This window comes from Arthrobacter sp. S39 (assembly GCF_004320525.1).
Taxonomy (GTDB): domain Bacteria; phylum Actinomycetota; class Actinomycetes; order Actinomycetales; family Micrococcaceae; genus Arthrobacter.
This window is the reverse complement of sequence record NZ_SIHX01000006.1, coordinates 173,015-286,421: the sequence shown is the minus strand read 5'-3', so window position 1 is coordinate 286,421 and position 113,407 is coordinate 173,015. Positions and strand designations below refer to the sequence as shown.

104 protein-coding genes, 2 pseudogenes and 1 riboswitch (2 of these 107 cut by a window edge) are annotated in these 113,407 nt (G+C 65.8%); of the genes and pseudogenes, 53 read left to right on the top strand and 53 right to left on the bottom strand.

Features of this window, described 5'->3' with window-relative positions:
• The 5 genes from EYS21_RS14365 to EYS21_RS14345 form a co-directional block, all read right to left on the bottom strand.
• Window positions 1-1,678 carry the 5' portion of a sarcosine oxidase subunit alpha family protein gene (locus EYS21_RS14365; protein WP_131133874.1) on the bottom strand. Its footprint begins 1,274 nt before the window's first position, so 1,678 of the gene's 2,952 nt are visible here — the first part of the coding sequence; it begins with the start codon at window positions 1,676-1,678; the stop codon falls past the left edge of the window.
• Window positions 1,675-2,004 carry a sarcosine oxidase subunit delta gene (locus tag EYS21_RS14360; RefSeq protein WP_131133873.1) on the bottom strand — a complete coding sequence of 110 codons (330 nt, stop codon included), beginning with the start codon at window positions 2,002-2,004 and terminating at the stop codon, window positions 1,675-1,677. Before EYS21_RS14360 ends, EYS21_RS14365 begins: the two co-directional genes overlap by 4 nt.
• Before the next feature lie 14 nt (window positions 2,005-2,018).
• Window positions 2,019-3,236: a sarcosine oxidase subunit beta family protein gene (locus tag EYS21_RS14355; RefSeq protein WP_131133958.1), complete on the bottom strand. Its 1,218-nt coding sequence runs from the start codon at window positions 3,234-3,236 to the stop codon at window positions 2,019-2,021.
• A complete protein-coding gene (glyA, locus tag EYS21_RS14350; protein WP_131133957.1) occupies window positions 3,236-4,534 on the bottom strand; it encodes a serine hydroxymethyltransferase in 1,299 nt (432 codons plus the stop codon). The genes EYS21_RS14355 and glyA overlap by 1 nt, the downstream gene beginning before the upstream one ends.
• A gap of 178 nt (window positions 4,535-4,712) precedes the next feature.
• Entirely contained in the window at window positions 4,713-5,390 is a 678-nt protein-coding gene (locus EYS21_RS14345) for a GntR family transcriptional regulator (protein ID WP_131133872.1), read from the bottom strand.
• Window positions 5,391-5,527: 137 nt separating this feature from the next.
• Between EYS21_RS14345 and purU the strand changes: the two genes are divergently transcribed.
• From purU to EYS21_RS14325, 4 genes are all read left to right on the top strand, one after another.
• Window positions 5,528-6,442 carry a formyltetrahydrofolate deformylase gene (purU, locus tag EYS21_RS14340; protein WP_131133871.1) on the top strand — a complete coding sequence of 305 codons (915 nt, stop codon included), beginning with the start codon at window positions 5,528-5,530 and terminating at the stop codon, window positions 6,440-6,442.
• 52 nt (window positions 6,443-6,494) lie between these two features.
• Window positions 6,495-8,987 carry an FAD-dependent oxidoreductase gene (locus EYS21_RS14335; RefSeq protein ID WP_131133870.1) on the top strand — a complete coding sequence of 831 codons (2,493 nt, stop codon included), beginning with the start codon at window positions 6,495-6,497 and terminating at the stop codon, window positions 8,985-8,987.
• A 131-nt stretch (window positions 8,988-9,118) separates the two neighbouring features.
• Complete coding sequence (locus EYS21_RS14330; protein WP_131133869.1) at window positions 9,119-9,745, top strand: cyclodeaminase/cyclohydrolase family protein; 627 nt, start codon at window positions 9,119-9,121, stop codon at window positions 9,743-9,745.
• Window positions 9,742-10,617: a tetrahydrofolate dehydrogenase/cyclohydrolase catalytic domain-containing protein gene (locus EYS21_RS14325; protein ID WP_131133868.1), complete on the top strand. Its 876-nt coding sequence runs from the start codon at window positions 9,742-9,744 to the stop codon at window positions 10,615-10,617. The genes EYS21_RS14330 and EYS21_RS14325 overlap by 4 nt, the downstream gene beginning before the upstream one ends.
• A 19-nt stretch (window positions 10,618-10,636) precedes the next feature.
• Here the strand turns inward: EYS21_RS14325 and EYS21_RS14320 are convergent, their stop codons facing one another.
• On the bottom strand, window positions 10,637-11,332 hold the full coding sequence (locus EYS21_RS14320; RefSeq protein WP_131133867.1) for a GntR family transcriptional regulator: 696 nt from the start codon (window positions 11,330-11,332) through the stop codon (window positions 10,637-10,639).
• A 118-nt stretch (window positions 11,333-11,450) separates the two neighbouring features.
• Between EYS21_RS14320 and EYS21_RS14315 the strand changes: the two genes are divergently transcribed.
• Genes EYS21_RS14315 through folE form a run of 3 tightly spaced genes read left to right on the top strand, consistent with a single transcriptional unit; the run spans window position 11,451 to window position 15,265 of the window.
• Window positions 11,451-12,326, top strand: coding sequence for a methylenetetrahydrofolate reductase (locus EYS21_RS14315; protein ID WP_165478322.1), 876 nt, complete (start codon window positions 11,451-11,453; stop codon window positions 12,324-12,326).
• Between the two features lie 12 nt (window positions 12,327-12,338).
• Window positions 12,339-14,666, top strand: coding sequence for an FdhF/YdeP family oxidoreductase (locus EYS21_RS14310; protein WP_131133865.1), 2,328 nt, complete (start codon window positions 12,339-12,341; stop codon window positions 14,664-14,666).
• On the top strand, window positions 14,663-15,265 hold the full coding sequence (gene folE / locus EYS21_RS14305; protein ID WP_242633436.1) for a GTP cyclohydrolase I FolE: 603 nt from the start codon (window positions 14,663-14,665) through the stop codon (window positions 15,263-15,265). The genes EYS21_RS14310 and folE overlap by 4 nt, the downstream gene beginning before the upstream one ends.
• 209 nt (window positions 15,266-15,474) lie before the next feature.
• On the opposite strand, the gene EYS21_RS14300 is transcribed toward folE, so the two are convergent.
• On the bottom strand, window positions 15,475-16,407 hold the full coding sequence (locus EYS21_RS14300; protein ID WP_131133863.1) for a LysR family transcriptional regulator: 933 nt from the start codon (window positions 16,405-16,407) through the stop codon (window positions 15,475-15,477).
• A gap of 160 nt (window positions 16,408-16,567) precedes the next feature.
• Between EYS21_RS14300 and EYS21_RS14295 the strand changes: the two genes are divergently transcribed.
• The 4 genes from EYS21_RS14295 (at window position 16,568) to EYS21_RS14280 (ending at window position 22,809) form a co-directional block, all read left to right on the top strand.
• On the top strand, window positions 16,568-17,869 hold the full coding sequence (locus EYS21_RS14295; RefSeq protein ID WP_131133862.1) for an aromatic ring-hydroxylating dioxygenase subunit alpha: 1,302 nt from the start codon (window positions 16,568-16,570) through the stop codon (window positions 17,867-17,869).
• A complete protein-coding gene (locus EYS21_RS14290) occupies window positions 17,866-19,281 on the top strand; it encodes a ferredoxin reductase (protein ID WP_131133861.1) in 1,416 nt (471 codons plus the stop codon). The genes EYS21_RS14295 and EYS21_RS14290 overlap by 4 nt, the downstream gene beginning before the upstream one ends.
• An 84-nt stretch (window positions 19,282-19,365) precedes the next feature.
• Window positions 19,366-20,577, top strand: a complete 1,212-nt coding sequence (gene fdhA / locus EYS21_RS14285; protein ID WP_131133860.1) for a formaldehyde dehydrogenase, glutathione-independent — start codon at window positions 19,366-19,368, stop codon at window positions 20,575-20,577.
• Window positions 20,578-20,781: 204 nt separating this feature from the next.
• A complete protein-coding gene (locus EYS21_RS14280) occupies window positions 20,782-22,809 on the top strand; it encodes a BCCT family transporter (protein ID WP_242633435.1) in 2,028 nt (675 codons plus the stop codon).
• 311 nt (window positions 22,810-23,120) lie between these two features.
• On the opposite strand, the gene EYS21_RS14275 is transcribed toward EYS21_RS14280, so the two are convergent.
• The gene (locus EYS21_RS14275) at window positions 23,121-24,449 is read right to left on the bottom strand and encodes a LuxR family transcriptional regulator (protein WP_131133858.1); all 1,329 of its coding nucleotides are present in this window, start codon (window positions 24,447-24,449) and stop codon (window positions 23,121-23,123) included.
• 215 nt (window positions 24,450-24,664) lie between these two features.
• Here EYS21_RS14275 and hxlB point away from each other — a divergent pair, with 215 nt between their 5' ends.
• The 3 genes and pseudogenes from hxlB to EYS21_RS14260 all read left to right on the top strand — a co-directional run.
• Window positions 24,665-25,201, top strand: a complete 537-nt coding sequence (gene hxlB / locus EYS21_RS14270) for a 6-phospho-3-hexuloisomerase (protein WP_242633434.1) — start codon at window positions 24,665-24,667, stop codon at window positions 25,199-25,201.
• Between the two features lie 46 nt (window positions 25,202-25,247).
• On the top strand, window positions 25,248-25,871 hold the full coding sequence (gene hxlA / locus EYS21_RS14265) for a 3-hexulose-6-phosphate synthase (protein WP_131133856.1): 624 nt from the start codon (window positions 25,248-25,250) through the stop codon (window positions 25,869-25,871).
• A 101-nt stretch (window positions 25,872-25,972) separates the two neighbouring features.
• A pseudogene (locus EYS21_RS14260) lies at window positions 25,973-26,128 on the top strand (glucose-6-phosphate dehydrogenase); the annotation flags it as partial.
• A gap of 236 nt (window positions 26,129-26,364) precedes the next feature.
• On the opposite strand, the gene EYS21_RS14255 reads toward EYS21_RS14260, so the two are convergent.
• Complete coding sequence (locus EYS21_RS14255) at window positions 26,365-27,117, bottom strand: TIM barrel protein (protein WP_242633433.1); 753 nt, start codon at window positions 27,115-27,117, stop codon at window positions 26,365-26,367.
• A 203-nt stretch (window positions 27,118-27,320) separates the two neighbouring features.
• On the opposite strand from EYS21_RS14255, the gene EYS21_RS14250 reads away from it, so the two are divergent.
• From EYS21_RS14250 to EYS21_RS14220, 7 genes are all read left to right on the top strand, one after another.
• Complete coding sequence (locus EYS21_RS14250; protein WP_131133854.1) at window positions 27,321-28,475, top strand: substrate-binding domain-containing protein; 1,155 nt, start codon at window positions 27,321-27,323, stop codon at window positions 28,473-28,475.
• Between the two features lie 160 nt (window positions 28,476-28,635).
• Window positions 28,636-29,949, top strand: a complete 1,314-nt coding sequence (locus tag EYS21_RS14245; protein ID WP_131133853.1) for a sugar ABC transporter substrate-binding protein — start codon at window positions 28,636-28,638, stop codon at window positions 29,947-29,949.
• A gap of 52 nt (window positions 29,950-30,001) precedes the next feature.
• The gene (locus tag EYS21_RS14240) at window positions 30,002-30,949 is read left to right on the top strand and encodes a sugar ABC transporter permease (protein ID WP_131133852.1); all 948 of its coding nucleotides are present in this window, start codon (window positions 30,002-30,004) and stop codon (window positions 30,947-30,949) included.
• Window positions 30,946-31,887: a carbohydrate ABC transporter permease gene (locus EYS21_RS14235; protein ID WP_131133851.1), complete on the top strand. Its 942-nt coding sequence runs from the start codon at window positions 30,946-30,948 to the stop codon at window positions 31,885-31,887. The genes EYS21_RS14240 and EYS21_RS14235 overlap by 4 nt, the downstream gene beginning before the upstream one ends.
• Window positions 31,884-32,897, top strand: a complete 1,014-nt coding sequence (locus EYS21_RS14230) for a hydroxyacid dehydrogenase (protein WP_131133850.1) — start codon at window positions 31,884-31,886, stop codon at window positions 32,895-32,897. Before EYS21_RS14235 ends, EYS21_RS14230 begins: the two co-directional genes overlap by 4 nt.
• 123 nt (window positions 32,898-33,020) lie before the next feature.
• Entirely contained in the window at window positions 33,021-35,039 is a 2,019-nt protein-coding gene (locus tag EYS21_RS14225) for a PQQ-binding-like beta-propeller repeat protein (protein WP_131133849.1), read from the top strand.
• Window positions 35,040-35,048: 9 nt separating this feature from the next.
• The gene (locus tag EYS21_RS14220; protein WP_242633432.1) at window positions 35,049-36,002 is read left to right on the top strand and encodes an ROK family protein; all 954 of its coding nucleotides are present in this window, start codon (window positions 35,049-35,051) and stop codon (window positions 36,000-36,002) included.
• 98 nt (window positions 36,003-36,100) lie between these two features.
• On the opposite strand, the gene EYS21_RS14215 is transcribed toward EYS21_RS14220, so the two are convergent.
• The 4 genes from EYS21_RS14215 to EYS21_RS14200 all read right to left on the bottom strand — a co-directional run bounded on the left by EYS21_RS14215 (window position 36,101) and on the right by EYS21_RS14200 (window position 42,785).
• Window positions 36,101-38,125 carry a hypothetical protein gene (locus EYS21_RS14215; RefSeq protein ID WP_131133848.1) on the bottom strand — a complete coding sequence of 675 codons (2,025 nt, stop codon included), beginning with the start codon at window positions 38,123-38,125 and terminating at the stop codon, window positions 36,101-36,103.
• A gap of 207 nt (window positions 38,126-38,332) precedes the next feature.
• Window positions 38,333-39,589 (bottom strand): aminopeptidase P family protein, encoded by a 1,257-nt coding sequence (locus EYS21_RS14210; protein ID WP_131133847.1) that lies wholly within the window; start codon window positions 39,587-39,589, stop codon window positions 38,333-38,335.
• 54 nt (window positions 39,590-39,643) lie between these two features.
• Entirely contained in the window at window positions 39,644-40,993 is a 1,350-nt protein-coding gene (locus EYS21_RS14205; protein WP_131133846.1) for an MFS transporter, read from the bottom strand.
• A gap of 220 nt (window positions 40,994-41,213) precedes the next feature.
• Window positions 41,214-42,785, bottom strand: a complete 1,572-nt coding sequence (locus EYS21_RS14200; protein ID WP_131133845.1) for a PucR family transcriptional regulator — start codon at window positions 42,783-42,785, stop codon at window positions 41,214-41,216.
• 110 nt (window positions 42,786-42,895) lie between these two features.
• Between EYS21_RS14200 and EYS21_RS14195 the strand changes: the two are divergent.
• Window positions 42,896-44,424 (top strand): annotated as a pseudogene (locus tag EYS21_RS14195) (cytosine permease).
• Window positions 44,425-44,465: 41 nt separating this feature from the next.
• Window positions 44,466-45,422 carry a polysaccharide deacetylase gene (locus tag EYS21_RS14190; RefSeq protein ID WP_131133844.1) on the top strand — a complete coding sequence of 319 codons (957 nt, stop codon included), beginning with the start codon at window positions 44,466-44,468 and terminating at the stop codon, window positions 45,420-45,422.
• A gap of 100 nt (window positions 45,423-45,522) precedes the next feature.
• On the opposite strand, the gene EYS21_RS14185 is transcribed toward EYS21_RS14190, so the two are convergent.
• Window positions 45,523-46,296, bottom strand: a complete 774-nt coding sequence (locus tag EYS21_RS14185; protein WP_131133843.1) for an oxygenase MpaB family protein — start codon at window positions 46,294-46,296, stop codon at window positions 45,523-45,525.
• A 208-nt stretch (window positions 46,297-46,504) separates the two neighbouring features.
• On the opposite strand from EYS21_RS14185, the gene EYS21_RS14180 reads away from it, so the two are divergent.
• The 5 genes from EYS21_RS14180 (at window position 46,505) to EYS21_RS14160 (ending at window position 51,334) form a co-directional block, all read left to right on the top strand.
• Window positions 46,505-48,586, top strand: a complete 2,082-nt coding sequence (locus EYS21_RS14180; protein WP_131133842.1) for a penicillin acylase family protein — start codon at window positions 46,505-46,507, stop codon at window positions 48,584-48,586.
• Window positions 48,573-49,166: a GNAT family N-acetyltransferase gene (locus EYS21_RS14175; RefSeq protein ID WP_131133841.1), complete on the top strand. Its 594-nt coding sequence runs from the start codon at window positions 48,573-48,575 to the stop codon at window positions 49,164-49,166. Before EYS21_RS14180 ends, EYS21_RS14175 begins: the two co-directional genes overlap by 14 nt.
• A 5-nt stretch (window positions 49,167-49,171) precedes the next feature.
• Window positions 49,172-49,477, top strand: coding sequence for a hypothetical protein (locus tag EYS21_RS14170; protein ID WP_131133840.1), 306 nt, complete (start codon window positions 49,172-49,174; stop codon window positions 49,475-49,477).
• Between the two features lie 90 nt (window positions 49,478-49,567).
• Complete coding sequence (locus tag EYS21_RS14165; RefSeq protein WP_131133839.1) at window positions 49,568-50,659, top strand: type I restriction endonuclease; 1,092 nt, start codon at window positions 49,568-49,570, stop codon at window positions 50,657-50,659.
• Window positions 50,660-50,761: 102 nt separating this feature from the next.
• Entirely contained in the window at window positions 50,762-51,334 is a 573-nt protein-coding gene (locus EYS21_RS14160) for an MOSC domain-containing protein (RefSeq protein WP_131133838.1), read from the top strand.
• A gap of 115 nt (window positions 51,335-51,449) precedes the next feature.
• On the opposite strand, the gene EYS21_RS14155 is transcribed toward EYS21_RS14160, so the two are convergent.
• On the bottom strand, window positions 51,450-52,229 hold the full coding sequence (locus EYS21_RS14155; RefSeq protein ID WP_131133837.1) for an SDR family NAD(P)-dependent oxidoreductase: 780 nt from the start codon (window positions 52,227-52,229) through the stop codon (window positions 51,450-51,452).
• Between the two features lie 82 nt (window positions 52,230-52,311).
• Here EYS21_RS14155 and EYS21_RS14150 point away from each other — a divergent pair, with 82 nt between their 5' ends.
• Complete coding sequence (locus tag EYS21_RS14150) at window positions 52,312-52,920, top strand: TetR/AcrR family transcriptional regulator (protein ID WP_131133836.1); 609 nt, start codon at window positions 52,312-52,314, stop codon at window positions 52,918-52,920.
• A 97-nt stretch (window positions 52,921-53,017) separates the two neighbouring features.
• Here EYS21_RS14150 and EYS21_RS14145 read toward each other — a convergent pair whose 3' ends face one another.
• The 5 genes from EYS21_RS14145 to EYS21_RS14125 form a co-directional block, all read right to left on the bottom strand.
• Window positions 53,018-53,263, bottom strand: coding sequence for a hypothetical protein (locus EYS21_RS14145; RefSeq protein WP_131133835.1), 246 nt, complete (start codon window positions 53,261-53,263; stop codon window positions 53,018-53,020).
• A 14-nt stretch (window positions 53,264-53,277) separates the two neighbouring features.
• A complete protein-coding gene (locus EYS21_RS14140; RefSeq protein WP_207307775.1) occupies window positions 53,278-54,081 on the bottom strand; it encodes a putative hydro-lyase in 804 nt (267 codons plus the stop codon).
• The gene (locus EYS21_RS14135) at window positions 54,078-55,433 is read right to left on the bottom strand and encodes an MFS transporter (RefSeq protein ID WP_131133834.1); all 1,356 of its coding nucleotides are present in this window, start codon (window positions 55,431-55,433) and stop codon (window positions 54,078-54,080) included. Before EYS21_RS14135 ends, EYS21_RS14140 begins: the two co-directional genes overlap by 4 nt.
• Window positions 55,434-55,747: 314 nt before the next feature.
• Complete coding sequence (locus tag EYS21_RS14130) at window positions 55,748-56,470, bottom strand: GntR family transcriptional regulator (protein ID WP_131133833.1); 723 nt, start codon at window positions 56,468-56,470, stop codon at window positions 55,748-55,750.
• A gap of 70 nt (window positions 56,471-56,540) precedes the next feature.
• A complete protein-coding gene (locus EYS21_RS14125) occupies window positions 56,541-57,614 on the bottom strand; it encodes a response regulator (protein WP_242633440.1) in 1,074 nt (357 codons plus the stop codon).
• A 301-nt stretch (window positions 57,615-57,915) separates the two neighbouring features.
• Here EYS21_RS14125 and EYS21_RS14120 point away from each other — a divergent pair, with 301 nt between their 5' ends.
• The gene (locus tag EYS21_RS14120) at window positions 57,916-58,521 is read left to right on the top strand and encodes a TetR/AcrR family transcriptional regulator (RefSeq protein WP_131133832.1); all 606 of its coding nucleotides are present in this window, start codon (window positions 57,916-57,918) and stop codon (window positions 58,519-58,521) included.
• Complete coding sequence (locus EYS21_RS14115) at window positions 58,518-59,549, top strand: EamA family transporter (RefSeq protein WP_242633431.1); 1,032 nt, start codon at window positions 58,518-58,520, stop codon at window positions 59,547-59,549. The genes EYS21_RS14120 and EYS21_RS14115 overlap by 4 nt, the downstream gene beginning before the upstream one ends.
• Window positions 59,550-59,701: 152 nt before the next feature.
• On the opposite strand, the gene EYS21_RS14110 is transcribed toward EYS21_RS14115, so the two are convergent.
• From EYS21_RS14110 to EYS21_RS14075, 8 genes are all read right to left on the bottom strand, one after another.
• Entirely contained in the window at window positions 59,702-60,769 is a 1,068-nt protein-coding gene (locus tag EYS21_RS14110; protein WP_131133831.1) for an L-idonate 5-dehydrogenase, read from the bottom strand.
• Entirely contained in the window at window positions 60,769-61,539 is a 771-nt protein-coding gene (locus tag EYS21_RS14105) for an SDR family oxidoreductase (RefSeq protein WP_131133830.1), read from the bottom strand. Before EYS21_RS14105 ends, EYS21_RS14110 begins: the two co-directional genes overlap by 1 nt.
• A 156-nt stretch (window positions 61,540-61,695) precedes the next feature.
• Entirely contained in the window at window positions 61,696-62,637 is a 942-nt protein-coding gene (locus tag EYS21_RS14100) for a 2-hydroxyacid dehydrogenase (protein ID WP_131133829.1), read from the bottom strand.
• Window positions 62,638-62,685: 48 nt separating this feature from the next.
• Window positions 62,686-63,435 carry an SDR family oxidoreductase gene (locus EYS21_RS14095; protein WP_131133828.1) on the bottom strand — a complete coding sequence of 250 codons (750 nt, stop codon included), beginning with the start codon at window positions 63,433-63,435 and terminating at the stop codon, window positions 62,686-62,688.
• Between the two features lie 95 nt (window positions 63,436-63,530).
• Window positions 63,531-64,868, bottom strand: coding sequence for an MFS transporter (locus tag EYS21_RS14090; RefSeq protein WP_131133827.1), 1,338 nt, complete (start codon window positions 64,866-64,868; stop codon window positions 63,531-63,533).
• A gap of 55 nt (window positions 64,869-64,923) precedes the next feature.
• Entirely contained in the window at window positions 64,924-65,937 is a 1,014-nt protein-coding gene (locus EYS21_RS14085) for a biotin-dependent carboxyltransferase family protein (protein WP_131133826.1), read from the bottom strand.
• Window positions 65,934-66,659 carry a carboxyltransferase domain-containing protein gene (locus EYS21_RS14080; RefSeq protein ID WP_131133825.1) on the bottom strand — a complete coding sequence of 242 codons (726 nt, stop codon included), beginning with the start codon at window positions 66,657-66,659 and terminating at the stop codon, window positions 65,934-65,936. Before EYS21_RS14080 ends, EYS21_RS14085 begins: the two co-directional genes overlap by 4 nt.
• A gap of 1 nt (window position 66,660) precedes the next feature.
• Window positions 66,661-67,449, bottom strand: a complete 789-nt coding sequence (locus tag EYS21_RS14075) for a 5-oxoprolinase subunit PxpA (RefSeq protein WP_131133824.1) — start codon at window positions 67,447-67,449, stop codon at window positions 66,661-66,663.
• A 557-nt stretch (window positions 67,450-68,006) separates the two neighbouring features.
• On the opposite strand from EYS21_RS14075, the gene EYS21_RS14070 reads away from it, so the two are divergent.
• Together EYS21_RS14070 and EYS21_RS14065 are read left to right on the top strand one after the other, a co-directional pair.
• Entirely contained in the window at window positions 68,007-68,927 is a 921-nt protein-coding gene (locus EYS21_RS14070) for a LysR substrate-binding domain-containing protein (RefSeq protein WP_131133823.1), read from the top strand.
• Between the two features lie 133 nt (window positions 68,928-69,060).
• A complete protein-coding gene (locus EYS21_RS14065) occupies window positions 69,061-69,291 on the top strand; it encodes a hypothetical protein (protein WP_131133822.1) in 231 nt (76 codons plus the stop codon).
• A 177-nt stretch (window positions 69,292-69,468) separates the two neighbouring features.
• Here the strand turns inward: EYS21_RS14065 and EYS21_RS14060 are convergent, their stop codons facing one another.
• Together EYS21_RS14060 and EYS21_RS14055 are read right to left on the bottom strand one after the other, a co-directional pair.
• Window positions 69,469-70,146, bottom strand: coding sequence for a 4-carboxy-4-hydroxy-2-oxoadipate aldolase/oxaloacetate decarboxylase (locus EYS21_RS14060; protein WP_131133821.1), 678 nt, complete (start codon window positions 70,144-70,146; stop codon window positions 69,469-69,471).
• Between the two features lie 25 nt (window positions 70,147-70,171).
• Window positions 70,172-71,380: an aspartate transaminase gene (locus EYS21_RS14055; protein ID WP_131133820.1), complete on the bottom strand. Its 1,209-nt coding sequence runs from the start codon at window positions 71,378-71,380 to the stop codon at window positions 70,172-70,174.
• 283 nt (window positions 71,381-71,663) lie between these two features.
• Here EYS21_RS14055 and EYS21_RS14050 point away from each other — a divergent pair, with 283 nt between their 5' ends.
• Window positions 71,664-72,185, top strand: coding sequence for a hypothetical protein (locus tag EYS21_RS14050; RefSeq protein WP_131133819.1), 522 nt, complete (start codon window positions 71,664-71,666; stop codon window positions 72,183-72,185).
• An 11-nt stretch (window positions 72,186-72,196) separates the two neighbouring features.
• Here the strand turns inward: EYS21_RS14050 and EYS21_RS14045 are convergent, their stop codons facing one another.
• The gene (locus EYS21_RS14045; protein WP_131133818.1) at window positions 72,197-72,880 is read right to left on the bottom strand and encodes a GPP34 family phosphoprotein; all 684 of its coding nucleotides are present in this window, start codon (window positions 72,878-72,880) and stop codon (window positions 72,197-72,199) included.
• 144 nt (window positions 72,881-73,024) lie between these two features.
• On the opposite strand from EYS21_RS14045, the gene EYS21_RS14040 reads away from it, so the two are divergent.
• From EYS21_RS14040 to EYS21_RS14020, 5 genes are all read left to right on the top strand, one after another.
• Window positions 73,025-73,924 (top strand): MurR/RpiR family transcriptional regulator, encoded by a 900-nt coding sequence (locus tag EYS21_RS14040; protein ID WP_131133817.1) that lies wholly within the window; start codon window positions 73,025-73,027, stop codon window positions 73,922-73,924.
• A 119-nt stretch (window positions 73,925-74,043) separates the two neighbouring features.
• Complete coding sequence (locus EYS21_RS14035) at window positions 74,044-74,955, top strand: NAD(P)-dependent oxidoreductase (RefSeq protein ID WP_131133816.1); 912 nt, start codon at window positions 74,044-74,046, stop codon at window positions 74,953-74,955.
• Between the two features lie 42 nt (window positions 74,956-74,997).
• Entirely contained in the window at window positions 74,998-76,545 is a 1,548-nt protein-coding gene (locus EYS21_RS14030) for an aldehyde dehydrogenase family protein (protein ID WP_131133815.1), read from the top strand.
• A gap of 39 nt (window positions 76,546-76,584) precedes the next feature.
• Entirely contained in the window at window positions 76,585-77,811 is a 1,227-nt protein-coding gene (locus tag EYS21_RS14025) for an amidohydrolase (protein WP_131133814.1), read from the top strand.
• Window positions 77,808-79,181 (top strand): DUF3100 domain-containing protein, encoded by a 1,374-nt coding sequence (locus EYS21_RS14020; RefSeq protein WP_131133813.1) that lies wholly within the window; start codon window positions 77,808-77,810, stop codon window positions 79,179-79,181. The genes EYS21_RS14025 and EYS21_RS14020 overlap by 4 nt, the downstream gene beginning before the upstream one ends.
• Window positions 79,182-79,268: 87 nt before the next feature.
• On the opposite strand, the gene EYS21_RS14015 is transcribed toward EYS21_RS14020, so the two are convergent.
• Both EYS21_RS14015 and EYS21_RS14010 read right to left on the bottom strand, forming a co-directional pair.
• Complete coding sequence (locus EYS21_RS14015; protein ID WP_131133812.1) at window positions 79,269-79,640, bottom strand: VOC family protein; 372 nt, start codon at window positions 79,638-79,640, stop codon at window positions 79,269-79,271.
• A gap of 53 nt (window positions 79,641-79,693) precedes the next feature.
• Window positions 79,694-80,158, bottom strand: coding sequence for a DUF3237 domain-containing protein (locus tag EYS21_RS14010; RefSeq protein WP_131133811.1), 465 nt, complete (start codon window positions 80,156-80,158; stop codon window positions 79,694-79,696).
• Between the two features lie 134 nt (window positions 80,159-80,292).
• Here EYS21_RS14010 and EYS21_RS14005 point away from each other — a divergent pair, with 134 nt between their 5' ends.
• Window positions 80,293-81,084 (top strand): IclR family transcriptional regulator, encoded by a 792-nt coding sequence (locus EYS21_RS14005; RefSeq protein ID WP_131133810.1) that lies wholly within the window; start codon window positions 80,293-80,295, stop codon window positions 81,082-81,084.
• A 22-nt stretch (window positions 81,085-81,106) separates the two neighbouring features.
• On the opposite strand, the gene EYS21_RS14000 is transcribed toward EYS21_RS14005, so the two are convergent.
• The 6 genes from EYS21_RS14000 to EYS21_RS13975 all read right to left on the bottom strand — a co-directional run bounded on the left by EYS21_RS14000 (window position 81,107) and on the right by EYS21_RS13975 (window position 88,053).
• A complete protein-coding gene (locus EYS21_RS14000; protein ID WP_131133809.1) occupies window positions 81,107-82,078 on the bottom strand; it encodes a glycerate kinase in 972 nt (323 codons plus the stop codon).
• Window positions 82,075-83,064, bottom strand: a complete 990-nt coding sequence (locus tag EYS21_RS13995) for a D-glycerate dehydrogenase (protein WP_131133808.1) — start codon at window positions 83,062-83,064, stop codon at window positions 82,075-82,077. The genes EYS21_RS14000 and EYS21_RS13995 overlap by 4 nt, the downstream gene beginning before the upstream one ends.
• 2 nt (window positions 83,065-83,066) lie before the next feature.
• Window positions 83,067-84,044 (bottom strand): hydroxymethylglutaryl-CoA lyase, encoded by a 978-nt coding sequence (locus tag EYS21_RS13990; RefSeq protein ID WP_131133807.1) that lies wholly within the window; start codon window positions 84,042-84,044, stop codon window positions 83,067-83,069.
• Complete coding sequence (locus EYS21_RS13985) at window positions 84,041-85,291, bottom strand: CoA transferase (RefSeq protein ID WP_131133806.1); 1,251 nt, start codon at window positions 85,289-85,291, stop codon at window positions 84,041-84,043. The genes EYS21_RS13990 and EYS21_RS13985 overlap by 4 nt, the downstream gene beginning before the upstream one ends.
• A gap of 52 nt (window positions 85,292-85,343) precedes the next feature.
• Window positions 85,344-86,792, bottom strand: coding sequence for an SLC13 family permease (locus tag EYS21_RS13980; protein ID WP_131133805.1), 1,449 nt, complete (start codon window positions 86,790-86,792; stop codon window positions 85,344-85,346).
• A 250-nt stretch (window positions 86,793-87,042) separates the two neighbouring features.
• Entirely contained in the window at window positions 87,043-88,053 is a 1,011-nt protein-coding gene (locus tag EYS21_RS13975) for a manganese catalase family protein (protein ID WP_242633430.1), read from the bottom strand.
• A gap of 294 nt (window positions 88,054-88,347) precedes the next feature.
• On the opposite strand from EYS21_RS13975, the gene EYS21_RS23425 reads away from it, so the two are divergent.
• From EYS21_RS23425 to EYS21_RS13960, 4 genes are all read left to right on the top strand, one after another.
• The gene (locus EYS21_RS23425) at window positions 88,348-88,509 is read left to right on the top strand and encodes a hypothetical protein (protein ID WP_165478321.1); all 162 of its coding nucleotides are present in this window, start codon (window positions 88,348-88,350) and stop codon (window positions 88,507-88,509) included.
• A gap of 283 nt (window positions 88,510-88,792) precedes the next feature.
• Window positions 88,793-89,617 carry a hypothetical protein gene (locus EYS21_RS13970; protein ID WP_131133804.1) on the top strand — a complete coding sequence of 275 codons (825 nt, stop codon included), beginning with the start codon at window positions 88,793-88,795 and terminating at the stop codon, window positions 89,615-89,617.
• Window positions 89,614-90,045, top strand: coding sequence for a phage holin family protein (locus EYS21_RS13965; RefSeq protein WP_131133803.1), 432 nt, complete (start codon window positions 89,614-89,616; stop codon window positions 90,043-90,045). Before EYS21_RS13970 ends, EYS21_RS13965 begins: the two co-directional genes overlap by 4 nt.
• Entirely contained in the window at window positions 90,042-90,671 is a 630-nt protein-coding gene (locus tag EYS21_RS13960; RefSeq protein WP_131133802.1) for a DUF3618 domain-containing protein, read from the top strand. Before EYS21_RS13965 ends, EYS21_RS13960 begins: the two co-directional genes overlap by 4 nt.
• A gap of 304 nt (window positions 90,672-90,975) precedes the next feature.
• On the opposite strand, the gene EYS21_RS13955 is transcribed toward EYS21_RS13960, so the two are convergent.
• Window positions 90,976-91,188 (bottom strand): hypothetical protein, encoded by a 213-nt coding sequence (locus tag EYS21_RS13955; protein ID WP_131133801.1) that lies wholly within the window; start codon window positions 91,186-91,188, stop codon window positions 90,976-90,978.
• 4 nt (window positions 91,189-91,192) lie between these two features.
• Complete coding sequence (locus EYS21_RS13950; RefSeq protein WP_131133800.1) at window positions 91,193-92,053, bottom strand: methylenetetrahydrofolate reductase; 861 nt, start codon at window positions 92,051-92,053, stop codon at window positions 91,193-91,195.
• A gap of 160 nt (window positions 92,054-92,213) precedes the next feature.
• Window positions 92,214-92,313, bottom strand: a riboswitch (glycine riboswitch).
• A gap of 218 nt (window positions 92,314-92,531) precedes the next feature.
• Here EYS21_RS13950 and EYS21_RS13945 point away from each other — a divergent pair.
• Window positions 92,532-93,872, top strand: a complete 1,341-nt coding sequence (locus tag EYS21_RS13945; protein ID WP_242633429.1) for a pectate lyase — start codon at window positions 92,532-92,534, stop codon at window positions 93,870-93,872.
• Entirely contained in the window at window positions 93,872-95,752 is a 1,881-nt protein-coding gene (locus EYS21_RS13940; RefSeq protein WP_131133798.1) for a pectinesterase family protein, read from the top strand. The genes EYS21_RS13945 and EYS21_RS13940 overlap by 1 nt, the downstream gene beginning before the upstream one ends.
• A 63-nt stretch (window positions 95,753-95,815) precedes the next feature.
• Here the strand turns inward: EYS21_RS13940 and EYS21_RS13935 are convergent, their stop codons facing one another.
• From EYS21_RS13935 to EYS21_RS13915, 4 genes are all read right to left on the bottom strand, one after another.
• Window positions 95,816-96,868: a hypothetical protein gene (locus EYS21_RS13935; protein ID WP_131133797.1), complete on the bottom strand. Its 1,053-nt coding sequence runs from the start codon at window positions 96,866-96,868 to the stop codon at window positions 95,816-95,818.
• Window positions 96,869-96,898: 30 nt separating this feature from the next.
• On the bottom strand, window positions 96,899-97,756 hold the full coding sequence (locus EYS21_RS13930; protein WP_131133796.1) for a phosphatidylinositol-specific phospholipase C/glycerophosphodiester phosphodiesterase family protein: 858 nt from the start codon (window positions 97,754-97,756) through the stop codon (window positions 96,899-96,901).
• Between the two features lie 176 nt (window positions 97,757-97,932).
• Window positions 97,933-98,190 (bottom strand): hypothetical protein, encoded by a 258-nt coding sequence (locus EYS21_RS13925; RefSeq protein WP_347559565.1) that lies wholly within the window; start codon window positions 98,188-98,190, stop codon window positions 97,933-97,935.
• Window positions 98,191-98,666: 476 nt separating this feature from the next.
• Window positions 98,667-99,437: a GPP34 family phosphoprotein gene (locus EYS21_RS13915; protein ID WP_131133793.1), complete on the bottom strand. Its 771-nt coding sequence runs from the start codon at window positions 99,435-99,437 to the stop codon at window positions 98,667-98,669.
• A 121-nt stretch (window positions 99,438-99,558) separates the two neighbouring features.
• Between EYS21_RS13915 and EYS21_RS13910 the strand changes: the two genes are divergently transcribed.
• A complete protein-coding gene (locus EYS21_RS13910; RefSeq protein ID WP_131133792.1) occupies window positions 99,559-99,888 on the top strand; it encodes a hypothetical protein in 330 nt (109 codons plus the stop codon).
• Window positions 99,889-99,948: 60 nt separating this feature from the next.
• Here EYS21_RS13910 and EYS21_RS13905 read toward each other — a convergent pair whose 3' ends face one another.
• Window positions 99,949-100,887 carry a LysR family transcriptional regulator gene (locus tag EYS21_RS13905; protein ID WP_131133791.1) on the bottom strand — a complete coding sequence of 313 codons (939 nt, stop codon included), beginning with the start codon at window positions 100,885-100,887 and terminating at the stop codon, window positions 99,949-99,951.
• A 241-nt stretch (window positions 100,888-101,128) separates the two neighbouring features.
• On the opposite strand from EYS21_RS13905, the gene EYS21_RS13900 reads away from it, so the two are divergent.
• From EYS21_RS13900 to EYS21_RS13885, 4 genes are all read left to right on the top strand, one after another.
• Window positions 101,129-102,244 (top strand): PrpF domain-containing protein, encoded by a 1,116-nt coding sequence (locus EYS21_RS13900; RefSeq protein ID WP_131133790.1) that lies wholly within the window; start codon window positions 101,129-101,131, stop codon window positions 102,242-102,244.
• An 11-nt stretch (window positions 102,245-102,255) separates the two neighbouring features.
• A complete protein-coding gene (locus EYS21_RS13895) occupies window positions 102,256-103,695 on the top strand; it encodes an SLC13 family permease (protein ID WP_131133789.1) in 1,440 nt (479 codons plus the stop codon).
• Between the two features lie 189 nt (window positions 103,696-103,884).
• Window positions 103,885-104,358, top strand: coding sequence for a GNAT family N-acetyltransferase (locus tag EYS21_RS13890; protein WP_131133788.1), 474 nt, complete (start codon window positions 103,885-103,887; stop codon window positions 104,356-104,358).
• 14 nt (window positions 104,359-104,372) lie between these two features.
• Window positions 104,373-104,585, top strand: coding sequence for a helix-hairpin-helix domain-containing protein (locus tag EYS21_RS13885; RefSeq protein ID WP_131133787.1), 213 nt, complete (start codon window positions 104,373-104,375; stop codon window positions 104,583-104,585).
• 76 nt (window positions 104,586-104,661) lie between these two features.
• Here the strand turns inward: EYS21_RS13885 and EYS21_RS13880 are convergent, their stop codons facing one another.
• Together EYS21_RS13880 and EYS21_RS13875 are read right to left on the bottom strand one after the other, a co-directional pair.
• Window positions 104,662-105,540 (bottom strand): SDR family oxidoreductase, encoded by an 879-nt coding sequence (locus EYS21_RS13880; RefSeq protein WP_131133786.1) that lies wholly within the window; start codon window positions 105,538-105,540, stop codon window positions 104,662-104,664.
• Complete coding sequence (locus EYS21_RS13875) at window positions 105,533-106,483, bottom strand: helix-turn-helix transcriptional regulator (RefSeq protein WP_165478320.1); 951 nt, start codon at window positions 106,481-106,483, stop codon at window positions 105,533-105,535. The genes EYS21_RS13880 and EYS21_RS13875 overlap by 8 nt, the downstream gene beginning before the upstream one ends.
• A 269-nt stretch (window positions 106,484-106,752) precedes the next feature.
• Here EYS21_RS13875 and EYS21_RS13870 point away from each other — a divergent pair, with 269 nt between their 5' ends.
• A complete protein-coding gene (locus EYS21_RS13870) occupies window positions 106,753-107,721 on the top strand; it encodes a peptidase (RefSeq protein ID WP_242633428.1) in 969 nt (322 codons plus the stop codon).
• 11 nt (window positions 107,722-107,732) lie between these two features.
• Here EYS21_RS13870 and EYS21_RS13865 read toward each other — a convergent pair whose 3' ends face one another.
• Window positions 107,733-108,158 carry a hypothetical protein gene (locus tag EYS21_RS13865; RefSeq protein ID WP_131133784.1) on the bottom strand — a complete coding sequence of 142 codons (426 nt, stop codon included), beginning with the start codon at window positions 108,156-108,158 and terminating at the stop codon, window positions 107,733-107,735.
• Between the two features lie 195 nt (window positions 108,159-108,353).
• On the opposite strand from EYS21_RS13865, the gene EYS21_RS13860 reads away from it, so the two are divergent.
• Window positions 108,354-109,277 (top strand): LysR family transcriptional regulator, encoded by a 924-nt coding sequence (locus tag EYS21_RS13860; RefSeq protein WP_131133783.1) that lies wholly within the window; start codon window positions 108,354-108,356, stop codon window positions 109,275-109,277.
• A 37-nt stretch (window positions 109,278-109,314) separates the two neighbouring features.
• Here the strand turns inward: EYS21_RS13860 and EYS21_RS13855 are convergent, their stop codons facing one another.
• The 4 genes from EYS21_RS13855 to EYS21_RS13840 form a co-directional block, all read right to left on the bottom strand.
• Complete coding sequence (locus EYS21_RS13855; protein WP_131133782.1) at window positions 109,315-110,496, bottom strand: MFS transporter; 1,182 nt, start codon at window positions 110,494-110,496, stop codon at window positions 109,315-109,317.
• Window positions 110,493-111,158: a GntR family transcriptional regulator gene (locus EYS21_RS13850; protein ID WP_131133781.1), complete on the bottom strand. Its 666-nt coding sequence runs from the start codon at window positions 111,156-111,158 to the stop codon at window positions 110,493-110,495. Before EYS21_RS13850 ends, EYS21_RS13855 begins: the two co-directional genes overlap by 4 nt.
• A gap of 62 nt (window positions 111,159-111,220) precedes the next feature.
• Window positions 111,221-111,892 carry a hypothetical protein gene (locus tag EYS21_RS13845; protein ID WP_131133780.1) on the bottom strand — a complete coding sequence of 224 codons (672 nt, stop codon included), beginning with the start codon at window positions 111,890-111,892 and terminating at the stop codon, window positions 111,221-111,223.
• Window positions 111,893-112,075: 183 nt separating this feature from the next.
• On the bottom strand, window positions 112,076-113,407 hold the 3' portion of the coding sequence (locus tag EYS21_RS13840) for a tripartite tricarboxylate transporter permease (RefSeq protein ID WP_131133779.1). The gene runs 177 nt beyond the window's last position; the window shows 1,332 of its 1,509 coding nt (coding positions 178-1,509); the start codon falls outside the window, past its right edge; it ends in the stop codon at window positions 112,076-112,078.

Sequence of the window (113,407 nt, the reverse complement as noted above, 5' to 3'; positions counted from 1 at the left end):
TGGTGCCGATGTCGCCGATGCCCCGGGACGCTTCGCCTGCCTGGCGGAGGGCGGCGGCGATGACACCGATCGCGTTGACGCCGGAGGTCTTGCCCTGGTCATTGGCGGTGCTGATGGATGTGTAGCGCTTGATGTGCTCCACGGACCGCATCCCGGCTCCGGTGGAGCGCAGGACATCCGCAACGCTCTGGTCCCGCTGGAAGTCAACGAAGTGGTGGTGCCAGTCATCCGGAGTGCCGGTCTGTCCGGGAACCAGCCACAGCTGGCGGGTCGGGGCAGACGCCTTCGGCTCGCCGATGACGGCGGGCTTGGTTTCCGAGGTGAAGCCGGCGGCGATGGCTGCCGCGGCCCCGGCGGAGATGCCTTCGGCGAGGCAGTCCTGGAGTTCGAAACTGCCTCGGCCCGAGCCAACATTCTGCTGGTTCGGAACCACGGTGCTCGGCACGAAAGCTGCCAGGCCATCGTCCCAACGCAGCTTGCCCTGCCGCTGGGAGTGCAGGTGCACCAGCGGGCTCCAGCCGCCGGAGACTGCCAGCAGGTCGCAGGCGATCTCTTCGACGCCTGAGGTGAGTTCGCCGTCGTCGTTGATGCTGCGGACGGTGACGGCGTTCAGCCGGCCGTCTGCGGACTCCGATGCTGCAGCGGTGTTGGCCACCGCGCTGCCGATCAGCACCCGGGTCCCGGCTTCGACGGCGGCAGCGGCCACCTCGGTCAGCTTGGGACGGGCGTCGACGACGGCGGCGACCTTGACGCCGGCGGCGCGCAGGTCCGCGGCCAGTGCGTAGGCGCTGTCGTTGGTGGTGCTGATGACAACACGCTGTCCGGCGGACACGGCGTAGCGGTTGAGGTAGCTGCGGACGGCCGAGGCGAGCATGATGCCGGGGCGGTCGTTGTTCTCGAAGACCAGGGGGCGTTCGTGGGCGCCGGGGGCCAGGACCACCTGGTTGGCACGGATGTGCCAAATGCGCTGCCGGGACACGCCGGACGCGGCGGGGCTGGACAGGTGGTCGGTGCGGTTCTGGACGGCGATCACGTAGTTGGCGTCGTAGGCGCCGAACGCGGTGGTGCGGTTCAGGACGGTGGATTCCGCGCCGGAGACGAGCTCAGCCTCGACGTCTGCAACCCACTCCAGCGCAGGCTTGCCTTCGATGGTTTCGGCCAGTTCGGGGGCGGTGGATCCGGACAAGAGCGACCCGCCCAGCTCTGGCTGGTCATCCAGCAGCATAACGCGGGCGCCGCTGCGGACGGCTTCGCGGGCCGCGGCCAGGCCGGCGGGGCCGCCGCCGATCACCAGGACGTCGGTGTGGACGTACTTCTTGTCGTACTCCGCACGGTCTTCCTCGGGATCCAGGCGGCCCAGGCCGTTAAGCAGTTCCGCCTTCAGGCCGTCCACCAGGGTGACGGTGGTTGCCGGGAGCATGGACTCGGCCACGTGCCCGGGGAAGCGCGGCGCGATCTTTACCAGCGCGTTGGATTCCTCCACGCCGGCGGACATGATGCCGCGGGGCCGGTCCTCGTAGAGCGAGTCGCCCACGGCGATCCGGCCGTTGGCGAGCAGGGCCGAGGCCAGCGTGTCGCCGGGGTGGCCCGTGAATTCCTCGCCGTCCACGGTGAAACGCCAGGCGATGGTGCGGTCGATGCGTCCGCCGGCGGCGAGGCGGGCGTTCTGGGAAGTCACTTGGTTGCTCCTTCCGGGGCGGTGGTGCTTTCGGGGGCAGGTGCCGCGGCGGCTTTGTCCGGGCGGGGCGCGCCCATGGGGTAGACCGCCTGGATCTCATAGGTGACCGTGTCGCGGAGCATGTTGAACCATTGGCGGCACCCGGTGCTGTGGAGCCAGCGTTCGGCGAAGGCGCCCTTGGTGTTGTCCCGGTAGAACAGGAACTCGGCCCATTCGCGGTCGTTCAGTTCGTTCGGGTTTTCCGGATAGGCCACGTGGGCCTGGCCGCCGTAGTGGAACTCGGTCTCGTCGCGGGAGCCGCAGTTGGGGCATGAAATGAGGAGCATGTCCGGACTCTCTTCTAGTGGGCCACGGCGGCTGCGCCGTGTTCGTCGATCAGGGCGCCGGTTTCGAACCGCTCCAGCGCAAACGGCTTGTTCAGTTCGTGCGGCGTTCCCGTGGCGATGGTGTGGGCAAATGTGAGGCCCGCGGCCGGCGTGCCCTTGAAGCCGCCGGTGCCCCAGCCACAGTTCACGAACATGTTCTCCACCGGGGTGGTGCCCACGATCGGGGAGGCGTCCAGCGTTGTGTCAACGATGCCGCCCCAGGTCCTGAGTACGTGCGCGCGGGCAAAGATCGGGAAGAGCTCGACGGCGGCAGCCATCTGGTGCTCGATCACATGGAACGAGCCGCGCTGGCCGTAGCCGTTGTAGGAGTCCACTCCGGCGCCCATGACCAGCTCGCCCTTGTGGGCCTGGGAAACGTAGACGTGCACGTGGTTGGACATGACCACTGTGGGGTGGACCGGTTCGTGCAGTTCGGAAACCAGCGCCTGCAGCGGATGGGACTGGATGGGGAGCCGGAAGCCGGCCATTTCGGCCAGGACCGAGCTGTGCCCGGCGGCGCACAAGCCCACCTTTTCGGTGTTGATGGTGCCGCGGTTGGTCTTGACGCCGGTGACCCGGTTGCCGTCCTTGACGAAGCCGGTGACTTCGCAGTTCTGGATGATGTCCACGCCTAGTTCGTCGCATTTGCGGGCGAAGGCCCAGGCCACGTGGTCATGCTTGGCGATACCAGCCCGCGGCTGGTACGTGGCGCCCATGACGGGGTAGCGGATGTTGTCGTTGATGTTCAGGATGGGGCAGAGTTCCTTGACCTGCTGCGGGTCCAGCCATTCGGCATCCACCCCGTTGAGTTTGTTCGCACCCACGCGCCGCATGCTTTCACGGACATCACCCAGGGTGTGGGCGAGGTTCATCACGCCACGCTGGCTGAAGAGGAAGTCGTATTCGAGCTCCTCCGGCAGGACTTCCCAGAGCTTGAGGGCGTGCTCGTAGATAGCGGCGCTCTCGTCCCAGAGGTAGTTGGACCGGATGATGGTGGTGTTCCGGGCCATGTTGCCGCCGGCCAGCCAGCCCTTTTCGAGGACGGCGATGTTGGTCATACCGTGGTTTTTGGCCAGGAAGTAGGCGGTGGCCAGGCCATGCCCGCCGCCGCCAACAATGACTGCGTCGTAGGAAGGCTTCGGGTCCGGGTTGTGCCAGAGGAATTCAGGGTGCTCCGGAAGCAGATCGGCCATCATGCCACCTCGTTCGTGTCAGAGGAGAGGTTGGGGTAGAGCGGGAACTTTCCGGCAAGGATTTCAACCCGCTGCCGGAGTTCCGCCACGGTCTCGTCGCTGAACTCGCGCTTGAGTGCTGCGGCGATGATGTCCGCGACCTCGGTGAACTCCGCCTTCCCGAACCCACGCGTGGCCAGTGCCGGAGTGCCGATACGAAGACCGGAAGAGATCATCGGCGGACGCGGATCAAAAGGCACGGCGTTGCGGTTGACCGTGATGCCGATCCGGTGCAGGCGGTCTTCGCCCTGCTGGCCGTCCAGTTCCGAATTGCGCAGGTCCACCAGGACCAGGTGCACGTCGGTGCCACCGCTGACGACGGTCACGCCGGACTCTGCGACGTCGGCAGCCAGCATGCGTTCTGCGATGATGCGGGCGCCTTCGAGGGTGCGTTCCTGGCGCTCACGGAACTCCGGCTCGGCAGCGAGCTTGAACGCCACGGCCTTCGCGGCAATGACGTGCTCCAGCGGGCCGCCCTGCTGGCCCGGGAATACGGCGGAGTTGACCTTCTTGGCGATGTCGGCGTCGTTGGTCAGGATCACACCACCGCGCGGGCCGCCAAGGGTCTTGTGGGTGGTGCTCGTGACGATGTGGGCGTGAGGCACGGGGCTGGGGTGGAGCCCTGCGGCCACCAGGCCTGCGAAGTGGGCCATGTCCACCATCAGGTAGGCGCCTACCAGGTCCGCGATACGGCGGAATTCGGCGAAGTCCAGCTGCCGGGAGTAGGCGGACCAGCCGGCGACGATCAGCTTCGGCTTGCTCTCAACCGCCAGGCGCTCGACTTCAGCCATGTCAATCAGCATGGTGTCTTCGCCGACTCCGTACGGGACCACTTTGTAGAGCTTGCCGGAGAAGTTGATTCGCATCCCGTGCGTCAGGTGGCCACCGTGTGCGAGGTTCAAACCCAGGATGGTGTCGCCCGGCTGGATCAGTGCGAACATCGCCGCTGCGTTGGCCTGGGCGCCTGAGTGGGGCTGCACATTGGCGAATTCGGAGCCGAACAATGACTTAAGACGGTCGATGGCCAGCTGCTCGACCACGTCAACGTGTTCGCAGCCGCCGTAGTAACGCTTGCCCGGGTAGCCTTCGGCGTACTTGTTGGTCAGGACGGATCCCTGAGCCTCCATGACGGCAGTCGGCGCGAAGTTTTCGGAGGCGATCATCTCCAGCGTGCCCTGCTGGCGCAGGAGCTCCTGCTGAACGGCTGCGTGGATCGCAGGATCGGTCTCTGCGAGCGTACGGGTCAGAACGTCGACCATCATTTCTCCTCTGCTATCTAATATCCTGTTGATATATTAGTTTCGTGACTCAAGTATGCTATCGAGTCCGGTGGGTGTCAACAGATTTTTCCAGCCTTCCCGGAGGTGTCCCAGAGGCGCCAAAAGCGCGGCTGGGAGGGCCGCGCTTTTGCGTAAGTGTGGAGGGGCAGGGTCCGGACTAGGTGAAGAGCGCCTTGCGAACGGCATCCTCGAAGCCGCTGACATGGCTCCTCGCGAGGTCAGCAGCCAGCGCCTCATCGCCGTCGATCACTGCGCCGAGCAGGTCCAGGTGCTCATGCACGTGGCGGGAAAGATCGGGAAGGCGATCCAGCACCATGCACCAGATGCGGGTGGCGAGATTGTCGTACCGGATCAGCACGTCCTCGAGGTGGGGATTGGCCGCAGCCGCGTAGATGCCTTGATGGACGCGCGCATCAAGGCGCAGGGTTTCGACGACGGAGGCCGCATGGGTATCGAAGGATTCCACATCCCGCATCACAGCCCGCAGGTGCTCCCGATGCCGTTCCGTGGCCACCCTGGCGGCACGGGACGCTGCGAGCGGCTCAAGCTGCGTCCGGATTTCTGAAATAAACGCAAGGTCAGTCACCTCCACGCGGGTGGCAAAGGTGCCCCTGCGCGGATACGAAACCACCAGGCGGTCAAGCTCAAGCCGCTTCAGGGCTTCCCGCACCGGAGTCCGTCCCATGCCGAGGTCCTTGGCGAGGTGGTCGTCATTGAGGAGATCGCCGGGTTTGATATCAAGCATCAGCAGCCGGTCGCGGATACGCTCGTACGCCACGTCCGCCAACGACTTCTTGACTGCATCTTCCACGATCGCCAACGCTTCAACTGCCATAACCTGGACCCCTTTCCATTCAAGCCAAACAGGCTATTGACCTCGCCCACTGACCAGTATACGCTGATTCCCAACCCTAATATATCAGTTTGAGATCTGAGAATATATCTAACGGGAAGATACCTAAAGGAGGAGACATGACCCTAGTGGCAACAGACTCATCAACCAGCACGCTGACCCAGAATGACCCCCGCGTGAAGGACCAGGCCCAGAAGTTCGTACTCACACTGTCGTGCGTCGAACGCGCCGGTATCGTCCAGGCGGTCACCACTTTCCTCTTCGAACGTGGCTTCAACATCGAAGAGCACCAGCAGTTCGACGACGGGCTCCGCGAGACGCTGCACCTGCGCACCGCCTTCTCGGGTTCCCCCGAGTACACCCCGGAGAGGCTCCAGGAGGAGTTCAGCGCCATTGCGGACCGCTTCGAGATGAAGTTCAGCTTCCACGACCAGACCCAGCAGCGCATCCTGGTCATGGTGTCCAAGTTCGGCCACTGCCTCAATGACCTGCTCTTCCGCTGGCGCGGCGGCAGCCTCGGCGGCGACATCGTCCTGATCGTTTCCAACCATGAAACCCACCGGGCCATGGCTGAGGCAGCCGGCCTCCCCTTCCTCTACGTCCCGGTGACACCCGAGACGAAGGCAGACGCCGAGCAGCGCCTGCTCGATCTCATCGACGAGCACAACATCGACCTCGTGGTGCTGGCCCGCTACATGCAGGTGCTGTCCGACGATCTCTGCCGCTCCCTTGAGGGCCGCGCCATCAACATCCACCACTCCTTCCTGCCCGGATTCAAGGGTGCCCGCCCGTATCACCAGGCGTACGACCGTGGCGTCAAGCTGGTGGGCGCTACAGCCCACTACGTGACTGCGGAACTGGATGAGGGGCCCATCATCGAGCAGGAAGTCATTCGGGTGGACCACAGCTATGGACCGACCGCCCTGTCAACGGTTGGACGGGATGCCGAAGCCCTGGCTCTGTCACGCGCCGTGCGGTGGCACTGCGAGCACCGTGTGTTGCTGGACCAAACCAGCACTGTCGTGTTCCGGTAACCACGACCACCTCATCAGCAGACAACACACGAAAAGCAGCAGGAGAAACCACATGGCTTCGACGCCAAGCATTGTCATTATTGGAGCGGGAATCGTCGGCACGAACCTGGCCGATGAACTGGTCACACGGGGTTGGAACAACATTACTGTCCTGGACCAGGGACCCCTGAATATGCCTGGAGGCTCCACGTCCCACGCCCCGGGCCTCGTGTTCCAGACCAACCCCTCAAAGTCCATGGCGCTCTTCGCCAAATACACCGTGGAAAAGCTGCTGTCCCTCACCGAAGACGGCCAAAGCTGCTTCAACCAGGTCGGGGGCCTGGAAGTTGCCACCACCGAAACCCGCCTCGCGGACCTGAAGCGGAAGCTCGGATATGCCGCCGCGTGGGGCATCGAGGGCAAGCTCCTTTCCCGCGAGGAATGCAAGGAGCTATACCCGCTCATCAATGAGGAAGACATCCTGGGTGGCCTCCACGTACCCAGCGATGGCCTGGCACTCGCCGCCCGCGCAGTCCAGCTGCTCATCAAGCGCACGGAAGCCGCCGGGGTTAAGTACATCGGCAACACCGAGGTCACCGGAATCGAACAGTCCAACCGCCGGGTCACAGGAGTGGAGACAGCTGAGGGCGTCATCCCCGCGGACATCGTGGTTTCCTGCGCCGGCTTCTGGGGCGCCAAGATCGGAGAGATGATTGGGATGTCCGTCCCGCTCCTCCCGCTGGCCCACCAATACGTCAAGACGACTCCCGTCCCGGCACAGCAGGGCAAGAACGAACTGCCCAACGGAGCTTCGCTGCCCATCCTGCGGCACCAGGACCAGGACCTCTACTACCGCGAACACGGAGACCGCTACGGCATTGGTTCCTACGCGCACCGCCCCATGCCCGTGGACCTGGACGAGCTGGGCAGCTACGAGCCCAGCAGCATCAGCGAACACAACATGCCGTCGCGCCTGGACTTCACCCTGGAAGACTTCCTTCCCGCGTGGGAAGCAACCAAGCAGATCCTGCCGGCACTGCGTGAAAGCGAAATCGAGGATGGCTTCAACGGCATCTTCTCCTTCACCCCGGACGGCGGCTCCCTGGTGGGCGAGTCCAAGGAAGTGGACGGCTTCTTTGTTGCCGAGGCCGTGTGGGTCACCCACTCCGCCGGCATCGCCCGTGCCGTGGCAGAGCTCCTCGTGGACGGAAAGTCGCATATTGACCTCGGCGACTGCGATATCCACCGCTTCGAAGAGGTCCAGCTGACCCCCGAGTACGTCAGCGAGACCTCCCAGCAGAACTTCGTGGAAATCTACGACGTCCTGCACCCCCTACAGCCAAAGCTCTCTCCCCGGAACCTTCGCGTCAGCCCCTTCCACGCCCGCCACAAGCAGCTGGGCGGCTACTTCCTGGAAGGTGCCGGCTGGGAACGCCCCTACTGGTTCGAAGCCAACGCCGAACTGCTCAAGGAAATGCCTGACGAATGGCAGCCGCCGGCACGTGACGCCTGGTCCGGAATGTTCAGCTCCCCCATCGCCGCCGCGGAAGCTTGGAAGACCCGTACGGCGGTGGCCATGTACGACATGACCCCGCTCAAGCGCCTTGAGGTCTCCGGCCCCGGAGCCATGAAGCTGCTGCAGGAGCTGACCACCGCCGACATGACCAAGAAGCCGGGGGCCGTCACCTACACCCTGCTGCTGGACCACGCCGGCGGCATCCGAAGCGACATCACCGTGGCACGCCTGAGCGAAGACACGTTCCAGCTCGGCGCCAACGGCAACATCGACACCGCCTACTTTGAGCGCGCAGCCCGCCACCAGACAGAGAACGGAAGCGCCAGCGACTGGGTCCAGGTCCGCGACACCACCGGTGGCACCTGCTGCATCGGCCTCTGGGGCCCACTCGCCCGCGACCTCATCAGCACCGTCAGCAGCGACGACTTCACCAATGACGGCCTGAAGTACTTCCGCGCCAAGAAGGTCACCATCGGCGGCGTCACCGTCACCGCGATGCGCCTGTCCTACGTCGGCGAACTGGGCTGGGAACTGTACACCAGCGCAGACAACGGCCAGCGCCTGTGGGACGCACTGTGGAAGGCAGGCCAGCCGTTCGGTGTGATCGCTGCCGGCCGCGCCGCGTTCAGCTCGCTGCGCCTCGAAAAGGGCTACCGCTCGTGGGGCACCGACATGACCACCGAGCACGACCCGCTGGAAGCCGGACTCGGTTTCGCCGTGAAGATGACCAAGGAAAACTTCGTTGGCAAGGCAGCACTGGAAGGCCGGACCGAGGAAAACTCTTCCCGCCGCATGCGCTGCCTGACGGTCGACGACGGGCGCAGCATCGTGCTGGGCAAGGAACCTGTCTTCTACAAGGACCAGGCAGTCGGCTACGTCACGAGCGCCGCCTATGGGTACACCGTGGCCAAGCCGATCGCCTACGCGTACCTGCCCGCCGCCGTCTCCATCGGCGACTCGGTTGAAATCGAGTACTTTGGCCGGCGCATCCAGGCCACGGTCACAGCGGATCCACTGTACGACCCCACCATGTCCCGGCTCCGCGGCTAACAGCCGCAGCGCCATTCAAGGGCACGCGGCCCGGACTCATTCCCTCGCAACCAGAGTCCGGGCCGCTGCTTTGCCATGGCCCATCCCATGCCCCAGGCCAGTCGACTAGAGCTTCAGCCCCAGGAAGACACATGATCAGTTCAGAAACAATAAACGATTACCTCGCCAGGCTTGCATCGCGCGAACCCACCCCAGGCGGCGGTGCAGCCGCGGCTCTCCACGCCGCCCAGGGGGCCGCACTTGTCGCCATGGTGGCAAGGTACACCACGGGCACGAAATACGAGCAGCACGCCGAACTCGTCGCCAGGATCATCAGCAGCGCCGACGGCCTGGTGGCCCAGGCCCTGCGTCTCGCGGACGCCGACCAGCACGCGTTCCAAAGCGTCATTGACGCGTACAAGCTCCCCGCCGGTACTGACGACCTCACGGCTGCACGGACAGCATCCATCCACGACGCGCTCGTCCAGGCCGCGGAAACGCCGGCACAACTGATCCTCGTTGCCGGCGCCGTCGTGGATCTTGCCACGGAACTGTTCGAGGTGGCCAACGCGAACGTGATCAGCGACGTCGCCGCTGCCGTAGACGCTGCCCGGGCAGCCGCCACCACTGCACGGGTAAACATCGACATCAATGTCGTGGCCATCAAGGACACGGAAAAACGTTCCCGGCTGGCTGCCCGGACCGATGGCCTTGAGGAAAAGGTCATCCTGGCAGCCGACGCGCTCGTGAAGCGCGTGCGCGAAAGGATTCTCGGTTGAGCACCACACTCCTCTCCGGACGAAACCTGGCAAAGCTCATTCAGCAGAAGGCCCACGACGAAGCCCGGAACCTCGAAACTGACGGCCTGCGCCCCACCCTTGCAGTGGTTGTGGCCACCGACGACGGCTCCACGCACTGGTATGTGCGGTCCATCGAACGGGCTGCAGAAAGCGCGGGCATCAATTGCCGGATCGTGGACCTTGGCCACGACGCGACAGGACAGCTGCTGGCCTCTGTCCTGAAAGACCTCAGCGCCGAGCCATCGGTCAACGGCATCATCCTGCAGACGCCATTGCCTCCCGGCGTTGATGCAGATGCGCTGGTTGGGCACATCGCCCCCGGGAAGGATGTCGACGGCGCGAATCCACTAAGCCTCGGCCGCCTGGCCGTGGGCCAGCCCTCGTTCGCCCCTGCCACGGCACGGGCCGTCACCGAGATCCTTGACCACTTCGACATCCCGGTGGCGGGCCGGAACGTCGTCGTGGTTGGCCGTTCCGCCGTCGTCGGAAAACCGCTGTCCCTGCTGCTGCTGGAACGCGACGCCACCGTCACCGTCTGCCACTCCAGGTCAGGGCCGCTGGAGAAATACACCAAGACGGCCGACGTCGTCGTGGTCGCCGCCGGGCGCACCGGCCTGCTGAACGGCGGCCACATTTCCTCCGGGGCTGTTGTGATCGACGTCGGCACCAACGTCCTCTCCGACGGGTCCCTCGTCGGGGATGTGGACGAAGTCAGCGTCCGGGGCGTCGCCGGGGCGCTGACACCCGTTCCGGGTGGCGTCGGCTCAGTCACCACGTCACTGCTTCTCCTGCACACCACCGAGGCCGCGCGGGAACAGTCACGTGCATTGGTCCGGGGAACAACAGGGTAGTCCACGGCAGGCCAATGGCTTACAGGACGGCCCTGATGAGGTTCTCGAAGTCCGTCACATGCTTGGTGGTCAGCCGCGCAGCAGCTTCGGAATCCCCTTCCGCGATGCATTCCAGCAGCTCAATGTGCTGGGCAATATGCTCGGACACGGGAGGAAGCTTTTCCAGCACAAGGCTCCAGATCCGCGTGGCCAGGTTGTCGTACCGGATCAGGACATCCTCAAGATGCCGGCTCCCGGTGGCCCGGTAGATCATCCGGTGGACCCGCATGTCCAGGCGCATCAGGTCCCGCTGGGAGTGCGTTCTTGGCAGGAGCTCTCCGACTTCCCTGGCAAATTCCTTGATCTCCTTTCGGAGCTGCGGCGAGGCCATGCGGGCAGCCCGTGCTGCGGCCGCAGGCTCCAGAAGCTGCCGGATTTCGGAGATTTCGGCCAGATCCGTGATGTCCACCCCTGCGGCGAAGGTTCCGCGCCGCGGATAGGCCACCACCAGGTGGTCGCTCTCAAGGCGCTTCATGGCTTCCCGGATGGGTGTCCTCCCTACTCCGAGCCGCCTGGAGATCACGTCGTCGTTCAATGGTTCACCCGGTTTGATGTCCAGGACGATCAGCTCGTCGCAAAGCACCCTGTAGGCAAAGTCGGCGAAGGACTCTTCCCCCTGCCTCGTTGGCAGGTACGATCCCGCCACATCCGACGGTAGTTCTCCAGCGCTTGCCATTTTCAAGTCTCCTCCCGATGCACGGCCGAGCCTTGACGCGAAGGCCTCGTGTACATAGTATTCCTAGAACTGATATATCAATATGCAATCAAAAAAATGTCAACTTTCGGAGAGAGCGATGAGCGCAGAAGCTGTTGCAAGGGTACGGCTGGAAGTGGCTCCGTCAGCTGATCTGCTCACGCAACTCCCCGCGGCTTTTGACACCACGGGATCCGTCAGCGTGACGTGCCTGCCGCACCATGGGCCTGCCCGGACCGTGCAGGCGTCTGTCAACCTGGCACGCCTTGGTTACCACACCGTTCCCCATCTCGCAGCCCGCAGCATCACAGGTGAGGCCGAACTCCATTCGCTGCTGAAGCAGCTGCAGGAGGCCGGTGTCTCGGAGCTGTTCCTCGTCGCCGGCGACCGGCGCACGCCCGCTGGCCCCTACAGCTGGAGCGGACAACTGCTTGAGGCGGTCAACGCCTACTCACCCGACTTCTCCATCGGAATTGCCGGTTACCCGGAAGGACACCCGCAGCTTAGCCAGGAGCAACTCAGGAGCGGCCTCCTCACGAAAGCATCCCTGGCGTCCTCCGTGGTCACGCAGATGTGCTTCTCCGCCGAGGCAATCAGCCGGTACATCCGGACAATCCGCACCAGCGGCATCCAGCTGCCCGTGTGGGTTGGAGTCCCCGGTCCGGTCTCCGTCAGGAAACTGGTGTCCTTGGGAGCACGCCTCGGAGTCGGCCGCTCCCTCAAGCTCGCCCGCGGGACAGGGATGGCGGGAGCGCTCTGGCGGCGGGACGACTTCCTGAGCTATGACAGCGGACGCCTGATCCGCCATGTTCACCAGGAGTTGGCGGGCGATCCCCTCTTTGCCGGATTCCATGTCTACACCTTCAACGACCTCGGCCGCCTGCCTGGCCTCCTGGATGATCTGCGGGCACTGCGGCCGACCACTCCGCTGGCCCCAGGCAGCACCTCCACTCGACTGTTTCCTGCCAAGATCTGAAGGGAAGATCACATGGCTTCAAAAGCCCCCAAGCACAACATCGACGAGTCAAAACTGACCCTGACTAAGCCCAAGACGACTGCCGTCGGCCTTCCGGCTGTTGCAAACGCGTTGAAAATTTCCCTTGAGCAGATGGGCCCGCTGCGCAGCATCCAGACTCTCCTCGCAGTCAACCAGGTTGACGGCTTTGACTGCATGGGCTGCGCGTGGCCTGAACACGAAAAGCGCAATGCTGCCGAATTCTGCGAGAACGGCGCCAAGGCAGTGGCCGAAGAAGGCACACGCCGTCGCGTTACGCCTGAATTCTTCGCGCAGCACTCCATTGCGGACCTGAAGACGCGCGACGACTACTGGCTGGGCCAGCAGGGCCGCCTCACGCATCCGATGCTCCTCGACGAAGGCGCAACCCACTACAAGCCCATCGACTGGGACGACGCCTATGAGCTGATCGCCCAGGAGATCAGGGCGATGGAACACCCCGACCAATCGGTCTTCTACACTTCCGGGCGGACATCGAACGAGGCGGCCTTCGCCTACCAGCTCCTCGTCCGCGGCATCGGGACGAACAATTTGCCCGACTGCTCCAACATGTGCCACGAATCGTCCGGCTCGGCCCTGGTGGAAACCATCGGCATCGGCAAAGGCTCCGTCAGCCTCACGGACCTGGAGACGGCGTCGCTGATTTTCGTGGCAGGCCAAAATCCCGGCACCAACCACCCGCGCATGCTCAGCGCACTGGAGAAGGCGAAGAAAAACGGCGCCGTCATTATCTCCGTGAACCCGCTTCCCGAAGCCGGGCTCCTGCGGTTCGAGAACCCGCAGAACATTTCCGGCATGGTGGTCGGCACACAACTGACCGACGACTTCCTCCAGATCCGCGCAGGCGGCGATCAGGCACTCTTCCAGGGGCTTGGCAAATACCTTCTCGAAGCAGAGGCCCAGGGGCGCAAGACTCCCGGCCTCCCTACCGTCCTGGACCATGAATTCATCAAGGACCACACCGTTGGCATCGACGAATACCTGCGCTACCTCGAAAAGGCGGAATGGGACGACATCGTCGAAGCCACCGGACTGACACTCGAACAGATCAAGGCCACCGGCGAGCGCCTCCTGGCCTCGAGCGCCACCATCGTCTGCTGGGCGATGGGGCTGACCCAGCACAAGCACTCGGTTCCCACCCTCCGCGACGTCGTCAACGTCCTGCTCCTCCAGGGCAACATCGGCAAGCCGGGAGCCGGCGTCTGCCCCGTCCGCGGACACTCCAACGTCCAGGGCGATCGGACCATGGGCATTTTCGAGAAGATGCCGGAGAGTTTTCATGACCGGCTTGACCAGGAGTTCCAGTTCCGGTCGCCCAGGGCGCATGGCTTCGACACCGTGGCCGCCATCCGCGCCATGCGTGACGGCAAGGTCCGCGTCTTCATCGGCATGGGCGGCAACTTCGTGCGGGCGGCCCCGGATTCCGAGGTCACGGAACAGGCGCTGGCCAACACCCGCCTGACGGTACAGATCTCTACGAAACTGAACCATTCCCACGTATCGACGGGTCGTCGTGCGCTGATTCTTCCGACGCTCGGACGGACCGAGAAGGACACCCAGCGCACCGGCGACCAGAGGGTGACCGTGGAGGACTCCATGAGTGCCGTCCACGCCTCCCGCGGCCGCCTGAAGCCCGCCAGCGAGCACCTGCATTCAGAAGTGGCCATCGTCTGCAATATCGCCCACAAAATCTTCACCGGCAGCGACAACCTCCCGCTGCCCAATACCCCCAAAGCCGACTGGCCCGCCATGCGGGATGACTACTCCCTCATCAGGAAACACATCGAAGCGGTCCTCAGCGGATTCGAGAATTTCGAGGAGCGGATCCAGAACCCTGGCGGGTTCGTGCTTCCCCACCCGCCCCGGGACGCCCGGAAGTTCGATACTGCTTCGGGCAAGGCCCACTTCACAGGCAACGAACTGGAATTCATCAGGGTCCCCGCGGGACGGCTCGTCCTTCAGACCCTGCGCTCCCATGACCAGTACAACACCACCATCTACGGCAAGGATGACCGCTACCGCGGCATCCACGGCGGGCGCCGCGTAGTCATGGTCAACGCGGATGACATTACTGGGCTGGGGTTCACGGACGGGGACATGGTCCATCTCATCTCCGAATTCCAGGGGACCGAACGACGGGCCGAAAACTTCCGCATCGTGTCATACTCGACGCCCAAGGGGTGCGCGGCGGCGTACTACCCGGAAACCAACGTCCTCGTGCCGCTTGACTCCGTAGCCGACACCAGCGGCACGCCGACCTCCAAGTCCGTCATCGTCCGGCTTGAGCGGGCCGAATCGTGAGCCCTGTCCTGACAACGGAAGCGACCGTCACCCGGGGTGTGGACGGGCCAAGGGTGGAGCGGGCTGTCCGCGAATACCTTCTGGCTATTGGGGAGGATCCCGAAAGGCCCGGACTGGCGGACACTCCGGCCCGCGTAGCCCGCGCCGCCGCGGAAATGTTCGGCGGGCTCCACGAGGATCCCCTGGCAGTCCTGGACAAGACCTTCGACCTCGGCCACGGTGAAATGGTCATTGTTAAGGACATCCCGTTCTATTCCACCTGCGAGCATCACCTGGTGCCGTTCCATGGCGTGGCACATGTGGGCTACATTCCATCCGCTGAGGGACTCGTGACCGGCCTCAGCAAGCTTGCCAGGCTGGTGGACGTCTTCGCGCGAAGGCCGCAGGTCCAGGAGAGGCTCACCACCCAGGTGGTGGACGCGCTGGTCACAGCGCTGCGACCTCTGGGGGCAATTGTGGTGATCGAGTGCGAGCACCTGTGCATGTCAATGCGGGGCGTCCGCAAGCCGGGGGCCAAGACCATCACGTCTGCAGTCCGCGGCGAACTGCGCCTGCCGGCCGCCCGGGCCGAGGCACTCAGCCTCATCCACGGCCGCTAATAGCACGGCATCCCACTGGCAGCCTTCGTCCTTGCGAAGGATGAGCTGTCCCGTTCCCGTAAAAGGTGCTTCGATGGCCTGAAACCTGGGGAGGTATCCTCATCGAAGCACCGCTTTCGGGCAACGGGGCAGCGCCGGCACTTGCCGGACCAGTGCAAGGCACTCCGACGTTGCAGGCCTGGCACCAAACCCCAGCACCCCCGTAAATTTCAGAGATCGTCTTCGGGCCGGGCGGCGAGGATCCGATTGGCACGGACCTGCAGGATGCCGAGCGACTCCTGGATCAGGGGCGATGCGATGCTGCCCCTCCGTACCGCAGCGACAATGCGGCGCGCTGGCTTCCCTTTCCCGGTTATGCGCAGTCGAACCACGTTCTCGGCATTATGCAGGGGCGCCAACCGCGGCAGCAGGCCCACGCCCAGCCCCGCACCCACGAAGGCGATTTGGGTTTCCCATTCAACGGCCTCATGGGCAATCCGCGGTGTCACCCCGACTGCCGTAAACGCCGCGGTGAAGAGGGCATGGTAAGTGGAGCCGGCGGCCTCGGTGATCCAGGGTTCCGATGCCAGCTCTTCGAGCGTCACCGTTTGCCGCGATGCCAATGGATGGTCGGCGGGAATGATCACGTCCAGCGGATCGTCAAGCAGGACTGTCTGCTCGAAGCGCGGATCGTCCTCACCATAGGTGTCGGACTGCATGGCAACGATGACCGCGAGGTCGATTCGCTCGGCAACCAACAAGTCGAAGCAGCGGGCCGGGTTGGCCTCAAGTACCTGCACCTCCAGCAGGGGGCGTGTTGAGCGCAGGGTGGCGGCCAGCGGCGCGAGCAACTGGGCGGCGGCCGTGGAGAATCCACCGAGGCCAAAATGGGACTGCACCTGGTCGCCAGCCTCCATGGCTGCGGCGCGCAGGCTCTCCCATTCGGCAATGAGGGTGTCCGAGCCCGCCACGAGAAAGCGGCCCGTGGCGGTCAGCCGCACACCCCGACCGTCCTTCGTCAGCAGCTGCATTCCAAGCATGCGCTGGAGCTCCCGCAGTTGCGCGGAGACGGCGGAGGGAGAATAGCCTGTGAGTTCCGCGGTTGCGCCAATGGTGCCGCACCGGGCAAACACCCGCAGTGTGATGAGCCTCGCATCGATCATGCACCTATTGTGCACGGTTATCTTCCAAATCTTGCGCTTTTGTTGCGGTTCAATCGTCCCTAATCTCATGAGTACAAGGTTTTCGACAACGCCGCTCGCACCCCACGCAGCCGTGGTCCCACGAAACACACTCTTACCCACGCCTCCCGGGAGGAAACACATGTCTGCTCCAGTCTTGCCCCTCAACTCACGCGGAAAACTCGCTTCATCCTTGCCTGCAGAGCAGCTGGCGGAGATCAGCGGCTTGTTCGAGTTCCGGCGCAAGGGATATTCCCTCGATGCCCCCTTCTACACCGATGCCACGATTTTCAAGATCGACATGGAAGCCATTTTTGGCCAGCACTGGATCTTTGCCGCCAGCATCGCCGAACTGCCGGAGCCGGGCGACTACGTCACCGTCGACTATGGTCCCTACTCCCTGATCGTGCTGCGCAATGACGACGGCGGCGTGAACGTCCTCCACAACGTCTGCCGCCACCGCGGCGCCCGCGTCCTGACCGAGCCCGCGGGGTCAACCGGAAACCTGGTCTGCGGCTACCACTCCTGGACATACTCCCCCGAGGGCAATCTGATCCACGCCTCGGCACCGGGTGAAACGAAGTTCGACAAGGGCTGCTTCGGCCTCAAGCGCGCACACAGCCGCGTGGTCGCCGGACTCATCTTCGTCTGCATTGCGGACGAACCGCCGACAGATTTTGACGAAACCGCCAAGATCTTCGAGCCATACCTCGCGCCCCACGATCTGTCGAAGACGAAAGTCGCCTACCAGCAGAACATCATCGAGGAGGGCAACTGGAAGCTGGTCATGGAGAACAACCGTGAGTGCTACCACTGCGACGGACACCCGGAGCTCGCCTGTTCCCTCTTTCCCACCTGGGGACTGACGGAGGGCCTGATCCCGGCCCATCTCGAAGAAGTGTGGGACCGCAACAAGGAAGCCCAGTCCTCGCTCGAGGAGCGTTGCCGCCGCTATGGCCTTCCCTACGAGGTGGTCGAGGAGCTCGACACCCGCATCGCCGGAATCCGTATCTCACGTGAATCGCTCGACGGAGAGGGCGAATCGTTCTCTCCCGATGGGCGCAGGCTCTCTAAAAAGCTGCTCGGTGACCTGCCGGACTTCCGCCTTGGCCGCTGCTCGATGCACCTGCAGCCCAACAGCTGGTTCCACTTCCAGAGCGACCACGTCATCACGTTTGGCGTCTTCCCCGTCAACGAACACCAGACCCTGGTACGCACCACCTGGCTGGTAGCTGACGACGCCGTGGAAGGCGTTGACTACGATCTGGACAAACTCACCTACACCTGGAAGCAGACAAACCTGCAGGACAAGGCGTTCGTGGAGTTGTGCCAGACGGGTGCCGGCAGCCCCGCCTACGAACCCGGACCGTACATGAAGAGCGAATACCAGGTGGAGGCGTTCATCAACTGGTACGTGCAGCGCGTGCAGGAGCACTTGGCATGATTGAACTCCTCACCGAGACGGACGTCCAGGAGCCACAGCGCATTCGCGGTCTTGAGATGCCGTGGAACAGGGTCATGGGCAGCACCGAGGCACCCGCCCGTGCTGCCCGTGCACTGGGCCCCTGGCATCCACAGGAGTTCATGGCCGAATGTGTGGAGACCGTTCCCGAGGCGGGCGGCCTGATGACTTTCGTATTCCGCCGCTGCGACGGTGCGCCCCTGGCGTTCCGGGCGGGCCAGTATGTGAACGTCGCTTTTCCGGTGAACGGCGAGGACCAGGATCCGGCGGACCGCAGCTATTCGCTGTCCAGTTCCCCGACTGAGCCTTGGACCTTCAACATCAGCGTCAAACGCGACCCCACAGGACTGGTTTCACCGTGGGTGCACGAGAATGTCAAACCCGGCACTGTGCTCGAGATGCTCGGACCGGTCGGCGCATTCCACTTGCCCGACGCCGACCGGCGGGCGCGGTATCTCTTGCTGGCCGCCGGCGCAGGCATCACCCCCATCATGTCCATGGTGCGGACCATCCACTCCCTACCCGGACAGGCCGATGTGGTGGTGCTCTACCACGGAGCGGAGGCCGGAGGCTTTGCCTTCCACCAGGAGCTGGCCTACATCGCCTCCGTGGACTCGCGCATCAAGGTCTTCTACTCCCTGGGCGACCGCAACAAACCCGAGGGGTGGGAAGGGCTCACCGGAAGGCTGACGGCGGCCATGCTCGACGAGGTGGCCCCCGATGCCAACGGCCGCCAGGTCTATGCCTGCGGCCCCGAGGGTTACCTGAACACCGCCACCGAGCTCCTCAGGAAGGTCGGCGTCGACGACACCTCCATCTATGTGGAGTTCTTCTCGGGAGACCGCCAGACGATCCTTGAATACCAGGCGGAGCTCGCATTTGCAGTGGACATCGCGGAGGAAATCGCTGAGGAAATCGCCGATTCCGCCGAGGACTACTACGAAAGCCAGCCCGCCGCGTTCGGGCTCTACGAGCCCGGTTACGACGCCGAGGGAACCTTGGAGGCCACGGGGCTGCCGCTGGAAACCGTAACCCCGGACGCGCCCACGTTCGAAGCCGCCGAAGGCAATCCGGACGTGGGGCCGGAGGCCGGGTCCCCTGACGCCTCGAGCTTCAACACAGTCGGAACGGGAAGCCTCACCCTGTCCTTCATGCGCACCGGCATCAATGTGCGCATCGATCCTTCCGAACACATCCTCGGGGCGGCCCAGCGTGCGGGCGTCAGGATCGGCGCGAACTGCAAGGAAGGAATGTGCGGCTCCTGCAAAGTGGTCAAGCTTTCCGGGGAGGTCGAGATGAACCACCAAGGCGGGATCCGGGCACGGGAAATCGATGCAGGAAAATTCCTGCCCTGCTGCTCCACCGCACGGACCGACATGGTGATCGATGCCTAGCCGCTTCCAGCTGAACGCCGCCGTTGCCCCGTAGCGACATGCGCTGCACGTATCAATTGACCCAACTTCTTCAGGAGCCATTCAATGTCAGGTAACAAAGCCGTTGCATACAAGGCGCCGGGGATCGTAGAAATCATCGATACCCCGTTTCCCACCTTTGAACTGCAGGCAGGCCCCGGCGTCAATCCCGCCAATGTCGGCCGGAAGGTCCCGCACGGAGTCATCCTTCGCACCGTGAGCACCAACATCTGCGGCTCGGACCAGCACATGGTCCGTGGCCGCACAACCGCCCCGGCCGGTCTCGTCCTGGGGCATGAGATCACCGGGGAAGTCATCGAGACCGGGCCCGACGTCGAGTTCATCAAGGTCGGGGACATCGTCTCGGTCCCTTTCAACATCTCCTGCGGGCGCTGCCGGAACTGCAAGGAGGGCAAGACCGGGATCTGCCTGAACGTCAACCCGGACCGTCCCGGGTCAGCCTACGGTTACGTCGATATGGGCGGATGGGTCGGCGGGCAGGCGGAGTTCGTCCTGGTCCCCTACGCGGACTGGAACCTGTTGCGGTTCCCCGATCGAGACCAGGCCCTGGAGAAGATCATGGACCTGACCATGCTCTCGGACATCCTCCCGACCGGTTTCCACGGGGCCGTCACGGCGGGTGTCGGGGTCGGGTCCACCGTCTACGTTGCCGGGGCCGGTCCCGTGGGGCTTGCCGCGGCGGCCAGCGCCCAACTCCTGGGGGCCGCGGTGGTCATCGTAGGGGATCTCAATGAGGATCGCCTGGCCCAGGCCCGATCCTTTGGCTGCGAAACCGTCAACGTGGCCAACGGCGACCCGGCTGACCAGATCGAGCAGCTTCTCGGCGTCAGGGAGGTTGACGCCGGTATCGATGCGGTCGGTTTCGAGGCTCGCGGACACGGGGCCGGGGCCCAGGAGGCGCCGGCCGCCGTGCTCAATTCGCTGATGGACCTCACGGCCGCCGGCGGGGCGCTGGGCATTCCCGGCCTTTACGTCACCGGGGATCCGGGTGCAGCAGACGAGGCGGCCCAGAAGGGCAGCCTGTCCCTGTCCCTGGGCACCGGCTGGGCGAAGTCCCTCTCATTCACGACCGGCCAGTGCCCGGTGATGAAGTACAACCGGCAGCTGATGATGGCGATCCTGCATGACAGGATCCAGATCGCCAAGGCGGTCAACGCCACGGCCATTTCGCTCCAGGATGCCCCGCGGGGGTACGCGGAATTCGATGCCGGAGCCGCCACGAAGTATGTCCTGAACCCGAACGGCTACCTCAGCTAGTCCGAGGAAATGTGTTGTTGATCCCTGCGCAACGATCGGAGGCTTCCGGCCTTACCCAAGCAAAAAACTTGATCCCTGACCCCAAAGAGGTGCCCCTTGCACAAGCCCCTGACCGGGAGGAAGCCCCCAACCTTCCCCCGGGCTCACTCCTCAGGGCCATGTGTTAACCGCAAGCCCATGATCCGCCGAGCAAAGGATTCGCTCATGGCTATTAGCCGTGAATTAAAAACCTCAACCCCCGAGGACTTGCCTGCCGACTACGCTTTGGCAGTAACTTCCCCCAACGAAAAGCCCGAAAGTACTCGAAACACCAAAACAGTCATTGGTATTCTCGCAGAAGAAGACACCAACCCTGCAGTCCTCGATCCGGAGGACGGAGGCGCAGAACCATTGCCCGATGCCGAAGAGTATGAGCAGATCCTGGAGGAACTGCGCCATGCCAAGACCGAGCAGGCCGTCTCCCTGCGCCGGAACCACTCGCTCACCCTCGACAAAGTAACGTTCGGGATCACTGGCGCCATCGCCGTCGCCTTTGTTATCTGGGGATTCGTCGGCCGGGACAGCCTCGCCTCGTCCTCTACGGTTGCCCTGAACTGGGTCATGGAGTACACCGGTTGGCTCTTTATGGTCCTGGCTTCCCTCTTCGTCGTTTTTGTCCTGTGGCTGGCCCTGGGCAAATTCGGCAATATCCCGCTGGGCAAGGACGGCGAGAAACCCGAATTCCGCACGGTCTCCTGGGTCGCGATGATGTTCGCCGCCGGCATGGGCATCGGACTGATGTTCTACGGTGTAGCCGAACCGCTCTACCACTACATCTCACCCCCGCCCGGAACCGTGGACGGCCGCACCCCCGCAGCCATCCAGACGGCCATGGCCACCTCGATCTTCCACTGGACCCTGCACCCCTGGGCAATGTATGCAGTGGTCGGCATTGCCATGGCGTACGGCACCTACCGCCTGGGCCGCAGGCAACTGGTCTCCGCAGCCTTCACCTCACTTTTCGGCATCAGGATGGTGGAAGGCCCGCTCGGGAAGTTCATCAACATCCTGGCGATTTTCGCCACCCTCTTTGGTACCGCCGCTTCCCTGGGCCTCGGCGCCCTGCAGATCGGCAGCGGCATGACCTCCAACGGCTGGTTCGGCGAAATCGGCACTCCCGTGCTTGTTGGGATCGTCGCCGTCCTGACCTTCTGCTTCGTCGCGTCGGCCGTCTCCGGCATCAGCCGCGGCATCCAGTGGCTCTCCAACATCAACATGGTGCTGGCCGTCGTCCTGGCCCTCATCGTTTTTATTGCCGGTCCCACCCTGTTCATCCTCAACCTGATCCCGTCCGCCGTCGGCGACTACGCCCGCGACCTGGCCGAGATGTCGTCCCGGACCGAAGCGGTCGGCGATGAGGCCCTTCGGAGCTGGATGACCAGCTGGACCATCTTCTACTGGGCCTGGTGGATCTCCTGGACGCCCTTCGTAGGCATGTTTATCGCCCGCATCAGCCGCGGCCGCACCATCCGCCAGTTCGTCACCGGCGTGCTGCTGGTGCCCAGCGTCGTCAGCGTGATCTGGTTCGGCATCTTCGGCGGAGCCGCTTTCCACGTCCAGCAAGAAGCCGACAAGGCAGGCACGCCCGGGCTGGTCAAAACGGTCGACGGAGTCTCGTCCGTCAACTTCGACGGCGCCCTCTTCGACCTCGTCAAGAACCTTGGCATGCCGGGCTGGCTCACTGCAGGCGTCATCGTACTGGCCATGGTCCTGGTGGCAATCTTCTTTGTCACCGGCGCCGATGCCGCTTCCATCGTGATGGGATCGCTCAGCTCCAACGGCGCCGAGCACCCCCGCCGCGGCGTAGTGATCTTCTGGGGCAGCCTCACCGGCGCCGTGGCGGCGGTCATGCTGCTGGCCGGCGGCGATGAACCTTCGGAGGCTTTGGCCGGCCTGCAACGCATCACCATCGTCGCAGCGCTACCGTTCATCGTCGTCATGCTCCTGCTTTGCTTTGCCCTCGCCAAGGACCTGCGCCGCGATCCGCTGTCCCTGCGACGGCGCCTGGCCACATCCGTCGTCGAGCGGGCCATCAGGACCGGCGTGGAACAGCACGGCGGCGTTCAATTCGACCTGGTCACGAAGCACGACTGCGCCGAATCATGCCCGGACCCGGACTCCCACCAGGGCGGCACGCACACCGGCAGCATCCCCACCGTCCAGACCCGGCAAACAGACCCGAACAGTAAATAGACCCACACCATCAGTAACAAACCCGCCCCGGCGGCACGCGGCTTCCCGGCCCGTGCCACCGGGGCACACTCACACCCCCACCCAGATGCAGAGGCTATTACATGTACGGTCGCCACGATCAAGAACCGATTCTCCGGGTCAGCACGAACGGACAGGAGTCAGTGGATATCCAGCTTGAATCATCGAGTCCAGCGACCGTGCGGCTGCAGGTGGATGGTGGCTGCAACTGCCGGCACGACACCGAAAACCGCCCCGGCTCGTACGTTGACAGCGACCTCGGTCCCCGCTGACGACAACGTATTGCTTCAAATTCACCGCAGGCCGAAGCTGTTTGCCAGAGCTATTGCCTCCGTACGCGAGGTCACGCCCATCTTCCGGAAGATGTTTCCCACGTGGAACTTGACCGTGTTCTCACTGATGTTGAGGGCGCCTGCGATGGACCTGTTCCGCTGACCGGATGCCAGGTGCTGCAGCACTTCCAACTCGCGGCTGCCCAATTTCCAGGCGCTGACGTCGGCAGGAGCAGCCTGCGGGGCATCCAACGGAAGCGTCACGGAGACATCTGCACCCCAGCCGGCCATGACATCTACCTGCATCTTCCCGTCCAGGGCCTGAACCCGCCGGTCCAACCTGCCCAAACTGGATGCGTCGGCGGCAAGAGTGCCGCCGCCGTCGTCGCGGACATTGATCAGCAGATTCTCGCCGTCGCAATCCCACTGGGCCCGGACCCTTCGAACTTCCGGCTGGTCCAGCATGGCCAGCAGCAAGCCCCGCACGATGGCTCGGGCTGCATGGGCGACTTCCCCAGGGAGGGCCCGCCCGTTTAGGGGAGGCTCGACGAACTGCACTTCCACCCCGCTGAAACGCGTCAGCGGAAGAAGGTCTTCCCTGAGGCGCTCGAAGGCCTTGGCTACCGGTTCTTCGATCAGGTCCGTGGTCCTGTCACTCAACGTGCGCAGCCGCACCAGGGCTTTGGCCACCAAATCCGTGGCTGCTGCACGTGCTGCGGCGTCGTCCAGCGCCGTTGACCTCAGCGCCCCGGCGACGATCTCAAGCGTCGTCGCGTGCTGGTCCACCAGCTCGGAAGTCACCCGGAGGCGTTCAGCTGACGCCGCCCTGGACTCCAACAAATATGCAGGCGGAGCGTCCGCGACCTTTTCGTGAATCCGGTGCGCGGCAAGGTGCCAGAGGTATTTGGCGATGTCGAGGTCCGCGTCCGCGTTACCGGCCACAGGGCCGGGCACAGCAGGGTCGGTGAGCACCAGCAAGGCCCTGCTGGAGAGGTACTTCATCGCGAAAACGGGACGTTCCTTCGCGGCGATCACGGCCTCCCCCACCCAGGGTTCCTCCCCGCTGAGGGAAGCACGGAGGCTGTCCAGCTCATCGATGGACACGCCTGAAATGATGCTCTCCAAACCCGCCTTCTTCTGGGGCCTCCCGGTGCAGTCCTCCGTGAAGATCACGAGGGCGCTGCTGCCGAGATAAGGATCCAGCGCCTTCCGTAGTTCTTCCGCTATGGAGGTCAGTGGCGCGTTCGCCACCGCCGCGATGGACTGCAGCAACGGCCAAGGCAGAGCCGGGACGGCGGGGCCGCCATGCGGCGTGAGGGGCGGGAGCCTGTCCACTGGCGGGCTGGTCATGGGGTCCTTTCGGCAGGAGCAGATCACGAACTACCAGAAAGTATAGCCACGACCATCTTTAGTGGGCGTTACACCCATACCAAAGCAGCGGCAGGATTAGTGGCGGAATACATCCCAGATGGATGGACGCCTCCAACAGAGCGAAGGAAATAATTGTGGGTCCAACAGCACTCGGTTCATCGGACCGACTAAGCGCGGGGGCAATACTCCAGAACTTGTCCCTCATTGCAGGCGAGATCAGCGGCACAGCAGCCCGGGTCGATGGAGACCGTTTGGAAGCCATGACGGCGTCCATCCGTTCCGCCGACAGGGTTTTCGTCGCCGGTGCCGGCCGCAGTGGCCTCGTCCTCCGCATGGCTGCCATGCGGTTGATGCATCTCGGCCTCAACGTCCACGTAGCGGGCGACACCACGACTCCGGCCATCCGCGCCGGCGATGCACTTCTGGTCGCTTCCGGCTCCGGCTCCACATCCGGCGTGGTCAAGGCAGCCGAAACAGCTGCGGCGGCCGGTGCCCGTGTGGCCGCGGTGACCACCAACCCCGACTCCCGCCTCGCGGATCTGGCGGATTCCCTGGTGATCGTACCCGCCGCACAAAAGACGGATCACGGCTCCAGTGTCACCCGCCAATACTCGGGAAGCCTCTTCGAACAGGTCCTCTTCGTCCTCACCGAAGCCATTTTCCAAACCATCTGGAACGACACCGACGCACCGGCTGAAGAACTCTGGCTCCGGCACGCGAATCTCGAATAAACCTCTTCCTTTACCCCTTACCAACACCAACAGAAAGAGAAACATCATGAAGCTTCAGGTAGCTATGGACCTCCTGACCACCGAAGACGCGCTTGAGCTGGCCGGCAAGGTCGCCGAGTACGTTGACATCATCGAACTCGGTACGCCCCTGATCAAGGCAGCCGGCCTTACGGCTGTGACCGCAGTCAAGCAGGCCCACCCTGACAAGGTCGTTTTCGCCGACATGAAGACCATGGATGCCGGAGAACTTGAGGCCGACATCGCATTCAAGGCCGGCGCAGACCTCGTCTCCGTGCTGGGCAGCGCCGACGATTCGACCATTGCCGGTGCCGTGAAGGCGGCCCGTGCACACAACAAAGGCATCGTCGTGGACCTCATTGGCGTGCCGGACAAGGTCACCCGCGCCAAGGAAGCACGGGCCCTTGGCGCCCAGTTCGTTGAGTTCCACGCAGGACTGGACGAGCAGGCCCAGCCCGGCTTCGACCTGGATGGACTGCTCAGTGCCGGTGCCGAAGCACGCGTCCCCTTCTCGGTGGCCGGCGGCGTCAACCTCTCCACGATCGAAGCCGTCCAGCGGGCCGGCGCCGAGGTTGCCGTGGCCGGCGGCGCCATTTACGGTGCAGCTGATCCCGCATTGGCAGCCAAGGAGCTCAAGGCCGCCATCGTCTGATCCTCACGCATGATGCGGCGGTCGGCACCGGAAGGGTCCGGCCGCCGCATCTGGTAGTGCAGTATCCGGCCCGATATTGCCCTCCGCCCAGAAAGCAGCAAATGCCAGTTACCCCCGTCCGCTCACCCCGATCTGGAAATCCGCTCCGTGACCCGCGTGACCGTCGTCTGAACCTGGTTGCCGGTCCGTCGTCGTTGGTGTTCTTCGGAGTGACCGGGGATCTTGCCCGTAAGAAGCTCATGCCGGCCGTGCATGAAGGGAAGCTCGTCCTTGCTTAGCGATACTGACAGCACACGCAATAAGAAGCGGCGAAAGACTATCGAAGGTTGGTTAGTAGGCGTTCTTGGCATGCTGGCCATGCTTGGGATCACCTACGCATCGCTCCAATACCCCGGGTGGTGATCTGCGTCCAGCTTTCTCGGCCTGCACGGGAACAGGACCGTGGTGCTGCCGTAACGTCCTTTCGCAGCGGACGACGCCCGCCGGTCACTTTTCAAAGATGGCCGGCCGGCGTCGTTTGCCTGCCGCTGCAACCTAAGGCGTCTATGAGGAATGCTGCGTCAGTGATCACGTTCGCCGGCAGGTCGCCGACGACGAACTCCAGCATGACGTCCAGGTCTCTGCCGTGGGCGTGCAGGACGTTGGAAACGCCCTGCCACAGCTGCGTTCGGGCTGCCAGCGGCAGCCGTTCCGCGTTCGGCCACCACGAGAAGCAGTGGACGCCCACTATCTGCCCGATCACCTGGCTCAGCGACTCGAGGGCTTGCCCGTCGTCCAGGCCGACGGCCGGCTGCCAATACGTGCCGACGGCGCGCCGGTCGACGCGGCGAAGGAGTTCGAGCGTGGTCGCGGACGAATCAGTCAGAGTGCCGCCGTGATACTCGAAGGCCAGGCCTGCGCCCCGCGCGGTGGCGAGACCTGCGATCCGCTGCGTGTCCTCGACGACGGCGTCCCATTGCGCCCCTGTGGCCTCGGCAGAACCCACGTCGCCGGCCCAGATCCGGATCCTGGATGCTCCGAGTTCCGCTGCGAGGGCCAGAACGCCCCCAAAATCGCCGAATGATCCGGCACGGTAATAAGACCCGAGGGACAGGACGCTAAGCCCGGCCGCCTCCGTCGCAGTTCGGGCATACGCCGCGGAGGCGGCGTCGTGGACATGCACATCGGAACCCCACTCGATTCCGGCCACCCCGGCAACGGCAGCGGTTCGTACGACGTCGTCAATGCTGAGTGCCCGAAGGGTCACGGAGCAAAGGCCCAAACTAATTCCTGTTTGCGTCATGTGGGCACGTCCCCTTCGGGTTCGGGTGAGGTGAGTCCTCCGATTGCACAACGAACATCGTCCTCAATTGAGCAGTTTCGTGCGGGTGTCTTGACTCCTCACAATATGTCGTATGTAGTTCATGGTGAACAAAGTGCACAAAACTAAACACTAAGGATGGCACTCCGGTGTTGACTGAGGACAGGCAAAATCAGATCCTTCGCGAGCTGGCGCTCCGCGGATCATTGAACGCGGCCGAGTTTGCAAAGAGGCTGGGAATCTCGGGCATGACCGTCCGGCGCGATCTTGCCTTCCTTGACGGCCAGGGCTTGCTTCAGCGGGTCCATGGCGGTGCAGTGGCAGGAACGGGCGCCGCCCGGGGTCCCGCGGGTCAGGGCCACGGAAACACCAGTCAAGGCGTGCGGGGCCCGGGGACTCCGGCTTCGGCCGGAAGTGGCACCGGGCCGTCCGGCCGGCAGCGACCGCTGGCCACCATCGGCATGATCGTGCCCACGGCCAGGTACTACTTTCCCGGGATCATCAGGGGCGCGGAGACGGCAGCCCAGGAGTTGGGAGTCAGGCTGGTCCTGGGGGTCTCGAACTACTCCGCCGCCGAAGAGCAACGCCAAATTCAACGGCTGCTGAAAAGCGGTGTCGACGGACTGCTGGTGACACCCAGCGGCGAATCCCTCGCCAACACAGCCACCCTGGGCCTGCTGGCATCTGCCGAAGTCCCCGTGATCGTCGTCGAGCGCTCGATCGACGGGGTCATGGACGAGGGCCGTCTGGAGTCCGTGCGGAGTGACCATGTGCGGGGGGCGGAGTTGGCTGTCAACCATCTTGTGTCCCTGGGCCACCGGAAAATAGCGCTGTGCGTGCGCGAAAGCAGTCCCACGTCAGCCCCCGTCAGCGACGGTTACCGCTTAGCCATGCAGGCGGCGGGGTTGCCGCACGACGCCGCCCTGACACGCGCCATATCGCTTGCGGCGAACGACCCAGAGACGCTCCGTCAGGAGTTGGACCGCATCGTGAGCGGTTTCGTAGGCGCCGGGGCGACTGCCGCCATCGTCCACAATGACGAGGACGCGCTGATGTTTGCCGACCTCTGCGAGGCCAGGGGGCTCCACGTTCCGGGGGATCTTGCGCTGGTGGCCTATGACGATGAAATCGCGTCATTCGGGTCCGTGCCCATGAGCGCCGTTGCCCCGCCGAAGTTCGATGTCGGCTACCACGCCGTACAAATGTGCCTCAACCGCCTGGGCCCCCGGCGGGTCTCGAGCCTCGCGCTCCAGCGGGTCATCCTGTCCCCCACTTTGGTTGTCAGGGATTCGACGGCCAGCTAGTGGCAACGGGGCGATCCTAGCGATCAAAGGCAACGAACACCCCATTATGTTCACTACTGTTCACTTCGTTGGCTTTGTTCAAGTTTGCGTGTTTCATTGAAATACAGCATGTGGCACCGACCACATCCCACCTTCGCATCGTGGATTTCAAGGGAGAACAATGAAGCGTCGCAATCTGCTCATGGGGGCGGCTAGCCTGGCCACCAGCGCACTGCTGCTGGCAGCCTGCGGAACCGGCCCCACGCCGTCCGCGGTCCCCACACCCACCGAGGATCCCTCGGGCACCATCACCTTCTGGTCAGCCCTTGCGGGCATGGACAAAGTGGCTGCCGCGTTCAACGCCAGCCAAAGCAAGATCAAGGTCACCTTCGAAACGATCCCCAACGCGGACAGCGGCGGCTACGCCAAGCTGTCCACGGCCATCACCGCGGGAAACGGCCCCGACGTCTCCACCATCGAGTACCCGCAGCTGCCGCAGTTCGTCAGCAACGGCCAGGTGCAGCCGCTGGACGGACTGATCGACAAATCCGCCACCGTGGACAAGCTCGCCGGCGAAATCCGGGGCATGGTCCAATTCGGCGATAAGACTTATGGCCTGCCGTATGACGCGGCTCCCATGGTCATGTACTACCGCCAGGACATGCTGGCCAAGGCCGGCGTCGAGGTCCCGAAGACCTGGCAGGAATTCGAAGCGGCGGCACGAAAGCTCAAGGCGGTGGCTCCCAACGCCTACCTGGCCAGCTTCAACCCCAACCAGGTACCCGCCACCGCTGCGCTCGCCTGGCAGGCCGGGGCCAAATGGTTCGGTACCTCGGGCGACAGCTGGAAGGTCGGCGTGAACGACGACGCCACCAAGAAGGTTGCCGGCTACTGGCAGAAGCTGATCGACGACAAGCTCGTCAAGGTCACCCAGGCCTACAGCGATGAGTGGAGCCTCGACCTGGCGAACGGCACGGTAGTCGGCGTCATTGGCGCGAACTGGAGCGCCACGGGCATCCAGAAGCGCACTGAAGCGAGCGGACAGAAGGGCCAGTGGATTGCCGCCGAAATGCCCAACTGGGGCACACCGGCCGGCGCCTTCTACGGCGGCTCGAGCTTCAACGTCACCAAGAGCAGCAAGAACCCGGCAGCCGCCGCCAAGTTCATCGAGTTCCTCACCACAGACGAGGAAGCCATCAAGGCGCGCGGAAACACCGGCTCGGCGTTCCTCGCCTTCCCGGGCCTGACTCCCGTGGCACAGCAGGCCTACGACGCGAGCTACTTCGGCAACGATATCTACGCCGTCTTCAACAAGGCCTACACCACAGTCAGCCCGGACTGGCAGTGGGGCCCCAGCTGGGACCTCACCAACACGGCCCTCAAGGACGCTTACGGCAACCTCAGCACCGGCGGCACGGTTCTGGAGGCCGTCAATACGGCCCAGGCGGCAACAGTGGCCGGACTCAAGCAAAACGGGCTTTCCGTCAAAGAGTAGTTACACACTGGGCTGCCTCCGAGGAGGCAGCCCAGTCAGTTAGGAGATCATCATGGCCCTTCAGGCCCCTACTGTCCCGCTCCGCAAGCGCGGCGCCGCCCCAGGACGCAGTGCAGCCTCCGGAACCGGCGGCAGGACCGCCGCCATCTTCCTGGTCCCGTTCTTCGCCGTATTTGCCATCGCCATGGTGGCACCGGTCATCTACTCGATTGTGCTGAGCTTCTATGCACAGCAGAAATCGGGCCTCGGATTCGGCGAAGCCAAGACCGTTTTTGTGGGACTCGAGAACTACTTCCAGGTCCTTGCCTCGGAATCCTTCGTCAGCGGCATCGCCCGGCTTGGGTTGTACTGCCTGATCTACATTCCCGTCATGGTGGGAAGCGCAGTCGTCTTCGCGCTCCTCCTTGATGCAACGGTTGCCCGGGCACGCAAGCTGTTCCAGCTGCTCGTCTTCCTTCCGCACGCCGTGCCCGGCGTCATCGCTGCCCTGATCTGGGCCTACCTCTACACTCCCGGTATCAGCCCGCTGGTGCAGGCGCTCCAGGGCGGCGGCATCCAGATCAACTTCCTGGATGCGCACTTGGTCCTCCCGGCAATCGTCAACATCGGCGTGTGGGAATGGACCGGCTACAACGTCATCATCCTGTTCACCGCACTGCAGGCCGTTCCCCGGGAAATCCTGGAAGCGGCGCGGGTGGACGGTGCCAACGAAATCAGGACGGCGCTGAGCATCAAATTCCCGCTCATCCTGCCGGCGCTGGGCGTGATCATGCTGTTCACCATCATTGGAACCTTGCAGCTCTTCACCGAGCCCTCCATCATCGCCAAGGCCACCCCGTCCATCACCAGTACCTGGGTGCCCAATCTGTGGGCGTACGACGCGGCCTTCATCAGGCACAACCTTAACCAGGCAGCGGCCGCCTCGATCATCATTGCCGGGCTGGCAGCTATCCTGTCCCTGGTTGTCACCCGCTTCAGTTCCAGGATGAACAAACCATGAGCACCAATACCCTGCCCGTCGCCCGGACCAAAGAGACCAAGCCCATGGCTAAGAAACCCGCGCAGCGCCGGAAGTCCACGGCACGCCAGTCCACCGCCCGGCAAGGCGGTTTCGGCAGCAAGCTCACTGTCAACGGCCTGCTGGTCCTGGGATCCCTCTACATGGTGGTTCCGGTCCTGTGGCTGCTTTTCGCGTCCACCAAGAACGCCGCAGACCTCTACGGCACCAGCGCCTACGCCCTGGGCAACTTTGCCCTCTTCGAAAACATCGCAGCCGTGGCTGCCCAGGACGGGGGCCTGTTCTTCCGCTGGATGGGCAACTCCATTCTTTATGCCGGCGTCGGTGCCGTGGTTGGCAGCCTCATCTCCGTCATGGCCGGGTATGCCTTTGATAAATTCCAGTTCCGCGGCAAGGACTCGCTGTTCGGCTTCGTGCTGGTTGGCGTCCTGATTCCGAACACGGCAACGGTGCTGCCCATGTACCTGCTGGCATCGGTGGTGGGAATGACCAACACCATCTGGGCCATCCTGATCCCTGTCCTCTGCAACCCGTTCGGCGTGTACCTGGCCCGCGTCTATGCCTCCTCCTACGTCCCCATGGAAACGCTGGAGGCAGCGCGCGTGGACGGCGCCGGCCCCATCCGCTCCTTTTTCTCCCTGGGCCTGCCCATGATGATGCCCGGCTACATCACCATTGCCCTCTTCCAGTTTGTCGGGGTGTGGAACAACTTCATGCTTCCCCTGGTCATGCTCCAGGACCAGCAGCTGCTGCCCGTCAGCGTGGGCATCTCCATCTGGCAGGGCTACGCGGTTCCCCAGCCCGAGTTTGTCCCCATGGTGATCACCGGCTCGCTGCTCTCCATCATTCCGCTGCTGGTGGCGTTCATCATGCTGCAGCGCTTCTGGAAGTCCGGGCTGACCGCAGGAGCCGTCAAATGAGTCCGGAAATGCTGAACGTTTCCCTTGCCATGGGCCCCGGCGTCGCCCCGAGGATCTTCTCCACCCGAAGCCTGGAATCCCTGAACGCCGGCCTGCGCCTGCTGAGCCCCGAGCCCATGGAGGAGTTCACCTCTTCCCGTTCGCGGGGGCTGCTGGCCGAAACCGACATCCTCATCACCGGGTGGAACTGCGCCACGGTGGATGCGGCCGTCCTGGACACCGCCCCGCGGCTGCGCCACATCCTGCACGCCGGCGGGACGGTGAAACACCATGTGGATGGTGAGTGCTGGACCCGCGGCATCCAGGTCAGCACGGCAGCAGACGCCAACGCGATCCCGGTGGCTGAATACGCGCTGGCCATGATTCTGCTGGCTAATAAAAGGGTCCTGCAGATTGCGCGGACGCTGCACCGTGACAAGACACCCGTCGAGCCGGATGGACTATTCCCGGACATGGGCAACTACGGCAAACGGGTGGGCATCATCGGAGCCTCCAAAATCGGCAGGCACGTCATCCGTCTGCTCAAACCGTTCGAACTCGACGTCGTGGTGGCAGACCCGTACCTGGGCCCGGATGAGGCGGCGAACCTCGGCGTGCAGCTGGTGGGCCTGGAGGAACTGATCGAAAGCAGCGACGTGGTGTCATTGCATGCGCCATCGCTTCCCACCACCCTCAACATGATCAATGCCGGACTGATTGCGCGCCTGCGCACCGGGTCCACCTTCATCAACACCGCCCGCGGCGAGTTGGTGGACCAGGATGCACTGCTGGCGCGCCTGGAACGGCACGAACTGTTTGCCGTCCTGGACGTCACCACTCCGTGGGTCCTGCCCATGGATTCGGGCTTCTACTCCAACCCGAATGTCCTGCTGACCCCGCACCTTGCCGGGTCACTCGGCAGCGAGCTGGAGCGGCTGGCGGCCACCGCAGTGGCCGAGGCCCACCGTATCTCCCGCGGCGAACCGCTGCGCTTCCCCGTCCGGGTCGAGGACCTGGCCTTCACCGCATAACCGGCGCACCGCCGTCGTACGCGGGACTTCAGCGAATACTTCCGCGGTACTTCCTGCCCAAAAAGTACGACGGCGGCACGTCGCCACAGCTTTTCACCTCCCCTCCAGCACAAAGGAAGTTCAATGCAGATCTCGCATATCAGCAGGCGCGCCATCCTCCAGGCAGGCGGCGCAGCCGGCCTCGCGGCCGCCCTGGGCCTGACCTCGTCCGGACCGGCAGCGGCGACGGGCACGGCCCCCGCAGCCGGCACCACCGACATCGTCGACCTGGGACCGGCGGTGGTCCAGTTTTCGCTGATGAGTTCGATTTTGGTCGGCGACATCGTTTACATCGGTTCCCGCAATCTCGATCCCGTCCGGATCGTCGCTTTCCACGTACCTTCAGGCAAGGTGGTGGGCGAGACCGTGCTGGACACGGGCTACAGCATCCAGGCCCTGGCGGCCGATTCCACGGGCCGCTACTTGTACGCCGGCGTCCTCCAAAATGCCGTTGGCACCCTGCCGAACCTCTACCGCTGGGACCTGGCCAGCCTGTCCACGAAGGCAACGCCGATCGGCCGGATCGGTGACCGCGACGTGCGCGATCTCAGCGTGGCACCGGACGGCCGCCTGTACGCGGTGGGCGGCGGGAGTCCCACCAAGCCGGCGTTGTGGGAGTATGACCCGGTAAGCGGCCAGGTCATCAGCCTGGGCATCCCGGACACGGGCGCCACGCTGGCGCGCGCGGTTGCGGCCACGGACGCCACGGTCTTCTTCGGCGCCGGGAGCACCCTCGGCGGCGGCGGCAGCGCGGGCCGTGCCTGCCTCTGGGCGTATAGCCGCGCCACCCGAACCTTCGCGAATGTCACGCCCTCGGAGATGCTGGCCGATCCCAGTATCCGGGAACTGGCCATCCTCGGCGACAAACTCCTGGTCAGTTCCGCAGCGTCCACCCAGCAGTCGAAGGTGGCCCTCATGGACCTGGGCAACCTCGCTTCCTACGCCGTGGCGACGTCCATCGGCAAGACCGCCAAGAACTTCACCAGCATCGGCGACCAGGTCTACTTCGCCAACGAGACGGGCCTGTGCGCTTACTCCGTGCCCACGAACTCGGTCTCACAGCTGACCCTCAGAGGCCCGTCCCTCGGCGAAATCTGGGGCGTGGACGCCAGGAACAACAAAATCCTGGCCACCTCGGGCTACGGCTTCGTGGCCGAGATCGACCCCGGCACAGGGGGCATGGCGATCACCGACCTTGGTGAAGCAGGCGCATCTGCCACTCCCCAGACGGTCATGGGCATTGCCGCGGGCGCAGGTTTCGCCTACGTCGGCGGAAACGGCGTGATCGCCCGCCACTCGCTCGCCACCGGCGAGGTGGTCAACCTGCAGTCCCAGGGCGAGGCCAAGGACGCCGTCATCGTTGACGGTGTCCTCTACACGGGCCAGTACAGCTCGCAGGGCATCTGGAAATACGATCCGCTCAGCGGCCTGCCGATCCACCAGGCGGCCGACTTCCCCGGCGCGCAGAACCGGCCGCTCGACGTTTGTTGGGACGACGTCAACAGGCTCATGCTGGTCGCCGCGCAGTCCGACACCGAGGGCGGCGGGTCCTTCTGGACCTACGATCCTGCCACCGGGGCGAAACAGTGCTTCATCAACCCGATCGACAACCGCCAACTCCTGCGCGCCGTAGCCACCCGCGACGGCGTGGCCTACCTCGGCGGCGGCCTGCCCACGCTGGACGGCCCTGGCACCGTTGTCGCCTTCGACCCCGTAGCAGGCACGGAGCTCTGGCGGCTCGAACCCGGAATGGGGGCGGGCATTTCCGCACTCGCCATCCAGGGCCGGAACCTGTATGGGCTGACCCGCAAGGGCGGCATCTTCGTCATCGACATCCCCACGCGCACACTCGTGCACCAGGCAGACATCAGGTCCCTGTCCTACGGATTCGGCGCCCTGGTGGCCAACCGCGGCGCAATCTACGGCGTCTCGGACACCAACGTGTTCCGCTTCGACCCAAAGACATTCGACGTGGCAACGGTCCTCGCGGACACCAACGGCGGCTGGTACAGCGGATCCCACATCACCAACGACGAGGATGGCTACCTGTACACCATGCGTGGCCGCAACCTCATCCGGATCGACGACCACCCGAGGAAGTAGGGGTCCTTGATGCCAGAGTCAATCACTCCAGTGCAACCGTCCATGCGCACCATGAGGATCGGTGTGGACATCGGCGGAACCAAAACGGAAGCTGTGGCCATCGACGGCGACAACCACGTTCTGCACACGCTGCGCCGCCCCACCGGCCACGGAAACCGGGAGCTGCTTCGCACTCTCTTCGACGTCATCGGGGAGCTGCGCAGCGCGGGGGACCTGGCGGGGTATTCCGTCGCCAGCGTGGGCATCGGGATCCCGGGGACGGTGGATACCTTTTCCGGGCACGTATCGAATGCGGTGAACGTCGGCGTCGCGAGCCTGGAGCTGGGCACGCTGGCGCACCGTGAGCTCGGACTCGAGGTCCACGTCGAAAACGATGTCAACGCCGCTGCGCTGGGCGCCCACCATCTGCTCTCGGAGGGCCAGGAATTCAGGCAGAAATCCAGCGCCTACCTTAACCTGGGGACCGGTTTGGCGGCGGGCTTTGTCAGCAACGGTGCGCTGGTGCGGGGAGCCTCCGGTGCAGCCGGAGAAATCGGTCACCTGCCCATGGGCCTGCACGCCGGGCGGTGCCCCTGCGGCCAAACGGGCTGCCTCGAAATGCTCGCCTCGGGATCGGGCATTGCCCGTCAGTGGGAGGGCGAGGGCCCCTGGCCGGCAGTGTCACTCTTCGAGCAGGCGCTCACGGGCCATCCGCAGGCCAGGGCAATCCAGGACCGGTTCTTCCAGGCCACCGCCACGGCCATCCGTGTCCTCGGGCTGACCTACGACCCCTCCACCGTCTACGTCGGTGGAGGCCTGAACGCCCTGGGGCAACCGCTGCTCAGCGGAATCCGCCAGGAACTGGCCCGCACGGATGCGCAATCACCGTTTCTTGCCGGGCTGGCTCTGGGACAGCGTGTCCGGCTTGTGCCCCCCGGGCTGCCCATTGGTGCAGTCGGCGCCGCGATCCCGGCCGCCGCCTGACTTCATAGACCAGCAACCACGGCTGAACGCAAAGGGTGGACACGGTTTCGTGTCCACCCTTTGCGTTGGGCAACGGCGGAGTGGCCGCCGTGCCCGGGTCAAGCCGGTTGGCGCCGCAGGGTCTGCATTGCTCCGACGTCGTCAATCCGGACGAGGTTGGTGCCCCGGGTCGTGTACAGCAGGCCGTCCTCGTCCGCGGCAATGTGCGGGCCGCTGTACCAGCCCCCGTTGATGCCGGCCACTACCACTGAGACGGCGAAGGTGATGGGGTCGATGCGGAAGACCGTCGTGTCGGAGACACCGTAGACGATGCCCCGGCTGACCGTCAGGGCCCCGAAGTCCGTGCACACGCCGCTCAGATCGCCGGTATGGACGAGCTGGCGGGTATCCAGGTCAATGACGAACAGGCCGGCAGCACGCCGGGACATGCCGTAGAGGTACCGGCCCTGGATGGCGAGGGCGGCGATGCCTTCGCTCTGGCCGGGATCGATGCGCCACAGTTCCTGGTTGGCGACCGGATCCCAGGCGACAACGGTGCTGCGCGGGCCGCTGGCGTAGATGTTGTCGCCGCCGAGGTAGGCAACGCCGTCTTTTGTTGCCACCGCGCGGACCATCTGGAGGCTGTCGATCGGGTTGACCTTGGTGGTGACCTGGCTGGTGACCGGGTTGTAGGCGGCGAAACACCCGCCGCCGCCGGTGTCGTTCTGGGCGCCTGCGATGACGAGCCCGTTGACGGCATCCCAGCAGACATCGAGCGGCCGGTTCTGCCCGGCGGGAAGTGCGGCGACCTGGAAGGGGAGCTGCCCGGTGGTGGGGTCGTAGGCATAGATGCCCCGTGAGTTGTATTGGCCGGTGTAGAGGACACCGCCGACGACGACGGCGTCTTTCGCTTCGCCGGTGGCCCGGAGGTAGGAGACCTGTCCGGATGCCAGCTGGTGGCGGGCGATGGTTCCGGTGCCGCCCACGTAGACATCGCCGGCGCCTGCTGCGAGGCCCATGCACAGCTGTGGTCCGCCGGGCGCTCCGGCCTCGGTGAGGTCGTACTTCACGGCTGTCGCCGTGGCAGGGTTGATCTCGATGACGTCGTAGGACGATACCGTGACCGCTTTGGTGCCGTGGACGTCCAGGCCCCACATCGCGCCCACGTCCTCCGTGAGGATCTGCGTTATTTTCTTCGTCGTGATGTTGTAGGCCCAGACGCCCGGTTCCTTGACGAAGAACACCTGGTTCCCGAGCTGCCGGAACATCACGCCGGTCTTCGGGATGATCGTGTATTTGGAGTGATCAGCCAGATTGATCAGTACGGACTTCCCTGGACCCTTGACGCCGACTCCCAGCTGCCCGTCCAGCACGCTGAGGGAAGTCACGGACACGCCCGTCGCCACGTCGGCGGGCAGGATGTTTGTGGACGTCTTTGTGGTCCGGTCGAAGGCAAACAGCCGGGCGGGGCTTGAGCCGTTTCCTCCGCCGAGCGTACTGCCTGTGCCGAAGTAGACGGTGCTGGCGGTGGCCGCAACGGACTGCGCGATGGTTGCTCCCGGGTCCGGCACGCCCCAGCTGGTGGTGGCGTTCGTGGCGGGGTCGTATTCCCACAGGGCCGGGGCATTGGTGGTGAGCCCGCCGCCGGCAGCGTAGACCTTGCCGTCGGGGGCGACGGCCAGGGAGCGGATGTCACGGTCGCCGGTTTCGCCGACTCCTATTGCGGGCTGGTCGGGGGTGCCCAGGTCCCAGCGGTAGATGTTTGGTTTCCCGTCGATCCCGTCGCGGAGGACTCCTGCGTACAGGTATTGGCCGGTGGCATCGGCGGCCAGTGCCTGGATGCTGTAGCCCGAGCCCAGGTCGGTGCGTGACGTGATGGTTTGTGTGGGGAGGTGGAAGCCGATAATGCGCACCGGGTTCAGGTTGCGGGAGCCGATGTAGACCGTGTCGCCGACCAGCAGCGAGCTCATCAGCGAAAACTGGACCACCGCGGGTCCGAGGTCGGTGATGATGGGGCCGCCTGCGGCCTGTTGCTTGGGGGCTGCCTGGGCGGCGCCTGGTGACATGGCTGCCAGTGCGGCGGCGAGGCCACCGACGCCCCCGGCCTGCAGCAGCTGGCGGCGGTTGATTGCGAAGTTGGACATGGAAGATCTCCTCATTGAGTAACCCGCAGGGGGTTGATCCAGGTTTGGGCAAGTGGTTGTTCCGGACGTATGTGTGTCCCAGGCTGGCCAGACCTTGGTTCAGAACACTATCTGCGGCGAAGTTCTCAGTGAACAGACTGCACAAAACTGAACACAGGAAAGCGGCGCCGCAACGAGTGCGGCGCCGCTTCCATCAGCGAGGAGGTATCAGGCTCCGATGATGTTGTACTCCGGTCCGAAGGGGAACTTGGTGATGTTCTCGGCGCCCTCTTCGCCCACCACGAGGATGTCGTGCTCGCGGTAGCCGCCGGCGCCCGGCTGGCCGTCGAGGACGGTGATCATCGGTTCCATGGAGACCACCATGCCCGGCTCCAGGACGGTGTCGATGTCCTCGCGGAGTTCCAGCCCGGCCTCGCGTCCGTAGTAGTGGCTGAGTACGCCGAAGGAGTGTCCGTAGCCGAAGGTGCGGTTGGCGAGGAGCCCGTGGCCGACGTAGATCTCGTTCAGTTCGGCGGCGATGTCCTTGCAGACGGCGCCCGGTTTGATCAGTTCCAGGCCGCGCTTGTGAACTTCCACGTTGATGTTCCACAGCTCGAGGGAGCGGGCGTCGGGTTCGCCGTAGAACAGCGTCCGTTCCAGCGCCGTGTAGTAGCCGCTGGTCATGGGGAAGCAGTTCAGGGACAGGATGTCGTGTTCCTGGATCTTGCGGGTGGTGGCCCAGTTGTGGGCACCGTCGGTGTTGATTCCGGACTGGAACCAGACCCAGGTGTCCCGGATTTCGGAATTGGGGAAGGTCCTGGCGATCTCGTGGACCATCGCCTCGGTGCCGATCAGCGCCACCTCGTACTCGGTGATGCCGGCCGTGATGGCGTTGCGGATGGCCTCGCCGCCGAGGTCGCCGATGCGGGCACCGTGCTTGATGACCTCGATTTCCTCCGCTGACTTGATCATGCGCTGGCGCATTGCCGCCTGTGCGACGTCCACCAGGGTGGCTCCGGCGAAGGCGGCCTGGATCTTGTTGCGGTTGTCCAGGGGCAGCGAGTCGTCCTCGATGCCGAGGCGGCGCGGGTTGATGCCGCGTGTCCGCAGGACTTCCTGGATGGCGAAGATGTAGTTGTCGCGGCGCCAGTCCGTGTAGACCAGGTTGTCGCCGTAGCTGCGGCGCCAGGGCATGCCGGCGTCGATGTTGGCGGTAACTGTGACGGTGTCATCCTTAGTGACCACCATGCCGTAGGAACGGCCGAAGGTGGTGAACAGGAAGTCGGAGTAGTACTTGATGGAGTGGTAGCTGGTCAGGACGACGGCGTCCAGATCCTTCTCCGCCATGATCCGGCGAAGGCCGGCAAGCCTGCGCTCAAACTCGGCGTCGGAGAACGTCAGGCTGACCTTCTCGCCGTTGTTCAGAACCTTCAGGCGCTCCAGCTCGGCGATGGATGATGCGTTCTCGGATGTTGTGATGGTCATGGTGTGGTGCCTTTCCTTGATGCATTTACTGAGGGGGTGGTTGAAAGAGTTGGGCTATTCGTGGCGCAGCGGTTCTTTGCAGGTTTCCCTGGACAGCGCGACGGCGATCAGGGAGATAGCTGCGGCAGCCACGAGGTACCAGGCCGGTGCCAGATCGCTGGCCGTGGCTGCGATCAGGAGCGTTGCCATGAACGGGGCGGTCCCGCCGAAGAGGGCGTTGGAGAGGTTGAAGCTGACCGCGAAGCCGCTGTAGCGGACCCGGGTGGGGAACATTTCGGCCAGGAAGCTGGGCAGCGTTCCGTCATTGAGCGTGAGCATCGCGCCCAGCAGGATCTGGACCAGCACGATGATCAGGAAGGACCCGGTCCCCAGCAGTGCGAAGGCGGGCACTGTCAGCACTATGAAGGCGATGGACGCGCTGATCAGCACCTTCTTGCGTCCGTAACGGTCCGAAAGCATGCCGGTCAGGAAGATGAAACCGATGTAGGTGACCAGCGCGATCGTCGTTGCCAGGAAGGATTCGGTTGCGCCAAGGCCCAGCTCCGAGGAAAGGTACGTGGGCATGTAGCTGAGGATGACGTAGAACCCGACGGCGTTGAGCAGGACCGCTCCGACGGCCAGCAGCAGCTTGCGCCAGTGGTTCCGGAACAGGCTGGACACGGGTGCCTTGACGGCCTCGTCCTCCGCTGCCAGCTCGCGGAAAACCGGGGTGTCTTCGAGCTTGGTCCGGATGTAGCGGCCGATCAGTCCCATGGGGGCCGCCAGCAGGAACGGCAGGCGCCAGCCCCAGCTGTGCATGGCGTCGGAGCTGAGCAGGACAGTCAGCAGGCCTGCGAGCAAGGAACCGAGGAGCAGTCCAGCTGCGGTGCTGGCGGGAACCACCGCGGCGTAGAGACCGCGCTTGTTGGCGGGGGCGTACTCGACCAGGAAGGCCGAAGCCCCGGCGTACTCCCCGGAAGCGGAGAAGCCCTGTACCACCCGGATGATCAGAAGCAGGACCGGAGCCCAGATGCCGATTGTGTCGTAGCCCGGGATCAGGGCGATGCAGAAGGTCGCCCCGGACATGATCAGGATGGACAGGGAAAGTGCGGTGCGACGGCCCACTTTGTCGCCGATGTGGCCCCAGACGAATCCGCCGAGCGGGCGCACCAGGAATGAAATCGCGAAAAGCGCGAAGGTCAGCAGAAGTCCTGTTTGAGGATCTGATTCAGGGAAAAAGACTGACGCGATCGTGACGGCCAGGTAGCCGTAAACGGCGTAATCGAACCATTCAACGAAGTTGCCGATGAAGCTGGCCGCGACGACCCTGCGTCGTGTCTCCTTGCTCACGCCACCGGCGTGCACGTTATCCGGCGCAGGGCTTGGGCCTCCCGCAAGAGCGGGGGTGGAAGTCTCGCTACTCATGTATCCGCCAAAGTGTGTTGGGGTTGCAATCAAAGCAACGCTGTTGCAACAGACTAAGCGTGATGCGGGACACGGTCAATGCTTTTTTATTTCCGGCATCATCACATCCGGCGGGCCCCACCAAGCCAACTCACTACTAGCGGCACCACAAAAGCACCCCAAGAAGAGTTGCGTCAGGAGAGATTAAGTTGCACTGAGGGTGCCCATTGAGGCACCAGGGTCAGTTATGGTTCCTGGTAGCAGGCCGCGGCAGGCGCACCAGCCTGGTGGCGAGGTGCAGGGCAGCCAGGCTGCCGGTCCCGCGGGGGTCACCGCCGCACAGCGAGAAGATCCGCTGGAGCCGCTGATGCATGGACTGGCGCTCCACGTGCAGCTCACGCGCGGCCTGCGCCGTGTTGCAGCCGGAGTCCAGCCAGACCCCCAGGGTTTCGACGAGCACGGAACGGCGCTGTGCGTCGTGGTCGATGATGGCACCCAGCTGCTGGGTGATGAAATCCTCCCGCTGGGACTCATCCATGGACTGAACAGCGAGCCGCTCCACGGCGAAATCCTGGGCGTCCAGCACCGTGCCGCCTTGCCGCACGCCGGGCCTGGCCGCTTCCGCGTCGGCGGCGAGCTCCAGCGTGAGTCGCGCCTGCGTCAGGGACCAATGGGCAGCGGTGATCCCGGAGGCAATGGGACCCACCGCGCTGACCGTTCCTTCGGGCGCTGCCAGCGAGCGCAGTCCGGCAATAATTCCGTTCCGGTCCTCCCCGGGGCTGCCGGAGCGAAGCACGGTCAGAACCAGGAGCTCAGCGTTGTCCGCATAGCTGGCGCCCTGGTGGGCCCCGCGCACCAGCAGCTGCTCCACCGCCATCCGGAGCTGCTGGGTCCCGGAGGAACGGACCACGACGGCGACAAGCTGGGCCGCCGACGGAATGCCGGCCGCGGGAGCGAGCTGCTGGAGCCGCCAGTTCTGCGTGCCGGAGTCGACAGCCCGGATCAGTGCCGTGCCCGCCATTTCCTTGAGACCCGGTGGCATGCGCTGCAGCAGGGCAAGGGCAAGAATGTCCACCGACCGGCTGCCTGCCGTCCTGGCGAGGTTCACGTCAGCCTCCCCCCGCACGTGGAGCGCAAGGCGGGCCGCGGGTACGCCACGCACGGGCACGTCAACGTGGATGACTTTTCCGCGGTCCTCCGAAGCAGCGTCGTCCGGTTCAACAGTCCCGGACCCTGCGACACCGTCTGCCGGCAATGCGCTCGCCAGGGTGATTCCCGCCGTCGATGTCAGGACCACCTCCGAGCCCGTGGCTTCCGCGAGGACGGCAAGGATCCGGTCGAGGCTGCCTCCATGGGCCAGTTCAACCGCCATGGCATGGCTTGCCTGGTCCGCCTGCTGCAATTGGCCGGCAGACTCGCTCACCAGCAGCGAATTGATTGCCTCCATGACCCCCACGAAGGGCACCGTCTTGCGAAGTTCGATCAGGGGAAGGCCTGCGCTCTCGGCCGCCGAGATCATGGACGAGGGAATGGACGGAAGGTCGGTGCCTGTCTCAATCGCGAGCGCTGCCACACCCCGCTCGGCCAGCTCACGGATGTAGCCCGTGCGCCTTTCGTCGCTTGCCAGCACAAGGGCCTGGCCGCCCGTCAGGAGCAATTCGCCGCCGCCAAGCAGCGGTGCGATGTCCAGAACCTCGCTGGAATGGATCCAGCGAAGCTGCGTTTCGGCGGCGATGCCCGCGGCGGCGCGGATCACCGGCTCTGCAGGAGTGAGGGTGGGATGTTTCAAAACATCCTGCAGGCGTACTGGCATGACACTCCGTCGTATAAATGGCTTTACCTCACGACAGATTGTAGATGGTGCATGTGGGGTAGGCCACATAATCTTGAAGAATCCCCATCCCCCTCAACGAAGAGGCCCCCATGCAGCAACCCTCAACCGCAGGCGCCGGGCAGTCGGCTCCCCTCGAAGACGTCGAAGCCTGGCTCCAGCCCATCCCGGAATCCCAGCGCACCCATAAGGTCTCGGGCCAGTTCTGGATCTGGGCAGGCGCCAACCTGGCCCCGATCAACTGGTACTGGGCGCCCTCGGAATCCACTTGGGGCTGGGCTTCGCGGACACCGTTACGGTGCTGGTGCTGGGCAACCTGATCGGAATGCTTTTGTTCGGCTGCTTTGTCCTCCTTGGCCAAAAGACCGGCGCCACCGGTATGGTCCTGGCCCGCGCAGCCTTCGGCCGGCGCGGCAACTACCTCCCGGCAGCCATCCAGGCGCTCTTGGTGATCGGATGGTGCGCGGTCAACACGTGGATCATCCTGGACCTGGTCATGGCCCTCTTCGGCACCCTCGGCTGGGTGGACCCCACAGCCCAGAACTACGCCTGGAAAATCGGCGTCGCCACCACTATCATGGCCGCCCAAGTAGCCATCGCCTGGTTCGGCTACAAAGCCATCGCCGCCTTCGAAAAGTGGACCGTTCCTCCCACCATCATCATCCTGGCGGTGATGTCCGCAGTTGCCTGGTTCGGCATGAAGATCAACTGGTCCTACGCCGGCCCGGCAGGAAACATCCTCGAAGGCTCGGAGCGGATCGCTGCCATGAGCGCCGTGATGACGGCCATCGGCATCGGCTGGGGCATCACCTGGTTCACCTACGCGGCCGACTACTCCAGGTTCGTGAGTACGGAAGTCCCCAAGAAAAAGGTCTACCTGGCCTCCGTCCTCGGACAGTTCATCCCCGTCGTCTGGCTCGGCATCCTCGGCGCCAGCCTGGCCACCAACAGCGGCGAAATCGACCCCGGAAAACTCATCGTCCAGAACTTCGGCGTCCTGGCACTGCCCGTCCTCCTGATGGTGCTGCACGGCCCCATCGCCACCAACATCCTCAACATCTACACCTTCTCCGTCGCCACGCAGTCGCTGGACATCACCATCAGCCGCCGCAAGCTCAACCTGTTCGTCGGCGTCTTCTCCCTTGCCGCCGTCGTCTTCTTCATCTTCCAGGAGGACTTCGCAGCGGTCCTCGACGCCTGGCTCATCGGGCTCGTCGCCTGGGTCGCAGCCTGGGGCGGCGTCATGCTGGTCCACTACTTCTGGATCGAGAAGCGCTGGCCCGGCAACCCGGCACGGCTCTTCGACGCCGTCGGCACCAAGCGCCTCCCGGGCGTCAACTGGGCAGGGGTCATCTCCCTCCTGGTCGGCATCTTCGCCACCTGGCTGTTTATGTACGGACTTGTTCCCGCAATGCAGGGCCCCATCGCCGTGGCCCTGGGCGGATGGGACCTGTCATGGCTCGCCGGCGGAGTGGCCAGCGCCGCGACGTACGCAGTCCTGGGACCCAAGGTCCACCGCAAATACCTGGACAGCGCACTGAACGTCCCCGCCAGCCGCACAGCCACCGAACCCGGCCTGGCCGGCGTCGGAGGCCCGCAGTCCGCACCGGCCGAACTCTGAGCCCGAACCCCGCCTGAACTCCGACTCATAGGACCCATAAAATGAACCACCTCGCCTTCCCGGACGAAGCCCACCCGATCGCCTGGCCCGGCGGCAGGCAGGCAGCAGCGTCCTTCACCTTCGACGTCGACGCCGAATCCTGCACCATCGCCCACGATCCCCAGAGCACCCGCAGGATGTCCCTGATGACCCACCAGTCGTACGGGCCGAAGGTGGCCGTTCCCCGGCTGCTGCAGATTCTGAACCGGCAGGACATCCGGGCCACGTTCTTCGTCCCGGGCTTCACGGCCGAGTGCTACCCGGACACGGTCCGACGGATCGTGGACGCCGGGCATGAGGTGGCCCACCATGGCTACCTGCACGAGCACATGCAGGGTATCGACGCCGACACGGAGGCCCGCTACCTCGACCGCGGACTGGCGGCACTCGCCAAGGCCGCCGGGGTGGAGCCCGTGGGCTACCGGGCACCGTGGTGGGAGCTGAACTGGCAGTCGGCGGCCCTCCTCGCGGACCGCGGATTCCTCTACGATTCAAGCCTGCTCGACGGCGATGCCCCCTACCGTTTCAGCGTCGCCCCGGGCGACAGCCGGGACATCGTGGAAATCCCCGTCGACTGGGCCCTGGACGACTGGGAGCAGTACGCCTTCTACCCCGGCGTCACCGGCAGCGGGGTCATTGAGAGCCCGGCCAAGGTCCTCGAAATGTGGACCCTCGAAGCGGAGGCACACCATGCAGCCGGCAGCTGCTTTGTGCTGACCAACCACCCGTTCATCTCCGGCCGGCCATCCAAGGCCGTGGCTTTGGAGAAGCTGATTGAACGCGTGAAAGCAATGGACGGGATGTGGGTCACCACCATGGAGGAGATCGCCGAGCACACCCGCCGGACCGTGACCGAAGTCCACGAACACGCCCGGATCGAGGTGCCCTCTTTCCCGGATACGGGAGCGGCCTTCACTCCGGCGATGGTCCGAGAATCGAAGCCCACTCCTGCCCCCTAAGAATCATTTGGCGCGAACGTACACTTGAGGCCCCAATTTTCAAGAGGGCCCCAAGTGTACGTTCGCGCTTAATTGCAAGAGTGCGGGCCGGCTGCTGCAGCTACGCGGTGTCCAACTGCCCCAGGCAGTAGTTCTTGAACCAATGCCGGATCCTTTGCGGCAGCCGCGGATAAACCACAGCGGTGCACCGCATGGTGAGGTCGAACCGGCGCCCGTGGCCTGAGCTCCAGGCCAGCCCAAAGTCCTGGCGGAGGTGGTCGGGAAGGAAGCCCGCGGTAACGAACCGGGCGAACGGCATGACAGCGCGGTACCAGAGCGGGCCGGTCCGCGGATGGAGCAGGCCGTGGGCGATCCGCACGGCGGCGTCGTCGGCCCGGAGTGACTCTATGCGGCTGTCCCAATAAGCGCGGAACGCCGCGCGGTCCGCCGGCCACAGCTCCGCCGGGAGCTGCAGGGCCGTCCCCAGCTTCGCGTAGTCGCGGTACATCTGGTCGGCTGACTCCTGATCGAGCGGTCCATAAACACGCTCGAAGACGGTGACGGCCGTGTCATAGAGTGTGGCCACCACCCACAGCTGCGATTCCGCGTCAAAGGCGTTGTACCCCTTGGAGCTTTCATCCGGAGCCCGCCGGACCGGCGCATGGGCCCGGTTCACCCGGCGGCGGACGGCTGCCACCTGCCCGTCCGTGCCGTAGACGATGGCATAGACGTAGGTGAGGGTGCCGCGCAGCCGGTCCAGCGGACGCTCCGTGAAGCGGCTGTGCTCTGCCACCCCGTGACCCACGGCCGGGTTCGCGATCTGCAGCAAAATGGCGCGGCCTGCCCCGGCGAGCAGAATGCCTTCTGCGCCTATGTCGGCAAGTCCCGGAACCATGCGCACAAATCTACCGGAGACAGCCAAAACCGGGCACTGCGGAAGCGGACGACGACGGCTCCCGCCGTCGTGCGTTTCCGTTTTCTGACGCAACATTTTGGCGAACCCGGCGCATCACCCTATTCTTTTGGTTAGCTAAGCCTTACCTAACCACCGGAGATCCACGTGCCCCCTCGCTGCAGCCTCCCCCTGCGACAATTCCGCGCCCATGCCGTCTGAGATCTTCCGGGATCCCTGGGGCATCCCGCACCTGCGGGCCGGCTCCCCCGACGATTTGTCCTTCCTCCAGGGCTATAACGCGGCAACGGACCGCTCCTGGCAGATCGAGATGGAACGCTGGCGCTCGGAAGGCCGGACCGCGGAGCATCTGGGCGCGGACGGGCTGGACTGGGACCGATTCGCCCGGCGCGTGCGGCTGGACGACACCGCCCGCCGGTGCTTCGAAAACCTGGATGCCGACAGCCGGCGCTGGTGCGCCTCCTATGTGGACGGTGTGAATCGCGCCCTGGAATCCGGCCGCCGGGACGCCCACGAGTTCCGCGCAACAGAGACCGCGCCCGCCGCCTGGGAGCCCTGGACGCCGCTCGGCGTTTTCCTGGTCCACCACATTCTCTTCGGCACGTTCCCGAACAAGCTCTGGCGCGAACACGTGGCCGCGACGCTCGGCGAGGACGCCGTGAGCCTGTTCAGCATCGAGGCCCCGGTATGGGCCGGCAGCAACGCGTGGGCCGCCGCGGGAAACCTGACTGCGTCCGGCTCCCCACTCATCGCCGGTGATCCGCACCGCCTGATGGAACTTCCGGGCGTCTACCAGCAGGTGCGGCTGGCGTGCCCGGAGTTCGACGCCGTCGGGCTGGCTTTCCCGGGCGTCCCCGGGGTCCAGCACTTCGGCCATACGGGGTCAGTCGCGTGGGCGGTCACCAACGCCATGGCCGATTACCAGGATCTGTTCCGCGAACGGCTGCGGGATGACGACGGCGTGATGGCGGCTTTGGGGCCGAACGGCTGGGAGCCGGTCCACGCGCACCATCAGGAAAAGATCCTGGTCCGCGGCGCCGCGGCGGAGACCGTGGAGGTCATCGAAACGGCCCGCGGTCCGGTCATTGCGGGAGGGGCCGACGGCGGCGCGCTGAGTCTGCGGACGCCGGCCCGGGCCGCAGGTTCGCTGGGTTTCGAGGCCCTCCTGCCGCTCCTGCGGAGCCGTTCCGCGGGGGATGTTGAAGCGGCGCTGGACGCGTGGGTGGAGCCGGTGAACTGCGTTCTGGTTGCCGATTCCAGCGGGGATGTCCGCCAGCTGGTCGCGGGGAAGGTGCCGGTCCGGAGCCGGCAGAACCGGGTCCGGCCCGTCCCGGGATGGTCGGCGGAGCACGAGTGGACGGGAGGGTGGGAGAAACTGCCACGGGCCCATGTGCCCGCGCTCGCCGTGAATGCCAACGACCGCGGCTCCGGCGGCGGGGACCAGCTGGGGCTCGAGTTCGCCCCGGCCCACCGGGCCCGGCGGATCCGGCACCTGCTGGAGGATCACGGGCCGGGACTGGACGCGGATGCCGTGCAGCGGATACACGTGGACACGCACCTCGGCTCCTGGCCGGCGCTCCGCAAGCTGCTGCAGGAACCCGTTGCGCTGTCTTCTGCGGCAGGTGACCTCCGGAAACGGCTGCTGTTGTGGGACGGCCACATGGATGGGGTCAGCGGCGACGCAGGCGCGTTCGCAGCCTGGCGGTCTGCGTTGGTCCTGGCGCTGGCGCGCACACCCACACTGCTGCCCCTGGCCGCACCGCACGGCCACTCCCCTCTGTTCGGACCCTGGCTCTATGCCGCGTCGCGGGTGGGCTTCGCCCTCGAGACGCTGATCGCGGACGGTCCCGCGGCCGGCATCGACGTCGCCGGGGCCGCACGCGAGGCGCTGGAGGAGGTGGCCATGGCGGCACCCGCGGAAACCTGGGGATCCAGCCACACGGTCCTTCCGCTGCATGCCCTGGACGATCACGGACCCCGCGGATTGGCGCCCACCGTCGCGGTCACCGGCCTGTCCGGCGACACCGGCTGCGTCCTGTCCACCGAGAGCCTGCCCGGCGTGACCGACAGGTCGTTCCGCGGACCCGTGGCGCGCTACGTCTGGGACCTGCGGGACAGGGCCGCAAGCCGCTGGATCGTGCCTTTCGGCGCCTCGGGAAATCCCGACGACGCACACTTTGCCAGCCAGCTGCCCCTCTGGGCTGCCGGCGACCTCATTCCCGTCATCACTGACTGGGAGCAGCTGACCAAGGAGAACCATGACCCACGCTGACACCGCCGCTCCGCTCTCCGCCCGGGACGCCGTCTACACAGAGGACCTGCCCGGACTGGGCCAGCTGCGGCTCATTCCACTTGCCCCGGAAAGCGACGCCGACCTGCTCCACGGCTGGGTCCGGGAGGACCGGGCCAGGTTCTGGGGCATGCAGTCCATGAGCCGGGACGAAGTCCGGGACATCTACCTGTTCGTGGACAGCCTGGACACCCATCACGCCTACCTGATGTCCCTTGACGACGAGCCCGCGGGACTGTTCCAGACGTATGAGCCGCTGCAGGATCCGGTGTCCGACGCCTACCCGGCCCGCCCCGAAGATACCGGGATGCACCTGCTGCTGGCTCCGGCCACACGACCGGTCCGGGACTTCACCGCCACGCTCTTGACGGGCCTGGTCCGGTTCCTGCTGTCCAACCCCGCCAACGACCGCGTGGTCGCGGAGCCGGATGCCCGGAACAGCAAAGCGATCGGGCGCTTCGTGGGCTTCGGTTTCGAGGCCGGCGCCAGGGTGCAGCTGGCCGAGAAGGAAGCGCAGCTGGTCTTCCTCACCCGCGAACGTTTCGAGTCCCGGAAGGGGTAGCGCCGATGCAGGCCATTCTTTTCCCCACAGCGCACAACAGTGACTATCTGTACGGGCTGGCCAGCCATATCTGGATGGGCGACGGCCTGTTTCCCTCCGCCCACAACCGCCGGGACGCCTACGCCCTGCCGGCCTTCGACATTAACGGCCAGTGGGTCTACCCGTCGCGGTACAACTCGTATCTGTCACCGCAGCTTCCGGTCTATGTCCTCGGGGACGAGTACCTCGTTTCCACCGGACACGGCCTGGAGGAGCCGGGGTTGCCGCTCTTCGAGATCCGCTGCATGTGCCTGCCGCAGCTCGGGGACTAAATCGCCCGAACGTACACTTGCGGCCCTTCTCTGAATTGTCATTGTGCTGCGCTACGGTTAGCTGCATCATCAATTCTTCAAGGGGGAAGAATGGAATTTGCAGAAAAACTCTCCGCGTTGGCCGCAAAAGTCCGCCAGCAGCGAGATGCGATCCAAACCGAAGAGGCAACCAAGAATGCCTTTGTCATGCCCTTTATTTCTACGATCCTCGGTTATGACGTGTTCAATCCGATGGAGGTCGTCCCGGAGTTCATAGCTGACGTTGGCCTTAAGAAGGGCGAAAAGATCGACTACGCCATCGTCAAAGACGGCGAAGTGCAGATCCTGATCGAATGCAAGAAGTCCACAGAGCCAGTGAAAATCGAGCACGCTTCCCAGCTGTTCCGCTACTTCGCCGTGACGAATGCGAGAATCGCAATTCTCACCAACGGCGAGGTCTATCAGTTCTTTACCGACCTCGATGCACCGAACCGCATGGATGCCAAGCCGTTCCTGGTCCTGGATCTCACCGACATCGATGAGACGCTCATCCCGGAGCTGCAGAAATTATCGAAGGACGTCTTTGATCTTGAATCAATCATCAATGCGGCCGGTGAACTGAAGTACATCGGGGAATTGAAGCGGACTCTCGCTGCCCAGTTCAAGGAGCCGGAAGATGAGTGGATCAAATTCCTGACCGGCCGGGTTTATCAGGGCGCATATACACAGAAAGTGCGTGAGCAGTTCACCGCACTGGTAAGCAAGGCGTCCAAGCAGTTCCTGAATGACCAGGTCAACGAGCGGCTGAAGAAAGCCCTGGGCGCTCCGAGCTTCCCGCAGAACGAAGACATCACCGTCGCCGCCGCTGTCACCAGTGCCCCTGTCGCCGAGGCAGATCTTGCTGAAGCTGACAGTCTCGAAACAACTTTGGAGGAAATCGAGGGCTACCAGATCGTCCGGGCCATTGTCTGCAGCGAGGTCAAGCCGGCCCGCGTGGTGCAGCGGGATGCCAAGTCCTACTTCGCTGTGCTGCTGGACGACAACAACCGCAAGCCGATCGCGCGCCTGCATTTCAACCGGACTCAGAAGTACATCGGGATCTTCGACGACAACAAGGAAGAAACCCGGGTTCCCATCACCTCACTTGAGGAAATCTACGAGCACACCGAAGCCCTCCGGGCGAGCGTCAAGAGCTACCTTTAGTAATCCTCGACGCAGAGCGGACGACGGCGGGATGTCCCGCCGTCGTCTGTCTGCGTTCGCCCGAACTGTCGCGTGCACTCCGCCGCACGATAGTTTTGTGCCATGACGGCAAGCTACCGGTACGACGTGGAGGTCCTGCACCTGCTGGTGTCTCCGGCGCACGCCTACTTTGGACGGGCCCGCGAGGGGGCGGCTGATGTGCCCACCACTGACGCGGAACGGGTTGAGCTGGTGGCCGGCAAAGGGATCGTGGGCGACCGGTTCTTCGGCAAGGCGGCGCACATGGACGCCGCCGTCACCGTGATGGCCGTGGAAGCGCTGGAATCGATCGCCGCCGAACTGGGGGCTGAACCCTTTGACCCGCTGCTGACACGGCGCAACGTGATTCTGCGGGGAGCCGACCTGCCTCCCCTGCTCGGCGGCGACTTCGCTATTGAATCAAACGGCGAAATCGCCCGGTTCAAGGCCGGCCGGCCCGCGCACCCCTGCGCGTGGATGGACGAGATGCTCGCCCCCGGCGCCCATAAGGCGATGCGCGGACGTGGCGGCATTCGCTGCCAGGTCCTCTCGGACGGTGTCCTTCACCGCGGTCCCGCCGTGCTGGTCAGTCCCGTGCCCCTGGACCCGGACCGGGCCGGCGCCGCCACGCTGCTCAGGGCTTCCCGCCTGCCCTAGCAGCCCGGTGAGTCGGCCTCAGGGCAGCTAGTCAAGAATTCAGGCAAACGCACGACGACGGGACGTCCCGCCGTCGTGCGCTTGCACTCTGTGCCGCTCCTGCGGCGCCCCTCCCCTACAGCGCCGACCAGCCGCCGTCGGACGCCAGGATGGCGCCGTTCAGGTTGGTACCGTCGTCGCTGAGCAGGAACGTGATCGAGGCGGCAAGCTGCGCCGCAGATGCGGGCGTGGGGATGTTCGCCTGCATCAGCGGTCCCAGCCGCTCGGCGGCCATCTGGGAGCCGAAGTTGGCCACGATGCCGGTGATCGTGGGGCCCGGTGCCACGGCGTTGAACCGCAGCCCCTTCGGCCCGTAGATCACGGCGGAGTTCTTGGTCAGGCCAACGACGGCGTGCTTGGACGCCGTGTACGCGGCGCCGGCAGCCGAGCCGCGGATCCCTGCCTCGGACGAAATGTTGACGACGGAGCCCGTTCCGGCCTCCAGCATCAGCGGCACCACGGCGCGGGTGAGGCGCATCAGCGCGGTGACGTTGATCCTGAAGACGCGGTCCCAGAGGTCGTCGTCGACCTCGTGGATGGGCGCGAAGTTATCCATGATGCCGGCGACGTTCGCCAGCGCATCGACCCGTCCGCCCGCGGCTGTGAGCACGGCGGCCACGGTTTCCTCGGTAGAGATGTCGCCGGCCACCGGGACCAGGTCCAGGCCGGCGTTTTCGGCCACGAGGTCGTCCAGGCGTTCCTTGCTGATGTCGGCGGCGATGACCTTGCCACCCTCCCTGGCGATGCGCAGGGCGGTGGCCTGGCCGATGCCCGATCCCGCGCCGGTGACGATGACCGTTTTTCCTGTAAAACGGCCGTTGGTGATGGTTTCCTGCCACGTGGCTTCGTTGCCCATGATGTCCTTCCAGACGTGTGAGGGTTGATGCCCACCAGCTTATGACACTCTGTGTCATTATGTAAGGGTGAATACTGGTGGGATGCCAACCGACGCCCCGAAAACCGCAGTCCGCCCCTCCGGACGGCCGGTGAGCATCGACCCCGATGCCGTGGCTGCCCTGGCGCTGCACCTCTTCGCCGAGCACGGGTATGAGCAGACCTCCATGGAGGACATCGCCCGCGAAGCGGGGATCGGCCGCAAGAGCCTCTACCGCCATTTCGCCAGCAAGGCCGACCTCGTCTGGGGCGGCACCGGCCCCGTGATCGAGGCGTCGCAGCATGTGCTGGAGTCGCCGCCTTCCAGAGACAGGGCTGACGGCGACGTCCTGGCCGGCGTACGCGCGGCAGTTATTGCGGGTGTTGCGGTCCTGCCGGATCTGGCGGTGACGCGCGGCAGGCTGCGGCTGATCGCCGAACACCCGGAACTGATGAGCAGAAGCTACGAATCCCTCGGCGCCCAGCGCGAACGGACACTGTCCTACCTCACGCTGCGCGGTGTGCCCGAACAGGCCGCCCGCTACCTCTGCGCCGCACTGATCGGGGCGACGTTCGAGGCCTGGATCCAGTGGGCCGTGGGGACCGATCCGGATCCGGTGCCGTACCTGATTGCTGCGACGGGCGTGCTGCGGCTGCCGCCAACGGAAAACTGAGCGCCTCCGGCGGCCAGGTCTTCGCGTCCTGCGTCACGCAAAACGGAAGCGGACGACGCCGGGAGGTCCCGTCGTCGTCCGCTTGCCTTTTCTGCCGCTACAGTCTGTGGTGCTCCGGGGCTGCCCACCGGACACCCCCGGCGCTGGCTTTGGTTGCCGGCGGCCCGGCGTAGGTCCAGACGCACGGCCGGCCGGAATCGCTGGGGAGGAGCTGGCCTTCGGCCAGCGAGATGCTCGCTCCCGCCGGGCTCTTCCACACGCCGCTCAGTTCGCAGTGCGCGCCGGTGGCCTGCTGCCGCGGCACCGACAGGTTGATGACGCGGCGTGCCCGTTTCTCTGCCACGGGGATCCTCTTCTTCACGATGCCGCCCCCGCCGGTTCCCGGTAGCTGCTTTCGGGGACATCGGTGATGAACATGTACCCGGGGGCGTGGCTGATGGCGAAGGCGGGCCTGGAGGCCATCACTGCGCTCTGCGGTGTCACGCCGCAGGCCCAGAAAACCGGCACTTCCCCATCCTTGATCTCCACGGCGTCCCCAAAATCGGGGCGGTTGATGTCGGCGATGCCAAGGTCTTCCGGCGATCCGACGTGCACCGGGCTGCCGTGGACCTTCGGCACTTCCGACGTCACCCGGATGGCGGTGTCCACCAGCTCGGGCAGCATCGGCCGCATGGAAACCACCATGGTGCCGTGGATCCGGCCGGCCGGCGTGCACTCCACCGTGGTGCGGTACATGGGCACGTTGCGGCCGGTTTCGATGTGACGCAGCGGGATCCCCGCACTGGCAAGTGCCGCTTCGAAGGTGAAGCTGCAGCCGATGAGAACGCCCACCATGTCGTCACGCCAGACAGAGGCGACGTCGGTGACCTCCTCGGCCAGTTCACCGTCCACCCACACCCGGTAGGCGGGGATGTCCGTGCGGATGTCCGATCCGGCGGCGAGGGAACTTTCGTACTGTCCCGCCGGGATAATGTCGATGATCGGGCAGGCCTTGGGGTTGAGCCGGCAGAACTCGATGAACTCGTCGGCGTAGTCCGCCGTGACTGCGATCAGGTTGGCCTGGGTGTAGCCGTCGCTCCAGCCGGAGGTGGGGGTGGCCAGGCCGCCCCGGAACTGCAGGCGGGCGTCGGCGGGGGCCAGGTGGGCGTGTGGCTGGCTCACTTGGACTCCACAAGTTCAGCTGAGGACTGCAGGTACTCCTCGTCCTCGGCAACGTTGGAGTCGCGGCCCAAGGCCAGGCCCACCAGGGTCAGGAGGCAGGCGACGCTGAGGTAGATGGCCACCGGGACCCAGCTGTCATAGGTGCTCAGCAGGAGGGTGAACATGAATGGAGCGATAGCGCCGCCGATGATTCCGGCGAACGTGTAGGCCAGTGAGCTGCCGGTGGAGCGGAGTCGCGGCGAGAACTGCTCGACGACGAACGCTGCCTGGGGTCCGTACATAAACGAGTGGCAGAGCAGGCCCAGCACGATGCCCACAATCAGCATGACCGGGGACCGTCCTTCGAGGACGATGAAGAACAGGTAGGCCCAGACGGCGGCGCCCACTGCGGCGATCCCGTAGACCAGGCGGCGGTTGATGCGGTCGGAGATGGCTCCGGCGAGCGGCATGGTGAAGAGCTGGAGGGCTGACCCGATCAGGACGGCGACGAGAACCTGGCCGCGGTCGAAGCCGAGCTCCTGGATGCCGTAGGTGAGGGTGAAGACGGTGCACATCGCGTAGAGGACGTCCGGGCCGATGCGGCTGAGCATGGCGGCGATGAGCGGGCGGCGCTGGGTGGCGAGGACTTCACGGATGGGGGCTTTGGGCTTGTCGCCGCGGGCTTCCATGGCCTTGAAGATGGGGGTGTCTTCGAGCTTGAGGCGGATCCAGAGGCCGAAGGCCACCAGCAGTGCGGAGATCAGGAAGGCGATGCGCCAGCCGAAGCTCAGGAAGTCTTCTTCGGACAGGCTCAGGGTGAGGATGGCAAGTGCGCCGTTGGCCATGAGGTTGCCGGCGGGCGGGCCGATTTGTGCGGCGGAGGCCCAGAATCCGCGCTTGTTCGGGTCGCCGAATTCGCTGGAGAGCAGGACCGCGCCGCCCCATTCGCCGCCGACGCCGACGCCCTGGGCGAAGCGGAGGAAGACCAGGATGGCGGGGGCGATGACGCCGATGTTGTCATATGTGGGCAGCAGGCCAATGAGGAAGGTGGCCACGCCGATCAGCATCAGCGTGATGACCAGGATCTTCTTGCGGCCGATCTCGTCCCCGAGCCGGCCGAAGATGATGCCGCCGACGGGACGGGAGATGTAACCCACGGCGTAGGTGGAGAACGCCAGCAGGGTTCCGGTCACCGGGTCCGAGGCCGGGAAGAAGATGAGCGGGAAGACGATCGCCGCCGCGGCGGAGTAGACGGCGAAGTCGTAGAACTCCAGCGCGGTTCCGGTCAGGCTGGCCGCGAATGCCTTGTACATGTCCTTGCGCCCCACTTGGGGCTTCGGGTCTACGGGGGCCATTGCTTGGGGAGTGGCCATTTGTATCCTCCATGAAGAGAGTGGATGTCATCCGCTGCGCGGACGTGCTGGGTGCCCGGCGTGTCCGGGCTTGCGGCGTCGCAAGTCGGGCAGAGGAGCGGATAGGCGGCTGCCGGTGGTGCGGAAGTCGTAACTGCGATAATCGTTGGATTGTTGAACAATCTCCTTGTTGAACAATTTACGCGACGTAGATCACATCGTCAAGGGCTGATTCGAATTGGATTCCTTAATGGCCCGGTTTCCGGGCACGGCAAAAAGGAGCCCCCCGGCGGGAGGCTCCTTTTTGTCTTAGGATTTCAGGGTGGCTGCGTGGGCTACTTCGACGTCGCAGACCCGGCCGCGTGAACAGCGGCCTGGTGCTCTTCGGACCGGTTGAGGTAGTCGGTCAGGCGCTCGGCGGCGAGCTCCGCGTCGCCTGCTTCGAGGGCCTGGCAGATCTGGTCGTTGTCCGCCAGCCAGTGCCGGTAGAAGCCGCCGTCAACCGATGCCTTGTGGAAGAAGAGCCGCATCTCGGCCAGCACCTGCGACATGATGGTGTTCAGCCGCTCGCTGTCCGCCAGGGCCACCAGGGCTCCGTGGAAATGCTGGTTGGCGCTGCCGAGGCCTTCATTGTCCCCGGCGGCGGCCGCCTTTTTTCCTTCTTCCACGGCTGCCCGCACCGCGGCGATGCGTTCGGGGGTGCCGCCGCCGCGGACTGCACTCACCTCGATGGCTCGCCTGACGGTGTAGACGTCGTGGATGTCCTTGGCGCCGAGGCTGGCCACGAAGACGCCGCGGTTGGGTTCGCGGACGAGGAGGCGTTCACTGACCAGTTCGGCGAAGGCTTCGCGGACGGTGTTGCGGGAGACGCCGAGTTCCTCGGAGAGGGCCTCTTCCTTGAGCTTCGCTCCGGGCTGGAGGTCACCCTCTGCGATCTGCAGCCGCAGTTCCGAGGCGACCCGGGTTGCCACCGACGGCACAGCCACGCGCAGCCTGGCTCCTCCACCCGGGAGTGCACGGAGGGAGTCAGGCTGGGCATTGGGATTCAGGGTGGCCATATCCCGAATTTACACGAATGCCCCACAATCCTTTTGTTGGATTGTTCCCTACGACTGCTGCAGCATCACACTAGGGCGCACCGAGGTGAATGCTGACGATCGTCCCGCCGCTCAGGCTCGGGGAGATCTCCAGGCGCCCACCGTGGGCGGCAGCGATCCTGGCACACGTGGCCAGGCCCAGCCCTGTTCCGGCTGGATCTCCGTCCCGGTGCAGGCGGACCAGGGGTTCCATCACCCGCCGCCGGTCGCCTGCGCTGATTCCCTTGCCGTTGTCTTCCACGAGCACCACGGCACCGGCGCCGGCCGGCTGCCCGGTGATCCGGATAACCGGGGCCACCCCTGGGCGACGGTAAGCCACCGCGTTCTGGATCAGGTTCTGCAGTGCCACCCGCATCTGGCTTTCATCAGCTTCGAAAATGAGATCCTCGCAGTGGACCACCGCGCCGGCCTCCCGCAGCCCCAGGCTCAGGTCATCAGTAACGTCCTTCACCAGGCCGGCCAGCGACAGCCTGGCCCGGGCCATTGAACCGCCAATGGAAGCGAACGCAAGCAATTCCTCCACCATGGACAGCATCCTCCCGGCACTCTTGCCCACGATATGCAGATACTCGGCGGCCTCTTCCGGAGCTGACTCCCCGTCCATCTCACCCAGCTCGACATAGCCAAGAATGGAGGTCAGCGGATTGCGGAGGTCATGGCTGACACGGCCGGTGAATTCCGCCAGCCTCTCATTGCTGTCCCGGGCTTCACCGAGGGCATCGGCCAGCGCGCCGTGAAGTGTGGTGACCCGCCGGGCGGCCAGCAGCCGCGTATGCAGGACGAAGGGATCCAACGGTTTGCTGACGTAGTCGTCAGCCCCGGCCTTCATCCCTTCCAGCACGTCTTTTTGGGCGCCGTGCGAGGTCAGCAGCACAACATACGTGTAGGAGCTGGTCTCGGCGGCCCGGATCGCCCGGCACAGGTCAAACCCGTCGAGTCCCGGCATCATCAGGTCACTGACCACCACCTGGGGACGGTGCTCCTGGTAAAGCCGCCACGCAGTGTCGCCGTCCGCTGCCACAATGCACTCATGCCCGGACTTTTCGACGGCGGCCTTCGCCACGAGGCGGGACCCTTCGTCGTCGTCGACCACCAGCACGGTCATGGCAGCCGCGGAGTCGTCCACCCGTCCTGAAATCGTTGCGGTGTCGCCATCGGGGCTGAACAACGATCTCCGCTCACCCCATGCCGAATCATTCGCCATTAGACCCTCCCGCCATAACTATCACGATGCCCACCCACCATCGGTCAGCCGGATTGCCGCCCAAGGAACAGGCTAGCCGGGATCGACCCGGATGCACCCGGGGATCGCCCGCCAGCTTCGGCGGCCCGGCCCCGGGCACTTGCGGCCGTGGAACAAGTAGGTAGACTGGTCTACCTACAACCAACCCGATCAGGACCGGCCCATGACAGCGAAGCACACTGCACCAACAGACCGCGCTCCCCGGCGGCCTGCCCGCGACGCGCTCCTCGAGGCGGCCGCCAGGCGCTTCTATGCCTTCGGCCTGACGGGGACCGGCATCGACACCATCACCGCCGAGGCCGGTGTGGCCAAGAAGAGCCTCTACAACAACTTCGCCTCGAAGGCCGATCTGGTGACCGCCTACCTGTACGCCCGCCACGAGGAGTGGCTGGGGCTGTACCGGGCACGGTTGGAGAAGGCAATGAACCCCAAGGACCGCGTCCTGGCGGTTTTTGATGCCTACGCGGACCACGCCGATCTGGCCTACGAGCACGGTTTCCGCGGCTGCGGCCTGCTCAACGCCGCGGCCGAACTCCCCGCCGGGGATCCCGGACGGGACGTGGTCCGGCGGCACAAGGAGGAAGTGGAGGCGCTGCTGGCCGAGCACTTGGCCGGGCTCCTGCCGGACTCAGCCGGGCAGTCCGAGGCCATGGCCAGGCACCTGGCGTTCCTTCTTGAAGGCTCCATGGTCCGTGCCGGCCTCGAAGGCGACGACAACTGCGTCCGGGAAGCCCGCGCCATCGCGGCCACCCTGATCGGCACACTGTGAAGCCGGGCGGCTTCCAGGGAGCCACGTGGGGTGCGCTGTTTGTGCTCGCCGCGTCCGTCCTGTGGGGCACCACCGGCACGGCGGCCACCTTCGCCCCGGACGTGAGTCCGCTGGCCATCGGAGCGGTGGCCATGGGATTCGGCGGCCTGCTGCAGGCCGCGATAGCCGCCCGCCCGATGCTGGCGTTCGGCGGTTCCCTGCGCCGGCAATGGCGCACGGTGGCCTTGGGGTCGCTGGCCGTAGCCCTGTACCCGCTCGCCTTCTATTCCTCCATGCACCTGGCCGGAGTGGCGGTGGGGACCGTCGTCTCCATCGGGTCGGCACCCCTGGCTTCCGCCGTCGTCGAACGCGTGGTGGACAAACGGCGGTTTACCCGCCGGTGGGCGGTCGGTGCGTTGCTCGGCGTCAGCGGCGCAGTACTGCTGTGCCTCGCGGAAGCAGGCCACCCGGACCAGGCAGCAGGCGCGGAATGGTCGACGCCGGCCGGTATCGTTCTGGGGCTGCTGGCCGGACTGACCTACGCCCTTTACTCGTGGGCCGCCCACCGCCTGATCAACACCGGCGTCCCATCACGGGCGGTGATGGGCGCCGTCTTCGGGATCGGCGGCCTGCTGCTGATGCCCGTCCTGGCGGCCACCGGCGCACCTTTCCTCGCGTCCTGGCAAAACTTTTCGGTGGGCGCATACATGGCGATCGTCCCCATGTTCGCTGGCTACGTCCTGTTCGGCTGGGGCCTGGCCCGCGTCCGCGCCAGCACAGCCACCACCCTGTCGCTCGCGGAAACAGTGGTGGCTGCCGTGCTCGCCGTGATCGTAGTGGGTGAACGCCTGCCCGCCCTCGCCTGGGCCGGAGCTGCGCTGGTCGCCGGCAGCCTGTTTGTCCTGACACTGCCCGCCCGACGGCGGCAGCGGCCAGCTGCCGATGCTCCGGACGTGCCGGGACGTCAGTCGCGCAAGGTCACGTCCGCGGCCGCTGCCGGCAGCGTCTCCGAAGCCCCGGCAGGCTCTTCCGGCGGCTCGGGTTTGTAGACCCAGGCCACCAGCGCCCTCAAACCACGCGCGAGCTGGCAGATAATGCGCTCAAAACCCGGTTTTGAGGGTGTTAGCTGCCAGTTCGCGCGTGCTAGGAGGCTGTGGGGTCTCATGTGTACGTTCGCGCCGATGGACGCGGGCCCCGGGTCTCAGCTTGGCGGGGTGAAGCTGAGGAGTACTTTGCCGGATTCCGCGGAGTTGCGGGCAACGCCGAAGGCTTCGAGGGCGTCTTCCACGGGGTAGTCGTGGGTGATGACGGGGCCGATGTGCAGGGTGCCGTCGGCGAGGGCGGCGATGACGTCGTCGATCTCGTCATTGAACCGGAACGAGCCCTTAAGGTCCAGTTCCCGGGAGATGGCCAGGGAGATCAGGACCGGCTGCGGTCCGGTGGGCAGCAGGCCCACCATGACCACGGTCCCGCCGCGGGCGGCGCCCTGGATGGCGGAGGCGAGTCCGTGGTGGCTGCCGGAGGATTCAATCACGACGTCGGCCTGCACCGCCGCGATCGCCTCCACATCACCGGCCTGCAGGACCGCGTCGGCCCCGACGGCCTGCGCGATCTCCAGCGGTTTGGGGTGCATGTCGACGGCGGTGATCCGGGCCGCGCCGGCCCGCTTTAGGACCGCGACGGTCAGCGCCCCGATGGGTCCGGACCCGATCACCAGTGCGGTCTTCCCGGCCACGTCCCCGGCCCGGGCGACGGCGTGCCAGGCCACGGACGCGGGTTCGATCAAAGCCGCGGTCCGCAGGTCAAGGGTCTCCGGGAGTGCCCGGAGCATCCGTGCCGGCAGGTTCACGTACCGGCTGAACGCGCCGTCCGTGTGCGGGTAGCGGGCCGCGGACCCCAGGTAGGTGCAGCCAGGTGAGAGGTTGGGCCGGTCCGCCGGATAGCGGATGTCCCCGGCGGCGGGGCCGGGGGTGGCCGGGTGCACTGCGACCGGGGTTCCCGCGGCCGGGCCGGTGCCGTCCGCGGCGGCGCGGACCACCACACCGGAAATCTCATGCCCGAGAACGAGCGGGGCCTTCAGGATCGACTCCCCCGCCGCGCCATGCAGCCAGTAATGCAGGTCCGAACCGCAGATCCCGCCATACCGGACCTCGACGACGGCCTGGTCCGGAGCAGGCGCCGCCAGCGGCACCTCGTCGATGCGCAGGTCCCCCTTCGCGTGCGCCACCACCGCCAAACCCGACACCGGGAGTGTTGTGTTCGCGGGCATCAGACCACCACCGTCATTCCGCCGTCGATGAAGATCGTCTGCCCGTTGACGAAGTCCGAGCCGGCCGAGGCCAGCCACACCGCGGGCCCGGCGAGGTCCTGCACCGTGCCCCACCGGTGCGCCGGCGTCCGCCCCAGGATCCAGGAATTGAACTGCTCATCATCGACCAGGTTCTGCGTCATCTCGGTGTGGATGTAGCCCGGCGCGATCCCGTTGATCTGCAACCCCGAGGCCGCCCACTCGGCGGTCATGGCGCGGGTCAGGTTCCGCAGCCCGCCCTTCGCCGCAACATACGGGGCGATCGTCGGGCGGGCCAGATCGGTCTGGACCGAACAGATGTTGATGATCTTCCCCCTGCCCCGGGGGATCATGTGCCGGGCAGCCTCCCGGCCCACCAGGAACGCGCTGGTCAGGTCCGTGGAGATGACGCGCTCCCAATCCTTCACGTCCAGGTCAAGCATCGGCACCCGGTGCTGGATCCCGGCATTGTTCACCAGGATCTCCAGCGGCCCCACGTTTTCTTCCACCCACGCAACACCCCGCGCCGACTCAGCATCGGAGGTGACATCAAAGGCGATGCTGTGCACCCGGCCCGGCGCGTACTCCGCAGCCATCGCCGCCGCCGCGTCCTTGAGCCGCCCGGCATTGATACCGTTCAGCACCACCGTCGCACCGGCGTCGGCCAACGCCCGCGCCAAAGCGTTACCAATCCCCCGACTCGACCCGGTCAGCAGGGCAACCCGCCCCGTCAAATCAAAAAGTGAATTCATAAAAAGAGCAGCTCCTTCGCCGCGGTCTGCGCGGTAATGCGCGGATGGTTCGGTTGTTCGTTTTGGCGCGAACGTACACTTGGGGCCCTTCCGCGAGGGCCCCAAGTGTACGTTCGCGCCGTTGCGAGGGCCCCAAGTGTACGTTCGCGCTGGGTGCTAGAAGGGGCCGTTCTGCACCAGGTTGGCCGGGGCTTTGCCAGCGGCCAGGGCCTCGAGCTGCTTCCGCAGGAGCTTCAGGATCCTGGGCTGGAAGGCCGACGCGTTGCCGCCCACGTGCGGGGTGATCAGGGCGTTCGGGGTGGACCACAGCGGGTGGTCCTGCGGCAGCGGTTCAGGGTCGACGACGTCGAGCGCGCACTGCAGGCGGCCGGACAGGACTTCCTTGGTCAGGGCAGCTGTGTCCACCACGGAGCCGCGGCCCACGTTCACCACCAGTGCGTTGTCCGGCAGGGCGGCGAGGACCTCTTCGCCGATCAAATGGTGGGTGTTCTCATTCAGCGGCAGCACCGAAATGAGGATGTCGTGCGTGGCGGCAAGGGCAGCCAGCTCGGACGAGGCATGCACCTCGCCGTGTTCGTCGGTCCGGGCCGAAGTCCCGACGCGAGTGACGGTGACCTCAAAAGGCTCCAGGCGGCGGGCAATCTCATGCCCGATCCCGCCGACGCCCAGCAGCAGCACGCGCCTGTCCGCCAGGGACTGGCGCCGTTCCGGCCGCCAGAGGCCGTGCTCCGAATCGCGGACTGCCTGGTCGATGCCGCGCAGCTTCGCCAGGATCAGCCCCACGGCCAGTTCCGCAGTGGCGGCAGCGTGGACGCCCGAGGCGCTGGCCACGCCGGCCCCCGGTCCGGCAGCCTCAACCACCCCGTCGTACCCGGTCGACTGGGTCTGGACGTACTTCAGGGCCGGGACCCGGGCGAGCGAGCCCAGCACGGCGGAGGCGTCGATGTACGGGAGGATGACGCCGTCGATCTCACTGAGCGTCCCGCCGTCGGGCTCCGATTTCAGGTCCCACACCACCCCCCGCAGCCCTTCGGGGAGGGGCGAGAGATCGGCGAGGAGCTGCCGGTCGGGGAAGCTGACGGTGCGGACTGTTTGCATCGAAGAACCTAACGATTTCCTGGAGTAAAGGGGGCGGGGCGTGGACGGTCAGCGCCGGTCGAAGGTGAGGCCGCCGGGGACCTGGAAGGTGGGCATCAGTTCCAGCATGCCCACGTTCACGTGCCGGGGTGTTTCGATCGCGTAGTCCATGGCGTTGACGATGTCGTCAGTGGTCAGGGATTCGTAGCCCTCGTAGTAGGTCTTCCACGCCTCCTCCATGGCCTCGGGGGTGCCGCCCATGTTGCGGCCGAAGATTTCCGTTTCGACGCGGCCCGGGCAGATCTCGGTGACGCGGATGCGTTTGCCTACGGTGTCGTTGCGCAGCTGCCGGGAGACCTGGTGCACCGCGGCCTTGGTGGCGTGGTAGACGGTGTGGCCGTAGAAGTTGTAGAGCCCCGCGATGGAGCTGATGTTGATGACGTGGCCGCGGTCCCGTTCCACCATGCCCGGCAGCACCAGCCTGGTCAGCTGGAGCAGGCCGCGCAGGTTGACGTCGATGAGCTCGTCGATGTCGCCCTCGCTGGAGTCCAGGATGTTCCCCGGCCGGGACACGCCGGCGCAGTTCACCAGGACATCCACTTCAAGGTCACCGACGACGGCGGCCAGCGCCGTGGTGTCGGTCAGGTCCACCACGTGCGGGATGGCGCCGGTCTTGTCGGCGAGTTCGGTCAGGCGCGCCTCGTTGCGGGCGAGGGCATGGACGGTGAGTCCGCGCTTGGTGAGGCGTTCGGCGATCGCGGCGCCCATTCCGGTGGACGCGCCGGTGACGACGGCTGTTGAGTAGTCAGAGAAAGGCATGAAGGTCTCCTGTGGGTGCAGCGCAGTTGGTGCCCCGCAATTGGTGCAGTGCACTGCCGGCGGGGGCAGTGCACTGCGGTTCGGTTGGTGGATGCTTAGGCGTCGCGGAGCGGCTGGTGCGCCCGGTCCTTGACGGTGCTGACGGCGGCGAGGGTGCCCAGCGCGGTGATAACGGCGTAGAAGGCGGGCATGTAGATGTTGCCGGTGGAGGAAATCAGCCAGGTCATCAGCAGCGGCGCGGTGCCGCCGAAGAGCGCCGAGGAGACGTTGTAGCCCAGGCCGTAGGCCGAGTACCGGACGCGGGTGGGGAACAGTTCAACGATCAGGATGTGGATCACGGCGGTGTGGCCGGCGAAGACCACTGCCATGATGCAGGCGCCCAGGATGGCCAGGCCCATCTGGCCGGTGGCGATCAGGGCGTAGGCGGGGATGCCCACGATTGCCATGGCGATCGCGGAGCCGGCGATGACCTTCTTGCGTCCCACCCGGTCTGACAGGGCGCCCATGAAGGGGATGGCGATGCAGATGACCACGAGGCTGCAGGCGGTGACGATGAGCGCCTCGCCGATGGTGAAGTTGAGCTGCTTGCCCTTCAGGAACGTGGGCATGTAGGAGAACAGGACGTAGTAGCCGGAGCCGTTCATGAGCGGGATGAACAGGGCCAGGAGCATGGCGCGGCGGTGTTCGGCGGACTTGAAGGCTTCCTTGAGCGGGTTCTTGGACAGGCCGCCCTCTTCCTTCAGCTTCACGAAGTTGGGGGTGTCCGCGATGGCCTTGCGGATGTACCAGCCGATGACGCCCATGGGGATGGCAACCAGGAACGGGATGCGCCATGCGAACGAGCCGAAGCCGCCGCCGTCGATCGCTGCCTGGGTGAGCCACGGTGACATGGAGAACGCGACGAGCGTGCCGGTGAGCAGGGCTGCGAAGGAGGCGATCTGGGCGTAGGAGGTGATGATGCCGCGCTTGCCTTCAGGGGCGTGCTCGGCGAGGAAGGTCATGGCGCCGGCAGCTTCGCCGCCAACGGAGAAGCCCTGCAGCATGCGGAGCAGCACCAGGAGGATCGGGGCGGCGATGCCGATGGCCGAGTAGGCCGGCAGCAGGCCGATGCCCGCCGTGGCAACGCTGATCAGCAGGATGACGAAGACCAGCAGCTTTTGCCGTCCGATGCGGTCCCCCAGGAAGCCGCAGACCACGGCGCCCAGGGGGCGCACGAAGAAGGACACGGCGTAGCCGGCGAAGACGAACAGCAGCGCGTTGTCCGGGTTGCCGGGTGCCAGGAAGACAAGGGCAAGCGTTCCGGCCATAAAGGCGAAGATGCCGTTGTCGTACAGCTCGACGAAGATGCCGACGCAGCCGGCCGTAACAACTTTGCGGGTCTGCTTGGCGCTGAGCCGCTCTTGCGGCTGGGCCGCGTGCGTAGAAGTTGACATGGCTTTCCTTACTAAGGGGGATGGTAACAAGGCTTTGGATCTGATGCGAGTGTTGTTAGGTTCCGGCTGCCGGGGCGAGCTGTTGCCAGCCTGGCTGGCTGCCGATGCCGAGGAGTGCGAAGACGGTGCTGACGGTGGAACGGAGGTTTTCCAGTTCCCGCAGGGCCGCCCGGTATTTCGCTGTGGCGTCCGGGACGGTGGTCCTGCGGAAGGTTATGGTGTGGCCCGGCCGGGCCTGGGCCAGCACGTCCAGTGAGCGGCTGGTGACCACTGCGAGGACGGGGTAGCCGGCTGTGACGCCGCGGCCGCGGTGCAGGACCAGGAGTTCCTCCCGGGACGGCACCTCGATCGCTCCCACCGGGACGCCGCGGGAGAGCACTTCGGCGCCCGACTGGCGTTCCGGGAGGGCCCCGCCGAGGCGCAGGCCGATGTGGTTGCTCCGGGCGCTGACCGTGTATTCGGTGGTGTAGAGCAGGTCGGCGGTGTCGCCGAATTCCTCCACGTCGGGCCCGTCGGTGACCTCGACGACGGCCTGGCTGCTGAACTCGGGCCGGGTCAGTCCCAGCCGGAACAGCGGGAGGTCGAAGTACGGCTGTCGGATGGGTGCGACGGTTCGGGAGGTCTTCAGTTCGGTGCCTTCGGCCAGGCGCAGGCCGAATCCGACGACGGTGTCCGGGGCGCAGCTTCCGAGCAGGACGGGTGCCTCCACCGATCCGTGGACGGCCAGGTAGGCGCGCAGGCCGCCGGTGATCTGGCGCAGCGCGACTGTTTCGCCGGCCCGGACCGATACGGGTTCCCACTGCTGGCATTCGCGGCCGCCCACCGTGAGGTGCAGCGGCGCACCGGTGACGGCGATGAGGATGTCCGTGGTGGCCTTCAGGCGGAAGTCCAGGGCGGTGACCTCCAGCAGCGGGGCGTTGTCGTCGTTGCCGGCGAGGATGTTGGCGGCCCGGGCGGAGAACTGGTCGAGTGCCCCGTTGACGGGCAGTCCGAAGCGGGGTCCGCGGAAGCGGCCGAGGTCGGTGACCACGGAGTTGCCGGGCTGGAGGATGATCAGGGAGCCGCTCATCGTGCCGCCTCCAGTTTCCGGCCTGCGTAGTGCGCGAATTCTTCGGGCTGGATCTGGCGGAACCGCAGCAGGTCGCCGGGAACGTACGGAACCAGCGGTTCGCTGCCGGCGTCCAGGACTGCCAGCGGCGTCTGGCCGATGACGCACCATCCGCCCGGGGCCATCGCCGGGGCGATGACTGCCTGCCGGCCGGCGACCGCCACGGCACCTGCCGGAACGGACAAACGCGGGTCCTTCAGCCGCGGTACCGGGATCGGAAAGTCGGGGCCGTCCATCATGGGCGAACCGGCGGGGGCGCCGAGGCAGCGGATGACGTAGGACTTGGCGGTGTGCAGGGCGATGATTTCCTCGACCGGCAGCTGCTGGTGTTCAGCAACGCGTTCGAGGTCGGGGCCGTACTCGCCGCCATAGACGACGGGGACGCTGAACTCGCGGGGAGCCCGGACGGGTGCGCCGATGAAGTCGAGCTGGCGCATTCCCAGGAGCACAAAGGCGCGGACCTGGCGGGCGGAAGTGACTCCGGGGTCGAATTCCACGAGCAGGGAGTCGTACGTGGGCACGGCGCCGTGGACGCCGTCGGCCCCTGCAGCCTCCAGCCATTCGGCGAGGGCGTGCACGGTGGACCAGTTGGCCTCGCTGTTGGCGGACGTGGCGACGACGCGCAGGGCGGCGTCCCCGGACTCGAAGACTTCCACCGGGGTGGGTGTGGTGGTGGCGGGCATGTCAGGCTGCCTTCACTTTGGCGGCGAGGACCTGCGCGAGCGGGGCGATGGTCACGCCGGCGCGTTCCAGTTCGGCACGGACCTGCCGGGCCAGCTGAACGGCGCCGGGGGTGTCCCCGTGCAGCAGGATGGTGTCGGCGACGATGGGCAGGTCGGTTCCGGCCACGGTTTCGATGAGCCCTTCGCAGACCATCCGGATGGTGCGGTCCACGATGGCTGAGGGATCGTGGATGACGGCGCCGGGGCGGCTGCGGGGCACCAGGGTGCCGTCGGCCTCGTAGGCGCGGTCGGCGATGCCCACGATGCCGACCGGGAGGTGCCGCACTGCTGCGGCGTCGGCCAGTTCGCCGTCCTGGGCCAGGACGATCAGGTCCGGGCTGATGCGGACGGCGGCGTCGGCCACGGCTTCGGCGTAGTCAGCGCGGGTGGCCACCAGGTTGCCGAGGCGTCCGTGGGGTGCAATATGGGCGACGGCGGTGCCGTGGTACGCGGCGAAGGCACTGAGGGCGCCGAACTGGTACAGGATGTCGTTGCGGACTTCATCCGCGGTGAGGTCCATGGCGCGGCGGCCGAAGCCGCGGAGGTCGGGGAAGCTGGGGTGCGCCCCGATGCTGACGCCGCGGCGCACGCATTCGGCGACGGTGGCGTTCATGATGTCCGGATCTCCTGCGTGGAATCCGCAGGCGATGTTGGCGCTGGAAACCACCTCGAGGAGGGCCGCGTCGTCGCCCATCGAGTAGGCGCCAAAGCCTTCTCCGAGATCTGCCACGAGATCAACTGTGGGTCCCATGTGAGCCCTCCTGGGGTGTTGGCTGGACCTTTACGCAGCGGGGCGCAGAGGTCAGCTTCCGGTGATGAAGTGAATGCCGGGAACCTGCCCGGTTGGGGGCCTGCGGTCCGGCGGCCCGGGCTGCCGGGCATCTGCCAAAAAGTCTGGCACCGCGAATTGGCTCACACAAAGACGTAATCCATGTCACGGGATAGGCGCCGGTTATGACGGGTGCTCCGTGGAGTGCTGCCTTCATGCGTGCCACCTCGTTCCCTTCGCCAGGATCTGCCTTGCCGCCGCGGTATTGCGATTGCATTCAAGCTATGGAGTGCATATTTCAGAAATGTAAAAAGAAAGCGCCTATTCCGGTAAACACATCTTTTATGCGAAATTCGTCTGACGTCATCACAAAATTGCATGTCATCCGGGGAGCTAGAATGTACGATTAGTGAAATAGCGTTCTGGGTTCAACCTAGTGTCTGCGATGTGGATCACACAAAGACTTATTGCGTATCCCTCCACCACATCTGCTTATGACCTTTCCGGGTCCGGGACGCCGCAAACGAGAGAAGGCGGCCATGGATACGCGCAAGCTTGCGTACTTCGTCCAGATCGTGGATTCGGGAAGCATCACCAAGGCCGCGGCGACGCTGCATGTGGCCCAGCCGGCCCTGAGCCAGCAGGTGTCGGCCCTGGAAACGGACCTCAAGCAGCGCCTGCTGATCCGCAGCAAGCAGGGCGTTAAGCCCACGGCTGCCGGGCACACCCTCTACCGGCATGCCCAGTCCATCCTGCGGCTCGTGGAACAGGCCCGGCAGGACGTCGCGGCGTCGGGTGCCGCGCCGTCCGGACGGGTTTCCATTGCCATCGCGCCGTACAGCATGGCCTCGAGCCTCACGCCCCGGATCATCGGCGAAGTGGGCCGCCGCTACCCGGACATCGTCCTGCACGTCACGGAAATCTACGGCGGTGTGCTCAGCGAGGCGATCAAGAACGGCCGGCTGGACATGGCGCTCATCTACGAGCCCGGCCCTATCCGCGGCGTGCAGTTCACCACGATGATCGTCGAGGACCTGCACTTTGTGGTCAACGCCAACAGGTTCGACAAGGCCCCGGAGAACGGCGAAATCACACTGACGGACGCCGCCGGCTTTGGACTGTTCCTTCCCGAAAAGATCCACACGCTGCGCCAGGTGGTGGAAGCCGGCTTTGACAGCAAAGGACTCAAACTCAAGCTGGTCGGCGAAGTGGAGTCGGTACCGTCACTGACCCGGCTCCTGCGCGCGGACCTGGGCGCCACCATCATGCCCAAGTCCGCCGCGGACGCACTGTTCCACGAAGAGGACTTCCACGTCCTGCGGATCGTGGATCCCGCACTTCAGTGCAAGATCGCGCTGTGCACCCCGGACCATGACCCGCTCTCCGAGGCGGCATCGGCGGTCCTCCTGGTGCTGAAGGAAATGCTCCAGGAAATGCTCAGCAGGAAATATGCACGGTAGCCCGTCCATAGCATCCGCTTATTAGGCCACGCATCATTGGTCTTAGTAATGGATCGCCCGTTGATTCTAAAATTGAAGCAAGGCCGAAGAAAAGCGGCGGCTACTTTCACAAAGAATTAATTGGGAGCATTCCGTGAAAAAGATCAACACCCTTCGAAGAATTGCCGACGGGAAATTGGGCCTTATGGCCAAAACCGGTTTCCACTGCCCGGCGAACGGCTTTTGGCGTCCTGCAGACCGCTCCAAGGATCCTGTCTTTGTGTTCGAAGGCAGCATCATGCCGGCCACCGGCCGGGGCTCCACAGTCTGGTACCTGGAGGACGCCGTCGTCGGTCCTCCCACCCACGCACTCCCCGTCCGGTAGGGCTCCGCTCCGTAGAAGCCGCAGCACGAATCTCCAGCGCGAACTGGCACGTAATCCCCTCAAATCCACGATTTGAGGGGATTACGTGCCAGTTCGCGCTTAAAGGGGTGTGCGCATGCCAGTGCCGCCTCACGGGACTTCTTCCGCGCGGCGGCACTTTGTCGTTATTGGCGGTTGCTAGGCCTGTTCGACGAGCAGGCCCTTGGCCTTCAGGACCTCGGTGAGGTTGCACAGGTCGATGGTCGTGCCGCCGGCCTTGTACAGGCTGATGAGTTCGCGCTCGGCGTCGTCACGTTCCTGCGAGAGGCGGATGACTTCCTCGATCTCGTCCTTGCGGACCACTACAACGCCGTCAGCGTCGCCGCGGAGGACGTCGCCGGGGTAGATGATTTCGTCGCCGAAGACCACCGGGTGGTTGATGGGGCCGATGGTTTCCTTCACGGTGCCCTTGATGGAGATGCTGCCGGAGAAGACGGGCAGGCCCAGTTCGATGAGGTCCTGGGTGTCGCGGACGCCTGAATCGGTCACGAGTCCGGCCAGCCCCTTGGCCTTCATGGCGTTGCCGAGGACGTCGCCGAAGGTTCCGGCTTCCTCGAACTCCCCTGCCGCGGCGAGGATGACGTCCCCGGCTTCGGCGTAGTGGATGGCCACTTGCAGCATGAGGTTGTCCCTGGGGGCACAGCGGACGGTGACGGCGGGGCCGCAGAAGGACATGGCCCGGTCGATCGGCTTGATCCTGGAGCTGAGGGCGCCCTTGCGGCCCTGTGCCTCATGGATGGTGGCCGAGGAGAACTTCGCCAGGCGGCTGACGGCGTCGGCGTCGGGGCGGTCGATGGTGGTTTTGACGTGGATCATGGTGTTTTCCTTCGGTGGGTGCGGGTCAGCTAAGGGCCTGGACGGCCTTATCGATGGCGGCAATGGATTCTTCGATGATGTCGAGGCTGGTGGCGTAGGAGATACGGAAGTACGGGCCCAGCCCGTAGGCGGAGCCGGGGATCGCGGCCACGGATGCCTGGTCGAGCAGGTAGAGGACAAAGTCCTGGTCATCGCGGATGACGGCACCCTCCGGGGTCGTCTTCCCGATCGCCCCGGCGCAGTTGACGTAGGCGTAGAAGGCGCCTTCCGGCGTCGCGCATGAAAGACCGTCGACGGCGTTGAGCCCGGCAACCGCCTTGTCCCGCCGGCTGCGGTAGATCTCGACGCTGTCCCGCACAAAGCCCTGATCGCCCGTGAGCGCGGCGGCGCTGGCGGCCTGGCTGACGGACGACGGGCACGAGGAGATCTGGGACTGGAGCTTGTTGATCGCGGCGATCAGCGGGGCAGGCCCGGCCGCGTAGCCCAGCCGCCATCCGGTCATGGCGTAGGCCTTGGACACACCGTTGACGGCAAGGATGCGGTCCTTCAGCTCGGGAGCGACTTCCACCAGGCTGGTCAGCCGGCCTTCGCCGAAGTAGATCTGGTCATAGATTTCGTCGGTGAGGACGTAGACGTGCGGGAAGCCGGCGAGGACGTCCGCGAGCGCACGCAGTTCCGCCGGGGAGTAGACGGCGCCGGTGGGGTTGGAGGGTGTGTTCAGGATGACCCACTTGGTGCGGTCATTAAGGGCTCCGGTGAGGGCTTCCGGGGTGAGCTTGAAGCCCACGTCCTCGCCGCAGGGCACAACAACGGGGGTGCCCTCGTTCGCGAGCACCATGTCCGGGTAGGAAACCCAGTAGGGGGCGGGCACAATCACTTCGTCGCCGGCGTCCAGGGAGGCCATGCAGGCCGTGAAGATGACCTGCTTTGCGCCGCCGCCGATGGTGATCTCGGCCGGGGTGTAGTGCAGGCCGGTGCGCAGCTCGATGGTCTGCAGGATGGCATCCTGGAGCGCGGGGGTGCCGGTGACGGAGGTGTACTTGGTCTCCCCCTGGCTGATGGCTTCGACGGCCGCCGCCTTGATGTGCTCCGGGGTGTCGAAGTCCGGCTCGCCGACCGTCAGATCCAGGATGCGGCGGCCTTCGGCCTTCAGCTCCCGGACACGGGCCGCGGCGGCCACACTGGCGGAGGACTTGATGCGGGATACCCGCGTTGCAGGTACAAATTCAGACATGGTCTCTTCCTAGGGGCTCAGGAGAAAGCGGTACTCAGTTCCTTCGACACTAGGGAATTCCGGCGGGTCTGGATAAGACCTAAAGTGCGTGGACGGATAAGCGTCCCTTATGGCTGGCGGGTACGGCCGCGCCGGAATCGCCCTGAATTCGCGCCGGCACCGCCGTCAGCCACACGTTCCGGTTATGGCTCCACGCACTATTGGTATTTCCGCGGCCGGGCCGTTCTGTCTAGCCTTCTACGTAAGCCGGCCCGCTCAGCGGGATCCCAACCGAGGAGTGCATTTGGCCTTTACGACCCATGCCGACGGCGGCGGCTACCGTTACCGGGGCAAGCGGAAGCCTGACACGGCTGCTGTCCAGGCGGACCGGATCCGCGCTCAGCTCCGGGAGGAACGGCAGCGGCTCTCCTTCAACGCCAGCAGCATCCGGTCCCTGTCCGTCCGGCTGAACCAGCAGATCGCCCAGGCGCTCTGCGACGGGATGAAGGTGACCCGCCTCGCCGGCGCCGCGGAACTCTCCCGCTGGGCGGTCCGCACTATCGGCCTGTCGTCCGAGGACCTGTTCCCGTCCGGCCTCCCGGCGGAGCAGCACCTGGCAGCCATCAAAGAACTGAAGCTGGAACTGGCACAGCTGGAACAGTCGAAAGCCGTCCTTGAGGGGCGGCGCGCGAAACTCCTCGCCACCGCCCGCCGGCTCGGGGTCATGGATGACTACGAGCTCGCCGCGCTGAGCGGACTCCAGCGCGAGGCGATCCGGAAGATGACCTGGGGCCTGCAGCCAGCGCCCGTCAGCAAGGCGGGTTAGCCGCCGTCCAGTCAGGTCGCCGCCTCTGCCTCCGCCAGCCTGATCATCCGGAGTTCATCCGCCACCGCGCGGGACGGCCAGTGTTCATGCGCCAGCTCCCTGGCCCGGCCCTGATCTGCACCCGGGAAGGCCTTGCCGAGCAGCTCCGCCGAGTACAGCAGGCCCACCAGCGCCGCGGTCCGGGGATCGGTCGCCACAGAAGGTGACATCCCGCCGTCGGACGTTCCCTGCCCGCCGGCAGTACCGCCGAGCGCGCCCCGGATCTTCTCCAGGAGCGCCGCTTCCGGTGCGTGGTTCTTCTCCGGGTACCGGGTGGTCCTGAACAGGCCGAGGTGCCGTTCGCCCACATGGTCCACGATGCCCAGCGACGCCATGCCCTCATAGACCCGGTGCAGTTCGGCTCGGCTCTCCAGCATCGAGACCCAGCGCTTGGGCGTGTGCGGCCGTGACTTCTCCCGGATGAGTTCCAGCTGGTGCTGGAAGTCCGTCGCGGGGGCGGCGCCGGTGGCCCTCACATGCTTGCCCTGCAGCTCGATTGCGCCGAGCAGATCCAGTTCTGCGAGGATCGCCCCGGCCAAGCCGGCCTTGAGTACGGCCTGCGGCACGTCGGGCTCGCCGTCCTTGTCGTTCGTTGCCAGGAGAAGGAATGCCTGGGGAAGGCTTAGCTCCCCGGCCTCCGGTTTTTCAGCGTTCATACGATCATGGTGGCCCTGTTCTGCGCCCACCACAACGATGATTTACAAGCCGGAAACCAAAAACTCTTTCCGCAATCGATATTGCAGAGTACAGTTATTGCAATCAGCCTTGCAGAGTGAGCCACGTTACAGAAGAGGTCCGGATTGAACACCAACGCAGTCGATCTTGAAGCCAACGCGGCAGGCGCCACCAGCGCCGGGAACCTCACCCACGCCTGGCTCGGCGACGTGCTGCCGGACGTTCCGCTGTCCAAGGCCCAGAGCCGGGTGGTGGATGTGATCGGCCGCAACCCGCAGCTTTCCTCCTACGCCGACATCGCCGAAATCGCCCAGCGCGCCGACGTGAACAACTCCACCGTAGTCCGCGCAGCCCAGCACCTGGGCTACCGCGGCTGGCCGGACCTCCAGCGCGAACTGCGCTCCCGCTACCTGGTGATGATCTCCACCGAGGACACCCTGACCGAGCACGGCGAACACCGCAGCCCCCTGCACGACGCCATCAACCATGACATCGAAAACCTCCGGCTCACCCTGGACTCCAACACGGCCGACGACGCCGAGGCCGCCATCGCTGCCATGGCCGCCGCCAAGTCCATCACCGTCGTCGGGCTTGGCTCGTTTGCCGGCCCCGCCAGCGTGATGGCACACCTCGGCTCCACCATGGGCTACCCCATCTCCCTGGAGAACCGCGGCGGCGTGCACCTCGCCTCCAGCACCAACACCCTCGGGCCCGGGGATGTCCTGGTGGTCATCAACATGTGGCGCTCCATCCGGCAGATCATCGTCACCGCCGAGGCCGCCAAGGAGGCTGGCGCCACGGTCATAGCCATCAGCGACATGCGCCGCGGCCCCCTCGCAGCCGCGGCGGACCACCTCCTGGTGGTGGCCTCGGAAGGGATCTCCTTCTTCCAGTCCGTCACCGCCGCAAGCTCCCTGATCTACGGCCTGCTTGCGGGAATGGAGGCGGCGCACCCCGAACGCAGCCGCATCGCCATCCGCCGCACCCAGCAACTGTGGAAAGACCTCGACATCTACCTCGACTGACCCCCTTTCCCCCGCGCCCAACCCAACGCGGGGTCACTTAGTGCCCAATATTGGGCGTTTATTAGGCCAGAAGTGACCCCGCGTTGGGTCCCAGCCCCACAGACTCCAGGAGCAGTTTTATGAACACCAACACCGACCGCCGCGTCGCCGTCATCGGCCTCGGCGCCATGGGCGGGGCGATGGCCGCCACCCTCCACCGCGCCGGCTGGGACGTCACCGGCTTTGACCCGTTCGACGGCGCCCGGGCCGCGGCCGCCGACGCCGGGATCAAAACCACTGCCAGCCTCGAAGACGTCGCCGGAACCCCCTATGCCGTCCTCTCCCTCCCCGCGGCCAGCATCGTGGAAACCACCGTCCCGCAGCTCCTCGCCGCACCGGGCACCGTCGCGATCATCGACACCACCACCTCCGAGCCCGCCACCAGCAAGCACATGGCAGAACTCGCCGAAGCACAGGGGGCAGCGTTCGTGGACGCGCCGGTCTCCGGCGGCCGCGACGGCGCAGCCACGGGATCGCTCAGCGCGTTCGTTGGCGCAACCGACGCCGCCCTCACAGCTGCCGAGCCTGTCCTGCTCGCCCTCACCGGGGGCAAGTACAGCCACATCGGCGGCCCCGGCAGCGGCAACGTGGTCAAGCTCCTCAACAACGTCCTGGCCGCGGCCAACCTGGTCTCCGTGGGTGAGGCCCTCGGCGTGGCCAAGGCCTACGGCATCGATCCCGCCACGGCCGCGGCCAGCATCAGCGAAGCCTCCGGCGGCAGCAAAGTGTCCGCCAACATGTACCCCAACTGGGTCCTCAGCGGCACCCACGATTCCGGCTTCTCCCTCGGCCTGATGGCACGCGATGCCGCCCTCGCCGTGGAGGTCGCCGCGCAGATCGGCGAAAACCCGGCGCTGCTCGCCGCCGTCGCCGGCCAATGGCAGGATGCCTTGGCCGCCCTCGGACCGCGCGCCGACTTCACCGAAATCGCCCGGACCGTGGCCCCGGCCATCACGCCCGCCGGCGCCCCCGGCACGAGCCCTGCCGCCTAAGCAACCCCTCCCCCAGCCCCCCAGCTCCGAAGGAACACCACATTGAGCATCACCACAGCACCCACCTCCTCCTCGGCAGCCACCGCCCGGACCGTCCTCGACGCAGCCTTCCCTTCAGGCCTCGGCGCATTCGTTGACGGAAAAGTCGTCACCGGCAACGGCGAGGCCATCACCCTCACCGCTGCCGCCACCGGCGAACCCTTTGCCACCTACGCCGACCCCGGCGCCGAGGGCGCCCACGCCATCCTGGAAAGCTCGACGGCGGGTGCGGCAGTCTGGGCCGCGCTGAACGGCTTCGAACGCGCAGCCATCCTCCGCAACGTCAGCCGCGTCGTCGAAGCGCACGGCGAGGAACTCGCCATCCTCGAGTCCGCCACCACGGGCAAGCCCATCCGCGACGCCCGCGTCGAAGCCGCCAAGGTGGCCGAAATGTTCGGCTACTACGCCGGCTGGGCGGACAAGCTGACCGGGCAGACCATTCCCGTTCCCGGCAACTGGCACACCTACACCGAGCGTGTCCCGTGGGGCGTCGTCGTTGCCATCACGCCCTGGAACGCTCCCCTGTTCACGGCCGGCTGGAACTCAGCCGCCCCGCTGGCCGCCGGCAACGCCGTGATCATCAAGCCCAGCGAATTCACCCCGGCCTCCTCGGTCCGGCTCGCCCAGCTGGCCCACGAGGCGGGGCTGCCGGCGGGCGTGTTCAACGTCGCCGCGGGGCTGGGCCAGACCGTCGGTGCCATCCTCACCACCGACCGGCGGGTTGGCAAAGTCAGCTTCATCGGCTCCGTCCCCACCGGGCGCCGGGTGGCGGTCGCGGCAGCACAGGCCGGCATTCCCGCCCTGCTGGAGCTCGGCGGCAAGAGCGCCAACATCGTGTTCGCCGACGCCGACCTGGACCGTGCCGCGGACGGCGCCATCTCGGCGATCTTCTCCGGCGCGGGGCAGTCCTGCGTCGCCGGGTCCCGGCTTCTGGTGGAGCGCAGCGTGCACGCCCGGTTCGTCGAGATGGTCGCCGCGAAGGCCGCCCGGCTGCGCGTGGGCGACCCGCTGAGTGCGGACACCGAGGTGGGCCCCATCATCACGGCCCAGCAGTTCGCCACCGTCAACACCCTCATCGAGGCCGGAATGCACGACGGCGGCCGCCGGGTCACGGGGGCCACGCTTCCGGACGCGCTGGCCGGGTCTGCACTGGCCGGCGGGCACTGGGTCATGCCCACCCTGCTGGACGGCGTCACGCCGTCGAACCGCCTCGAAACCACGGAGGTCTTCGGGCCGGTGGTGGGCGCGGACGCGTTCGACACCGAGGCCGAGGCCATCGCCCGGGCCAACAACACCAGCTTCGGCCTGGCCGGTGCAGTGTGGACCTCGGACGTTTCGCGTGCCCACCACATTGCCCGCGAGGTGAAGGCCGGCACGTTCTGGATCAACTCCTACAAGACCATCCATGTGGCCGTCCCGTTCGGCGGCTTCGGGGATTCGGGCCACGGCCGCTCCTCCGGCCCCGGCGTCCTGGACGAGTACACCCAGACGAAGGCCATCTGGGTGCCCACCCGCGCGGCAGGTTCCCCCTTCCCGTCGCTGTCCTACTAGCGTCCTCCCCATGCGCCCCACCGGAACAGGCAGGTACTTATGGAACTGACAGACACCACCCCCGCAAACGCGGCCCTGCGCACGGCCCTGGCAGACGGCGTCGAAACCTGGAAGCCCCGCGTCCAGGCCCTGGCCCGCGAAATCCACGCCCACAAGGAAATCTCCTTCGAGGAGGTCCGCTCCGCCGAGGCGATCGCAGCCCTGCTGGAAACAGGCGGCTTTGCGGTGGAACGCGGCACGGGCGGCCTGCCCACCGCGTTCACCGCGAGCGCCGGCAGCGGCGAACTGACCGTGGCGCTGTGCGTGGAATACGACGCGCTGCCGGACATCGGCCACGCCTGCGGGCACAACCTGATCGCCGGGGCCTCCGTGGCCGCGGCCCTCGCCCTCCAGCCCTTCGTGGACGAACTCGGCATCACGCTGAAGGCCATCGGAACGCCCGCGGAGGAACACGGCGGCGGCAAGGTGCTCATGCTGGAACAGGGGGCGTTCGACGGCGTCGGGCTGGCTTTGATGGTCCACCCCGTCCAGGACGGCCTGACGTACAACCCGGCAGGCACCAGCGCCCAGGCAGTGGGCCGGTACAAGGCGACGTTCACCGGGAAGGCCGCGCACGCTGCGGCGGCCCCGCACCTGGCCGTGAACGCCGCGGACGCAGCCGTGCTGAGCCAGGTGGCTGTTGGCCTGCTCCGCCAGCAGATCCCCGGCGACCACCGCGTGGCCCTGTTCGTTGCCGAGGCCGGCCACGTCACCAACATCATTCCGGACCGGGCGGTGGTCCAGTTTGAGTGCCGGGCCTTCACCCTTCCGGAGTACGAGGCACTGCTCGAACGGGTCCGCCGCTGCTTCGAAGGGGCCGCCCTGGCCACCGGAACCACACTAGAGATCGAGGCCACGGAGCCGCTCTACGAGCCGCTGCTCCAGGACGACGCGCTGGCGGCGCACTGGACAGAGGCGATGGACGCGTTCGGCAAGGACACCTCCCCCTCGGCCGGCCTGTCCGGCGGTTCCACCGACATGGGCAACATTTCCCAGGTCATCCCGTCCCTGCATCCGTGGCTCAGCATTCCCGGGGCCAACGTTGCCATCCATTCGCACGCGTTCGCCGCGCTGGCGGACACTCCCGAGGCGTATGGCGTGATGTTCGAGGCAGCCACCGCGCTGGCCTGGACCGTCGCCGCCGCTGCCTCAACCCCCACCGAACGGGAACGCTTCACCCAAGCGGCATACCGCCGTCGTACGCTCACCCAGGAAGGCACATCATGAGTACCAGCACCACAACTCCGCGGATCGACAAAGCTGGTGCCCGGCTGACGCTTCCGGTCGCCGCGCTGGCGTTTGTCATTGCGCTGGCCGTGCAGTTCATCGGCCAGGCCAAGATCGACATCGGAATCGGCGCAATCGTCATCTTCCCCATGGTCTGGGGCCTGATCCTGGGCCTTCTGGTCTCCATCCAGAAGTTCAAGCCGCTGGGCCTGGACCTGCAGCGGGTCGCCGCTGCCCTGGTGGGCGTGGCCGTGCTGCTGCTCGTGGCCCGGCTGGCGTTCAACATCGGCCCCAGTCTCCCCAGCCTGCTCCGCGCCGGCCCGGCCCTGCTGCTGCAGGAAGTGGGGCACCTGCTGGGCACCATAGCGCTGGCCCTCCCCCTGGCCGTGCTGCTCCGGATGGGCAAGGCCACGGTGGGTGCCACGTTCTCCCTGGACCGTGAGCCGTCCTTCGCCATGGTCTCCGAAAAGTACGGCCCCGATTCGGACCAGTACCGGGGCGTGCTGGCAATGTACGTCTTCGGCACGCTGTTCGGCGCCGTGTTCATCACGCTGCTCACCTCACTGGTGGCCAACTGGAAGATCTTCGATCCGCTGGCCCTGGCGATGGGCGCCGGCGTGGGATCCGGCTCCATGATGGCGGCGTCCTCTGCCAGCATCATCGCGGCCTACCCAGGGGACCAGGAAGCCATCCTCGGCATGGCGGCGGTGTCCAACCTGATCACCACCATCCTTGGTGTGTACGTGGGCATCTACATCGCGCTGCCGCTGGCTGACCGCTTCTACAAGGTCCTCACCCGCAAGCAGACCCGCGAGGCCGCTGCGGTTGCCGCCGGCGGCGGTGCCGTGCGCAGCCAGGCCGACATTGACCGGGACGATGCCCAGGCTGAGGAAAACCGCCTGTTCCGCGAGAAGGTGGCCGAATCCTCGGCAGCCATCAAGCTCCCACTCTGGCTGTCCCTGTCAGTCCTCACGGTCCTCGGCATCGGCACGGCGTCGGTGGCGGCCAAGGGGCTCAGCCTCTCGATCGTGCTCGGGTACGGGATCATGTTGGCCCTGGTCCTGGTCAGCATCGCGCTGGCGAAGGTCACCAAAAAGATCTCGGCGATTGTCTACATCACCACCATCGGCGCGTACATCTCCAGCCCCTGGTTCTTCGCCGCCGAATCGCTGACAACCATCATTAAGACGGTCGACTTCCTGTCCATCGCCACGGTGATGCTGACGCTGGCAGGCCTCTCGCTGGGTAAGGACATCCCGCTGCTGAAGAACATCGGCTGGAAGATCATCCCCGTGGGCCTGGTGGCCATCACCGCGTCCTTCCTGCTCTCCACCGTCATCGCGGAGTTCGCCCTGGGGCTCTGGCACTAACGGCCAACGCGGGGTCACTTTTCGCCCAATAAAGGGCACTCTATGGGCATTAAGTGACCCCGCGTTGGGTGGGCGCCCCCCGGACGGTCAGACGTGCTGGTCGACGAGCACCGGGTTGCCGTCCGGGTCCACCACGATGAAGCTCGCCGGACCGGTGGTTGATTCGTCTGCCTCGGCAACGAACTCCGTGCCCGTGGCTTTCAGTTCCCGCTGGAGTTCGCGCACATCGGTGAAGGAATCCACCGCCTCCGCGTTCTGGTTCCAGCCCGGGTTGAACGTGAGCATGTTCTTCTCGAACATCCCCTGGAAGAGGCCGATCACTGTCTCGCCGTTCTTGAGGATCAGCCAGTTCTGCGTGATGTCGCCGCCGAAACTGCTGAAGCCAAGTTTCTCGTAGAAGGCGGCAGAAGCCGCGATGTCCTTGACCGTGAGGCTGATCGAAAAAGCGCCGAGCTGCATGGGTTACTCCACTCTTAGGGGCCGGATGTTCCGATGGTACGCGGGCTAATCCGTCACTCGACCATAAACACATCCAGCTTCACTTCGTCAGGCAGCCGGATGCCGGAGGCGATGAAGATGCGCGTGCTGAGCCAGGACCACTTGCCCGCGGCGGTGAACCGCGGCGTGGAGCGGAAGTAGATCCGTTCGGGGTCCACGGGTATCCCGGCCACCAGCGCCGCTATGTCTTCGGCTGAGCCGGTGCGGAGGGCGGTGTTGCTCACGAAGATCCGGTCGCCGTCGTCCGTTTCCAGCACGTATTTAGCGTCCATCTCGGTGGCGGTAGGTGTGCGGAGCAGCTGGAAATCCGCTCCAGCGGGGAGCACCAGGCCGGACAGCTCCGGGCCCCTGACGGTTCCGCCGAGGATAGGAATGACGCGGCGGATTCCGTCCGACGTTTCGCCAATTTCCATGGCGGGACCAACCTGGACGGAGATCGAGGCCAGGTAGGTGCAGCGGGGCGGTGTCGGCTGGTTCATTCGCGTCCTTGCGTGGGAGTCAGAAGACATTCCGGTTTCCTACCAAAGGTAGCCGTTGCCCGCATCCGCCGGGCAGCATGTCCCTGCGGAGGGGCGAGTGGATTCGGATGCGGCCAGCGTCTAGCGTGAGTTCCATGTCAGAGTCCGATGCATCAGCGAAGTCCGGCGGCAACCCGCTGCTTGTCCTGGGAAAGATCACGTCCATCCTTGACGCGTTTTCCCTCTCCAGGCCGGTTCTTTCCCTGAGCGACATCCGTGAGCACACGGGCATGCCCACGTCCACGGTGCAGCGGCTGGTCACCAACCTGACCTCGCAGGGATTCCTGGACCGCGAGGAGGATGCCTACCGCATCGGCATGCGCCTGGCCTACTGGGCGGCCCCAGCGACCCGCGGCATGGAAGTGGTGGACATCCTGGGTCCGCTGCTCAAAACGTTGCGCGACACCACCGGCGAGACAGCGTGCTTCTTCAAGGCTGAGCAGCACTTCCGCGTCTGCGTGGCCATGGCCGAAACGCGCCACGCGCTACGCCGCGAAATGCACCTGGGCAAGGTCGCCCCGCTGTACGCGGGCTCGGCGGGCCGGGTCCTGCTGGCGTGGGATCCGGAGCTGATGGACGCCGTCCTGCGCGATCCTCTGACCCCGATCACGGAATCCACCATCACCACGTCCGAGGACCTGGCCGTGGCCGTCAAACAGACCCGGAGCGACGGGTTTGCCATCACCGTCGGCGAGCGCGAAGACGGCGCATCCGGCCTTTCCGCCCCGGTCTTCGACTCAGCAGCCGGCCTGGTGGGCGCCGTGACCATCAGCGGGCCCACCCTCCGGATGCCGCTGGAGACCTGCGAATCGTGGGTGGAGCCCCTGCTCACCACGGCGGAACACATGACCCGGCTGATCGGCGGCCGCTTTCCGGGCGAGTCCTAGGACCCGCCCGGAAGTGAGAGGGCTATAGCGCGGCGATGGCCTTTCCGGCCGCCCGCATGGCCGCAGCATCGGTAGCGATGAGGATCTCGGCGAAGTTTTCCGCGTAGCTCCCCAGGTCCTCCGCGACGGAGCCCACCACGGCAATGACCGGGATCTGTCGGCCGGTATTCCGCACCCGTTGCAGGATTGCGGAGATGATCTTGCCCTCGCCGGTTTGTGAGTCCAGGCGCCCCTCGCCCACCACGACGGCGTCGGCAGACGTCAGGAGCGCATCGAACCCGGCCGCGTCCAGGACAGCGTCCGCACCGGACACCAGGTCCGCCCCGAAATGCGCCCACAGCCCGCCGGACAGGCCGCCCGCCGCACCGGTACGCGGCACCCCGGATGGGTCGCGAGGGTACGAACCGGCCAGGTGTTCGAGGCGTTCTTCCAGCAGTTTGACCGTGGCAGGATCGGCACCCTTTTGCGGCCCGAAGACGCGTGGCGCGTCCAGGAAGCTGGTGGTCACGTCGGACAGGACGGTGATCCGGGCACCGCCAAGCCCGCCGTTTTCGGTGATGGCGCGGACGGCCCCGGCCCCGCCGTCGGTCGTGGCGGAACCGCCTGCCGCCACCAGGATGTGCGTCGCCCCGGCGTTGACCGCCGCGGCCACCATCATGCCCGTCCCATACGTGCTCGCTGCCATGGCGTCCGCCGGACTGTTGCGCGCGGCGGTGAGGCCGCTCGCCTGGGCAACCTCGACGACGGCGGTACCGTCCGCGGCGAGCCCGATGGTCGCCTGCAGCGGCTCACCCCAGGAATTGACGACGTCGACAATCACCGGCGAGGCCCGAAGGCTGCGGCACAGTGCGTCGAAAGTCCCCTCCCCGCCGTCGGCGACGGGCAGTTGCTTAGCCGGGCGGCCGCCGTCGTTCACTCCAGCAGCGATGGCAGCCGCGACCTCGGCCGCCGAGTATGTGCCTTTGAAACTGTCCGGTGCAACCAGGATGGTCATGATGCGGCCACAGCGTTGACGGGGTGCGGTGGCGTCAGTCCTTTGGCCATGGCCACAGCGTTCAACGCGCTTAGCCGTGCCATTTCGCTGCGGACCCGGACGGTGGCGCTCCCGACATGCGGCAGCAGCACCGTGTTGGGCAGCTCGGCGAGCCCGGCTGCCAGCCGCGGCTCGTCCTCGAACACGTCCAGTCCGGCACCGGCAATGACCCCGTTCCGGAGAGCCTCCACCAAGGCTGCCTCGTCCACCACCGGACCGCGGGCCGTGTTGACCAGGATGGCATCCGGCTTCATCCGCGCCAGCACCCCTGCGTCCACAAGGTGCCGCGTCTGGTCGTTCAGCGGGACATGCAGGGACAGGAAGTCGCTGCGTTCCACCAGCTCAGTCCAGGGCACCTGCCGGACCTTGCCGGCGAACTCGCCGAGTTCCTCCTCGCTGACTGGACGGTCATCTGGCGGCCGCGGCGCGAAAACCACCTCCATTCCGAAACCCAGCGCACGCCGGGCGGTGGCGCGCGCGATCCGGCCGAACCCGGCCAGGCCAAGCACCGCGCCGGAGACGTCCCGGCCCAGCATGAACTCCGGTTCCCAGCCAAGGAATTTGCCGTCGCGCACCAGCCGGTCCGCTTCGACCACGCGGCGGGCGGTGCCGAGCATGAGCAGCATGGCGATGTCCGCCGTCGCATCCGTCAGGACCCCGGGCGTATTGCCGACGAGGATGCCGTGCCGCGTGGCGGCGTCGACGTCGATGTTGTTGTAGCCCACGGCGTAGTTGGACACGCCCTTCACCCGGGCGTCCGCAAGCAGCGGCGCGTCGACGACATCTCGCAGCTGGGTGAGCACGACGTCGTACTCCCCCGAGGCGCACAGCCGCGCCAAGGTGCCGTAGTCAGGCGGTTCGGGAAGGACGGTGACCCGGCCGGCGTCGGACAGCAGTTGAAGTCCCGGCTCCGGGATGGCGGTGGTGACCAGGAAATGGTTCCCCATGCTCAGTTTGCTCCAGCTACCGCTGAAGCCGGCGCAGGAATGACCCAGTCGAAGGCCTCTGCTTTGGACCGGGCGCCCTGGGCAGCTTTGGAACGGTTGGGTTCGCCCAGTTCGGCCAGCAGCTTCTCGGACAGGACCACGAGGCCCGCGAAGGTGTCCGTTGTGAGCCACTCCGGGCGGGTGGCGAAAAGGATGTCTTCGCTGGAGGTGTTGCCGCTGGCGCCCGGGGCGAACGGGCAGCCGCCGAGGCCGCCGAGGGCGCCGTCCACCATGGCTGCGCCGGCCTGGATCGCGGCGAGGGTGTTGGCCACGCCCAGGCCCCACGTGTCGTGGCCGTGGTAAACGATGCGCCGTGCCGGGGATTCGTCCCGGACCCGGGTGATCAGCCCGGCGACCTGGGCCGGGATGGCCTGGCCCAGGGTGTCGCAGATGACGATGTCCGTGGTGCCCTCGGCGCGGGGGTCGTTGGCGATGGCCAGGATGCGCTCCTCCGGAACGTAGCCTTCGAACGGGCAGGTGAAGGACGTCGCGATGCACAGCTGGATCTGCCCGTTGACTGCGCGGGCGTACTCCACCGCCTCGGGCAGGGCTGCCAGGCTTTCGTCAGTGGTGCGGCCGATGTTCGCCTTGTTGTGGGAGTCCGAGGCCGACAGGCAGTACTGGAAGTTCCGCGCCCCGGCAGCGGAGGCCTTGGCCACGTGGCCGGGGGTGGCTACCCAGATCCAGCACTTTTCCAGCTCCTCCGGGGTGAGGGCCTGGACCACTTCCAGCGTGTTGGCCATGGTGGGGACGAGGTCCGCGCGGGCCATGGAGCCCAGTTCGATGGACGGAACGCCCAGGCGCAGCAGCTCCCGGACGGTTTCGACTTTCCGTTCGGTGGAGAGCAGTTTTCCGGTGAGCTGGAGCCCGTCACGTAGGGTCACGTCCCGGAGGATGGTGTTGCCCAGCGTTGCGGCAAGGCTGTTGTGGGAGTCGTTCATGGCTGCAGGGCCTCCTCGCGGCCGGAGGCCGCCGTGATCTCTGCGGGGTCCATGTTGAGGAGCCCGCCGAGGATTTCGTTGGTGTTTTCGCCCAGGTCCGGTCCGAGGTTCCGGATCGGAAGTGACTGGTCCCCGATCACGGGGACGATGCCGGGGAAGCCCACACCGGGCAGGATCTCGTCCCCGGTGGAGACGTCGAACTTCTGGATCATGTTCCGTGCGGCGTACTGGGTGTCGGTGCTGATGTCGGCCGCGGTGTAGATGGGGCCGGCCGGAACGCCGGCGGCGTCGAGGGCTGCGAGGGTGTCGGCGGCGTCCAGCTCCGCCGTCCAGGCGCCGATGGCCTGGTCCAGTTCTTCGCGCTTCGCCCAGCGGCCGGCGTTGGTCTGCAGCGACGGGTCAGCGGCGAGGTCGGGGCGGCCGATGGTGTCCATGTACCGCTGGTAGATCGAGTCGCCGTTGCCGGCCACCACGATGCTGGCGCCGTCCTTGCAGATGTAGGCGTTGGACGGGGCGATCCCTTCCATCCGGCCGCCCACCCGCTGCCGGTCCACGCCGTAGGCCTGGTAGTCAGGGATGAGGGATTCCATCATGGAGAACATCGCCTCGTGCAGCGCGACGTCGATGATCCGTTCGGTGAGCGGCACAGCGCCGGCCGCGTCCCGCCGTCGTGCTTCCCGCTGGTACAGGCTCATCATGGAACCGAAGGCGGCGTAGAGGCCGGCGATCGAGTCGCCGATGGAGACGCCCACCCGGACCGGCGGCCGGTCCGGGTCCCCCACGAGGTTCCGGAACCCGCCGTAGGCTTCGGCGACGGCGGCGAAACCGGGCCGTTCGGACAGCGGACCCGTCTGCCCGAAGGCGGAGATGCGGGTGATGATGAGGTCCGGGTTGGCTTCGTTGAGCACCTCGGGGCCGAGGCCCCACCGTTCCAGCGTTCCCGGCCGGAAGTTTTCCAGCAGGATGTCCGATTTGGCAACGAGCGCCAGCACGGCCTTCTTGCCGGCTTCGGTCCGGAGGTCCAGCACCACCGACTTCTTGTTGCGGTTGATGGTCCGGTACAGCATGGAGGTATCGCCCTTGTGCAGGCGCCAGTTGCGCAGTTCGTCACCGGTTCCGGGCCGTTCCACCTTGATCACTTCGGCACCGAAGTCGGCGAGCAGCCTGCCTGCGGTGGGAGCTGCGATGTAGTTCCCGAGCTCCAGGACGCGTACTCCCTCCAGGGGCGCGATGGGGGTCTGTTTCATGTCGTTCTTCCTCTTTCGTTGGCGTGTGCCTGGACGGACGGAGCGGATCCGGTCAGAACAGCAGGCTCATGGGCATGATCAGCAGGATCGCGACGACGGAGGCCACCGAGACCCCGACTGTCACCGATTTCAGGGCGCCCCTCACACTCTGCCCCAGCAGCGACGGCAGGAGCCAGAAAGTGTTGCTGGTGACGTGGACCATAAAGAGCGATCCGGCGCCGGCGGCAAGGGCAAGGAGTACCGGATCCAGTCCGATGGCCGGGGCGATGGGAGCGAGCAGTCCGGCCGCGGTGATGGCGGACAGCGTGACGGAGCCGACGGCGATATGCAGGACAGCGGCGATGGCCCAGACCACCAGGAGCGGGGCGACGGTGCTCGCGGAGAAGAAACCGCCCAGGATGTCACCGAGGCCGGCCGCGGCGACGGTGGCGGCGAGGGATCCGCCGACTCCGGTGAGGATCAGGATCTGTCCGCTTTCCTTGAAGCCCACGGTGATGGCCTGTTCAACACGGTCCTGGCCGATGGCGGCGCGGGTCACGAGGCAGGTGCCGATCAGGCCGATGAGCAGGGCAATGACGGGCTCGCCGAGAAGCTGGAGCCAGGGCATGTCGATGTTCAGTATCTGCAGGATCGCGCCGGCGCCGATGAGGAGCAGCGAGGCCAGGAGCGGGGCGAAGAGCAGGATCAGGGGTGCCTGTTTCCGTTCGCGTTCGGCCACGGTAACGGTTCCGGGGCCCGGCTGGGCGCCGGATGCGCCGACACCCGGTCCGCTGCCGCCGGACTGGCCGGCCGGGGACTGGCGCGTGCCGCCGTCGTACTCTTCCTCGCCTTCGCGGTCCTCCTCCTCGACGAAGGTGTGGTCCTCGTCCTTGGCCTCGTTCCAGAAGCCGCGGCGGAAGAGGAAGGTCATGATGGCGATGGAAATGACGATGGTGGGGATGACCAGGAGGAGCCCGAACAGGAGCATTTTGCCCAGCGGGACGTTCAGGAGGCCGGCCAGGGCGAGGGACGCGACGCCGGGAACCGTGAAAACGATGCCGCATTCGAGGGCGATGGCCATGGCGGTGGCCATCCGGGCGGTGCCCAGCTTGCCGATCTTCGGTGCCAGCTTGCGGGCCAGCGGAGCAGAGATGACCAGCAGCACGTCCAGGAAGATGGACTGCAGCACCGTTCCGATGGCCAGGCCCATGGTGTAGGGCAGCCGCTTGGGGCCGAACGTGCTCAGGAGGTGCTCCACGAGGCGGCGGATGGCGCCGCTCTGGTTGAGGATGGAGCCCATCAGCACGCCGAAGGCGATCAGCAGGCCCACCTCGACCATGATCTCGCCGAACCCGGACGTGATGGTTTTGACGGTCTTTTCGACGCCCAGGCCGACAGCGAGGCCGAGGTACACGGAACCGATGACCAGGGCGATGACGGGATTGACTCTGAAACGGACAATGAGGACGACGGCGGCGAGGACCGCCACGGCCGTGTTGATCAGGACAGCTATGTCTGACATGAGGGGGAATCCGATCGTTGGGCCTTCCACATTGAAGGCTTGGGAACAGATGTGCACCGTGAGGGAGGCCACATCACTAAACCCATATTATGGGTTTCAGCTCACAATGCAAGACTTTTCGGAATTATGATCACTCAGGCGGACCTCATAGGTGCCGTCCGTCGGCGCCTTTCGGGGCAGCACAAAACGGGCGACGGCGGGAGGTCCCGCCGTCGCCCGCTTCAGTTTTTCGCGGCCGCGATCAGTCCGATCAGGACTTTTTGGGCGTCTTTGCGGTCTTTGCAGTGCCGCCGGAGCTCTTTGCGGCGCTGGTGGACGTGGTGTCCTTCGGATTGGCCGCGTCCTTGAGCTCCACCTCTGCGGTGGCTTGGATCAGTGCCAACAGGTCGGGGTCGAGTCCCGGCGCGAATTCCTCGCGCCGCTCCGGCGAGATGGTCATCGGGAATCCGTCGGGTGAGACTTCAGTGCTGAGCTCGGTGCCGTCGTTGGAGGGCGATGCCCCGCGGTAGAGCTTTCCGGCTTCGCTAAGGTTGTCGGCGCTGAACGTGAACTGGACGCTCTGCAGCCCTGTATCCAGCAGCTTCTTGACCTCCGGGAACTGCTCGGCGTTGGTCTTCGGAATGGGCAGCACCTTGCCCCAGTTCACGCCCAGGCTTTCCAGTGCCTTGGCGAAAGCGTTCTCATGCGCCTGGTCGCGGACGATGAGGTAGGCGATGGTGGACCGCGCGGTTTTGTTCTCCGTCATTTCATAGATGCGGCATTTCTGCAGCCGGCCAGTGGATTCCAGCATCAGGTTGTAGAGCAGGTCCAGGACCAGGTTTCCGCTGTTGTAGACATAGGATCCGCTCCACGGATTGCCGGCCGCATCCACGGGCAGCGCGCCCTGGGCCCCCACCAGGTAGTGGTGGATATTGCTGGTGTCCAGAGCGATCTTCAGCGGCGTGGCGCCCTTGGCGCCGGGCTGGTCCACGGGGTCGGCCTTTTTGCCCTGGTACCGCGGGGAGCCATCCAGGAGCTGGGAGATGGTGGTGCCGATGAGCTCAACATGGCTGATCTCCTCGGTGCCGACTCCCTGAAGCAGGTCCTTATAGGGCTTGGCGGCGGCATCACCGCGGAAGTTCATGCTTTGGAACAGGTACTGCATCATGGTGCGCATCTCACCGAACTGCCCGCCCAGGCCCTCCTGCAGCGCGTTCGCCGCTGCGGGATCCGGCTCATCGGCGGCGATTTCGTTGATCAAAAGCTGTGTATGCAGGTACATGGTGTTTCCTTACTTTTTGATCTGATAACTGGAATGAACTGCTGGTGAAAGCGCCGGATGCCGGCTGCGGCTCCTGATGGAAACGGGCAGAGCGTACGACGGCGGCGCCCGGTCCGGGAGGTCCGGCGGCGGACCTGCCCGCCCGCGGTTCGCTGTGGCGGCCTGGAGCGTCGCCCGGCCGGCGCCCGTGAGCCCAACGACGGGCCGACGCCCGCCCCGCGGATGCCGGTTCCTGCTGACGAGTCCCGCAGCTCTCAGCCTCACCAGAATTTTTCCGAGGGTCTGGCTTCTGGCATGGACGGCGATGGCCAGCTGTTCCTCGTTCAGGGCGCCGGCAGCGAGGCCTTCAAGGGCTATGACAGCCGCACGCGTGAGCCCCAGCGGCACAAGGGGGTCATCCTGACGCCGCTGGACCAGACTCGCGGCCAGCGACAGGAGGCGGCAGCCACCCGGTAGATCACGCCCTCGTTCGGCGGTCATCGCAAGCAGTCCCTTCCTTGGGAGCGTCTCGGTGTGGGACCTACCATAAGCATGCTTAGCATCCACTTGGCAAGCATGCTTAGCATTTTTATGCCCAGCGAATGCTCCCGCCACCCAAAGGCGCGGACCCGCAGGGCGCAGCGCCTTGCGTGCGCAATAGCAAGTGTGCTTAGTATCTATTTAGTAATCATGCTTACTATTGCGAAGCCAGCAGTGCTGGCGGCTCTTGCCAGCGAACCCTTCACGAAAGAGAGCGACCATGACTGAAAACCAATGGCCCCAGACCGCGTCGCCAGTAACCCTGGACCAGTACGGAAACCCGGCTCCGGCCCCGGTGTCGCCCGTGGGAACCGGGGCTGGTACCGCCTCCAAATCCGAGGCAGCCAAGGACGAGGCCACCCACGTAGCCAGCCAGGCCGCGGGTGCAGCGAAGGACGTGGCCCAGACGGCAAAGACGGAAGCCGGCAACGTCGCATCCGAGGTGAAATCAAATGCCCGTGACCTCCTGCACCAGGCCAAGTCGGACCTCACCAGCCAGGCAGGCACTCAGCAACAGAAGGTCGCTGAGGGCATCCGCTCGATCTCTTCGGAGCTGCGGACCATGGCTGACGCCTCAGACCAGCCCGGTGTGGCCTCGGATCTGGTCCGGCAGGCTGCCGAGCGCTCGCAGACGGTTGCAACGTGGCTCGACGGCCGTGATCCCGGTTCGCTGCTCACGGAGGTCAAGAGCTTCGCCCGGCAGCGCCCAGGCACCTTCCTTCTCCTGGCCGCGGGTGCGGGAGTCCTTGCCGGAAGGCTCACCCGGGGGCTTGCCGCCGGGGCACCTGAGGCCCGGGGCGGCCGAGCCGGCCAGGCTTACACTCCCGCGCCGAGGACTGCCGCGGTGCCGCAGACCCCGATTCGCCAGGAAACAGTTTTCGCTGCCGGCGACGACCGTGGCCTCTTTGACGAGCCCCGCGTCTCGGGAGGACCGGTGTCCACCCAGACGCTGCCCGCTGGCACCGCCGCGGACACCCCGCTGCGGGAAGAGGATGATCCGTTCCGCAGCACCACGGCACGGGACACGGAAGGCCGTCACCTGTGAGCAGCCATATTCCCGAACCACCTGCTTCGGCGGCGCATGTGAAGGCGGATAACACCTCTTTGGGTGATCTGTTCGGTGAGGTGACCCGTGACCTGTCCACGCTGATGCGCCAGGAGGTCGAACTCGCCAAGGCCGAACTGAAACAGTCAGCCACGAAGGCCGGCAAAGGCGGCGGCATGCTTGCCGGCGCCGGCGTCGCAGGGCACTTCGTGCTCCTCTTCCTCTCCATCGCGCTCTGGTACGCCCTGGGCGCGCTGATGGGACTGGGCTGGTCCGCCGTCGTCGTCGCCCTGATCTGGGGCATCGTCGCCGCCGTTCTGGCCTCCATCGGCCGGAGCGAACTCAAGCAGGTCAAAGGCCTGCCCCAGACAGGCGAAACCCTCTCAGAAATCCCCCCAACCCTGAAACCCGGTGAGGTAAAACGATGAGCGAGAACCCGGACGCAATCCGTTCAGACATAGAAGCAACCCGAGCCCGGCTCGGCACCAACGTCGACGCCGTGGCCGACAAAGTCACCCCGTCCAACATCGTCCACCGCCAGACCGACAAGGTCAGGGACGCCGTCTTCGGCGTGAAGGAGAAAGTCATGGGAGCAGCCGACCACGCCAACGCCAACATCCACACCGGCACCGGACACACCGGCAACGCCATGGGCCACGCCGGTGACGCCGTCGGCTCCACCCTCGGCGACGCCGGCCACGCGATCGGCGAAGCCCCGGCCCAGGTCAAGGCCAAAACCCAGGGCAACCCCCTGGCCGCAGGCCTCATCGCCTTCGGCGCAGGCATGCTCCTCTCCTCCCTCATCCCGGCGAGCGAGAAGGAACGCGAAGCGGCCGACGCCCTCAAAAACGCGGCCGAACCGCTGACCACCGAGCTGACCGAAGCCGCCAAAGACATGGCACAGGGCCTGAAGGAACCAGCCCAGGAAGCCATGGAAAACGTCAAAGCCACCGCCACCGACGCCGCCGAACACGTCAAAACCGAAGGCCAATACGCCGCCGCAGACGTACGAGACAGAGCCACAGACGCCAAGGACCACGTCCAAAACACCTGAGGCAACGTAACCGCGCGGGCCGTCCTTCAATGGAAGGGCGGCCCCGTGGCCTTCCCCCCAACTAACGAACGGAACCACCGCCATGAAGAAGCTCCTGCTCGCATTCCTGCCCACCATCATCAGCCGCATCGTGCGAGCCCTCCGGGCCAAGCAGAACCCCACGGCAAATCCCCGCAGCCGCAACCGGTTCTGACGAGAGCCTCTCCGCCGCAGGATCCTTCATTGACACCTTCTAGCCAAGTGTCAGCGCAGGAGGGCTGTGAAGACGGCTCCCACTTCTGCGAAGGGCCGGAAACGGACTGAGCTACGCGTTGATCTCCACCCGGACGTAATCCTGCCGGTGGAACATCCGCCGCTCGGACCAGCCGTCCATCACCACCCAGATGATGGAGCCGTCAGCGGTGGTGCCGTCCACGGTGCCGGAGCCGATGGGGAGCCCGTCCTGCGACAGCCGCACCGACTGGCCCACGGGCAGGGCGTTCCACGACACCCGGCGCCAGCGCGGCACGCTCGTCAAAGCCTCAGTCCTCACGTGCTGCCCCCGGAATCAGCGCCGCTGACGGAACCGGCGCCAGATCCGGCCCGCCGGGAACCGAATCAAGGCTGTTGAAGCTGTAGAGGTGGACGCCCGCGATGCTGCCGGGACGGCTTTCCAGCCCGGCAATCAGCGAGTCAGGCGAGTACCGGTCGCCGCCCAGGAGCTTGAGGGCCAGCGGGCCCTTGCGGCTGAGGAACTTGAGGGAACTTCCGACGCCGATCTGCGTCCCCAGCGAGACCAGCTTGGCCCGGGGAACGGACCCGGCAACGCCCGCCCAGACGGGCAGCGCCACGCCTTCACGGCGCAGGAGCGCGGCGAAGTCGAGGATTGTCGATGCTGAGAAGCACATCTGCGTCACCACGTGCGAGGCCAGGTGCTGCTTGGCCAGCAGCGCGTCCAGCACGTCCACCGGGCCAACAGAGGGATGGCCCTCGGGGTAGCCTGCAACGCCCGCCCGCATCCTCCCGCCTGTGTACTGTGCGATGTCTTCCAGCACGGGAAGGGCTGACTCGTAAATACCGGCGGGCCTCTTCCGGTCGCCGCCGATCACAAACACTTCACCGATGCCGGCAGCATCGCAGTCACGAAGGATTCCGGTCAGCTCGGCGCGGCTCTGCAGGCTGCGGGCGGCGAGGTGCGGGATTGCCTTGTATCCGAGGACGCTCAGCTGAACGGCGGCGCGCAGGGTCCGCTCAATTCCGTGGTGGGGCAGGCACGTCACCGTGATGGGCGTGGTCAGCGGCACCCTGGACGCAACGCGCTCGACGATTCCCTCGGTGGGGATGATTTCGATTCTGGTGGGCCCGGAACGGCGGCCATCGGAGGTGGTCGGTGAAACGGTCATTGAGGAACTCCATCACTCTGGTGGCCCCAAGGCGCCACGCTGATTCGGGTTCCTCCCCGCTCTGTATTGGACCTGAGAGTTTCCGTTTTGCCCTGCCGTCAGCAGCGCGCCACTTGCCCCGTCGGTGAGCCCGGTTTCCCGGACTGCTTTCCAGAGGTGCCTTGCCGCGGCGGTACGTGGGCCTGAGAGATTCCTGGGGAGGATTTGCTCCTACGGCGCCTGCTGAAAACGTACCGGCAGGACTCTCCCGCCGCAGATCATAAGCATGTGCCACTGGTGGGTGACACGCCTCACACGCTATCCACTAACCCGACCGGATGCAAAGCATGGTCCGCGAACCTTGCCGAGAAACCGCTTTCTGGGTAGTGTCCTTCTCAGCGCTCCGCAGTGACCGTCGTCATAGTTGCCGCCGGACCGGAGCTCAGTTCATTCCAATGACGGAAGAGAAAACATGCGAAGACGCAGTACCTACTTATCCATGTCCGCAGCCCTGGCCGTGGCAGGAGCCCTGATCATTTCGGCTCCCGCTGGAGCCTCCCCCAACCCGGTGGCCGACCCCGCCGCCCAGACCGCCCAAACCCCGCTGGAGCGCCAGATTCTTCCCCCGGGCAACGGCTGGGCATCCGAAGGAACAGGCACCACCGGAGGCTCGGCCGCCGAGGACGTCAACGTTTACGACGTCTCCACCAAAGCCGAGCTGCTGGCCGCGTTCGCAGCCGGCACCCAGCCCAAGATTGTCCGGGTCCACGGAACCATCGACGCCAACACAGCATCTGACGGTTCACCGCTGACCTGCGAAAAATACGCCGAACGCACCGGCTACAGCCTGGCCCAGTACCTCCAGGACTTCGACCCGGCCACCTACGGCCGCAGCCAGAAGCCTGCCGGCCCGCAGGAGGACGCCAGGCGCCTCGCCGCCGCAAACCAGGCGAAGTCCATCCGCTGGGACATCCCGCGCAACACCACCATCGTCGGCGCCACCCCGGACAGCAGCATTTCCGGGGCAGCCCTCCGGGTCAACGGCGCCACCAACGTGATCGTCCGCAACCTCACCGTGCGGGACGCCGCCGACTGCTTCCCGGCCTGGGATCCGACCGACGGCGCCGAGGGCAACTGGAACAGCGAATACGACCTGCTCCAGGTCATCAACCAAGCCACGCACGTCTGGATCGACCACAACGAGTTCACCGACGCCCCCAACCTTGACAGCTCCCAGCCGCTCTACTTCGGCCGCCATTACCAAGTGCACGACGGCGCCGTGGACGTCACTAACGGCTCGGACCTGGTGGCGATGTCCTTCAACCGCTTCGCCGACCACGACAAGCTGCTCCTCATCGGCTCCACCGACTCGCCCACCCGCGGGGACCCCGGCAAGCTGCGCGTCACCATCCACCACAACGTGTTCGAAAACGTCGGCCAGCGCGCCCCGCGCGTCCGCTTCGGCCAGGTGGACGTCTACAACAACCACTTCAAGGTGGCCGAAGGCAGCACCGTCCCCTACACATACACGCTGGGCGCCGGATTCGACTCCCACGTCTACGCCGAGGCCAACGCCTTCACCCTGCCGGCCGGCATCGACGCCGCGAACATCATCCGGCGCTTCAAGGGAACGGCCATCACCACCGTCGCCAACGCGGTCAACGGCAAGATCACGGACCTTCGCGGCGAGTACAACGCCGCTGCCGCGCCCGCGGACCAGTTGGCCGGGGACACGTCCTGGACACCCACCCTCCGCACCCAGGTCCATCCGGCCCAGGCGGTGCCGGCCCTGCTCCAGAACTCCACCGGCCCGATCTTCACTGCAGGAGGGGAACTCTGATGGCCGCCATTCTGCCGAACCGGCGCAGCGTCCTGGCCACCATGGCGCTCACCGCAGGAACCATGGCCCTCTCGGGAACGGGCATGGCCAACGCCGTCACCCAAACCGTCCTCGACCCCGCGAAACCCCGCACCAAACCGGTGATCTTCGTCGTCGGGGACTCGACGTCGTCGGCGTACCAGCAGTCCGAACGCCCCCGCGCCGGCTGGGGACAGGCGCTGCCACTCCTGCTAGGGCCGCAGGCAACCGTGTTTGACTACGCCTGGTCCGGCGCCTCCTCAAAGAGCTTTGCCGACGCCGGAAAGCTGGACCGGGTGCTGGCCCTGCTGCAGCCGGGCGACTACCTGCTGATCTCCTTCGGCCACAACGACGAGAAAGTGGCGGACCCCGCCCGGGGCACACTCCCGGACACCACGTTCAAGGAGTATCTGAGCCGGTACGTCGACGGCCCCAAAGCACGCGGAGGCAAGCCCGTCCTGGTCACCTCGGTCGAACGCAGACGCTTTGATTCCTCCGGGAATGCCCAGGATTCCCACGGCGCGTATCCGCAGGCCGTGCGGGAACTCGCCGCGGCGTCCGGCACTCCGCTGGTGGACCTGACGGTTTCCTCCAAGGAGCTGTGGCAGCAGCTGGGGCCGGAAGGAACCAAGGAACATTTCCTTTTCCTGGCCCCGGGCGAGCATCCGCAGTATCCGCAGGGCGCGGAGGACAACACGCATTTCCAGGCCACCGGTGCGCTGGCGGTGGCCCGCCTCGTGGCACGCGAACTGCAGTCCAAGCAGATCGTGCCGCCGGGCTACTTCCTGAATCTCGACGCCGGCATCGAACCGCTGCTGGGAATGTACTGGCCGGCGGAACGCCCCATCGATGTGCCGGTAACGCTCGACGTCGGACCGGGCAGGACGTTCGCGACGGTACAGGCCGCCGTCGACTCCGTTCCCTCGGACAGCCTCCAGCGGACCGTCATCAGGATCCAGCCCGGCACCTACCGGGAAGCCGTGCGGGTGCTGAACAACAAGCCGCGGATCTCCTTCATCGGGCAGGGCAGCAGGCCGGAGGATGTGGTGCTCGTTTACAACAACGCCTCCGGCACCCCCAAGCCGGACGGCAGCGGGAACTTCGGCACCTCGGGCAGCGCATCGGTCCGGATCGACGGGCCGGACTTCGTGGCCAGGAACCTGACGTTCAGCAACGATTTCGACGAGGCCGCCGACACGGGGATCAAGGACCGCCAGGCCGTCGCGCTGCACATCACCGCCGACCGTTCGGTGCTGTCCAACGTCCGGTGCCTGGGCAACCAGGACACCCTGCTGGTCAACTCACCGGGGGCGGGCGTCCCGGCCCGGTTCTACTTCGACGGCTGCTACGTGGAGGGGGACGTTGACTTCATCTTCGGCCGCGGGACCGCTGTCTTCAGCGGCTGCGAGATCAGGTCCCTGGACCGCTCCTCGGCCACGAACAACGGCTATGTGTCGGCGGGGAGCCTGGACCTGTCCATCCGGTACGGCTACCTCTTTGACCAGTGCCGGCTGGTCTCAGATGCCGCGGCGAACAGCGTCCACCTGGGCAGGCCGTGGCACGCCGGCGGTGACCCGCGCGCGGTGGCCCAGGTCCTGGTCAGGGACTCCTGGCTCGGCGCGCACATCTCCGGAACACCCTGGACGGACATGAGCGGCTTCTCCTGGCGGGAGGCACGGTTCCACGAGTACAGGAACAGCGGCCCCGGCGCGCAGGTGACCGCCGACCGTCCGCAGCTGCCCGCGGCTGAGGCGGGCAACTACACGGCCAGGACCTACCTGCAGGGAACGGACGGCTGGGCACCACAGCTCGCCGGCTCGGCGGCGGACTGCAGCGTGGTGCCGTCGGGGGTCGCCGCGTAACTGCTGAGCACAACGGAAGCGGACGACGGCGGGACCTCGCCGTCGTCCGCTTTCGTCTGGTGCCTACTGGCTGAAGGGGACCTTCTCCCAGCTCAGGACGCCGTTGTTGTCGCTGCTGTTGCCGGCCACGGTGAACCGAACGTAGTTGGTGGCGTTGGCCGATCCGTCCACGGTGATCCGCTGCAGGTCATCCGCGGCAGGCTGGCCGTACACATTCAGCCACGGTGAGCCTTCCGCCAGCGGCTGGTTCTCGGCGAAGACGTGGCTGTCGCCGTTGATGAGGTAGACCGGGCGGTCGAAGCGGTTGGTCTCGTCAACGATGGCCGCGACGATCTGGCGGAACCCGGACATGGTCTCCGGGTTGGCGGTAGCCGCGGCGAGCAGGGACGGGTCGAACATGTCGGCCTGGGTCATGAGGACAACAGCGCGGTCGTTGCGCCGCGCCGCGTCGCTGAACGTCTCGCGGATCTGGTCCAGTACGGCATCCGTCCGGTGCTCAACCTCAGCCAGCTGCTCGGGCGTGGGTACGGTTTCGCCGAGGCCGCTCCAGGGAAGCAGCGAGTTGTTGCTGCCCTGGACGTTCACCACGGAGAAGGCCACGCGGTTCTGGGTGAAGCGGACATTTTCCGGAAGTCCCAGATTTTCCTGGGTCTTGACCGGCATGGTGGCGCCCAGGGTCTTGCCGGGCTGGTCGAAGAAGACCTCCCGCAGTTTGTCCAGCCGTTCCAGCGGGTTGTAGGCGCCGTTGTTGGTGCGGTGGCAGTCCACCCACTCGTTGTCGCCCGGGGTGAAGACCAGCGGGTGCTCGAAGGTGTCGAACTGGGTGCGGATGCCGGCGAAGTACTGGTCCGAGCAGACGGAGGAGCCGTTTTTGATGTCGCCCACGTGGGTGACGAACTTCAGCGCGCTGTCGGCGTTGATGTCCTGGATGCGGGACGGGAACTTGGCGATTTCGGCGTCGCCGTAGGGGATGTCGCCGATGACGCCAAAGGTGAAAGCTTCAATGTCCGAGGCGCCGTCGGAGGTGTCGTTGGCTGCCTGGGCGGGCTGGGACGCAAGGAGGCTTAGCGCCAGGACGGCTGCCGCCGTCGTGGTTTTCAGGGTCTTGGAAGGCATGGAGGTGTCCTGTGTCTGAGAGTTGGGGGGTTAGAGCGTGCGGGTGCTGAGGAACTGTTCCAGCGCCTCAAGGTCGTCGGTGTTGATGTGGTCCACGCCGGCGTCGAAGAGTTCGTTCCAGACGGCGTCGCGTGCGGCGCCGGGCTGGTCGGGGGTGGCCCAGAAGCGGACCCGGTATCCCTGGGTGTGAGCTTCGGCCACGTAGGCCTGCAGTTTGAGGCGTTCAGCCTCGGGCATGGGGCCGACGCCCTGCCAGGTGAACAGCTTGGTCCAGTTGTCGCTGACCAGCGGCATCAGCCCGGCGGGCATGCCGGAGGTGAGGTCGGCGGAGCGTCCGTCGTAAAAGCCGAACCGCTTTTCCTGTGCCTGCATGGTGGCCAGGGGACGGTTTCCGCTGATGACCGCCGTGACGGGTCCGGTTTTGGTGGCGCCGTTGCTGTAGCGGCTCATGATCTCCGGGTGCCCGGCCAGTTCCTTTTCGATGGCGGCGTAGGTGGCTTCCCCTTCACTCTTGATGTCGATCAGGAGCTGCAGGCTGCCGTTCCAGTGGGGGTAGACGCTGTGGCCCTGGTTCCGGACCAGTTCGTCGAGCGGATCCAGGTAGAGGCTCTCGAGCGTTACTCCCGGCGTGGCGTCCTCGAGGTCGTGGGCCACCAGGAGTTCGCCGTCCACCAGCCACACGTCTGCCTCAACGCTGGTGAATCCGTGTTCGAGGGCGTCGAACAGTGGGCGGTCATGCTCATAGTCGTTGTGCGCATGGGCTGCGGCCAGCGGCTGTCCGACGACGACGGGTGCCGGCGCGTGGGCGGGTTGCGCGGCCGACGGGGCGGCGATTCCGGTCAGGGAGGTGAGGGCCACAAGAGCGGTGACGGCGCTTTTTAGGAACACGGAGGTTCTCCTTGGTACAGCAGGGTCGATTCATTTCCCAAGCGACGGAGGCGCCGGGCGGTGGTGCGTGAAAAGACTTCCTGCTGCGGAAGAACGGGCATGGCCCCAAGGGTTTCGGGGCGGTGAACGGGAGGCGTCGGTTGGACTTGCCGTCGCCCGCTCCCTGTTCAAGGGACTTACTGGTCCGCCCGGCTGGTTCTTCTGCCGATTCTGTAGCCGGCCCAGAACGCCAGGACGAGCAGGCCAGCGACGGCCACCGCCAGGCCGATCTGCGTCCCCTGGCTGACGAAGGCCATGCCGTTGCCTGAAAAGGGCTGGCTGCTCAGCGGCGCGTAGGCGAACCAGCCGATAGTGGCGTTCGCGTTGCTCCACGCGACGACGCACCCCACCAGCACCGCGACGAGGCCCGCTGCGGGCACAACGGCAGCAGCCAAGCGGGCAAGTTTATTTGGCCGGCGTTCCCCGGATGTGTTGTGTTCCCCCATGCTGGCGAGTCTAGCGGGGGCGGCACGGACCTGTTCAGTAAATGCGGCGCGTATCCGGCTCAATGGCCCACGCAAGGCGGTGGAGCAAACTGGCCACCCGGCCCCGCGTGACCGACCAGCGTGAGAGCTCAGGTTCGGGTGCACGGTGCTGTCGCGGAGCATTCGGCAGTGCGCTCGTGGCAGTGCTGTCCGATCCGGCAAGAAAGAGTGCGATAAAGCCTGAACTGTCCATGGAGAAGATTCCTGATGTGTGGATTTTTGGGGAGGGAGGGTGGGTCAACGCGCCGCAACCATCTTTCCGATTATCAGACAAACCGGAAGAATCCACCAACCGGTTGACCAATTGCGTTAAAAACGGTCGACGGCGGGACCTCCCGCCGTCGACCGCTTGCCGGTGGTGCCGTTCCCGGCTTCGTCCGACGGCGTCACAAGTTGGCGGCTTCCTGTTGCGCCAGCCGGATCATCCGAAGCTCATCCTCCACCGCGCGGGTCGGCCAATAGTCCCTCGACAGCTCGTTTGCCCGGGTAAGGTCTGCTGACGGGAAGAGCTTTCCGAGCAGTCCGGCCGCCTGAAGCAGGGCGATCAGTGCCGTGGTCCTGTCATCGGGCGGCGAGGAAACGGGCTTGGCATCAGGCGCGGCGGACTCCGGCGCCGTGGACTCCGGCGCCCCGGCGTCAGGTGTCCCCGCATCGGTAGCCCCGGCACCTGGCGTCGAATCAGGCACCTCAAGAGCGGACGGCGGACCGCTGAGTGCGGCCTGGATTTTTTCCAGGAGCGCGGCCTCCGGACCGTGGTCCTTCTCCGGGTACCGCACAGGCCGGAACCGGGCCAGGTGCTTTTCGCCGACATGTTCCACGATGCCCCGTGATGCCATCCCCTCGTAGGCACGCTGGACTTCGGCGCGGCCCTCCAGCATCGAGACCCACCGCTTGGGAGCGTGGGGCCGGGATTTGCCGCGGATGAGTTCCAGCTCGCGCCGGAGCTCCGTTTCCGGGGCGGTGCCGGTCGCCCTGACGCGTTTGCCCTGCAGTTCGATCGCGTCGATCAGGTCCAGTTCGGCCAGGATTGCCCCGGCCAAGGCGGTCCTGAGTGCAAACACCGGAATGTCAGGTTTGCCGGTTGTGTCGTTCGTTGCCAGAAGGAGGAAAGCCTGCGGCAGGTTCAGCTCCGCGGCGTCCGGTAATTCAGCGTTCATACGATCATGGTGGCCCTGTTGGGCGCCCACCACAACGGGAATTTACAAGCGCCGGCGACGGCACGGACCAGCAGGCATAAGCTAATTACACAACGTCCCTTCCATTACCGGGGAGGTCATCATGGACACTGAAACCGCCGATGTGATCGGCCATGACGTCACCACCATCACCTGCGTGTGCGGCAACACCGTCAGCAAGGACGGGCTGATCCAGGCCAACTCGGAAGGCATCCCCGTCCACAACGGAGAGACCACCCCTGTCCCCGCCGGGCTGGCCGAATGGCCCGCCGACGAGGATCTCTACACCCTCTGCCCCTCGTGCGGCCGCGTGTACCGTGACGCGGTCATCGAGGAGACCGGGACCGCGCCCGTTGCTCTCCGGGTCGACGTCGCTGCCGGCCCCATTGCCGAGGCCATCCGGGTGCACTGGGAGCTCAGCGCCGGGACGTGAACGTGGTGGGCGGACGACGGCGGGACCTCCCGCCGTCGTCCGCTTGCGTTGCCTGGATGCCTACAGGTAGTCGCCGGCCCGTTCGCGGGCGATTTCGAGCAGGGTGGAGTGGAAGGCCACCTCTGCCGGTGCGTAGACCTTGTCCTGGCGCTGCGCCAGCAGGATCCGGCGCAGCGGGGCCGCGTCCCCGAGGCTGAGCACCCGGACGTCGGGGTGTTGAAGGGCGACGGCGGTCTTGGGCACCAGCGCCACTCCCATGCCGACGCTGACCATTGCCTGAGCCTCCTGGTAGTCGTTGGCGAGGAATCCGATGGTTGGTTCGAACCCGGCGTCATGGGCGGAACGTTGCAGCACTTCGACCACAGGGTGCGCCTCCGCCCGCACGATCCACGATTCGTTGCGCAGGTCCTCCATGCTCACCTGCTCCCGGTCGGCGAACGGGTGGCTGGCGGCTACCAGGATCACGGTGCTCTCGCGGAAGACTTCTGTTACCCGGATGGAGTCGTCATGGAATCTGTTCCACGGGTAATCCCAGAGAAGGCACAGGCCGGTTACCCCTGACTGCAGGTCCGCCACCAGCTCGTCGAAGCGGGCGCTGCGCAGCGACAGGCTGATAGCCGGGTACCGCTTCTTGAAAGAGCGGATGACGATCGGCAGGAAAGACCCTGCCAACGTCGGAAACGTGCCCACCGTCAGCGCACCCCGCTTGAGGCCGGCGATCTGGTCCAGGTCTGACTGGGCAGCCTTCATCTGCCGGATGATCTGGCGCGCATGGCCAGCCAGCACCTGGCCGGCTTCGGTGGGCACCACGCCACGGGAGCGGCGGTTGAGCAGGGGCTGGCCCACCTCCTGCTCCAGCTTGCGCAGTTGCTGGGACACCGCGGAGGGCGAATACATCATCAGCTCCGCCGCCGCGGTGATCGATCCCTGCTCCACAACTTCCATAAGCAGCGCCAGGCGCCGCATATCGAAAAGAGGCTGCTCGTCATCGTGAAGCATTGCTTTACCCCTCGCTGGATTTGATGAATCTAGTGCACGCACCGCTGCACTGCTGGGAAGCAAGCCAACTTCTTTGAGCCAAATCCCCGGAGTAGGCACGAATAGGCCCGCCCACTGACAATGAATTAAGCAATTCTACATCCCCCTTCAACTATTGAACATTGTCTTAAGTTGTGATCCAGATCAATCTCGTATCAGGGCCCCTTGAAGGAACCGAGGCACGAGGAGATGTGGAAGAACAATGAAGATCGAAGCGGAGTGGATGCGCGGAGGCACCAGCAAATGCTGGGTGTTCGAGGCTGAGCATCTCAGCGACGGCACGAGCCTGGACGCGTTGTTGTCCCGGGTGTTCGGCAGCCCGGACTCACGGCAGATCGACGGCGTGGGCGGGGCAACGTCAACCACCAGCAAGGCCATGATCCTGCACCGGCCCGCCGAGGAGGACATCGACGTCGACTTCACCTTTGCCCAGGTGGGCATCGAAGAGGCCGCGGTGGACTGGGGCAGCAACTGCGGGAACTGCTCGGCAGTGGTTGGCCTGTACGCGATCGAAAAGGGCTGGGTGGTTCCCAGCGGGGACATCACTCGGATCGTCACGCGCAACACCAACACCGGACAGGTCATCTACCAGCGTGTTGCCACCCCCGCAGGTGCCCTGCCGATCGTGCCCGACGCGCATATGCCCGGGGTGCCGTTCGCTGGCTACAGGGTGGGCCTCGGCTTCCAGGACCCGGCCGGCAAGACCACCGGAAAGCTGCTGCCCACCGGGGCCGCGACGGACACCATTACGGCCGGCGGAACCCGCTGGACAGTGTCGATGGTGGACGCCGGGGCGCCCGTGGTGATCGTCCGCGCCGAGGACCTCGGCCTGGACGCCAGCCGGTATGACAGCTGGCCGGCCGGCGTCGAACTGCAGCTGGATACCTTGGACCTGATCCGGAGGCAAGCGGCGGTGCGCATGGGGCTGGCACCCACCACAGCGCAGGCGGCGCGGGCGATCCCCAAGCTCGCCATCGCCGCCGCCCCGGCCCCTGCAGAAGAGGGCTGTGACATCAACGTCATGATGCTTTCGATGGGCCGGCCGCACCCCGCCCTGGCCATCACAGGCAGCATCGCCCTGACCCTGGCGGCACGGACCGCAGGCACAGTCCTGCACAACATCACGGGCGGTACACCCGGAGCCACCTTGAAACTGCGGACCCCCGCCGGGGTCATCGAAACCTGGACCGAGGAACAGGAGGGCGCCCTGCTCGTGGGCGTCGACCGGACGGCCCGCACCATCGCAACCACCATCATCCACCTCCCCGAGGCCCTCGGTACCGTTGCCGAGGCGTCCCTCGCGGGAGCCACTCAATGAGGAGTAACGCCATGCCTAAGACTGCGCAACGCCCCACCGACACTGTTGAGGAAACCCGGGACCAAGGGTCTCCGCGTCCCGCCCGCCGCCGTATCCTGCTGATGGCGGTGGTCGGTATTACCCTCCTGGGTTTGCTTGCCCTCGTTCTGGCGGGAGGCGTCTTCAACCAGGCGCCCACCGCGGAATCGGAGCCGAGCATGACCGCTGTACAGATCATCCCGCTCATCATCCTCGTGGTGATGTTCGTCGTCGCCACCAAATGGCCGCTGAACATCGGCGTCATGGGGCTGGTGGCGTCCTTCGGCGTCGGCTATTTCATGCTTGGAATGACGGACAAGGAAATCCTCGCGGACTTCCCCGCCAACATCGTCATCACCATCATCGGCGTGACCTACTTCTTCAGCATGGCGCAGCGGAACGGCACCATCGACATCATTGTCCAGACGTGCGTGCGCCTCGTCAGGGGCAAAACCCTCCTGCTGCCCTGGGTGTTTTTCCTGATGGCCGCAGCCCTCACGGCATTGGGCACCTTCTCCCCCGCCGCCGTCGCCCTGCTGGCACCTGCCGCCATTGGCCTGGCGTACGAGTCCCGCATCCACCCGGTGGTGATGGGCGCTTTCCTCATCAACGGCGCCCACGCCGGCGGCTTCTCCCCGCTCTCCGTGGCCGGGGTGCTGGTACACGACATCGCAGTGAAGAACGGCTTCCCCATTTCCCAGGGCGCCCTGTTCACCGCCAGCTTCGCGATTAACCTCATCCTTTCGGTCCTGACCGTGGTGCTGTTCGCCCTGCTGGGCAAGCTGCGCGACGGCGACGGCCAGCTTGCCGAGATTGACTCGGCAAGCACCGGCCGCCCCCACGGCCAGCAGCTCCTGACGCTGGCGCTCATCGCTGCCATGCTCGTCTGTGCGCTCGGCTTCCACATGCCGATCGGTTTCGTGGCCCTGTCCGCCGGCCTCCTCCTGGCGCTGGTCAACATCAAGGAACACCGGACCTTCATCGGCGGAGTCTCTTGGTCCACTGTCCTGCTCGTCGCCGGCATGATCACGTACGTCTCCCTCCTCCAGCACGTGGGCGTTATCGACACCCTCGCCGAGCAGGCGCTGGCGCTTGGTGCACCGCTGCTGGTGGCACTGGTCCTCTGCTACGTGATCGGCGTCGGTTCAGCCTTCGCGTCCTCGACGGCGCTGCTCACCGCGTTCATCCCGCTTGCGGGTCCGCTGTTGGCCACCAGCTCGCTGAGTGCCTCCGGAACGGTGGCCGCCCTGGCCATCGCCGCAACCGTTGTGGACGTCTCGCCCTTCTCCACGGACGGCGCCCTGGTAGTGGCCAACGCCCGCGAGGACGACCGCCAGCGCGTCTACAAGCAGCTGATGATGTACGCCGGCGGCGTGGTGCTGGCGGCGCCGGCCCTGGCCTGGGTCCTGCTCGTACCCACGGGCATCATGTGAGTTCTCCCGCAGCGGCGGACTGAAACCGCGCGGCCCAAAAACTGCCGGCACAGGTCCGGCGGGCACGGGAGCCGCTCCTGCACTCCATCGCAACAGGCAGCCCGAGAGACGGGCGCAGGAGCGCACATCCCGAGGCGTCAAAGGCAGGACTCCGCAACGGGTCCTGCCTTTTGGCATACCTTTAAGGCGATGATTTCCATTGATCGGGACGATCCCACACACCAAGACGTCCATCAGCTCCTGAGCGAACACCTGGCGGACATGTTCGCCACGTCGCCGGCCGAAAGCGTCCACGCGCTGGACCACTCGGCGCTGTCCGCGCCCTCAATCACGTTTTGGACGGCCCGCGAGGCCGGCGGCCTGCTGGGGTGCGGCGCACTCAAGATCCTGGACTCCCCGCCCGGGTCCCCTGGACACGGCGAGATAAAGTCCATGCGCACGACGGCAGAAGCACGGGGGCGGGGCGTGGCCACGCTTATGCTCCGGCACATCCTCGACGACGCCCGGGCCCGCAATCTTGAGCGCCTCTACCTTGAGACCGGAACCGAGGACTACTTTGCTCCGGCGCGGCGCCTGTATGCCCGCCATGGTTTCACCGAGTGCCCGCCCTTCGCCGATTACGTCATGGATCCAAACAGCGTTTTTATGGAACTCCGCCTCTAAGAAAGGACAGTGGTATGAGCACCCGTGACACGCCTGCCCAGATCGGCGATCTTCCGCCGATCGGACGCCCGGCGAACAGTGCACTGCTCGCAGCGGGCATCGGCTCGCTGGCCGAGGTCGCTGCCTGCAGCCGAAGCGAACTGCTCGCCATGCACGGCGTAGGCCCCAAGGCGGTCAGGATCCTGGAGGCCGCCCTCGAAGCCCAGGGGCTGCGGTTCGCTGACTGAGCGGGCGGGCTGCCCCTTGCGGCACTTGGGTGACGGACGACGGCGGGACGTCCCGCCGTCGTCGGTTTCTGTTTTGTCAGGCGTCGCCGTGGGCGAGGTTGCTGGAGAGTTCGCGGTGGGCGTTGGCCTGGGTCTGGAGGGCCGCAGCCCGGGTCTCGAAAGTAGTGACGGCGTCGGCGCCGGCGGCGAACCGCAGCGGGGGTTCGTCCAGTTCGGCCAGCTGGATCAGCGCGCCGGCGAGCTTGGCCGGGTCCCCGCCCTGCAGGCCGTTCATGCTTTGCCAAGCGGCGACCGTCTGCTCAGTGCGTTCGGCGTAGTCCCCGATGGTGGATTCGGCGTAGCTGGTGGATTCAGGGGTGAGCAGCTCGGTGCGGAAGAACCCGGGTTCGACGATCATGGAGCGGATGCCGAAGGGTGCGACCTCTGGTGCCAGGGACTCGGCCCAGCCCTCCGCGCCGAACTTCGACGCGGCGTAGGCGCTCAGGAACTCGCCGCCTGCCAGGCCCGCTGTGGAGGAGATGGTGACCACCAGGCCGGAGCGCTGGGCGCGCAGGACGGGCAGGGCCGCGCGGGTAACGTTGATGGGTCCGAACATGGTGGTTTCGATCTGTGCCCGGAAGTCCGCCGGGGTGATTTCCTCGAAGAACCCGGCGTAGAAGTTGCCGGCGTTGTTCACCAGGACATCGATCCGGCCGAACCGGTCCACCGCTGCCTGGATGGCGGCGGCAGCGTCCGCGGGATCGGTGACGTCGAGCTTGACGGCCAGGAGGTCCTCGCTGTCGCCGACGGCCCGGGTGACTTTTTCCGGGTTACGGCCGGTGGCGACCACCGCGTGGCCGGCGGCGAGGGCTGCCTTGGCAATGTCGGTGCCCAGGCCACGGCCGGCGCCGGTGATGAACCAGACCTTCTTGCCGGTGGTGCTGGGCTGTTCAAGGGCGGTGTTTTGTTCAGTCATGGGAGGGTTCTGTCTTTCCTGGGTTGCGGCCCGGCTGCGCGTGGGAGCGCACGGGGGCGGTGGTTGTTTCGGGTGGCGATGCGGCCCAGCTGGCGAGGAAGGCCAGCGCGTTCTCGGACGCGGAGCCCGGCTCGGCGGTGAAGGTGAACACGAACTGTCCTTCGTCGCCCGGGAGATCCAGCGTTTCGTACTGCAGGGACAGGTCGCCGGCCACCGGGTGGTGGAAGCGCTTGGTTCCCGTGGTGTGGATCCGGACATCGTGCCCGGCCCACAGCGCCGCGAACAGGCCGCTGCCCGTACTCAGCTCGCCAACCAGCTCATTCAGTGCCCGGTCGTGGGGATTCCGGCCGGATTCCAGGCGCAGCATCGCCACCGAGATGGCCGCGACCGCGTTCCAGTCAGGGTAGAAGTCCCCTGCGCGCGGATCGAGGAAAACGTAGCGGGCCTGATTCGGCAGCCGGCCCCGAACATCCCGCCCCGACGACACGGCCGAGTTAAATACCTCCGAGTACAGGGCCCGTCCCAGCATGTTGGCGGCGAGCACGTCGCCGCGGCCGTTCTGCACCAAGGCGGCCGCTCCGGTCATCCCGTCCAGCAGGCGCATCACGCCGGGACGGACCCGCTGCTGCGTCGGACGGCGCGGCGTCCGGCCCGACGGCGTGTTGGCCGTCCGCGCCAGGTCCAGCAGGTGCGCCCGCTCGGCCTCGTCCAGCCGGAGGGCCGAGGCCACAGCCTCGAGCACGGCGTCGGAGACACCGCGGAGGCTTCCGCGTTCCAGCCGGGTGTAATAGTCCGTACTCACGCCCGCGAGTTGCGCCACTTCCTCACGGCGCAGCCCCGGCACACGCCGCAGTTCCCCATAGCTGGGGATCCCGGCCTGCTCCGGGCTGACCTTCGCCCGGCGCGAGATCAGGAACTCACGGATCTCTTCTTTTCTGTCCACGAGTTCCACGGTACGCAGACTGATTGGCCGGCGGCAGTGTCTGCCAGACACCCCCAGCTGTGCCGGATTCAGAAGCAGCCGGAAGGAAAGGAAGGGAACGACGGCGGGAGGCGCCCGCCGTCGTCCGCCCGCCTGTGTTGGAACTTCTGCCGCCGCGTCCATAGCGGGCGGGAAAACCGGCCACTATGCTGAGCGAAGCCATCGAAGGAGATGGGTTTGGGGGCATAGGGGCGCTAGTGGCATCAGATTTTGGCAGCAAGGACTTCGGAATGCCTGAGGACGGGCGGGACATCCCCGGAGTCCGGCGCTCGCCGAGCGGACGTATCCCGCAGTGGGCTATTGATGAGGCAATCGGCAAGCTTCAGGATCCTGAGCCGTGGCGTGCCGCTCCTGCCCCACCGTTCGGAAGGAAGCGGAGATTTCGCCGCACACGACCGGCCCGGACCCGCAAGTGGACAGCGCGGTCGGCCACCGTGCTGGGCATCGCACTTGTCGTCGGGCTCTACTTCACGCCGACCCTGTTCGAACGGTACGTGATGTCGGCGGCGCGGCCCTACCTGCCCGGCTCTGAGGTCCCGCCACCAGGTTTTGAAGCCGCTTCCTCTCCCCTGGGCATCCCGCCTGCCGCCACCGGATCAACCGCATATGTCATGCAGGAGTCACCCGACGCGGACCAGCCGTTTGTTGCCTACGACCCGTGCCGGCCAGTGCACTACGTAGTCCGGCCGGACTTGGCGCCGGCGGGCACGGATCAGCTCGTTCAGGAGTCCGTAGCGGCGGTGTCCGCGGCCACCGGACTGCAGTTCGTGTACGACGGGACCACAACCGAAGCACCCTCAGAGGATCGCGAGGCGTACCAACCAGACCGCTACGGCAGGAAGTGGGCGCCAATCCTGATTGCCTGGTCCACGCCTGAAGAAGCCACGGAGCTGGCCGGAAGAGTTGCCGGAACCGGCGGCAGCTCCGCGATCCGGGTTCCGGGCGAACCGTACGTCTACGTCACCGGCCAAGTGCAGCTCGATGCGCCAGGGCTGACAGAAACCCTGGCCTATCCTGAGGGGCCGGCCCTGGTCCGGGCCATCATCATGCACGAGTTGGCGCACGTGGTGGGGCTGGACCACGTCAACGATCCCACGCAGCTGATGTACGAAGAAAACAGCGGGCAACTGGACTTCGGGGCCGGGGACCGCGCAGGCCTGGCGCTGTTGGGAACCGGAAAGTGCGTGCCGGGGATCTGACCGCGCCCAGCTCAGGACATCCGGGCCGCCGGCACCGCCGCCCGCGCTTCACGCAGGCTGGCCTGGCACTCAGCCGCCCGCCCGGCGACGTCGCCGTGGACGGCTGACGTAAGGGCCTCCACAACAGCGATCTGGCCGGTGGTGTCAGGGACGCCGGGAAATTGCACCTGCGGAACTTCGGCTGCAGCTGCGGGCGCCTGGCTCGTGGCGCGCATACGAAGGATCGCGATGCCCGAGATCAGGCACCAGGCCACGTTCGTGACCACTGAGGGCCATGCTTCGTGGACCGCACCGTTGACGATGAAGGCACAGGCACCGATGAGGTTGGCCACCTGGAAGCTCATGCCGGCCTTCAACCAACCCATGGAAACAGACAGGTATGCCGACAGGATCAGAACTGCCCCCGACCAACCTGCGATTTCCCACAGCAGTTCCATGATGTCCTTTCAGAGGTGATGCCCGGCTGTCTTCCGCCGGGCGGAGTGTTGATGGCGGGCTATATGTAGGTGGTTCGGAAGAGGCGTTTGCCTGGATTCTTCCGCCGGGCATTTCCGGTTTAACAGCAATTATGAGCACGAAACACCTTTAGGGCAATTGCATTTCACTGAAGGTCTGGTTTAGAACTACTTAACATGGATATCGATCCGCGCAGACTGCGCGTTCTTCTTGCGGTTGCCCGTACTGGCGGGGTGCTCGCCGCGGCTGACGAGCTGGGAATTACGGCTTCGGCCGTCTCACAGCAGCTCAGCAAATTGGAGGACGAGACGGGCCACGCCATGGTGGTGCGCACGCCCAAAGGCTCAGTTTTGACACCTGCCGGACTGGCAGTGGCGGAGGCAGGCGAGGAGATTGAACGCGCACTCAGCGTCGCCCGCGCCCGCATCGAAGGCGGGGCCAAGATTGCAGGGGTCGTACGCGTGGGCGGATTCACCAGCTTCGTTCGGACGGTGCTGATCCCACGCCTGCCGGAGTGGCGCTCCCAGTACCCGCAATTGCAGATCCGGATCGTCGAAGACGACTTCCCTGCCCTGATGCGGCTGCTCCGCCAGCGCCAACTCGACGCCGTCGTGGTGGAGCTCGATTCGACGACAGCCGAACAGCGTTCGCTTTCCGCCGGAATGACCGAGGAGCCCCTGCTGGACGAGCCATGGAAACTGGTGGTTCCCGCCGGCGCCCTGCTCAGTACCGAGAACATCGACCTTGCCCGGCTGCCGCTTCCCTGGCTCGGCGTCGACCCCATAGCCGCCAACTCCGCGGTGCTCGGCCGGCTCCGCCAGTCAACGGGCGCACAGATGGAAACCGTGCATCAATACCAGGAAACGCTCACTGCCCTCGCCCTCGTCGCTGCGGGCGAGGGGATTGCGATCGTGCCCACCCTGGCGTTGAGCGGCGTCGCCCACGACGGGGTCGACGTCCTGGACGTCCCCGGACTCGGGACGCGGCGGATCGTGCTGCGACGGTTCGATCGGCGACGGTCACCCAGCACGCCGGTGGACACCGTTGCACGCCTCCTCCGGGAGTCGGCTGCAGCGTTCGACACGCGCTCCGCATCCTGACCGGCGGCGTCCCGGGGTCCCGGGTGGGGTGAGGGACCTACCCGTCCAGGCGCACACCGCGCAGCAGCAGGAGCGTCCCGCCCACCACCACTGCCGACGCCAGGAAGACTCCTCCTGCGCCAAGCCCTGCCGCCGCGACGCCGATGGCGCTGGGCAGCACCACCTGGCCTACCCTGTTGCCGGCCAGCCGCAGGGCCAGGGCCCGGCCGCGCTGCCCCGCCGGGGCCTGTGCCGAAAGCCAGGACATGGTGAGGGGCTGGCCGATGCCGAGCCCCAGACCCAGGACAGCCATGACCACAAACAGCAGCCATACCGGCATGGGAAGCGCGGCCGCGGAAAGGGCTGCCGTGGACAACGCCAGGCTGAACACCAGCAACCGCATGCGCCCTAGCTTCCGGGCCATCTGGCCCAGCAGGAGCCGGGAGACCATGGAGAACACGGCGCGGGTGGTGAGCAGCAGGCCCACCGTTGCCGCAGTGAGCCCGCGCTCGGATCCGAGCGCGGGGAGGTAGACCATGGTCAGGTCCACCACGGCCAGGACGGTGGCGCTGGTGGCCAACGCCCGTGCGACACCGGGTGTCCTCAGCAGCGAAACAACGCCGCCCTGGCCGCCACTGTCGCCCGCAGCTGCCTTCCTTTTGCCGCCGCTGACTTTGGCCGAGACGCCGAACGTGGTCACGAAAAGCACCAGGCTCATGCAGGCGGAGAGGAAGAAGATCGCCTGGGTGTCGGGGCGGACCGAGGCGCCTCCCACCAGGGAAATCGCCAACGGCCCCAGGGCCTGCCCCAGCGAGGCCGCGAAGGTCAGGTAGCCGAAGGCAGAGTCCATCCTGGAGGAGGCAGCGTTGTTGGCCACCACGGCCTGCTGCCCCACCACGCAGGCAAGCTGGCCGGCACCGAGGAACGCGGTTCCGATGACCAGTGCCACGATCGACGATCCCCACAGCAGCAAAAAGACGGAGCAGGCAAGAACGACGGCGGATCCGATCGCCATCAGCCTGCGCTCACCCAGGCGGTCCACCAGTCCGCCCGTGGGGACGGCGAGCAACAGGGGAAAGACGGCGTAGCTGGCGGCGAGGAGGCCCAATGCGAAACCTGGAACGTCCAACTCCAGCGCCCGGTAGGTGGCGGCCGGACGGACCAGGAAGGTGACCGCCTGGATCAGGGCGGAATGGGTGAGGAGGGCCGCGGCCGAGCGGCGTCCGAGTTCTCCGATCATGAGGTGGCGGGGCTGCTGCCTGTGATGGCACGTACGGCCGCGTCCCGGGCTCCCATGACGTGGTCGAAGGCGAGCTTGGCGGCTTTTTCGGGCTTGCCAGCGGCGACCGCGTCCACCAGGATCCGGTGCTGCGCCAGGGCCTGGTCCCGCCGTTCCTGCGTGCTGTTGGTGAAGTGGCGGTACCGCTCCATCTGGCTGGAGATCTGGTCATGGAACCGCCGGGCCCAGGAATTCCCCGCCATCTCGGCGATCTTGGCGTGCAGCGACATGCCCTGTTTCATGGCTTCATCGGCAAACTGCACCATGGCGGCGTTGCGCTCAAGAATGCCGTGGAGGGCTTCAATGTCGGCCGGGGTCGCCTTCAGGCACGCCTGCCGCGCCATGAGCGATTCCATCGCCGCGCGCACCTCGTACAGCTCGGAAATTGCTGCCTCATCCAGGGCCGGCACCAGCACGCCGCCGGTCGGTTGCTGCTCCAGCAGGTTCTCCGAAATGAGCCGCCGTATGGCCTCCCGCAGCGGTGTTCGACTCACCTGCAGCGCCTCGGCCATGGCCGGTTCGTAGAGGCGCGCCCCTGGTTTCAGCTCAAGGCTCAGGATCTGCCGCTTCAGCTCCGCGTAGACAACGTGTGCCCCGGTGTTCCGGGACGGTGAATCTGCCATGTGATGACCTCCACGCTTCATCATACTTGTATACATCTATACAAGTATGATGGAGGGCCGAGTTAGGCCGGCTGCCCCAGGTCGCCGCGCCGGCGGGCCTGCCGTAGCAGCGCAGCCCCGGTCGACAGCTCCACGACGTAGACCAGCAGGGGCGGCAGGTCACCGGTGGCCACCAGGACGGCGGCGAAGACTCCGGCCCCGCCCACATTGAGCCACGCCGGCCAGCGCGGGTCCGGCGGCAGGGCGCCTGAATTGGCGTGAGCACGCGCCCGTGCCAGCAGCCCGCCACCCAGGGCAGCCATGCCGGCAAGGCTCAGCCCCATGTACCCCTGAAAGGGCCCGCCGGGCATCTTCCCCAACGCGAAGGCCTCCGGATCCCTGTATCGCTCCTTCAGATGACCCAGGAACAGACCAGATCCCGCGACCCAGGCAAGTGCGGCGCCTTGGGCAAGCCGCTGCCCCGCGAAGGGTTCCAGGCCGCCCCGACCACTTCCCGTATCCCAGTGGCGGGCGAGCAGCACCACCCCAACGGGCAACGCAGCCGTACCTGCCGCCAAGAGCATTTGCTGGGCACGCCACTGCCCGGGGGCCGCCAGCAGAATGGCCAGTTTGCGCTGCGGGTCTCCTTCGACATACACCCGCGAGACTGGCATAAAAGCCCCGGCCAGGAACATCGCCGATCCCGCCACCATGGCGGCCGCCGCCGTCGCATCTCCGCGAATTCGCCGAGCCATGGGATTACGGTAAACCTCGACGTCGGCAGAGACAAGGTTGCGAGTTGACTCTTAAGAACCTCCAGCTGGGCAGGGTTGTCGGGTGCGTGGGGTGGTGCCGCACACGCCAACCCGCCCAGCCACAAAGGGAAGCGGACGACGACGGCTCCCCGCCGTCGTCCGCTTTGCTTTTGGTGTGGGTAATCAGGCCTTGCGGGTGGCCCGGTGCCGCAGGTGCTGGACGGCGCTGAGGGCAAGGGCAGCGGCCAGGACCAGGTAGAGGGTGATGGTGATGGGGCTGTCCACCAGGATGCCCAGATCGCCTTCGGAAACGGCCAAGGCACGGCGGAGTTCGGTTTCTGCCATGGGTCCTAGAATCACCGCGATCAGTACCGGCGCCAGGGGGATGTTGTAGCGGCGCATCAGGAATCCTATGAGGCCGATGGCGATGAGCAGCCAGAGGTCGAGGATTGCTGAGCTTACTGCGTAGACGCCGAGCATGGAGAAGACGGTGATGCCGGCGTAAAGGTAGTGCTTGGGGATGCTCAACAGCTTGGCCCACACGGAGGCGAACGGGATGTTGATCATCACCAGGATGACGAGGCCGATGAACAGTGAGGCCAGCAGCGTCCAGACCAGGTCACCGCTCCGTTCGAAGAGCAGGGGTCCAGGCTGCATTCCGTACTGCTGGAACGCAGCAAGCATGATCGCGGCAGTTGCTGATACCGGCAGTCCCAGTGCGAGCAGCGCACCCATCGCGGTGCCGGCCGTGGCGTTCGCGGCCGCTTCGGGTGCGGCAAGGCCGCGGATGGAGCCGGTGGTACCGAACTCCGGATCGTTCCTGCGCTTGGCCAGCTGCTTTTCGGTGCCGTAGGCCAGGAAGGTGGGGACTTCGGCGCCGCCGGCAGGGATCAGCCCGAACGGGACGCCGAACGCGGTGCCGCGCAGCCATGCGGGCAGCGCCTTCCTGAAATCGGCCAGGCCCAATCGGGCGCCGCCCTTGGTGTGAATACGGGTGGCTACAGGGTCGCGGTGGATGCGCGACGCGATGTGGAAGACCTCGCCGAGGGCAAGGAGCCCAACGGTGATGACGATGACGGAAATTCCGTCGAAGAGCTGGGGCGTACCCAGGGTGAAACGCGCGGTGCCGCTGGGGCCGTCAATTCCTACGAGGGCCAGGGCGAGGCCGATTCCGAGGGCTGCGACGCCGCGGATCACGGATTCGGACACGACAGCGGAGATGGCCAGGAAGGCGAAGACTGCCAGGGCGAAGTACTCGGCCGGGCCGAAGACAGTGGCCATCTTGACCAGGGTGGGCGCGAAGAACACCACGAGGGTTGTGGCTATCAGCCCGCCGATGAACGCGCCGATCGCGCAGGTCGCCAGAGCTTTGGCCGCTTGGCCGCTTTTGGCCATCCGGTGGCCCTCGAACGTGGACGCGATGGCCGAGGAGTGGCCTGGGGTGTTGAGCAGGATCCCGGAGGTGGAGTCGCCGAAGAGCCCGCCGAAGTAGACGCCGGCGAACATGATGAAGGC

Excerpts from the sequence above, each read along its gene's own strand:
- EYS21_RS14095 (WP_131133828.1), bottom strand. The coding sequence starts at position 63,435 with ATGCCTTTCTCTGACTACTCAACAGCCGTCGTCACCGGCGCGTCCACC.
- EYS21_RS14225 (WP_131133849.1), top strand. The coding sequence starts at position 33,021 with ATGCAGATCTCGCATATCAGCAGGCGCGCCATCCTCCAGGCAGGCGGC.
- EYS21_RS13895 (WP_131133789.1), top strand. The coding sequence starts at position 102,256 with ATGCCTAAGACTGCGCAACGCCCCACCGACACTGTTGAGGAAACCCGG.
- EYS21_RS14165 (WP_131133839.1), top strand. The coding sequence starts at position 49,568 with ATGGAATTTGCAGAAAAACTCTCCGCGTTGGCCGCAAAAGTCCGCCAG.
- EYS21_RS14070 (WP_131133823.1), top strand. The coding sequence starts at position 68,007 with ATGGATACGCGCAAGCTTGCGTACTTCGTCCAGATCGTGGATTCGGGA.
- EYS21_RS14330 (WP_131133869.1), top strand. The coding sequence starts at position 9,119 with ATGATCAGTTCAGAAACAATAAACGATTACCTCGCCAGGCTTGCATCG.
- EYS21_RS14020 (WP_131133813.1), top strand. The coding sequence starts at position 77,808 with ATGAGTACCAGCACCACAACTCCGCGGATCGACAAAGCTGGTGCCCGG.
- EYS21_RS14120 (WP_131133832.1), top strand. The coding sequence starts at position 57,916 with ATGACAGCGAAGCACACTGCACCAACAGACCGCGCTCCCCGGCGGCCT.
- fdhA (WP_131133860.1), top strand. The coding sequence starts at position 19,366 with ATGTCAGGTAACAAAGCCGTTGCATACAAGGCGCCGGGGATCGTAGAA.
- EYS21_RS13910 (WP_131133792.1), top strand. The coding sequence starts at position 99,559 with ATGGACACTGAAACCGCCGATGTGATCGGCCATGACGTCACCACCATC.
- EYS21_RS14085 (WP_131133826.1), bottom strand. The coding sequence starts at position 65,937 with ATGAGCGGCTCCCTGATCATCCTCCAGCCCGGCAACTCCGTGGTCACC.
- EYS21_RS14275 (WP_131133858.1), bottom strand. The coding sequence starts at position 24,449 with ATGACCAGCCCGCCAGTGGACAGGCTCCCGCCCCTCACGCCGCATGGC.
- EYS21_RS14190 (WP_131133844.1), top strand. The coding sequence starts at position 44,466 with ATGAACCACCTCGCCTTCCCGGACGAAGCCCACCCGATCGCCTGGCCC.
- EYS21_RS14075 (WP_131133824.1), bottom strand. The coding sequence starts at position 67,449 with ATGGGACCCACAGTTGATCTCGTGGCAGATCTCGGAGAAGGCTTTGGC.
- EYS21_RS13860 (WP_131133783.1), top strand. The coding sequence starts at position 108,354 with ATGGATATCGATCCGCGCAGACTGCGCGTTCTTCTTGCGGTTGCCCGT.
- EYS21_RS14025 (WP_131133814.1), top strand. The coding sequence starts at position 76,585 with ATGGAACTGACAGACACCACCCCCGCAAACGCGGCCCTGCGCACGGCC.
- EYS21_RS14235 (WP_131133851.1), top strand. The coding sequence starts at position 30,946 with ATGAGCACCAATACCCTGCCCGTCGCCCGGACCAAAGAGACCAAGCCC.
- EYS21_RS13865 (WP_131133784.1), bottom strand. The coding sequence starts at position 108,158 with ATGGAACTGCTGTGGGAAATCGCAGGTTGGTCGGGGGCAGTTCTGATC.
- EYS21_RS14150 (WP_131133836.1), top strand. The coding sequence starts at position 52,312 with ATGCCAACCGACGCCCCGAAAACCGCAGTCCGCCCCTCCGGACGGCCG.
- EYS21_RS13940 (WP_131133798.1), top strand. The coding sequence starts at position 93,872 with ATGGCCGCCATTCTGCCGAACCGGCGCAGCGTCCTGGCCACCATGGCG.
- EYS21_RS13855 (WP_131133782.1), bottom strand. The coding sequence starts at position 110,496 with ATGATCGGAGAACTCGGACGCCGCTCGGCCGCGGCCCTCCTCACCCAT.
- EYS21_RS14135 (WP_131133834.1), bottom strand. The coding sequence starts at position 55,433 with ATGGCCACTCCCCAAGCAATGGCCCCCGTAGACCCGAAGCCCCAAGTG.
- EYS21_RS14045 (WP_131133818.1), bottom strand. The coding sequence starts at position 72,880 with ATGAACGCTGAAAAACCGGAGGCCGGGGAGCTAAGCCTTCCCCAGGCA.
- EYS21_RS14300 (WP_131133863.1), bottom strand. The coding sequence starts at position 16,407 with ATGATCGATGCGAGGCTCATCACACTGCGGGTGTTTGCCCGGTGCGGC.
- EYS21_RS14015 (WP_131133812.1), bottom strand. The coding sequence starts at position 79,640 with ATGCAGCTCGGCGCTTTTTCGATCAGCCTCACGGTCAAGGACATCGCG.
- EYS21_RS14210 (WP_131133847.1), bottom strand. The coding sequence starts at position 39,589 with ATGACCATCACAACATCCGAGAACGCATCATCCATCGCCGAGCTGGAG.
- EYS21_RS13845 (WP_131133780.1), bottom strand. The coding sequence starts at position 111,892 with ATGGCTCGGCGAATTCGCGGAGATGCGACGGCGGCGGCCGCCATGGTG.
- EYS21_RS14240 (WP_131133852.1), top strand. The coding sequence starts at position 30,002 with ATGGCCCTTCAGGCCCCTACTGTCCCGCTCCGCAAGCGCGGCGCCGCC.
- EYS21_RS13970 (WP_131133804.1), top strand. The coding sequence starts at position 88,793 with ATGACTGAAAACCAATGGCCCCAGACCGCGTCGCCAGTAACCCTGGAC.
- EYS21_RS13870 (WP_242633428.1), top strand. The coding sequence starts at position 106,753 with ATGCCTGAGGACGGGCGGGACATCCCCGGAGTCCGGCGCTCGCCGAGC.
- EYS21_RS14230 (WP_131133850.1), top strand. The coding sequence starts at position 31,884 with ATGAGTCCGGAAATGCTGAACGTTTCCCTTGCCATGGGCCCCGGCGTC.
- EYS21_RS14295 (WP_131133862.1), top strand. The coding sequence starts at position 16,568 with ATGTCTGCTCCAGTCTTGCCCCTCAACTCACGCGGAAAACTCGCTTCA.
- EYS21_RS13985 (WP_131133806.1), bottom strand. The coding sequence starts at position 85,291 with ATGAAACAGACCCCCATCGCGCCCCTGGAGGGAGTACGCGTCCTGGAG.
- EYS21_RS14155 (WP_131133837.1), bottom strand. The coding sequence starts at position 52,229 with ATGGGCAACGAAGCCACGTGGCAGGAAACCATCACCAACGGCCGTTTT.
- EYS21_RS14360 (WP_131133873.1), bottom strand. The coding sequence starts at position 2,004 with ATGCTCCTCATTTCATGCCCCAACTGCGGCTCCCGCGACGAGACCGAG.
- EYS21_RS14220 (WP_242633432.1), top strand. The coding sequence starts at position 35,049 with ATGCCAGAGTCAATCACTCCAGTGCAACCGTCCATGCGCACCATGAGG.
- EYS21_RS13990 (WP_131133807.1), bottom strand. The coding sequence starts at position 84,044 with ATGAACGACTCCCACAACAGCCTTGCCGCAACGCTGGGCAACACCATC.
- EYS21_RS14245 (WP_131133853.1), top strand. The coding sequence starts at position 28,636 with ATGAAGCGTCGCAATCTGCTCATGGGGGCGGCTAGCCTGGCCACCAGC.
- EYS21_RS14080 (WP_131133825.1), bottom strand. The coding sequence starts at position 66,659 with ATGCCCGCCACCACCACACCCACCCCGGTGGAAGTCTTCGAGTCCGGG.
- EYS21_RS14160 (WP_131133838.1), top strand. The coding sequence starts at position 50,762 with ATGACGGCAAGCTACCGGTACGACGTGGAGGTCCTGCACCTGCTGGTG.
- EYS21_RS14090 (WP_131133827.1), bottom strand. The coding sequence starts at position 64,868 with ATGTCAACTTCTACGCACGCGGCCCAGCCGCAAGAGCGGCTCAGCGCC.
- EYS21_RS14290 (WP_131133861.1), top strand. The coding sequence starts at position 17,866 with ATGATTGAACTCCTCACCGAGACGGACGTCCAGGAGCCACAGCGCATT.
- EYS21_RS14280 (WP_242633435.1), top strand. The coding sequence starts at position 20,782 with ATGGCTATTAGCCGTGAATTAAAAACCTCAACCCCCGAGGACTTGCCT.
- EYS21_RS14185 (WP_131133843.1), bottom strand. The coding sequence starts at position 46,296 with ATGGTTCCGGGACTTGCCGACATAGGCGCAGAAGGCATTCTGCTCGCC.
- EYS21_RS14010 (WP_131133811.1), bottom strand. The coding sequence starts at position 80,158 with ATGAACCAGCCGACACCGCCCCGCTGCACCTACCTGGCCTCGATCTCC.
- EYS21_RS13900 (WP_131133790.1), top strand. The coding sequence starts at position 101,129 with ATGAAGATCGAAGCGGAGTGGATGCGCGGAGGCACCAGCAAATGCTGG.
- EYS21_RS13995 (WP_131133808.1), bottom strand. The coding sequence starts at position 83,064 with ATGGGGAACCATTTCCTGGTCACCACCGCCATCCCGGAGCCGGGACTT.
- EYS21_RS14310 (WP_131133865.1), top strand. The coding sequence starts at position 12,339 with ATGGCTTCAAAAGCCCCCAAGCACAACATCGACGAGTCAAAACTGACC.
- EYS21_RS14125 (WP_242633440.1), bottom strand. The coding sequence starts at position 57,614 with ATGACCGTGCTGGTGGTCGACGACGACGAAGGGTCCCGCCTCGTGGCG.
- EYS21_RS14110 (WP_131133831.1), bottom strand. The coding sequence starts at position 60,769 with ATGCCCGCGAACACAACACTCCCGGTGTCGGGTTTGGCGGTGGTGGCG.
- EYS21_RS14035 (WP_131133816.1), top strand. The coding sequence starts at position 74,044 with ATGAACACCAACACCGACCGCCGCGTCGCCGTCATCGGCCTCGGCGCC.
- EYS21_RS14200 (WP_131133845.1), bottom strand. The coding sequence starts at position 42,785 with ATGCCAGTACGCCTGCAGGATGTTTTGAAACATCCCACCCTCACTCCT.
- EYS21_RS14215 (WP_131133848.1), bottom strand. The coding sequence starts at position 38,125 with ATGTCCAACTTCGCAATCAACCGCCGCCAGCTGCTGCAGGCCGGGGGC.
- EYS21_RS14335 (WP_131133870.1), top strand. The coding sequence starts at position 6,495 with ATGGCTTCGACGCCAAGCATTGTCATTATTGGAGCGGGAATCGTCGGC.
- EYS21_RS13975 (WP_242633430.1), bottom strand. The coding sequence starts at position 88,053 with ATGTACCTGCATACACAGCTTTTGATCAACGAAATCGCCGCCGATGAG.
- EYS21_RS14320 (WP_131133867.1), bottom strand. The coding sequence starts at position 11,332 with ATGGCAAGCGCTGGAGAACTACCGTCGGATGTGGCGGGATCGTACCTG.
- EYS21_RS14055 (WP_131133820.1), bottom strand. The coding sequence starts at position 71,380 with ATGTCTGAATTTGTACCTGCAACGCGGGTATCCCGCATCAAGTCCTCC.
- EYS21_RS14345 (WP_131133872.1), bottom strand. The coding sequence starts at position 5,390 with ATGGCAGTTGAAGCGTTGGCGATCGTGGAAGATGCAGTCAAGAAGTCG.
- glyA (WP_131133957.1), bottom strand. The coding sequence starts at position 4,534 with ATGGTCGACGTTCTGACCCGTACGCTCGCAGAGACCGATCCTGCGATC.
- hxlA (WP_131133856.1), top strand. The coding sequence starts at position 25,248 with ATGAAGCTTCAGGTAGCTATGGACCTCCTGACCACCGAAGACGCGCTT.
- EYS21_RS13850 (WP_131133781.1), bottom strand. The coding sequence starts at position 111,158 with ATGGCAGATTCACCGTCCCGGAACACCGGGGCACACGTTGTCTACGCG.
- EYS21_RS14180 (WP_131133842.1), top strand. The coding sequence starts at position 46,505 with ATGCCGTCTGAGATCTTCCGGGATCCCTGGGGCATCCCGCACCTGCGG.
- EYS21_RS13890 (WP_131133788.1), top strand. The coding sequence starts at position 103,885 with ATGATTTCCATTGATCGGGACGATCCCACACACCAAGACGTCCATCAG.
- EYS21_RS13980 (WP_131133805.1), bottom strand. The coding sequence starts at position 86,792 with ATGTCAGACATAGCTGTCCTGATCAACACGGCCGTGGCGGTCCTCGCC.
- EYS21_RS13960 (WP_131133802.1), top strand. The coding sequence starts at position 90,042 with ATGAGCGAGAACCCGGACGCAATCCGTTCAGACATAGAAGCAACCCGA.
- EYS21_RS13915 (WP_131133793.1), bottom strand. The coding sequence starts at position 99,437 with ATGAACGCTGAATTACCGGACGCCGCGGAGCTGAACCTGCCGCAGGCT.
- EYS21_RS14130 (WP_131133833.1), bottom strand. The coding sequence starts at position 56,470 with ATGGCCACCCTGAATCCCAATGCCCAGCCTGACTCCCTCCGTGCACTC.
- EYS21_RS14175 (WP_131133841.1), top strand. The coding sequence starts at position 48,573 with ATGACCCACGCTGACACCGCCGCTCCGCTCTCCGCCCGGGACGCCGTC.
- EYS21_RS14205 (WP_131133846.1), bottom strand. The coding sequence starts at position 40,993 with ATGAGTAGCGAGACTTCCACCCCCGCTCTTGCGGGAGGCCCAAGCCCT.
- EYS21_RS14100 (WP_131133829.1), bottom strand. The coding sequence starts at position 62,637 with ATGCAAACAGTCCGCACCGTCAGCTTCCCCGACCGGCAGCTCCTCGCC.
- EYS21_RS13950 (WP_131133800.1), bottom strand. The coding sequence starts at position 92,053 with ATGACCGTTTCACCGACCACCTCCGATGGCCGCCGTTCCGGGCCCACC.
- EYS21_RS14060 (WP_131133821.1), bottom strand. The coding sequence starts at position 70,146 with ATGATCCACGTCAAAACCACCATCGACCGCCCCGACGCCGACGCCGTC.
- EYS21_RS14000 (WP_131133809.1), bottom strand. The coding sequence starts at position 82,078 with ATGACCATCCTGGTTGCACCGGACAGTTTCAAAGGCACATACTCGGCG.
- EYS21_RS23425 (WP_165478321.1), top strand. The coding sequence starts at position 88,348 with ATGGACGGCGATGGCCAGCTGTTCCTCGTTCAGGGCGCCGGCAGCGAG.
- EYS21_RS13935 (WP_131133797.1), bottom strand. The coding sequence starts at position 96,868 with ATGCCTTCCAAGACCCTGAAAACCACGACGGCGGCAGCCGTCCTGGCG.
- EYS21_RS14105 (WP_131133830.1), bottom strand. The coding sequence starts at position 61,539 with ATGAATTCACTTTTTGATTTGACGGGGCGGGTTGCCCTGCTGACCGGG.
- EYS21_RS14005 (WP_131133810.1), top strand. The coding sequence starts at position 80,293 with ATGTCAGAGTCCGATGCATCAGCGAAGTCCGGCGGCAACCCGCTGCTT.
- purU (WP_131133871.1), top strand. The coding sequence starts at position 5,528 with ATGACCCTAGTGGCAACAGACTCATCAACCAGCACGCTGACCCAGAAT.
- EYS21_RS13880 (WP_131133786.1), bottom strand. The coding sequence starts at position 105,540 with ATGACTGAACAAAACACCGCCCTTGAACAGCCCAGCACCACCGGCAAG.
- EYS21_RS14170 (WP_131133840.1), top strand. The coding sequence starts at position 49,172 with ATGCAGGCCATTCTTTTCCCCACAGCGCACAACAGTGACTATCTGTAC.
- EYS21_RS13885 (WP_131133787.1), top strand. The coding sequence starts at position 104,373 with ATGAGCACCCGTGACACGCCTGCCCAGATCGGCGATCTTCCGCCGATC.
- EYS21_RS14315 (WP_165478322.1), top strand. The coding sequence starts at position 11,451 with ATGAGCGCAGAAGCTGTTGCAAGGGTACGGCTGGAAGTGGCTCCGTCA.
- EYS21_RS13905 (WP_131133791.1), bottom strand. The coding sequence starts at position 100,887 with ATGCTTCACGATGACGAGCAGCCTCTTTTCGATATGCGGCGCCTGGCG.
- EYS21_RS14355 (WP_131133958.1), bottom strand. The coding sequence starts at position 3,236 with ATGGCCGATCTGCTTCCGGAGCACCCTGAATTCCTCTGGCACAACCCG.
- EYS21_RS13945 (WP_242633429.1), top strand. The coding sequence starts at position 92,532 with ATGTCCGCAGCCCTGGCCGTGGCAGGAGCCCTGATCATTTCGGCTCCC.